Consider the following 111,735-nt stretch of genomic DNA (forward strand, 5'->3'; position numbering starts at 1 on the left):
CGATGTGTCGGTTCTTCTTATGTTGTTCGTAGTCCGTATTAATAGACGTAGCGCTTGCGCGTTGTGACGCATCAATTCATCGACGCGAAATGCGCTGCGTGCAACTGGCATCACGTATCGCATCGCAGCATGTAGTGAGGATGTCGAAAAACGTCTTGACTAATACTGTGTGTGGAATATTGTATATCACGAATCGACAACGCCCCGCCAAAGAGGAGACGTCATGGCAGAAGCAGGCATCAACGACGCGCAGAACAGCCCTGCGCAGGACGAGCAGGCGACGACGGACGGCTTTCATCTCGTCATCGACGCGCTCAAGCTCAACGATATCGACACGATCTTCGGGCTCGTCGGTATTCCGATTACCGACCTCGCGCGTCTCGCCCAGGCCGAGGGCATGCGCTTCATCGGCTTCCGTCACGAGCAGAACGCGGGCAATGCGGCCGCCGTGGCCGGCTATATGACGAAAAAGCCGGGCATCTGCCTGACGGTGTCCGCGCCCGGTTTCCTCAACGGCCTGACCGCACTGGCGAACGCCACGACCAACTGCTTCCCGATGATCCTGATCAGCGGATCGAGCGAGCGTGAAATCGTCGATCTGCAACAAGGCGATTACGAGGAAATGGACCAGATGAACGCCGCCAAGCCGTATGCGAAGGCTGCGTATCGCGTGCTGCATGCGGAGGACATTGGCATCGGCGTGGCGCGGGCGATTCGTGCGGCGGTTTCCGGCCGTCCCGGTGGCGTGTATCTGGATCTGCCGGCCAAACTGCTCGCGCAAACGATCGACGCCGTCAAGGCCCGTCAATCGCTCGTGAAAGTGGTGGACGCTGCGCCGCGCCAGTTGCCGGCACCGGACTCGGTCCAGCGTGCGCTGGATGTACTAAGGAATGCAAAGCGTCCGCTGATTCTGCTTGGCAAGGGCGCAGCCTACGCGCAGGCCGACGCACAGATCCGCGAACTGGTAGAAAAGAGCGGCATTCCTTATCTGCCGATGTCGATGGCCAAGGGCCTGTTGCCCGATACGCACGCGCAATCGGCCTCCGCCGCCCGCTCGTTTGTGCTCGCCGAAGCCGATGCCGTCGTCCTGATCGGCGCGCGTCTGAACTGGCTGCTCGCCCACGGCAAGGGAAAAACGTGGGGCGCGCCCACGCCCAAGCGCTTCGTGCAGATCGATATCGCGCCGACGGAAATCGACAGCAACGTGGCGATCGAAGCACCGCTCATCGGCGATATTGGTTCGTGCGTGGAAGCGCTGGTCGCGGGCCTCGGCAACGACTTCCCGCAGCCGCCCGCCGAATGGCTCGACGCCGTGGCGCAGCGCAAGAACGCGAACCTCGCGAAGATGGCCGCGACGCTCGACAAGAATCCGTCGCCGATGAATTTCCACAGCGCATTGCGCGCAATTCGCGACGTGCTCAAGACGCGTCCCGAGATCAACGTCGTGAACGAAGGCGCCAATACGCTCGACTACGCCCGCAGCATCATCGACATGGCCTTGCCGCGCAAGCGCTTCGATTCGGGCACGTGGGGAATCATGGGGATCGGCATGGGTTTCGCGATCGGCGCGGCGGTCACGAGCGGCACTCAGGTCGTTGCCATCGAAGGCGATAGCGCCTTTGGTTTCAGCGGCATGGAACTGGAAACGATCTGCCGCTACAACCTGCCGGTTTGCACGATTGTTTTCAATAACAACGGCGTCTATCGCGGCACGGATGTGAATCCGACCGGTAGCAGCGACGTCGCGCCCACGGTGTTCGTCAAGAACGCACGCTATGACCGGATGATCGAAGCGTTCGGCGGAATCGGCCATTACGCGAGCACGCCCGAAGAACTCACCACGGCCCTGCTCGAAGCGATTGCCTCCGGCAAGCCCACGCTCATCAATGCGGTCATCGACGAATCGGCGGGTACCGAAAGCGGACGGCTCACGAATCTGAATCCGCAAAGCGCGGCCATGAAGAAATAAATCCCGACACACTCGTTGCAGAAGAATCGGACTGACCAAGGACTATCAGGAGATAAGGCCATGAGCAAACCCCTCGACGGTATCAAGATCATCGATTTCACGCATGTGCAGGCCGGCCCGGCATGCACGCAGATGCTCGCATGGTTCGGCGCGGACGTCATCAAGGTGGAGCGTCCGGGTTCGGGCGACGTCACGCGCTCGCAACTGCGCGATATTCCCGAAGTGGATGCGCTGTACTTCACGATGCTCAACAGCAACAAGCGTTCGCTCACGCTCGATACCAAGAAGCCCGAAGGCAAGGAAGTGCTCGAAAAGCTGATCCGCGAATCGGATGTGATGGTGGAAAACTTCGGCCCCGGCGCGCTCGATCGCATGGGTTTTACGTGGGAGCGCATCAACGAACTCAATCCGAAGATGATTGTGGCTTCGGTGAAGGGCTTCAGCGAAGGCCACCATTACGACGACCTCAAGGTGTATGAGAACGTCGCGCAATGTGCGGGCGGCGCCGCGTCGACCACGGGTTTCTGGGACGGCCCGCCCACGGTCAGCGCGGCGGCGCTCGGCGATAGCAATACGGGCATGCATCTGGCCATCGGCATTCTGACGGCACTGATTGGCCGCGACAAGACCGGCAAGGGGCAGAAGGTGGCCGTGTCGATGCAGGACAGCGTGATCAACCTGTGCCGCGTGAAGCTGCGCGATCAGCAACGCCTGGATCGCGTGGGCTATCTTGAGGAGTACCCACAATATCCGCATGGCAGCTTCAGCGATGTGGTGCCGCGCGGCGGCAATGCGGGCGGCGGCGGTCAGCCGGGCTGGGTGCTCAAGTGCAAGGGCTGGGAGAACGATCCGAACGCCTACATCTATTTCACGGTGCAGGGCCACGCGTGGGAGCCGATCTGCCACGCTCTGGGCAAGCCGGAGTGGATCGAAGATCCGAAATACAACACGGCGCAGGCGCGTCAGCCGCATATCTTCGATATCTTCGCGACCATCGAAGCGTGGCTCTCCGACAAGACCAAGTATGAAGCCGTGGATATTCTGCGCAAGTTCGATATTCCTTGCGCGCCGGTGCTGAGCATGAAGGAACTCGCGAACGATCCGTCGTTGCGCGCGAGCGGCACCATTGTCGAAGTGCCGCACAAGGAGCGCGGTTCGTATCTGACCGTGGGCAGCCCGATCAAGTTCTCGGATCTCAGCCCGGAAATCAAGGGCTCGCCGCTGCTCGGCGAACATACGGACGAAGTGTTGCAGGACCTCGGTTATTCGGCGCAGCAGATTGCGGCCTTGCACGAGGTACGTGCGGTTTGATGCAGACGATGTAGCCGCGCAACGCGGCGCATGAAGCCCAGGCCGAACGGCTCGCGCTTCATGCGCCCGCGACCGAAGAACCCGCTCCCCACAGGGTCAACGCCATGACATCCGCCATCGACTTCGCCCAGCTTGCCGATGCAATCGGCGACGCCATCGTCATCTCGGACGCCGCCGGCGATATTACCTACTGGAACCCCGCCGCGACGCGCATGTTCGGTTATACGCGCGACGAGGCGATGGGTAAGACGCTCGACCTGATCATCCCGGAACGCTTGCGCGGCCGGCATTGGGAGGGCTATCAGAAGACCATGGCGACCGGACAGACGCGCTATGGCAACGACGTGCTGCGCGTACCTGCCGTCGACAAGGACGGCCGCGCATTGTCCATCGCATTCACCGTGGCACTTCTGCATGATGCGCAGGGCGCATTGAGCGGCATCGTCGCGGTGATTCGCGACGAAACGGCCCGCTTCCAGGAAGAGCGCAATCTGCGCAAGCGCGTCACGGAACTCGAAGCTCAGGCACACGCTCAGCAGTCCTGATGCTTGCGCCCGTCGCTCGGGCGCGCAAGACGCGCACAACAAAACGATCAGGAGACGGACGGCATGGCGATGACCATCGCGATACCGCGCGAGCGATTTGCAGGCGAACGGCGCGTGGCCGCCACGCCGGAAAGCGTCGCGCAACTGCTGAAGCTGGGCTATGTGGTCGAAGTGGAATCCGGCGCCGGAAATGGCGCGTCGTATAGCGACGATGCCTATCGTGCCGCGGGCGCCTGCATCGTCGAAGACGCGAGCGAACTCTGGGGCAACGCGGATATCGTGCTCAAGGTGCGGCCGCCGTCGATCGAAGAAGCGCAACAACTCAAGCAGGGCGCCACGCTGATCGGCTTTATCTGGCCCGCGCAGCAGGGACCTTTGCTCGATGCGTTCGCCGCGCGTGGTGCAACGGTGCTGGCCATGGATTGCGTACCGCGTATTTCGCGTGCGCAAAAGCTCGACGCGCTGAGTTCGATGGCCAATATGGCGGGCTATCGTGCCGTGATCGAGGCCGCGCAATATTTCGGCCGTATTTTCACCGGGCAGATTACCGCGGCGGGCAAGATGCCGCCCGCGAAAGTGCTGGTGATCGGCGCGGGTGTGGCTGGGCTGGCTGCCATTGGCGCGGCGCGTGGACTGGGCGCGATCGTGCGCGCATTCGATACGCGGCCCGAAGTCGGCCAGCAGATCGAGAGCATGGGCGCGGAGTTCCTCACCGTCGAACTGGAGGAAGAAGGCGGCGGCTCCGGTGGATACGCGAAGCAGATGAGCGCGAAATTCATCGAAGCCGAAATGGCGCTCTTCAAGGCGCAGGCGGCGGAGGTCGACATCATCGTGACCACCGCGCTGATTCCCGGCAAGCCCGCGCCGCGATTGCTCGATGCGCAGACGGTGGCCTGTTTGCGCGCGGGCAGTGTGATCGTCGATCTGGCTGCGGAGCAGGGCGGCAACTGCGAACTCACGCGTGCGGGCGAAGTCGTGCAGGCGCATGGCGTGACCATCGTCGGCTATACGGATCTGCCGAGCCGCATGGCGAATCAGTCGAGCCAGCTTTACGCGACCAATCTGCGGCATCTGCTGACCGATCTCACGAGCGCGAAAGACGGCGAGTTGAAGATCGATATGGACGATGTGGTGCAGCGCGGCACGACCGTCATGTTGAAGGGCGAATTGTGCTGGCCTGCGCCGCCTGTGCCCACGGCGGCCACCCCTGCGGTGAAGCCGGAAACTGCTAGATCGACTTTGCCAGCGCATGGCGATGCGAACAAAGACAAGGAGGCAGAACGCAAAAGCGGTGTCGGTTCAATCGTTGCGCTCGCATCGATTGCCGTGTTGCTGCTTGCGCTCGGCGCCATCGCGCCGCCCGCTTTTGTGGCGCATTTCACGGTATTCGTGCTGGCTGTCTTTATCGGCTATCAGGTGGTGTGGAACGTCACGCCCGCGCTGCACACGCCGCTGATGAGTGTGACGAATGCGATCAGCGGCATCATCGTGATCGGCGCGTTGCTTCATCCTGTCGGAGCGAATGCGCTCGTGAGTGTGCTGGCGGGCGTGGCGCTCGTGATTGCCACGATCAATATCGCGGGTGGCTTCCTGGTCACCCAGCGCATGCTGAAGATGTTCCAACGGACCTGAGGAGACGTCATGCTGAACGGAATCGGCAATATGGCGTGGCTGGGCGCGGCGACGCTGTTCATCCTCAGCCTGCGCGGACTGAGTCATCCCACGAGCGCGCGACGCGGCAATATCTACGGCGTCTGCGGCATGACGATCGCGGTGCTGGCCACCTTGCTGGTGACACGCGGCGCGGGGCTGGGTATCGCCATCGTCGCGGCGGTCGTGGGCGGCGGTATCGGTGCGGTGCTGGCGCGTCGTGTGGAGATGACGCAGATGCCGCAACTCGTGGCGGTGCTGCATAGCTTCGTCGGCCTTGCGGCCACGCTCATCGCCTTTGCCAATGCGCTTTCGCCGGCTGTGGAATCAAGCAGCGTCGAGCGCGCGATTCACGATACGGAGATCTACGTCGGCGCCTTTATCGGCACGATCACGTTCACGGGTTCTATCGTCGCGTTTCTCAAGTTGCAGGGCACGCTGGGCGGAAAACCGCTCGTATTGCCGGCTCGACATCTGATGAACGCGGTCGCGCTCGCGGTGTGCATCGTGCTCGGTTACGTGTTTGTTTCGACGACCGATGCCACGCAGGCGCTCGCGGCGCTCGGCATCATGTGTGCGATTGCGGCGGTGCTGGGCGTGCATCTGGTGATGGCGATCGGCGGTGCGGACATGCCGGTGGTCGTCTCCATGCTCAACAGTTATTCGGGCTGGGCGGCGGCCGCGACGGGCTTCATGCTCGACAACGATCTGCTGGTGACGACGGGCGCGCTGGTCGGTTCGAGCGGCGCGATTCTCAGCTATATCATGTGCCGGGCGATGAACCGCAGCTTTGTTTCGGTGATCCTTGGCGGCTTCGGCTCGGTGGCGGCAACGGCGAGCGCAGCGCCCGAAGGCGAGGTGGTAGCCACCAGCGTGGACGAAGTAGGCGCGCTGCTGCGTGATGCCGCCGAAGTCGTGATCGTGCCGGGCTATGGCATGGCGGTCGCGCAGGCGCAAGGTACGATCAGCGAGATCACGCGACGGCTGCGTGCCCAGGGCGTGCGGGTGCGCTTCGGCATTCATCCGGTGGCGGGGCGTTTGCCGGGTCACATGAACGTACTGCTTGCCGAGGCGAAAGTGCCGTACGACATCGTGCTGGAAATGGACGAGATCAACGAAGACTTCACGAATACCGATGTCGTGCTCGTGATCGGCGCGAACGATATCGTCAATCCGGGCGCGCAGGAGGATGCGGCCAGCCCGATCGCGGGTATGCCGGTGCTCGAAGTGTGGAAGGCGCGCACGGTGGTGGTCTCCAAGCGTAGTATGGCGACAGGCTACGCGGGCGTGGACAATCCGCTGTTCTATAAGGACAACACACGGATGTTGTTCGGTGACGCGAAGGGGAGTGTCGATGCCTTGCTGAGGCAACTGGAAACGGCTTGAAGCGGCTTGAAGCGGCTCGAGAAGCGGCTGGGACGCCGTTCAGGAAGCAGTGTAAGGAAGGGCTTAAAGCAGATTGACGCAATCAAAGCGTCAACACATGGAGAGAGACAACCGTGGCACACACCGATCGCATCGACGCCCCTTATACGGCGCGACGCCATAACCGTTGGGTGCAGCTCGTAGCGGGCATTGCCTGCATGGGGCTGGTCGCCAATCTGCAGTACGCATGGACGCTTTTCGTCGTGCCGATGGACGCGCGCCATCATTGGGGGCAAGCCGCAATTCAGCTTGCGTTCTCGCTCTTCATCGTCACCGAGACCTGGCTCGTGCCGGTCGAAGGCTGGCTCGTGGACCGTTTCGGGCCGCGTCCTGTTGTGATGGGCGGCGCGGTGTGCGTGGCGCTGGGCTGGCTGCTCGATGCGTGGGCGCCCGTGTTGCCCGTGCTTTACGTGGCGGCGGTGATTTCAGGTATTGGCGCGGGTTGCGTCTATGGCACCTGCGTGGGCACGGCCCTCAAGTGGTTTCCCGATCGGCGCGGCCTTGCGGCAGGCATGACGGCAGCGGGCTTTGGCGCCGGTGCAGCACTGACGGTGATTCCGATCTCGCGCATGATCCAGCATTCGGGTTACGAAACCGCCTTCGTTTTCTTCGGACTCCTGCAAGGTGTCTGCATCATGGCGCTCGCGCTGGTGATGGTGCGCCCCAAGCCGCCGGCGCACGCTGCATTGATGAAACGCGTGGTCGCAACGAAGACCGATTACACCACGCAGCAAATGGTGCGCGCGCCCTTGTTCTGGGTGATGTACGCGATGTTCGTCTGCGTGGCGGCGGGCGGCATCATCGCCACGGCGCAGATCGGGCCGATTGCGAAGTCCTACGGTTTTGCGTCGATGCCGGTGGCGTTCATGAGCGTGAGCTTGCCGCTGCTCACGATGACGCTGTCGATCAACAATCTCTGCAACGGCTTTACGCGGCCGCTTTGCGGCATGATTTCGGATCGGATCGGGCGCGAGAACACGATGTTCATCACGTTTCTCGGCGAAGGGCTGGCGCTGCTCGGGCTGCGTTACTTCGGACACGACCCGTATCTGTTCATGCTGTTTTCAGGGCTCGTGTTCCTGTTTTACGGCGACATCTTCTCGAACTTCCCGGCCACCTGCGCCGATACCTTCGGCGCGCGTTATGCGGCGGGCAATGCCGGCACGCTTTATACGGCCAAAGGCACCGCTGCGCTGCTTGTGCCGGTGGCGACACTGCTTGCGCTGCATGGCGGCTGGAATAGCGTATTCGAGTTCGTGGCCTGTATCGCGATGATGGCAGGCGTGTGCGCGAAGGTCGTGTTGCAGCCGATGCGGCGGCGCTGGATCTTCCAGTCGGCCGTACCGGTGGCTTCGCCGGTGGAAACGAGGTTTAACGCTGCGCCGATAGGCTCGCGGGAATGAAGCGCCTCAGGTTGCGTTGCCTTGCGTGGTTCGCTTGACCGCGCAAGCCTTGCCGGCACGGTTACGGACCGCGCGCAGGAAGATCATGGCCGGGGAAGTCGCGCGGATGCGAGCGCGCCGGATGCGTCGCGTGTCGGTGCGTGCCTGCAGACGGCGCGCATCGCTCTCAGTCGGGACAGAAGGGGCGGTGGCGTCGACTAGCGAACCATAGCGATTGTCGGCCTGGGTGCGCTCGATCCAATCGACGTTCAGGCGGGTCGCGATGAGCCAGGTCGCTGCGGCACCGAAGCCCAAGGCAACGATCGTAGCGATGACAACGAGTTCCATCCGGTCTCCATTCGTTCGGGTATCGCCGATGTCTGGCAATGTATACCGAAGAATATAACGCGTTGGCGGAACCGAAGTGTCAAGAAAACGTGAGGGTAGAGAAGAAAGAAGCAGAACTAGAAGCAGAAATGAAAAAAGCCAGCATAGAGCTGGCTTTTTTCATGAATCTTGGTGCCCAAGAGAGGACTCGAACCTCCACAGTGTTGCCACCGCCAGGACCTGAACCTGGTGCGTCTACCAATTCCGCCACCTGGGCAAGGTGTCGCTTACTACTTGCTGCTGCGCTGTGTTGTGCAGCAGAGAACGAGATTCTAGCGCATCTGTAGAGCCTGTCAATAGGCTTTTTCAAAAAATCTTCACATCGCAGAACAACTGCGTTCTCATGGGCTGCAGCGTGAGAGAGATGGACTCGATTTGCGAACGTCGATGTCGGGAAAATGCAGAGGCTGAAAAACAAAAAGCCCGAGCAAGCGGTTTCGCTTCGGTCGGGCAGTGGCGCCATGCTCAACATGATGGTGCAGACAAACCTGCGCTTGCGCGCTGTCGCTGTCGCTGTATCGGCAAGATGCGATTCAGCGGGAGAAATGAAAAAAGCCAGCATAGAGCTGGCTTTTTTCATGAATCTTGGTGCCCAAGAGAGGACTCGAACCTCCACAGTGTTGCCACCGCCAGGACCTGAACCTGGTGCGTCTACCAATTCCGCCACCTGGGCAAGGTGTCGCTTACTACTTGCTGCTGCGCTGTGTCGTGCAGCAGAGAACGAGATTCTAGCGCATCTGTAGGGCTTGTCAACAGGTGAATGCAAAAAACTTTTGCGGCGGGCTTGATCGACAGTTGTTCGTCGCTTGCGATGAATATCGGGGAGCCGACATTCGCTCATCGCGCGTTCAGCGGCTTGCGCACTGAATTGTCGGGTGCGGCGCGGGTGTTAGAATGCCTCGCAGCAGTATAGGTGGCGCGCCGCTCGCGTCGCGCACCCGTTACGTCAGCCGCATGTTGCAGCATTCGAAGACCGCGGCGCGGCATGATTGCCACGATCCGCGTGATATCCGACGTCCACGCAACGAGAACAACCATCGACAAGCCCTTGAGCAAATATCCGTACCCGATTCCCAGCCGCGAAGAAATCCTTGGCGTGCTGCGGACCAGCGAATCGCCCTGCACCGCGAACGATATCGCCGAGGCGCTCGCGATCAAGCGCCAGGAGCGCGAAGGGTTCTTCAGGCGGCTCGCCGCGATGGAGCGCGACGGGCAGATCCGGCTCGACTCGCGCGGCCACTATCAACTCGCGCATCCTTCCAATTTCGTCGCGGGCCGCGTTCAGGGCCATCGCGACGGCTATGGTTTCCTGATTCGCGACGACGGCCAGGACGATCTGTTCCTGCCGCAAGGCGAGATGCAGAAGGTCATGCATAACGATCGCGTGCTTGCGCGCATCGTCGGCTATGACCGCCGCGGCCGCCCGGAAGGGCATATCGTCGAGGTCACGGACCGCGCGAACCGCCGTGTGATCGGCCGTCTGCTCAACGAGAACGGCGCTTTGATCGTCGCGCCCGAAGACAAGCGCATCGGCCACGACATCCTCGTCACGCAGAATCCGAAGAAGGCCAAGCCTGGCCAGGTCGTGGTGGTCGAGCTGACCGATTTCCCGAGCCGTCATTCGCAGCCGCTCGGCCGCGTGGTGGAAGTGCTCGGCGACATCGACGATCCGGGTATGGAAATCGAGATCGCCGTGCGCAAGTACGGCGTGCCGCACGAGTTCAGCAAGGAAGCGCTCGCGGATGCCGCGAAGCTGCCCGATGCCGTGCGTCCGACCGATATCCGCTACCGCGTCGATCTGCGCGATGTGCCGCTCGTCACGATCGACGGCGAAGACGCGCGCGACTTCGACGATGCGGTCTATTGCGAACCGATGCAGGTGGGCAAGGGCGAAGGCTACCGTCTGCTCGTTGCGATCGCCGATGTCTCGCATTACGTGCTGCCGGGCAGCGGCCTGGACGTGGACGCCATCGAGCGCAGCACCTCGGTGTACTTCCCGCGCCGCGTGATCCCGATGCTGCCGGAGAAGCTCTCGAACGGCCTGTGCTCGCTCAATCCGCACGTGGATCGCTGCGTGCTGGTCTGCGACATGGTCATCACCGCGCGCGGCGAGATCAAGGCGTATCAGTTCTATCCGGGCGTGATGCATTCGGCGGCGCGTCTCACGTATACCGAAGTCGCGGCGGTCCTGACCAACACCAAGGGTCCCGAGGCCACGCGCCGCGCGGCGCTGATGCCGCATCTGCAGAACCTGTACGGCGTCTATAAGGCACTGTTCGCGGCGCGCCAGAAGCGCGGCGCGATCGACTTCGACACCACCGAGACCTATATCGTCTGCAATGCGCAGGGCAAGATCGAGCAGATCGTGCCGCGTCAGCGCAACGACGCGCACAAGCTGATCGAGGAGTGCATGCTCTCGGCCAACGTCTGCGCGGCGGACTTCATGAAGCGCAACAAGCACCCGGGCCTGTACCGCGTGCACGCGGGTCCGAGCGCGGAAAAGCTCGAAAACCTGCGTACTTTCCTGCGCGGCATGGGGCTTTCGCTCGGTGGCGGCGACACGCCGCACGCCAGCGACTACGCGGCGCTGATGGCGCACATCCGCGACCGTCCCGATGCGCAGATGCTGCAGACGATGCTGTTGCGCTCGATGCAGCAGGCGGTCTACAGCCCGGACAATATCGGCCACTTCGGTCTCGCCTATGAGGCGTACGCCCATTTCACGAGCCCGATCCGCCGCTATCCCGACCTGCTCACGCACCGCGCGATCTACGCGATCCTGCAAGGCAAGAAGTATCAGCCGGCTGCGCCCGAAGGCGTCGATCTCAACACGGCGCTGTCGCCGCGTGCCCGCGCCATGCAGGCCGAGGACGAAGAGAAGCGCGGTCGCAGCGCGCGTACCGCTCGCGGTGCGAACACGGCGATCTGGGAAGAGCTGGGTCTGCATTGCTCGGCCAACGAGCGCCGCGCCGACGAAGCCTCGCGCGACGTCGAAGCCTGGCTCAAGTGCTATTTCATGCGCGACAAGCTTGGCGAGGAATACGGCGGCATGGTGAGCGGCGTGACGTCGTTCGGCATCTTCGTACAGCTCGATTCGCTCTTTATCGAAGGTCTGGTACACGTGACGGAACTCGGTTCCGATTACTTCCAGTACGACGAGATCAAGAACGAGCTGCGCGGCGAGCGCACCGGCATCCGCTATCGTCTTTCGGATCGCGTGCGCGTGCAGGTCAGCCGCGTCGATCTCGATGCGCGCAAGATCGACTTCCGTCTCGTGCGCGATACGCCGGTCAAGCCCGCCGTGAATCGCGGCGCGCAGGCCCAGCAGGAGCGCAGTGCTGGCGAAGGCGGTGCGCGCGTGCGTCCCATGCCGATGGCCGCAGACGACGTGCGGCGCAAGAAGGCCGCGCCGCCGCAGAGCGCAGCCGTGAAGGAAGCGCGTGCAGCGCGTGGCGCGGCCAAGACCGCGAAGAAGCGTGCGCCGTCGAAACCGGCGGCCAAGAAGTCGCCGCCGCGCAAGAAGCGTTAAAGCCTTACCCACGGCGCGCGCCTCGCTCGTATCAATGAGCGTGCGTGCGCCGTGACCCGGTGCGCGGAATCATCCGGCGCATCGGCGCAATATCACTCGTTCGCGGCGCTTTGATGCGCCGCGAACCGTTTATCAGGGGTTGTATCCAGTCATGTCACGTCTCAAGGTTCTTTACGGGTTTCATGCGGTGACCGCACGTATGCGGCACGACGCGTCCACGGTCGAAGATGTCTATTACGATCCGACGCGGCGCGATCGCCGTATGCAGGACTTCCTGCACACCGCGAAAGAAGCGGGCGTGCGCATCATCGCCGCCGACGAAACGCGTCTCTGGGGTCTCGCGCACACCGAGCGCCATCAGGGCGTGGTCGCGCGCGTGCACGACATGGCGCTCGCGCAGAATCTGGCCGAGCTGCTCGACGGCATCCAGGGCTCGCCGCTCCTGCTGGTGCTCGACGGCGTGACCGATCCGCATAACCTCGGCGCCTGTCTGCGCGTGGCCGATGCGGCCGGCGCACATGCCGTGATCGCGCCGCGCGATCGCGCCGTGGGCCTGAACGCGACCGCCGCCAAGGTGGCGAGCGGCGCCGCCGACACGGTGCCGTACATCACCGTGACGAACCTGGCGCGCGCGCTGCGCGAGCTCAAGGACGCGGGCGTGTGGATCGTCGGCACGGCGGGCGATGCGCCTGCGGGCCTTTACCAGACCAAGCTCGACGGTCCGGTGGCACTCGTGATGGGCGCCGAAGGCGAAGGCATGCGCCGTCTCACGCGCGAAACCTGCGACGAAGTCATGCAGATTCCGATGGCCGGCACGGTCGAAAGCCTGAACGTTTCTGTCGCGTCGGGCGTGTGCCTGTTCGAGGCGGTGCGTCAGCGCGCAGCACGCTGATCGACCTTGATCGACGCAGTATGACGACCTTGCTTCACGCGGGACGGGGGGCGCTGGCCGCCGCTGCGGCCGCGCTCGCGCTCGCCGCGTGCGCGCCCGTGACGATGACCGACCGCGGCGCCTACGTCGCGGACTCGCAATATCACGCGCGCAGTGCCGATTCGCGCATCCGCTTCCTCGTGTTGCATTACACGGAAGGCGACGAGCCGACCTCGCTCGAGGAACTCACGCGTGAAAACGTGAGCGCCCATTACCTCGTGCCCGAGCATCCGCCGCTGCGCGACGGCAAGCCCGTCGTGCTGCAACTGGTGCCCGAGTCGCAGCGTGCCTGGCACGCGGGCGTGAGCGAGTGGCAGGGCACGACGGAGCTCAATGCCGCGTCGATCGGCATCGAAAACGTCAACTCGGGTCCGCACGATACGCCTCAAGGCCGCACGTGGGCGCCCTGGCCGGCCGATCAGGTGGCGGCGATCATCGCGCTGTCGAAGGACATCGTTGCGCGTTATCACATCCCGCCCACGCGCGTGGTGGGGCATAGCGACATCGCGCCGCAGCGCAAGATCGATCCGGGCGCGGCGTTTCCGTGGAAGCAGCTTTACGATGCAGGCGTGGGCGCCTGGCCCGACGACGCCACGGTGAAAGCCGATCTCGCCGGCCGCGCGCCCGATGCGCCCGCCGATGTGCGCGCGTTACAGACGAAGCTCGCGCGCTACGGCTACGACGTGGCCACCGACGGCGTGCTCGACGAACCCACGCGCCGTGTGTTCGCGGCGTTCCAGATGCACTTCCGGCCGCGCGACTACTCCGGCACGCCGGACGCGCAAACCGATGCAATCGCCCAGGCGCTGCTCGACAAATACGTCGATCGCACCGCGCCCGTGGTGCCAGGCGCGACCGAAACGGCGCCCTGATTCGCCCGGAGCGTGTTCGCGGCGTGTGCCGGAACCGCTTCCAGCCGGGATATGACCGAAAACGCATCGCTTGCCGGCGGGCGGCGCCCGCAACTCCGGTAAACTAGGCGTTTTCCGGTTTTCTCTCTCGGGCAGCACCCATCATGACTCAAGACGAACTCAAGAAGCTGGTTGGCCAGGCCGCGGCCGACTATGTCAACGCGAACGTGCCGGAAGGCTCGATCATCGGCGTCGGCACCGGCTCGACCGCGAACTGCTTTATCGACGCGCTGGCCGCGAACAAGAGCCGCTATCGCGGTGCGGTGTCCAGCTCGGTTGCCACCACGGCACGCCTCGAAGCGCACGGCTTCAAGATTTTCGACCTCAACGAAATCGAATCGCTGCCCGTCTACGTCGACGGCGCCGATGAAATCGACGCTTCGGGCGCGATGATCAAGGGCGGCGGCGGGGCGCTCACGCGCGAGAAGATCGTGGCGTCGGTGTCGGAAGTGTTCGTCTGTATCGCCGATGCGAGCAAGCGCGTCGAGGTGATGGGCCAGTTCCCGCTGCCGATCGAAGTCGTGCCGATGGCGCGCACGGCCATTGGCCGCCGCGTGACGGCGCTGGGCGGCGTGCCGGTGCTGCGCGTGCAGAAGGACGGCTCGCCGTTCATCACCGACAACGGCAACGAGATTCTCGACGTGAAGGGCCTGCGCATCAGCGATCCGCGTACGCTGGAAGCGCACGTCAATGCCTGGCCGGGCGTCGTGACCGTGGGCCTGTTCGCAGCGCGCGGCGCGGACTTCTGCCTGCTCGGCGGCGAAAACGGCGTCGAGCGTATCGACTACCGCAAGGCCTGATGCACTGAATTCGCGGACGGTGGCGTGATGCACACGTGTTGCACATGACGCCGTCCGCGTTGTTTTGCGGGTCGTAAATGGCGGCACGTCAATCGCAGCACGTCATGCGCGCACATCGATATGGATTCCTGACTAAAAATCATTCCACATCGAGCGCCTGAAGCGAAGAAAAGGCAAAGCGCGCCGGAGCCGGAACGCTTTGCAAAATCAAACACACACACACGAGAAACGGGGCGCAGGGTTCGCCGGGCAACTTCGTCCGGCGGCCCTGGCCGGGCCTCCGCGTCTTATTCCACCGTTTCGGCCTGACGCAGGCGCGGCAGCAGGCGGTCGAACTCGCGGCGCACGAGGCCGTAGCACTCGCAGGCGCGGGCTTCGAGGCCTTCGCGGTCGAGCACGCGGATACGTCCGCGGCTATGGTGGATCAAACCTTCGTCGTGCAGCTTGCCGGCTGCTTCCGTGATGCCTTCGCGGCGCACGCCGAGCATATCGGCGATGAGCTGCTGCGTGACCGTGAGGTCGTTCGAAGCCACGCGGTCCACTTCGATCAGCAGCCAGCGGCACAGCTGCTTGCTCAGCGAGTGGTGACGGTTGCAGGCGGCGGTTTGCGCGACCTGGGTGAGCAGTGCGTGCATGTACAGCAGCATCAGGCGGCGCAGAAAGTCCGAGCGCGCGAACTGCTGCTTGAGGCTTTGTGCGCTCATCCGGTAGGCGAAGCCCGCGCACTGCACCTGCACGCGGTTCGGCATGGTTTCGCCGCCCGTCAGGACGGGCACGCCCGTCATGCCTTCGCGGCCCACAGCGGCGATTTCCACGGAACTGCCGTCTTCCATCGTCGAAAGCATCGAGATGATGGCCGTGGTCGGAAAGTAGACGTGATGAATGCGCTGGCCGGAATCGCAGAGGAGTTGTTCGGTGCGCAGATTGACGAGTTCGAGATGCGGTGCGAGAGCTTGCCACTCATGCGAGGGCAGTGCGCCGAGCAAATGGTTGCCGTGCAGATCCGATTGAAGGGTCAACATGATTTGGTCCTCGTGTGAAGGCGCTTGCGCTGCCTTCCGTCTTTTCATTCCGGTCGCCGAATCGCTTGTTGTTTGCCGCTTCCCGTAGCGGCTGTTCGTTCGTCGTGCCGGCCCCATAGTCCCGAGTGCGTCCGCCGTATTTGTTTGCGTCACGCTGTGTGGCGCTTCTCACTAAGCAGGGTATGTGCCAGAGACCCGCAAACCGCGCCGCTATGCGGTTTCGCGGACGTTACGACCGGAACGCTTCCGGGCATTCCCGGTTTTTTGTTTCATATCTGTACGACGCCTGCGCGGGCCGCGCCAATGGACTGAGCAATTTGTATCGACGTAAGTTGTTGATTTTTATGGTGTTAACAGGGCTTCGGGACGGCCTTTCGAAAATGACTCCAGACTGAAACATGCTGCGCGACAGGTCGCCACGGCGGGGTCAGGGTGGGCATGAGTGCGTTCGGTTTTGAATCACCGCTGCTGCGCTGCGGCTGGAGTGCCAGGAAACGTTCGCCTGTGAAACATGCCCGCGTTACGGCACGTCACGTTACGTGTGCGCTGCCGCACATAACGCGGTGGGCTTTGCTGCCGGCGCAGGCCAGCGACGCGCGACAGCGGTCCGCTTCAAGGTGTTGTCCGCGCAACGAATCGGCACCCCGGTGTTTTCCCGACGCATGACGCATGACCCCAGCGTAGCGAAGCGCACGGGCGCGCCGCCGTGCGGCAGCGCTCGGTCAGTGTGGGTATGCGAACAGAATCGTCTTGCTGCCTTTGCTCCAATGGAGTCCGAAAACGAGGGAACGCGCGTGCGCATGCTGTTGCCAGGCTGGCCCAGGCAATCGCAGGCAAACCCAGGCGAAGTCCGGACGAAGCCGACCGACCAGCCTGCACGCCCAGCCCAGGACCAGACATTCGGACGGGGAGCTCGAACATGAACCAGGCAGTCACTCCGGCGGGTTTGATCGCCGCAGCCAATGAACCCGAAGTCGCGCTTGTCGTGCAGCCGGTGGTGCTCGCCGGCGGCTCGGGCACGCGGCTTTGGCCTCTGTCGCGCGAGCATTGTCCGAAACAGTTGATCGATCTGCTCGACGGCGAGTCGCTCCTTGAAGCAACTGTGCGCCGTCTCGACGGGCTGTATGCGCAAGGCGGCGAACACGCCGGCGCGTCGGTGCGCAAGGCCGCGCCGCTCGTCGTCAGCAGCGAGGAACTGCGCCATATGACCGCCGACCGGCTCGGCCGTCTTGGCCAGTCTTCGCGCATCGTGTTCGAGCCGGTCGCGCGCAATACCGCACCGGCGCTCACCGTGGCCGCGCTCGCGGCGCAGGCTGCGCATTCGGCGGATGCCGCGCAGACCGACAGCGACCCGATCCTCATCGCCATGCCCGCCGATCATCTGATCGCCGATCGTGCTGCATTCGCCGCCGCGCTCGAAGACGCCGTGCGCTATGCGTCGCGCGGCGCCATCGTCACGCTGGGCGTGCCGCCGCAGCGAGCGGAAACCGGTTACGGCTATATCGGCGCAGGTGCGACGCTCGGAGCCAGCGGCGCGCGCACGATCGAACGCTTCGTCGAAAAGCCGAATGCCGAAGTCGCCGCGCGCTATGTCGCTTCGGGCGATTACTGGTGGAACAGCGGCATTTTCGTCGTGCGCGCCTCGGTGTGGCTCGCGGCCATCGCGCTGTGCCGGCCCGCCATCGCCATGTACTGCGCGCAGGCGTTCGAACTCGCGCGCGTCGATGCGGATGGCGCCGTGCATCTCGACGCCGCGTCGCTCGCAGCCTGCCCGTCGGATTCGATCGACTACGCCGTGATGGAATCGATCGGCGCCGAAGCGCGTCTTGCCGGCGTGGTCGTGCCGCTGGTCGCGGGCTGGTCGGATGTGGGCGCGTGGGACGCCGTCTGGCAGGTCTCGGACAAGGACGCGAGCGGCAACGTCGCGCGCGGCCGCGTGCTGTTCGAGGACTCGACCGAAAGCTTCGCGCATTCGGACGGGCGCCTCGTGGCGTGCGTGGGCGTGCACAACGTCGTGGTGGTGGAAACGGCCGACGCGGTGCTGGTTGCCGCCAAGGATCGCGTGCAGGACGTCAAGGCGATCGTCGGCAAGCTCAAGGCGCAGCGCGGCGAGGAAGCGCAACACCATCGGCGTGTCGAACGTCCGTGGGGTTGCTACGACTCGGTCGATCGCGGCGAGCGCTTTCAGGTCAAGCGCATCGTGGTGAAGCCAGGCGGCGTGCTGTCGCTGCAGATGCATCACCATCGCGCCGAACACTGGATCGTCGTGCGCGGCACCGCGCGCGTCACGCGTGGCGAAGACGTGTTCCTGCTCTCGGAAAACGAATCGACCTTCATTCCGCTGGGCGTGAAGCATCGGCTCGAAAATCCGGGCAAGACGCCGCTCGAAATCATCGAAGTGCAATCGGGCGGGTATCTGGGCGAAGACGACATCGTGCGCTTCGACGATCAGTACGGACGCGTCCCGCAAAACGCAGATTCGACGACGCCGCGTTGACAGGACCGGTCAGCGAGGCGTCGCTGCATATGCACATGATTGCATATGCACATAAAAGAACGATCAGGATTGCGATGGAAGCACTGCGGAAACACCGCGGAAACATGGCTAATAAGCGTTTGCTTCATACAAAGCGCTTACGAAAAGACAACGAATAACTTCATAAGACGAAATTCGGGAAACCGAAGGGCCGAGAGACGAAGAACTTGTACAGGCTGGGCATTTGTCACGCGAAATTTGCGTCAGGAGATATCCTGGCTTACGTTTTATGCAATTAGCATGGCAACGTACGGATGAGTTCGACGAAGCACGAGGGCCCACGCAGTAACCGGCAAACAGGGCGATTAACGCCATCGGGGGGAGGGGTCATGGAACTGGGGAACAACAAGGAACGCTCACTCGTGAGCAAGGTCATGGATGGCCTGATTTCGGGCATCGTCGAAGAGCGTTATGGCGCGATCCTGCCTCCGCAGGACGTGTTGTCGAAGGAGTTCGACGTGAGCCGCACGGTCATGCGCGAAGCGCTGTCCATGCTGCTCGCGCGCCATATGCTGGACGTGCGGCCCAAGATCGGCACACGCATCAGGCCGATGCGCGACTGGCGCATGATCGACGAAGACGTCGTCAGCTGGCGCTTTCGCGCGAAGCCGGACAAAACCTTTCTGCGCGACGTGATCGAATTTCGCACGCTGATCGAACCGGCGGCCTGTGCGCTGGCGGCGGAACGCGCGGGCGCGGCGGATATCGCCGGCATCCGCGATGCGTTCGATGCGCTGCGCCAGACGAGTCCGGGCGACACCGGCTGCCAGGCGGCCGACGCGCTGCTGCACACGCGGATTCTCGCGGCGAGCGGCAATCAGTTCTATCAGCAGATGGCGGCGATCATTCGCGGCGCGCTCACGATCGTCAATCCGATCCTGAGCCAGCGTGCGGATGGCTGGAGCAACGTGGTCGACGCGCATGGCCGGATCGTCGAGGCGATCGAGCGGCGCTCGCCGACCGATGCCCAGGCGGCCGCCGCGGCGATGATCGCCTACACCGCCGACGAACTGAACCGCGCGTTCGCACCGGAAACGACCGAGTAAAGCGGCGCTTCGTCAGGCGCGAACGTCTGCCAACGTTGCGCGCGGCGCACGCACGCGCCGGAGCCGCTCGCCACGCGCGCCTTTGACCGCGCGCGTGTTACGTTTGTATCGACGTTTGCCATCGTGCGCGCCAGCCAGTATCGTGCCTCTCTTGCGTTCAAGGAGAGGCGGGAGACATGGTCGATATCGACGCCAGTAAAACGATTCGTTGGGGCATCGTGGGCGCGGGCCGCATCGCGCGGCGTTTCGCGCAAGGTGTGGCGCACGTCGAAGGCGCGCAGGTGAGTGCGGTCTGGTCGCGCCGCCCGGCGCCCGCCGAGGCGCTGGCGCAGGAATTCAACGCGAGCGCCTGTGCGAGCTTCGAAGCGCTGCTCGCCAGCGGCATCGACGCCGTCTATATCGCGACGATGCAGGACAGCCACGCGCACTACGCGTGCGCGGCGCTGCAGGCGGGTTTGCCGGTGCTCTGCGAGAAACCCGCGACCGTCAACGCCGCGCAACTCGAAAGCGTGCTGCAGGCCGCGCGCGACGCGAAACGCCTCTTCATGGAGGCGATGAAACCGCCGTTCTATCCGCTCTATCGCGCCTTGCGCGCACATCTGCAAGCCGATCCCATCGGCCCGGTCGGGCTCGTGCGCGCGGGCTGTTCGGTGGCGAACGTGCCGGCCGATCACCCGTCGTTTTCGTTCGCGCATGCAGGCGGGGCGCTGCTCGATATCGGCGTCTACGAGATGTTTCTGGCGGTGGACTGGCTAGGCGCGCCGCGCGAGGTGCAGACCTTCGGGCGGCTGGGCGCAACCGGCGTCGACACGTTTGCAAGCCTCAATTGCCAGCATGAGCACGGCATCGCGCAACTGTTCTGCGGGCTGGATCTGCATGGCTTTGGCGATGCGCTGCTGGCGGGGCCGCTCGGCAACGTGACGATCCACGCGAACTGGTGGAATCCGGCGCGCGCGACCATTCGTTACGTCGATGGCCGCACGGTGGAACTGGACGAGCCGTTCGAAGGCGGCGGCCTCAACTACGAGACCGCGCACTTCTGCGAACTGCTGCGCGCGGGCGCGCTGGAAAGCCCGGTGATGCCGCACGATACGTCGCGGCGCACGATCGCGATGGCCGATGCCGCGCGCTCGGCGCTCGGCTTGCGTTTCGACTGCGAGTGAATCGGAGGCAGGCGCGGCGGATGTCAACACCGCCGCGCCGATTCAACACTCAATGACGCGCGGGCAGCGCGAGACGCTTTTCATACCAGTGCTGGACCCATTCGAGGATCTGGCACAGCACCCAGTAGATCGCCGCCGCCGCAAGATAAAGCGGCAAGGGCTGATAGGTCGACGCGATGATTTCCTGCGCGCTGCGCAGCAGCTCCGTCACCGTGATGACCGAGACCAGCGACGTGTCCTTGATCAGGCTGATGAGGCTGTTCGACAGGCTCGGCACGGCAATGCGCAGCGCCTGCGGCGCGATCACGTAGCGCAGCGTCTGGCGTCGCGAGAGCCCGAGACTGTAAGCCGCAAGCCACTGGCCGCGATGAATGCCGAGAATCGCGCCGCGCATGCTTTCGGACAGATACGCCGCGACGTTGGCCGACAGCGCGATCACGCCGGCAGGCGTCGGATCGAGCGAGATGCCGACGCTCGGCAGGCCGTAATAGATCACGAAGATCTGCACCAGCAGCGGCGTGCCGCGCATGAGGCTCACGTAGACGCGCGCGATGAACACGAACACGCGGTTCGAGCTGATGCCCATGAGGGCGAGCACCGCGCCGCCGATGAGCCCGAAGATCATCGACAGGACAGCGAACTTGACCGTAAGCACCGCGCCCTGCGCGAGCACCGGCAGCGACTGGATGATGAGCGTGGAGATGGGCATGAGGAACGCGGGAATAAAGGCTTGGCGCCTGGCCTGGAAAAACCGCGGGGCGCGCATTCTGCTTGACTGCTGATGGCAGAATGCGCGCCCCGCGCCTGTCATGTCACGCGGCCGCCCAGGCGAGCGCGCGGCGTGAACATGCGCATTACTTCGTGACCGGCTTCGTCACGTCGATACCGAACCACTTGTCCGAGATCTTCGTGAAGGTGCCGTCGGCTTCGAGCTGGGCCATCGCATCGCCGATCGCCTTGGCGAACTTCGGATTGCCCTTCTTGAACGGAATGCCCGACGGATTGCCGTCGCCGACCAGCGCGCCTGCGCGCAGCGGCAGCTGCGAGTTCTTCATCAGGTAGGCGAGCATCAGGCGGTCGTTGAGCGCCGCGTCCAGACGGCCGGCGGCCAGATCGCGCAGATATTCGGGCGCGCCCGGGTAGGTCTTCACGTCGATACCCGGCACGGCCTTGGCCATATCCATGTAGTTGGTGCCGAGCGCCACGCCGAGCTTCTTGCCCTTGAGGTCGTCGAGCGACTTGAACTGGCGCGTGTCGTCCTTGCGCTCGATGAGCTGCGCGGCCGAGTACGTGTAAGCCGGCGAGAAGTCGAGCACGGCCTTGCGCTGATCGGTGATGCCCACCTGGTTGGCGATCACGTCGAACTTGCCAGCCTGCAGACCCGCGATGATGCCGCTCCATTCGGTCGTGACGAATTCCGGCTTCACGCCGAGCTTCGCGGCGACGGCCTTGGCGATATCGACATCGAAGCCGACCAGATCGCCGTTGGGCGCCTTCGAGTTGAACGGCGGGAAGGTGCCTTCGAGACCGATGCGCAGCGTGCCGCGCGCCTTGACCTGGTCGAGCAGGTCTTCAGCGTGGGCGCTTGCCGCCACGAACGACGTGCCCACCAGCGCGAGCGCGAAGAGCTTCTTGAGCAAGGCGAATTTCATTGTTGTCCTCTTGTTTTGCTGCGATGTTGCTGCTGTTTTGCGGCATGGCGTCGTGCGGCGCGAACCGTGCGAAGTTCGATGCGCCGCACATGGCCTGAAACTATAGCCTCAGGCGCGGCCCGAGGCCAGCGCCCGCGCGCACTCGGCGACCAGCGCCGGACCGCGGTAGATGAAGCCGGTATAGACCTGCACGAGCGCCGCGCCCGCGGCGATCTTCGCGCGCGCGTCTTCGCCCGAGAAAATCCCGCCCACGCCGATGATCGGCACCTGATCGCCCAGTTCGGCGCGCAGCTTGCGGATCACTTCGTTCGACGCGTCGAATACCGGACGGCCCGACAGACCGCCGGTTTCATTCGCGTTCGGCAGACCTTCGACGGCCGCGCGCGAGAGCGTCGTATTGGTGGCGATCACGCCTTCGATCTTGTGGCGCAGCAGCGTATCGGCGATTTCCTTGACCTGTTCGTCGTCGAGGTCCGGCGCGATCTTGAGCGCGAGCGGCACGAGCTTGCCGTGCATATCGGCTAGACGCTGCTGCTTGTCCTTGAGCGCGGCGAGCAGGGCGTCGAGTTCGCCGCCGCCTTGCAGCTGGCGCAGATTCTTGGTGTTCGGCGACGAAATATTGATCGTCACGTAGCTGGCGAACGGATAGACGCGCTCGAGGCAGAAGAGATAGTCGTCGGCGGCGCGCTCGATCGGCGTATCGGCGTTCTTGCCGATGTTCAGGCCGAGAATGCCGCGATAACGCGCGGCCTGCACGTTCTTCACGAACTGCTCGACGCCGTGGTTATTGAAACCCATCCGGTTGATGATGCCGCCCGCCTGCGGCAGACGGAAAATGCGCGGACGCGGATTGCCCGGCTGCGGACGCGGCGTGACCGTGCCCACCTCGATAAAACCGAAGCCCAGCGCGGCAAATCCGTCGATGGCGGCGCCTTCCTTGTCGAGGCCTGCGGCGAGGCCAACCGGATTGCGGAAGGTCAGGCCCATGACGGTGCGCGGCGAATCGGGCACGCGCGAAGCGAGCAGCCCGGCCATTCCGGTGCGGCCCGCCGCGCCGATCATGCGCAGGGAAAGGTGGTGGGCGTCTTCGGCGTCCATGCGAAAGAGCTGGTCGCGGACGAACGGATAAAGGGTGCTGAACACGGGAGGTAGGCGCGGGCGCCGAAAAATGAGAACCCGCTATTTTAGCGACAAAGGCGAGGCGGCTGGCGCGCGGGCTGGAATCCGTCGCACACGACGTCGCGTGCGCAGGCGACGCGCCGGGCGTCCGACGACCCTGAACGGGCGCTCAGGCGAGCGGATCGAGTGCGCGCCAGACGCCGTCGAACAGGCCTTCGAGCGGCTGAAAACGCGCCTTGTAGGCCATTTTCGGGCTTTCGCGAATCCAGTAGCCCAGATACACATAAGGCAGTTGCAGGCTGCGCGCCTGTTCGATCTGCCAGAGGATGTTGTAGGTGCCGTAGCTCGCGTGCGGCGTATCGGGCTCGAAGAAGGTGTAGACCGAGGACAGCCCGTCGCCGAGGATGTCGATCATGCTGACCATGCGCAGAATGCCCGGCGCGTCAGGATGCTGCGGATCGGGCTCGCGAAACTCCACGAGACGCGAGTTGATCCGGCTTTGCAGCAGAAACTGTTCGTACTGGTCGCGGCTGTCGCGATCCATGCCGCCGCCCGCGTGGCGCGCCGACTGATAGCGCATGTAGAGCGCGTAATGCGCTTCGTCGTAATGCAGCGGCGCGACCGTGGCGACCAGTTCGCCGTGATGTTTCCAGGTGCGGCGCTGCGTGCGATTGGGCGTGTAGTGATCGACCGGCACGCGCACCGGCACGCAGGCGCGACAACCATCGCAATAGGGGCGATAAGTGAACACGCCCGAGCGGCGAAAGCCGGCCTTGACGAGATCGGTATAGACGTCGGAATTGATCAGGTGGCTGGGAGTGGCCACCTGCGAGCGCGCGATGCGCCCCTCCAGATAACTGCAGGGGTAGGGCGCCGTTGCATAGAATTGCAGCGCGGAAAGCGGTGAAAGCGGCAGCTCGTTTGGATGAGTCACGTTGGCAGCTCTCGAAGCAGATCGGAACGTCGCGCGTCTCGGATCAACGCCTGGACTGGCGCAAAAAGCGACGTGTTACGACTGCATACTAACATCGACGCCAGTTTCGCATCTATCGAATTACGCGGCGTGGCGCACGTGTGGGCGCGATTAGCGGAGATTTCGGCGTGCTGAATGCGGCCGTTCGGAGCGATATCGGGATGAACGCGCGGGCGCAGTTTCAGACCGTCGGCAGGGCGGGATTTGCTGCGTGCCCGTGACCCTGCCCGAGCCAGTCGGCCAGCACGGTCTTGTCGAATGGCCAGCCGATCGCGGGCGCGACCACATTCGCCCGCACATGCGCGATAAACGCCTTGCGCGTGATTTCGCGCCCGCCCAGCGACGCCAGATGCGCGGTGTTCTGCTGACAGTCGATCATGGCGACGCCGTTGCGGCGCAGATGCGCGACCAGCGCGGAAAGCGCGATCTTCGAAGCATCCGTCACCGAGGCGAACATCGATTCGCCGAAGAACATCGTGCCGAGCGATACGCCATACAGGCCACCCACGCGCTGGCCTTCGAACCAGGTTTCGATGCTGTGCGCGTCGCCGATGCGGTGCAGGCTGGAATAGGCGTCGATCACATCCGCGGTGATCCAGGTGCCGCGCTGGCCGCGGCGCGGCGCATTGGCGCAGGCGCGCATGACGCTGGCGAAGTCGTGATCGACGCGAATTTCCCATGCCGGGTCGCGCAGCACGCGCTTGAAGGTTTTCTTCAGCGACGGCGAGACCTTGAATTCGTCGGGGCGCAGGACCATACGCGGGTCGGGGCTCCACCAGAGCACCGGCTGGCCGTCCGAATACCACGGAAAAATACCGTGCCGATAAGCGTCGATCAGGCGCGAAGGCAGCAGATCGGCGCTGGCGGCGAGCAGGCCCGGCGCGCCGCTCGACGCGCCCAGAGCGCGTTCGACCGGCGGAAACGGGTCGTCGGGCGAGAGCCAGGGCACCATCGCCGGAGTGGCTCAGCCGTCGCGCAGCGGGCGCAGGACGTCGCCGGTGTGCAGGCCGTAGCTGCCGGACTGACGATCGGCGAAGAAAAAGCGCAGGGTCTGGCCGACCGTGGGAAACGCAATCTCGTCCCACGGAATTTCATGCTCCTCGAACAGGCGCACTTCCAGGCTTTCTTCGCCGGCTTCGATATCGAGATCGAGCAGACGCGCGAGATAGAAGAGATGAACCTGATGCACGCGCGGCACGTTCAGCAGCGAGAACAGGCTTTGCACCTCCACGCGCGCGCCGGCTTCTTCCAGCGTTTCGCGCGAGGCGGCTTCCGAGGTGGTTTCGCCCATTTCCATGAAACCCGCGGGCAGCGTCCAGTAGCCGTAGCGCGGCTCGATCGCGCGGCGGCACAGCAGCACCTTGTCTTCCCAGACCGGCACCGTACCGACCACGTTACGCGGATTCTGATAGTGAATGGTGCCGCAGTGCGCGCAGACGTAGCGTTCGCGGTTGTCACCGGGCGGCACGAGCAGGCTGACCGCCTGACCGCAAGTCGAGCAGAATTTCATGGGCACGATAGGGGGATGGGTGTTGCGAGTGTATCACCGCGGCGCGTCATGACGGGAGCTTGACCCGGAGCGCCTGCATAAGCGGATCGGCATGAAGGCCGAGTGCCGCTATCGACGTTGCGTCGATCTTTTTTGACGGCGGAAAACAAAAAAGGGTTACACGCCGATGCGTTGTAACCCTTGATTGCTTCTGACAGAACAGCTTTGGTTGCGGGGGTAGGATTTGAACCTACGACCTTCGGGTTATGAGCCCGACGAGCTGCCAGACTGCTCCACCCCGCGTCCGTCAGAGAAAAGAATTATAGGGTAGATCCTGGGATCGTGCAACAGCTATTTGACGAAAGTTTTTCGGACGGCTTGCAGAAGGATGATCGGAAGCTATCGGCGAGCTTGTCGGTGGCTGCGTCAGGCGCTGACAGAAGTGACAGAAGAGCGGCGGAAGGAGGACAGAAGTGCGACAAACGCCAGGCTAGAATCGGGGCCGAAGTGTTTTCCACCCTCGCATTCCCAAGACTGACGGTAGATATGGATATCGCCCACGACCTGCAAACCATCGCCGCACAAGAGCACGCCCTCGTTTTCCCCCGTTTCGATGCCGATCGCGCCTGGCAACTCGGCGCTTTCCTGCGCGAGCTGGCCGTGGCGCGTTCGCACGCGGTTGCCATCGACGTGCGTACGTTCGGCCTGCCGCTGTTCTTCTGCGCGCTGCCCGGCGCCTCGCCCGACAACGTTTCGTGGGTGCAGCGCAAGTCGCGCGTGGTCGAGCACTTTCGCCGCAGTTCCTATGCGGTCGGTCTGCGTCTGCAGCAGTCCGGCACGACGCTCGCCGATAAACACGGCCTGCCGGCCACGGATTACGCCACGCACGGCGGCGCGTTTCCGCTGATCGTCGAGAGCGTCGGCGTGATTGGTTCGGTGACGGTGTCGGGCCTGCCGCAGCGCCTCGATCACGAACTCGTCGTCGAGGCGCTGTGCGCGCATCTGGGCGCCGACTACAGCCAGCTCGCGCTAGCCAAGGCCTGACGCGATGCGCTCCTCACCCTGGCTCATCCTCGCCATTGCGATCGTCGCCGAAGTGATCGCCACTTCCGCGCTGCGGGCTTCGAATGGCTTTTCGCGGCTCGTGCCGTCGGCGATCGTCATCGCCGGTTATGGTGTGTCGTTCTATTGCCTCTCGCTCACGCTCAAGACGCTGCCGGTGGGGATCGTCTATGCGGTGTGGTCGGGCGTGGGCATCGTGCTGATCACGCTCGTCGCGATCGTGCTCTACAAGCAGATTCCCGATCTGCCCGCGATGCTCGGCCTCGGGCTGATCGTGGCCGGCGTGCTGGTGCTCAATCTGTTTTCGAAGATGCAGGCGCACTGAAGCTCGTCGAGCACCGCCGGGCGCTGCGCTCAACGGCCGGGCGGCACGATGCGGATGCCGCAATCCGCGACGGCTTCGCGGCTGCGCTCGCCTTCGAGCGTGGCCGCGTCTTCCCAGAGACTGATCGCGCGCGACACGTCGATGTCGTGCTCCTGGGCGTAGCGGAACCAGCGATTCGCGGCCTGCGGCTCGGGAATTTCGCGCTCGGCTTCGTAGTATCGGCTGGACATGAGGGCGTCCATTGCGAGTCGTCGTGCTTGCAGAAGTGAAAGGGGCGGGCGGTGCGTCGAACGTCTTTCGGGCCGCATTCGCAGTGTGGCAGATTCGCCCTGCATGCCGATGCAAAATGCACAACTTCAGGTCAGGCACGCAGCGCTGCGCGTAACATGGAGCGCGGCCCGACCGACCGCGGCTTGACCGCGGCCCAACCGTGACCCGGCGCGACGATACGCGACAAGACGCGACGATTCGCGCGTTTTCCTCAGCTGATTTTCCCCGCGGGGCTGGATATGGATATCCGTTTTCCTTCCGAAGCGCCGTCCTGGCACGACTCCAATCTGACCGTGGTGTTTCCCGCGCTGGTCGATGGCGCGCGCGTGCCGTGCGCGATTTCCGTCGAAGCGCTCGAGGACCATTTCGGCGCGATACCCGAAGGCCGCGAGGCGTGGATGCAGGCCTTCGATGCGGGCCGCCCGCGTATCGAAGCGGTCGCGCGCGCGCATCTCGAACTGAGCAACGGCACGCCGGTGCTGCTCAAAAGCGGCCATTTCCCGCCTGGCCATCTTTTGTCCTGATTTTCCCGCTGATTTTCGGCTTTCATCGACGTTCATCGACCCTAAGCGACCGCGTTCCGTGAGCACCACCGAACCGAAAGACACGCGTGCCGCCGCGCTGCGCGCGCGCATCCTCGACGCCGCGCGCCGTATCGTGCTGCGCGAAGGCATCGACGCGCTCTCGATGCGCAAGATCGCCAGCGCGATCGGCTATTCGCCGGCGTCGCTTTATCTGCATTTCGAAGGCCGCGACGCCATCGCCCGCGCGCTGGGTCATGAAGGTTTTACGCAATTGCTTGCGAGCCTGCAGCCTTGCACGGAAATCGCCGAGCCGCGCGTGCGGCTTCACGCGCTCGCGCATGCGTATGTGACGTTCGGCTTTGCGCATCCCGATACGTATCGCATGATGTTTTTTCTGCCAGGCGAGCCGGTGATCGCTCGGGTGCAGGAAGAGGGCGCGCCGGACAACCTGCCATCTCACGCCGATGTCGCCGCGATCGAGGCGCTATTCGTCGATGCACTCGCGCCCGTTTGCGCCGATCCCGCGTGGCTTTCCCGCGCGCTGTGGGCGTTGCTGCATGGCTTCGTGGCGTTTTCGTTTCCCGGCCCCGCGAGCGTTCCGGAGTCGGCGAGTCTGCCAGCGATCGACGCTGCACTCGACGCCTGGCTTGCCGGTTGCATCCGCCCGCGCGCACCGCAAAACACGCCTGCCGATACGACGTGATAGCCTCGCGATGAACATCGAATCACGCCGGGAATTGTGCTGAGAACCACGCTGAAAATCACGCCGATTCACGCGTATGGGATTCGCATCTTTTCATCGCGCTTTCATCACGTCGATCGATTGCCATGTCACAAGAAGCCAACGACTCTTCATCTTCCGCCGATGCCGCGCAGCACGTGCTTGCGCATGTGGCGAACCGCATCGGCTTTATCGAACTCGCCCGGCCGCAGGCGCTCAATGCGCTGTCGACCGCCATGGTGCGCGCGATGCAGACCGCGCTCGACGCCTGGCGCGACGATCCCGAAGTGCTCGCCGTGATCGTGCACACGCAGCTTGCGCGCGCGTTCTGCGCGGGCGGCGATATCCGCTTTCTTTACGAGTCGTATCGCGCCGGGGAGCAGGCCGCGATCGATACTTTCTTTATCGACGAATATCGGCTCAATCACACGATATTTAGTTATCCGAAGCCTTATATCGCGTTGCTGAACGGTGTGGTGATGGGCGGCGGCATGGGTATTTCGCAGGGCGCGCATCGCACGGGCGGGCTGCGTGTGGTCGACAGCAGCACGCGCATGGCGATGCCGGAAACGCGCATCGGTCTCTTTCCCGATGTCGGCATGGGCTGGTTTCTCGCGCGCACGCCCGGCGCGCTCGGGCGTTATCTGGCGGTGACGGGCGACACTATCGACGCCGATAGCGCGCTTTACACCGGTCTCGCCGATGTCTTGATCGACGCCGGTGCGCGGCCCGCCTTGCTCGATGCGCTGCAGACCGAGCCGTTCATGTCGGGCGAGGATGTGGTCAAGCGGATTCGCCATGCGGCCGAATCTGATGCGGCTGCGCGCGGTACCGCGGTAGAGAACGGTTGCGCGCTGGCGGCCTCGCGCAGCTGGATCGACCGGCATTTTTCGCGGCCTTCGGTGCCCGATATTCTGGCGTCGCTCGAATCCGCGCAGCGCGAAGCGGGCGGTCCGCAAAGCGAATGGGCCGAGCAGACCGTGGGCGTCTTGCGCGAGCGCTCGCCATTGTCGATGGCGGTATCGCTGGAAGTGGTTTCGCGCGCCGAAGGATCGATGGCCGATGTGCTGCGCCGCGATCTCGATCTGACGCGTTCGAGCTTTACGCAAGGCGATGTGGTGGAAGGGATTCGTGCGCGCCTGATCGACAAGGACAATCATCCGCACTGGCGCTTCGCGCGTATCGAGGAGGTGCCGCAAGCCGACGTGGAAGCGATGTTCAAAAGCCCGTGGAGTGTGACGGAGCATCCGTTGCGGACGCTGCCGGGCTGACATCGAAGGTGATGGAGAAGCGTGGAAGAGAAGCGGGATAGCGCGCGGCGCAGGACGCACCGCGCGTGGTGCAGCCGGTCAGTCTTCGTCGGTTTCGCTCATGAATGCGCGCATGAACACCAGCGCGCCCCAGCCCCACACGGCATTCGAGGCGAAACCCATCGCCAGGCGCGGCAGCATATTGCCGCTCGGCCAGATGCCGCGCAGCGGATCGATCACGAAAACCATCGCCGCCGTGAGTACGATGCCGCCGAACACGAACGCCTGCACCCACGGCGCTGGCCGCGACGGCGAAATGCGCAGCAGCCAGGTCATCGGGATGGCCCACAGGGCGCTCCAGATGGCGTTGACCAGAAACTCGGGCAGACCGAGCGGCGCGAACGGATCGGTGGAGAAACCGGCGACGTCGATCACCTGTGCGGCGTGCAGTAGCGCAAGCGTCGCTTCGCGAAAGAATAGCGAGGCCAGAAAGCCGGATACGAACGGCAAAATGATTTTTTGCATGAGAGCGGGCGAGAGTTGCGCGGCGCGGCGCGCGTGTGCCCATGAAGAGGCGGCGAGCGGCTGGCCGGATGTTGTGTCGGTATGCGCGCCATTATATCGGCGCGCTGCGTCCGCGATGCACCCCCGTATGCTAAAGCGTCGCGTAAAGCACGAAAGTGGAAAACCTAAGCTAAAAAAAATCGTTCAAAAGGCTTAGGGCGATCCCTAGACTGGTTCCCCATGCAAGCGGTGTCGTGCTTTGCCTACCGCGTCAGTCACCGATCCCGTCAACGATTTTTCCGGCCGCTCTGGTTCGCCAGGCGTTCGCGGATCGACTCGTCCTGACGCTTTGCGAGTGCGCCGCGCCGCTTATGCCGTTTTCAGCTTTCATTTTTACGTTTTGAACAAAAGCAGGAGTCACGCATGAATGTGTTCTGGTTCATCCCGACCCACGGCGACAGCCGCTACCTGGGCACCACCGAAGGCGCACGCGCCGCTGATCTCGCGTACTTCCAGCAGGTGGCCGTGGCGGCCGACACGCTCGGTTACGAAGGCGTCCTGCTGCCGACGGGCCGTTCGTGCGAGGACGCATGGGTCGTGGCGTCGAGCCTAATTGCCGCCACGAAGCGACTGAAGTTTCTGGTCGCGATCCGTCCGGGTCTGTCGTCGCCGGGTCTCGCCGCGCGCATGGCCGCCACCTTCGATCGCCTGTCGAACGGCCGCCTGCTGATCAATGTGGTGACGGGTGGCGATACCGCCGAACTCGAAGGCGATGGCGTATTCGTCGATCACGACACGCGCTACGAAATCACCGACGAATTCCTGCATATCTGGCGCCAGCTGCTGGAAGCCTCGCATACCAACGAGGCCATCGATTTCGATGGCAAGCATCTGCAGTCGAAGGGCGGCAAGGCGCTGTATCCGCCGGTGCAGCATCCGCATCCGCCGCTGTGGTTCGGCGGTTCGTCGCCGGCGGCGCACGAGATTGCCGGCGAGCATATCGATACGTATCTGACGTGGGGCGAGCCGCCCGCAGCGGTCGCGAAGAAGATCGCCGATATCCGCGCGCGCGCCGAACAGCGTGGCCGCAAGATCCGCTTCGGCATCCGTCTGCATGTGATCGTGCGCGAGACCGAGGAAGAAGCGTGGGCCGCCGCCGATCGCCTGATCAGCCGTCTCGACGACGACACCATCGCGCGCGCCCAGGCCGCGTTCAACAAGATGGATTCGGAAGGCCAGCGCCGCATGGCTGCGCTGCACGGCGGCAAGCGCGGTTCGCGCAAGGATCTGGAGGTCTATCCGAATCTGTGGGCGGGCGTGGGCCTCGTGCGCGGCGGGGCGGGCACGGCGCTGGTGGGCAATCCGCAGCAGGTCGCGGCGCTCATGCAGGAATACGCGTCGCTGGGTATCGAGACCTTCATTCTCTCGGGTTATCCGCATCTTGAGGAATCCTACCGTTTCGCCGAGCTGGTGTTCCCGCTGCTGCCGGGCCGCCAGGCGAAGACGGCGGGCGGTCCGCTGTCGGGGCCGTTTGGCGAAGTGGTCGGCAATCACTATCTGCCGAAAGCGAGCCAGAGCTGATACGCAATCACGCGGGCGGTGTGCATGGCACATCGCCCGTATGCAGCAAGTTTGCAAGAAGAGGACCAACCGATGACTCAATCCACTGTCGCTGCCGGCGGCGCAGGCGTGCGTTACGCGTCGCGCGGCGCACGGCCGTTTGCCGCGCTCGCGCGTGCGGCATTCAAGCGCCTCGCGCCGTGGCTCGTGCCGCTCGCGATCCTCGCCGCGTGGGAACTGGCGGCGCGTAGCGGCGCGCTGTCCACGCGCGTGCTGCCCGAACCGCTCGCGGTCGTGAAGGCTGCGTGGTCGCTGATCCAGTCGGGCGAGATGTGGCAGGACGTGCGCGTGAGCACGTGGCGCGCGATCTCGGGCTTTGCGATCGGCGGCGGTATCGGTCTTGCGCTCGGTCTCGCCACGGGTCTATTCAAGCCGGTCGAAACCGCGCTCGATTCCACCATCCAGATGATCCGCAATATTCCGGCGCTCGCGATGATTCCGCTCGTGATCCTCTGGTTCGGTATCGAAGAAGAAGCGAAGGTGTTTCTCGTCGCGCTGGGCGTGTTCTTCCCGGTCTACGTGAATACCTTTCATGGCATCCGGTCGGTGGACGCCAATCTGGTCGAGATGGCGCGCAGCTATGGCCTCAAAGGTTTTGCGCTCTATCGCGAAGTGGTCCTGCCCGGCGCGCTGCCGTCGATTCTCGTGGGCGTGCGTTTCGCGCTCGGCCTGATGTGGGTGACGCTGATCGTGGCGGAGACGATCTCGGCGCAATCGGGCATCGGCTATATGACGATGAACGCACGCGAATTCCTGCAGACCGACGTGGTGGTGGTCGGCATCCTGCTCTATGCCGCGCTCGGCAAACTCGCCGACGTGCTCGCCAAATGGCTCGAGCGCGTGGCGCTGCGCTGGCACCCCGCGTATCAACAAGGAAGCGACGCATGAACGCAAGCACATTGGCAGCGGCTTTTGGCGGCGTGGCGGGCCGCGAGCGCGAAGCTGACCATTCGCGCGGCGACAACGTGGCGAACGTCGACCGGAACGTGAACCTGCGCGGCGAAGCGCGTGCGCAGGATCCTGCGATCGAATTGCGCGGTGTCGGCAAGCATTATGGCGAGCGCGTGGTGCTCGACGATTTCAATCTCTCGATCGAGCGCGGCAGTTTCGTGGCGATCGTCGGGCGTAGCGGTTGCGGCAAGTCCACGCTGCTGCGTCTGGTGGCGGGGCTCGAGCAGCCCGATGCGGGCGAACTCACGCGACGCGGCGAAGCGGGCGCGGCGCTCGACACCCGCATCATGTTTCAGGACGCGCGCCTGCTGCCGTGGAAGACGGTGCTGCAGAACGTGATGCTGGGCCTCGGCCGCGGTGCGCGTGACGACGCGCGCGCCGTGCTCGACGAAGTGGGACTGCTCGCGCGCGCCGACGAATGGCCGGCGCGGCTCTCGGGCGGCCAGCGTCAGCGCGTGGCGCTGGCGCGTGCGCTGGTGCATCGTCCGAGCCTGCTGCTGCTCGACGAACCGCTGGGCGCGCTCGACGCGCTCACGCGCATCGAAATGCACGCGCTGATCGAGCGTCTGTGGCGCGAGCATCGCTTCACGGCCTTGCTGGTGACGCATGACGTGCACGAAGCCGTCGCGCTGGGCGATCGCATTTTGCTGGTGGAGGAGGGCCGCATTGCGCTCGACCAGACCGTGCCGCTCGAGCGTCCGCGTGCGCGCGCCGATGCGCGTTTCGCGGCGCTGGAAGAACGTGTGCTGCAACGCGTGCTGGGCAGCGCGACGCCGCCGCCCGCGCACGTGCCGCATCCGCACAACGCCTATGGCCTGCGTCCCACCGACGTGCGCTGGGCACTTTGAATCCCGCGTATCGCCAGCTTTTCGCCACATCCGCTGGGCAAACCTGCTTTTCAAACATTGAAACCTGAAAACTTTGGAGCCGAATCAATGAGCATTTCCGCCATCAACGTGCGTAACCAGTTTCGCGGCAAGATCAAGGAGATCATCCGTGGGTCCGTCGTCTCGGAAGTCGATGTCGATACGCCGTTCGGCGTGGTGACCTCGGTGATCACCACGCGTTCGGTCGACGAACTCGACCTGAAGGTCGGCTCGGAAGTCGTCGCGCTGGTGAAATCGACGGAGGTGTCGATCGCGCGCCTGTGAGCGTGCAGATCAGCCCGTGAACGCGTGCGTCCCTCGCTGGCGGCCGGCGCCAAAGTGCTACGATGAACCGGCATGCGGTCAAGCCACCACGGAGGGACGATCATGGAGCCGAAAGGCCTCGACATGGGCGACTACGAGGAGCGCTACAAGGACTACGACATCGAAGTCGCGGTCGAGCAGGTGCTCACGGGTGTGAAAGCGCATTTTCGCGTCACGCGCGCGGGTGTCGTGCTCAAGGATTGGGAACTGGTCCACATCGACCGTCTCTGGTCGACCGAACACGCGGCCGCCGAAGCCGGTTTCGCGGCTGCGCGCGCATGGATCGAGCAGGGCGCCGTGCCCTGATTGCGGATAAAAAAATGCCGCACTCTGGGGGGAGCGCGGCTCAGGGGAAGACGGGGCCAGCCGATGTTGGAGAGATGACCCCGTGCCTTCGATCAGGTTCAAAGGTAACAAATCGGACTATCGCTGTATACACGGTGATATTTCGATTTCTTACTTCCGATGGATGCTTCGTTGTTTGCTTCGAACGAGCGCGTGCCTTGAACGGCGCCTAAGATGGAGGCATTCCGACTGGAGCCGCCATGTGCACTAACTATGCCGCCGCGCGACGCGACCGTCTTTTCCGGCACTTTGGCATCGAACCGCCCGATTCGCCCTGGCGCGACGAAATCTATAAAGACTATGCGGCGCCGATCATCCGGCATGTCGATGGCGCGCTACGCGCCGATCTCGCGACCTTCGGCATGGTGCCGCGCAAACATATTCCACCCGGCGTGCGTGTATTCGACACGATGAATGCGCGTGCCGAGACGGTCGGCGAGAAGCGCAGTTTCAGCGGCGCGTGGAAGCGTCAGCAACTGTGTCTCGTGCCTTGCGAGGCATTTTACGAGCCGTGTTATGAAACCGGCAAAGCGGTGCGCTGGAGGATTGGGTTGAGGTCTGGCGAGCCGCTGGCGATCGCGGGGTTGTGGCGCGAGTGGGCAGAGCCCGACGGACCCGCGTTCTCATTCACCATGCTCACGGTCAGTGCGGCGGAGCATGCGCTGATGTCGCGCTTTCACAAACCCGGTGACGAGAAGCGGTCGGTGGTGATCGTGCCGCCTGCGCAATACGATGACTGGCTCGCGTGCCGGCTGGCAGACGAGGCACGTACATTTCTCACGCTGTTCCCCGTGTCACTGATGGACGCCGCGCCTGCGCCGGCCGCCCCTCGCACGCCAAAACAGATTGCCTGCGCGACGGATGAGCCCGACGACAATGCCAGTACGTCGAGCTAGCGTACGCGCTTGCTGACTTCGTTGTGTCCGCGACGGTTTTGTCTATCGATGCCGAACGCATTGTGACGGCAGGATGTCGAGCGTCGATTTAAAGAGGAGTCCGGTACACCTGCGATCCAGAGTAGGTCGTGATCGTCTATAAAGAAATACGGGTTTGAAAGGATGGGAATTAAAGTTGATTTAAAGTGGAATTAAAGGGGTATTGAACCGTTTTTCGCTGAAAGACTTTTAAGCCGGACTGTTAATGTTGCGGCTGGGAAAGTTGCGGTGCGCGAGGCAGGAATCTGTTTGCGATGATCGACATCGCCCTGCGGCCGCCGATCGTGAGGAACATGAAATGAAGACAAAGCAACCTTCGCAAGCGTTGGCCGGTTTGCAGCATCTTCCGCTAACGATGAACCGGCGCGGGTTCATTTGTTTGAGCGCCTGTGCGATTGCATCGGCGCTGGCTGCGTGTGGCGGTGGAGGGGGCTCGGGGTCGGCGGCCGTCGATGCATCGACGACACTTCCAGCGGGCGTCGCGATGACGCTGACCGTGGGGCAGGCTTTGCCGGATACCGTGACGCTCGATGCGGGCTTTAACGGTCTGAGTATCGAGAAAGGCCATTTGCACACTTCGCCCGACGTCTATTTCGGCGCGGGCAACGCAAATCTGGTTGGATTGCTTAATGCTTTGGGCGCAGGTGTGCTGCGCATCGGCGGCAACAGTACCGATCGTATTACCTGGACACCAACGGGCGCAGGTCAGATCAAGGCGCAGGTCTCGCGTTCGGACATCGATAATTTTGCGAGCTTCGTCAAACTGTGTCCGAACTGGAAAGTGATCTACGGGATCAATTTTGCTGGCGCGCGAAGCTCGACGAGTTCGCCCACGCTGGCAGCCGACGAGGCGGCGTATGTCGCGCAAAAACTCGGTAGCCAGTTATTGGCGTTCGAGATCGGCAACGAGCCGGACCTTTATGGCAACACCAATACGCCGGGGCTCAGCGGCATCACGTACGATATTTTCCTGAACGGTGGCACGGTCTCGCAGGGCGCGATATCGGGCTGGAACCAGTTCGAGCAGGCCGTTGCGGGCGCGGTGAGCGGCGCGGTATTTGTTGGCCCGGCGGCATCGAGCGATCAGGCTGGCTGGACGCAGTCGTTCGTTGCGAGCGAGGGCAGCAAGATTGCGTTGTTGAGCGAGCATTACTACATCAGCAACTACAACACCGCAGCGCCTTCGATTGCGGGCATGCTCAACTATCCCGATTCGAATCTCATCGCAGAACTGCAGAGCTTGCAGGCCACTGCAAAAAGATCCGGCATCCCGTTTCGTATCGATGAAGCCAATTCGTACTTCAGCAGTACGCAGCCGGCCGGCGTGAGCAATGTATTTGCCAGCGCGTTGTGGGCGATCGACTTCATTTTCACCCATGCGCAGTATGGTGCGAGCGGGCTGAATTTCCATAACAACGGCACGATTACGAGTTACACCGTCATTGGCGATGCGTCTGGCGCCGTGACGGCGGTTCAGCCGCTGTTCTACGCGCTCCTGTTTTTCTCGCAGATTTTCGCGGGCAATACGAAAACGACTGGCCAGCTTTTGAGTGCGACGCTCTCGGAGAGCGATGTGGCGGTCAGTGCGTTTGCGGTATCGACGAGCGACGGCGCTACGTATGTCGTCGTCAACAATAAGGATACGGGCAATGCGGCAAACGTGACGATTGCGCTGAATGTATCGGCGTCGAAGGCTACGGTGACGACACTGGCTTCGTCGGGTAGTAGCGCAGCGGCTCAACTCTCGAATCCGGGCATCTACAACAGCGGTACGGCGATTACGTTTGGTGGCGAAGCGGTGGCGCTCAACGGCGCATGGACGGGGACGCCGCAGCAGACGCTCAACGTGACGGGGAAGAGCGTGGCGGTGCATGTCGCGCCAGCGAGTGCGGCGTTGATCCGCATTCAGTGATGTGGAGAGCCGTGGCGCAGCGGTGGGCGCCATGTTTTCGTTGAGCCCTGTCAAGTCCTGGAATAGGTTGACAGTATTCGGCCGCTAAAACGCCCGATGCACTGCGTCGGGCGTTTTGTATTTGAGGGCTGAATGGGGACGCTCCTGGTTGTAGATGCGTACCGACTGCTCAACCATCTTTGCCGCCTGCTTGAGGTCTGCGGGACGGTGCAGCAGGAACTCACCTTTCAGGATGCCGTTGATCCGCTCGGCCAGCGCGTTCTGATAGCAGTCGTAGCCGTCCGTCATCGAGCAGCGCAGGCCGTGGCGTCGATGGATGTCCTGGTAATACGTCGAGCAGTACTGAATCCCGCGATCGGAGTGATGAATCAAGGGCTGACGGGTTCGGCGCGGACGTAACGCGTTCTTCAGCGCCTGACTGACCTGTTCGGTCTGCAAACTGTCGTGGACATGATGGCCCACGATCTTGCGCGAGAACGCATCGGTGATCAGGCTCAGGTACACGAATGGGCCCGCAGTCGGCAGATAGGTGATGTCGGCAACCCAAACCTGCTCGGGAGCCGTCGGCACGATCTGCTCCGGCCCGGCTTTCAGTAAATTCGGGTGGCGCCGGAAGCGGTGATGGCTATGGGTGGTCTTGTGATACGCCCGGTGCGGCACGACCAGCAGGCGTGCTGCGCGCAGCACGTCGAACAGCCGGTCGCGCCCCAGCTTGAGGCCGCGCTCGAGCAGCACTGGCCCCAGCATATGATGCAGCTTGCGTGTGCCCAGCCTTGGCTGGCGCAGTCGCACCTCCCGTACCAGCGCCGTCACGGTTGCGGCCTGCGCGCAGCGGCGCGCCTCGCTCTGGCAACGCTTGTAATACGCCTGGCGGCTGATACCCATGTATCGGCAGGCCCGCTCCACGCTCAGCTTTTCGATCCGCCTTTGCGCGACGACCTGCCCGAAGGCTTTTTTACAGTGATTCCGTAGTCCTTGTGCATCACGTCAATCACCGCTTCGAACAGCGCCGCTTTCTCCTGCGCTTCGCGCAACTGCGTTTCCAATTCCTTGATGCGCTGCTCCGGCGTGAGCGGCTTTGCGGCTGGCTTTGGCATGATAGAACCCGATCGCGCACGGCCGGATGGGGCGGCCCAGTCCTGCAAGCCGTGCTTGCGTAACCATACCAGCACGGTCGAGCGTCCCTGAATGCCGTAGCGTCGCTGCGCCTCCTTGTACGTCAGCTCGCCTTTTTCGACCTGCTCCACCACCGACAGCTTAAAAGCCAGGCTGTAGTCTCGCTGCGTCCGCTTGGTTCCTTGTTCCAATTGACACCTCTTCGTCTCGGCGAAAAAGTGTCAACCTTATTCAGGACGGGTCACGGACGACAAAAAAGCCAGCTTACTCGCTGGCTTTTTCTTTTCCTGAGGCCGACGCGCCTTTGCCCTTTGTGTTAGGGCCACGCTCGATCGCAGCAGTGCCCTCTGGTAGCGCCAGTATTCATGTTCTCGACGTGCGCAATGCATCAAGTCGGCAACTTCTCAAGAAATTCTGAAACATCCTTTGCTCCTGTTTTTCGTTCGCTAATAAATTGCTTCACAATTTTTTGCCAATTTTCCGGAATTTCAAACGAGACTTTTTCATTTGATTTTGCGTTCGGCGGATCAGCTTGCAGGGCTCCGAGCCAGCGCAATGTATTTAGGCACGTTATAAAAACGCCAATGTACATGTACGCCGTGCCCCCGAGTCCTCCCGCTCTATCCGCTGGGATGTTCCACGTGACTTCTAGATAATCTTTAGCGTGTTCGAATTGCGTCTTTCCCTCGGATAAATTCGCTGCCAAGCAATAGAGCAAACTGGTACGAGCAGTCTTTGAATTTAGAACCAACCAGAGTCGATTCAGTTCAGTCAGCATCTCGCCACTTTCAGTGGGTTTCCTCAGGCGTTTGTCCGGTACGCCACTGCTGACCGCTGGCAACGCACTTTCCGCGCTGTTTTTGTCAGAAGGTGAAATCGCTTGCATCGCACTGCCAAGATTTGATAGGCCTGACTCAACCTTTAATATGCCGGCCTCGACGCGAGAGAGACCGGCTACGATGTTTTCACCGTGCTCAACGTTCCGTTGCAATCTTTCGTTCGTGAGCGCAAGATCTTTCTCTGTAGATTCTAGCCTGCCCAACTGCCCCATCAGTTTTGCGTTAAAATCTGACTGCGAATTGCCTTGCCAGAACGTGTATAAAATAGCTATCAGCGCGAGCACGATAGATATTAATGTTGCGCCGAATTCCACCTCTGAAACAATGTTTTTTATGTCTGAAAAATCATAGATCAATGAATACAGAAAATGAAGAATAATAAATTCGAGAAGAGCTATTAGAACGACAATCGGCATGGCAACGCTCTTGTTCATACTAGCTTCCAACACACCCGCCCTCGTCTGATTATTTTGGTCAGCCATCGTGTCGCATCCATAGATTTAGTGACGGGACGATGCACCGGGATTGGCGTAAAGTCAATAGGGAGCGAACGGGGCGTGTTAATTCCTTTTCTGTATATTCATGATGGGGTTTCCGTCGTTGCCTGGATGTTCATCGTTGGCCATCTGGTCGCGATTGTGCGGACGAGCAATCAGTCGCGCATCGCTTACCCCGTAAAGATGTTGCTAGTTGCTCACTGCTCCGCGCAGACGCTGTTGATAGGCCACGGCCGCACGTTGTCGTCAACTGGATTCGCCTGGTCAACGTGCGAGGCATTGACATTGCCTCTCACGTTGCCGCGTACCACTACTGGCTATATGAGCGGCGAGCCGGGTAGTACCATCAAGCGATCTTTCGACCTGCGCGCGGAACCAAGGGCTGGTTTTCGCCGGCCCTAAGCAGTAAGCAGATACGGCCAAAGGACTAGGAGTTACGGCGGCATAACCGTTCTGCAATCCACCGAGGTGTGCATTGCTATCATGGTGGCTAGCCATTGGAGCCGCCATGTGCACGAACTACGCAGCAGCGCGCAGCGATCGCATCTTCAAACGGTTCGGCGTCGAGCCGCCCGGGAGCCCGTGGCGCGACGAGGTCTACAAAGACTATCCGGCACCTATCATTCGCCGCGTCGACGGCGCCGAGCGGGCTGACGTCGCAACGTTTGGCATCGTGCCGCGCAAGCACATTCTCCAAGGCGTTCGCGTATTCGACACGATGAACGCACGTGCCGAAACGGTCGGCGAAAAGCGGTCGTTCAGTGGCGCGTGGAAAAAGCAGCAGCTCTGCCTCATACGGTGCGAGGCGTTCTACGAGCCGGACTATGAAACGGGCAAAGCTGTGCGCTGGCGTATCGGCATGGCCGACGGCGCGCCGTTCGCGATCGCAGGCCTGTGGCTCGAGTGGGCGGAGGAAGAGGGTACGGCGCTCTCGTTCACGATGCTGACGGTTAATGCCGCCGAGCATCCGTTGATGAAGCGCTTCCACAAGCCAGGCGACGAGAAGCGATCGGTGGTGATCGTGCCGCCGACGGAATATGAGGGCTGGCTCGCAAGCAAGTCGATGGACGAAGCGCGCAGCTATCTCAACCTATACCCGGCAGATCTGATGCACGCTGAGCCATCGCCTATGCCCGTGCGAACGTCAAAATCCAAATTAGACTAGACCGCTTTCGACTGCGGACCTTTTGCCCAATTTAGAAAGTGAATAGCGCGTGCCATGTGCGTAGTTAAGATGTTCAATCGCCAGCCCCTTGCCAACGAGCCCGTCTAATGCGGTCTCGGCTCGGAGCACATGCCCTCCGATCGAGCGCGAACATTCTTCGGGGCTAAGCGGTACTCCTGCACCCACAAGGATGCGATAGGCGAGTTCTTCTAGCTCTGTTAGCTGTATCGGGTCATTCGGTTTTGGGATTTCTTTTTGGGCTGCCTGGCGAACTGGCCGCGGCTCCAAGTCTGGTTCCTTACGAGAAACCGCTGCTTCCGCCTTTTCAATTGCATTCCACGAGCGGTCGAGCCGAGCACGGACATCTGCATCTCGAACTTTAGCGTCAACGCTGCGCGCTATCGTCAGAAGCAAATCAATAATTGCCTCCTTTCCGAATCTCGTTGCCTGGAATTGTCCCAGCGGCGTTGGCAGAGCGTTCGCTTCTAGCGAGCCAAGAAGAAGTGGGTGGACAGCAGCATCGGATACGGACTTCGAAAGGGCGCCAGCTTCGAAATAGAGCCAAGGTTCACGCACATTCTCGGGCGTCACGCAAATGATACCCGTCGACGTATTTTCAAGTTTATTTGCGACCTCCGTGCTCCATCGAGCGCCTTTCTGAATGTCGATTTCTGACATCCACGCAGATACACCCGCTGCTCCAAGGCACATATCGATGCAATGCTTTAGCTCTACAGCGACAGCTTTTGCATCAGGCTTTGACCAACTGATAAAGACGAGCATCGAATGCCCTCCTAGGCATCTTATGGGCGCAAAAAAGCCCACGTCGATGACGTGGGCTCAATTCCGAAATTCTGATTTTCGTTCCGAATTTCGCATGCTGAAAATAAAACAGGCACCGAAGTGCCTGTTTTATAAAGAATTTTTGGGGTGGCTGATGGGACTCGAACCCACGACGACAGGAATCACAATCCTGGACTCTACCAACTGAGCTACAGCCACCACTGTCTTACTGTTTTCTTGTTTGTCGCTGCTTTGTTAGCGGCGTCAATCAAGAAGCAAGATTATATACATGCCATATCGATCTTGCCTAGCCCTTTATTCAAAAAATTATGAAGAAAGTTCGGCGGCGGCTTCGAGCGGGGCGCGCAGGTGCGCACGCGCCGTTTCGAAGATGGCGAGATCGCCCTTGGCAAGCTCACGGCTATCCGACAGCACACGACGCCAGCCACGCGCGCCGGCTTCGCCGCGATAGAGTCCGAGCGCGTGACGCGTGATCGAGCCGAGGAACGTGCCGCGCTCGATCTCGCCCGCGCAATACTCGATCAGCTTCGCTTCCACTTCATCGCGCGTGAGCGCCGGCCCGGTCGCGCCATAGAAGCGCGCGTCGACATCGGCCAGCACGTAGGGGTTGTGATAGGCCTCGCGCCCGAGCATCACGCCATCGACATGTTCCAGATGCGTTTCGACTTCGTCGAGCGTCTTGATGCCGCCATTGATGATGATTTCGAGCTGCGGGAAATCGCGCTTGAGCTGGTACGCGTAGTCATACTTGAGCGGCGGGATTTCGCGGTTCTCTTTCGGGCTCAGGCCCTTCAGAATCGCGTTGCGCGCGTGGACGATGAACACTTCGCAACCGGCATCCGCAATCGTGCCGACGAAATCGCGCACGAAAGCGTATTCCTCGACCGCATCCACGCCGATGCGGTGCTTGACCGTCACCGGCACCGACGTCGCGTCGCGCATCGCCTTCACGCAATCGGCCACGAGCTTCGGCTCGTTCATCAGGCAGGCGCCGAACGCACCGCGCTGCACGCGCTCGGACGGGCAGCCGCAGTTCAGGTTGATCTCGTCGTAGCCCCATTGTTCGCCGAGCTTGGCGCAACGGGCGAGGTCGTCGGGTTCGCTGCCGCCCAGTTGCAGGGCGACCGGCGCTTCGTCGGGCGTGAACGCCAGATGACGCGGCACATCGCCGTGGAGCAGGGCGCCCGTCGTCACCATCTCTGTATACAGCCAGGTGTGCTGCGAGATGAAGCGGTGCAGCGAGCGGCAGTGGCGATCCGTCCAGTCCATCATGGGCGCAACGGAAACGCGGCGGGGGCTGGCGATACGGTTTGAAGACATGGTGAATACGTGCGCAATCAACGCGCGGCAGACGAGGAACAACCTTGTATTTTAACGTATTTTTGCTCTCGCGCCGGCCGCGATTTTGCGCTGCGCCATCCTCCGATCGACACGCTTGAGATGTTTGCAAACCCAGACAGAAAGCGGTTCCACCGGTTCTGCCAGGCCGAAAGACCCTTCCGGCGTTATGTAATCCGCCTGTCCAATGTTGCGGCGCGAAAATTTTTTTGAGACGTCTTTTTAGGGTCTGTTCGTCGCTCAGCCAAGCCAGGATTGCGACTCCGGATTGTTTCCAAAGTCGGAATAAACAATTCGGATTATCGAGATTATTTTCCGATAGTAGGTGTATACACTGAGCCTCATTGACGCGGCTCGTGGGCTCTCTCCGACTCCCATGTGTGGCGCCTTTCCCCGCAAGTTGAACCGGATATTGGAGTCCACCATGAAGACCAAACTGATCGCCGCACTGCTCGTCGCAGCTTCCGCTTCCATCGCCGCTCCGGCATTCGCCAGCGGCTACGGCCCGGCACCGTTCTACCGTCCGAACGTCGGCGCACCGGCTTCGCAGCAAGGCCAGAGCGCCCAGACCGTGGCCGCCGAACGCGCCCAGCAGCAAGGCGTCGATTCGTCGTACGGTGGCGTTGCAGGTGCATCGACCCAGTCGGGCGCGCACAACGCACAAACGCCGCGCGCGCAGCAAGTGTTCTTCGGCAACTAAGCGCGATTAGCCGAAGCGCCGCGCCTGCAGGGGCGGCTGGAACGCCGGGAGTCTTTCAGACCCCGGCGTTCTGCATTTCTGCGCCGATACTTCAACCAATCCGCTATGACGCCGCGCGCACGCGCTGGTCGATGGCGTCGCGAATGCGGTCGAAGGCCGCGTCGAAGGCGTTGTCCTGGGTGGGAAAGCGTTCATCGGCGATACCGTCGATGGGTACATCCGCGTGGGTGTCGTCGGTGAGGCTATGGATGCGCTGGGTCGTGATCGTAAAACCGGTGTCGTGTTCGCCATCCACGCCGGCGGTCATGGTGTAGCCCATATATTCGTAGCTGCGCTCGTGTTGCATGCCGCTCCTCCGCGTCGCGTGATCTTCCGCCGATGATGGCACGTCCCGCGCCCGCGCCGCCGCTCTTTGCGCGGACGCGTTCGCGCCGGCCCTCGCGCGCGCTGTACTACCATGATCTGCAGCAGTTGCGATGGGCGCGCGCCGTTCGGTGAGCGGCGTTCGCCCGCCACGCCAGGCCGTCGCTGGCCCAACAGGAGGTGAACGATGATGAAACGCGTTGTGCTTCTCGCCGCACTGGCGCTGCCGGCTGTTTTCGTGTCGGCCGCGGCTATCGCGCAGCAACCGCCGCCGCATGGCGGGCCGAACGAGTATCACGGCGGGCCGCCGCCGGAACATCCTCCGGCCGATATGCCGCCGCCGCAGTGGCACAAGGGCGATCGCGTCGCGCCTGAATATCGCGACCGTCAGTATGTAATCGACGACTGGCGTCAATATCACCTCAAGCCGCCGCCGCGCGGTTATCACTGGGTAGGCGTCGGTGGCCAGTATTACCTCGTGCATAACTCGAACTGGGCCGTGGAACGCGTCGGGCCGTAAGCCGGGCGCAAGCATCACCTCATTGCAACGCACAAAGCCGGGTCGAGCCCGGCTTTGCCGTTATTCGGCGTCTCCTGAAAAAAATCGTGCGTCGTGATAGCTTCTGCGTTCTCCCCAACCAATGATGGAAAACGCTTCGATGGAATACCGCACACTCGGCGATACGGACGTCAAGGTAAGCCTGATCGGCCTCGGCACGATGACGTGGGGCGAACAGAATACCGAGCGCGACGCACACGAACAGATCGACTACGCGCTCGATCAAGGCGTCACGCTGATCGACGCCGCGGAGATGTATCCCGTGCCGCCGCGCCCCGAAACGCAAGGGCAGACCGAGCGCTTTATCGGCACCTGGCTCGCGCAACATCGGGCCGCGCGCGAGCGCATCGTGCTGGCGACCAAGATCGCCGGTCCGGCGCGCCAGCCGCACAATCCGCGGCATATCCGCGGCGAAGGCAACCAGTTCGATCGCAAGAATCTGACCGAAGCGCTCGACGGCAGCCTCAAGCGCCTGCAGACCGATTATGTCGATCTGTATCAGTTGCACTGGCCCGACCGCAGCACGATGACTTTCGGCCGCCCGATGTATCCGTGGGTCGACGACGCCTACACGGTGCCGATCGAGGAAACGCTTGCGGTGCTGGCCGAGTTCGTCAAGGCGGGCAAGGTGCGCCACATCGGCGTGTCGAATGAAACGCCCTGGGGCGTCGCGCAATTCCTGCGCGCGGCCGAAAAGCTGGGCTTGCCGCGCATCGTCAGCATCCAGAATCCGTATAGCCTCGTGAACCGCACGTTCGAGTTCGGGCTTTCCGAGTATTCGCATCGCGACAAGCTCGGCCTGCTGGCTTATTCGCCGATGGCGTTCGGCTGGCTTTCGGGCAAGTACGAGGGCGGGGCGCGGCCCGAAGGTGCGCGCATCACGAAGTTCGAGCGCTTCCAGCGTTACAGCAAGCCGCAGGCGGTGGCCGCGACGTCGAGCTACGTGGCGCTCGCGAAGGAACTCGGCTATACGCCCGCGCAGTTTGCGCTGGCGTTCGTGAACAGCCGTCCGTTCGTGACGAGCAACCTGATCGGCGCGACCAGCATGGCGCAACTGAAGGAAAACATCGCCAGTGTCGATGTGAAGCTGTCGGCGGACGTGCTCGCGCGCATCGACGCGCTGCACGAGCAGCAGCCTAATCCGGCACCGTAACGCGTGCCTTCGCCGCCCGGCGGTTTGCTGTCGCCGGGCGGCCCGAACCGGTTCTTCCCTGCTGTATCGGCTGCTGTTGCGGCCACGCGTGTCACGCCAAAGTCGTTGGCGATTCGCAAGGCATGCACTACGATCCTGCCAACACCCGCGCGGCCGTGGATTTCCCCGATCGGGCCATTCGCGCGTCCTGCGCCGAAAACGTTCCGCGCGGCTCGTTTGCAATCAATCCTTAGACCTATCGCCCTTTGCGGAGTACCCCACGATGACGAGCGCACCGAACGCGCAATCGCCACAGTCGCCTCAATCCGGCGCGGCCGTGCCCGGCTATGGCTGGGCCATTTTTCTGTTGCTGGCCGTGGCCGGCCTGTTTTACGTGAAGTGGTTCCCTTATTACCACCGCGCTTTCACCGCCGAATCGACCCATTCGATCGGCAAATCGATCCTGATGGGCGCTTCGGCCAGCGCGCCCGCGCCGTCGCTGGGCGCCGCGCTCGACTACGCCCTCGCGTACGGCAAGGCGATCTGGCAAGCGATGGTGCTGGGCTTGCTGCTCGGCTCCGGCGTGCAGGCGCTGTTGCCGGTGCAATGGGTCGCGCGCGTGCTTGGGCGGCGCGGGTTCGGCAGCGTGGCGGCGGGCGGTCTGCTGTCGGTGCCGGGCATGATGTGCACCTGCTGCGCCGCGCCCGTGGTGGCGGGTCTGCGTGCGCGCAATGCGTCGGCGGGCGGCGCGATCGCGTTCTGGCTCGGCAATTCCGTGCTCAATCCCGCGACGCTCGTGTTCATGGGTTTCGTGCTGGGCTGGCAATGGAGCGCGCTGCGTCTGGTGCTCGGCGTGCTGCTGGTGTTTGGTCTCGGCTGGCTGGCCAACCGTCTTGTGACGCCGCAGGAAGCGCGCGCCGCCGACGACCGTCTCGCGCTGCTCGCGCGCCAGCAGGCCGAAGGCGGCAATGTGTTCGCGCGCTGGGCGCGGATTTTTGCGCGCATGGCCGTGCGCCTCGTGCCGGAGTACATCGTGCTCGTGCTGCTGCTGGGCGCGGCGCGCGCGTGGCTGTTCCCGCACATCGGCCCGGACGTCACCAGCAGCATCGGCTGGATCGTCGCGTTTGCGGTGGCGGGCATGCTGTTCGTGATTCCGACTGCCGGCGAAGTGCCGATCATTCAGGCGATGCTGGCGCTCGGCATGGGCGTTGGCCCGGCGGGCGCGCTGCTGCTGACGCTGCCGCCCGTGAGCGTGCCGTCGCTGGCGATGCTGGCAGGCTCGTTCCGTCCGCGCGTGCTGACGCTCGTGGCGGTGGTGGTCGTGCTGTTCGGCATCGTGTCCGGGCTGGCGGCCGTGGGGCTGGGGTTCGGCGTAGCGGCCTGAATGCGCGTCGGGTCAATGGCCGCGGTGCTACGATGAATCGATAGCGATCGCGCGCTAACGACGACGTTTTAACGATCAAGCTTAAGACCGCGGATGGCCGCCAGGCCGTCCGCATAGATGAGGGCTCAGGCCCAGGAAACGGTATGGCACAGCAAAAAACCAATCCGAAACTCGAACAGGCGCTCACGCGCGGCGACCTCGCGATCCGCCAGGCCAATTCCGCACGCGCGACGGCGGTGCTGCGCGCGCTCGGCAAGATGATCGTCGAGGCTTCGGCGACCATCGGCGTGCAGGCGCACGTCTCGATCCCCGACGGCGACCGTATTTACGATCCCGCCGACGGCCTCTGGCCGCAGCAACTGCTGATCTCGCTGGACGAACCCGTCGAGGAAGCCGACCCGGAAGAAATCCGCACCGTGCGTCTGCACGCGCAGACCCAGGCGACGGTGTTCCGCGTCGAGTGGCATCGCTCGGACGGCAAGATCGGCCGTCAGGAAGGCGGTCCGTTCGCCACGGTCGCGTTTATTTCGGACGTCGATATTCCCTGGGGCGACGACGAAGACTGACTTCAGCGCATCATGCGGCGCCGGAACAGGATCGACGCGATGCTGAACGGCACGATGATGTAGAACGCGAGCACGCCCAGATGCAGCGCGGCGTGCTCGACAGGCCGCCCGAGCATGGCCGGCCGGATCAGATCGACGGCATGCGCGAGCGGCAGCATCAGCGTGATGTGCTGCGCGGCGGGCGGCAACTGCGTGATCGGGAAAAATACGCCCGAGAGCAGCAGCATCGGCGTGAGCACCAGCGTCTGATAGAACATGAAGAAGTCGTAGGACGGCGCGAGCGCGGTGACGATCATCGCGCAGCTCGCGAAGGCGAGGCCCGCGAGCGCGATCACGGGCAGCGCCAGCAGCATCGACGGAAAGCTCGCATAGCCGAGCCCGCCCGCCACGATCATGATGGCCGCGCCCGAGAGCATCGACTTGCTGGCGGCCCACATCACTTCCCCGAGCACCACGTCGCCGAGCGAGAGCGGCGTGTGCATGATCGCCTCCCACGTGCGCTGCACGTGCATGCGCGAAAAGCCCGAGTACATCGACTCGAAGCTCGCCGACATCATCACCGAAGACGACACCGTGCCCGCCGCCAGAAACGCGATGTACGAGACGCCGTCCACATGCCCGACCATCAGGCCGAGGCCGAAACCCAGACCGAACAGATAGATCATCGGATCGGCGAGATTGCCGAACATCGACGCGATGGCGAGCTTGCGCCAGACCAGATAGTTGCGCCGCCACACGGCGATCCAGTGCGTCGCGTTCGAGGGCAGGGCCGCGCGCGGCTCGCGCAGCGGCGGGTGGGCGGGGCGCGTGGGGCGGGTAGGCGGCGGAGGTTGAGTGCGTGTCTGCATGGCGTAATCGGCTGTTCTGCTGGATGGTTTCGCTGCGTGCGTTGGGGGCTGAATGCCGCGGCTTAGTCCTGCATCTCGCGGCCCGTCAGCCGCAGGAAAACATCTTCCAGATTCGCAGGCCGATGCAGATAACGCAGGTCCGAGCGCGGGCGCAATTGCGCATGCACGGGCGCGGGATCGTCGACATAGCAGAACAGCGTCTCGCCGCTGATTTCCGTGCGCTTGGCGAAGGGCGCGAGCGTGTCGCGCAGCGCGGCCGGGTCCGGTCCATAGACCTCGATCACATCGCAGCCGATCTCCGATTCGATCAGCGCTTTCGGTGCGCCCTCGGCGATCTTGCGGCCTTCCTCGATCACGCAGACGCGGTTGCACAGCCGCTCGGCTTCTTCCATGAAGTGCGTGGTGAGCAGAATCGTCTTGCCGCGCGCGAGCAGCGAGCGCAGCCGCTCCCAGATCAGGTGGCGCGCCTGCGGATCGAGCCCGGTGGTGGGTTCGTCCATCACCAGCACATCGGGGTCGTTGACGAGCGCGCGGGCGAGCGTGAGACGCCGGCGCATGCCGCCGGACAGCTCGCTCACGCGCGCATCGGCCTTGCTTTCAAGGCGCGCGAATTCGAGCAGCGGCGCGACGAGCGCCTTCGCCTCGCTCGCCGAAAGCCCGAAATACCGGCCGAACACGAGCAGATTTTCGCGCACGGTGAAATCGGGATCGAGATTGTCGAACTGCGGCACGACGCCGACGCGTGCGCGCGCGTGACGCGCCCGCGCGGGCACCGGCTCGCCGCACAGGCTGATGCGTCCCGCATCGGGCGAAACAATGCCGAGCAGCATGCGCAGCGTCGTGGTCTTGCCCGCGCCGTTAGGGCCGAGCAGTCCGAAACATTCGCCGGGGACGACGTTGAACGAGAGGCCGTTCACGACCGTCCGGTCTCCATAGTGTTTGATTACCTGCTCGAATTCGATGGCGGGCATGTCGTACCGTTTTCCGGTTTTATCGTCGGTTTGGGTTCGCCTGAAGCGTCGCTTCGACCGTGCGTTTGGCGTGCATGGGGTGCACGCGTCGCACGTCGCAAGGCGGCCTATTCTAGTGCATCGCCGCGCGCGAGGTGGCGCGCGCCCGCGCCACAAACGCGATTACGATGCTGTGGCAATGGCTGTCGCGGCAAGCATCGAGAATCAGCGCAAGGCCCATGCCGTAAGGCTTTCGAGGCGCCAGAACGGTGCATGGACAGTGCATGCTTACCTGGCGTTTTCCAACCCTTGCGCGCCGAATTGCGGCGCACCATCATGCAGTTACAACCTGCGCTTCGAGCGGGTGGGGAGAAGCGATCATGGCGAGCTACAAAAAGATTCTGCTCTGTTACGACGGCTCGCGCGAGGGCCGCAAGGCGCTGCGCTGCGGCGCCGATCTGGCGTTGGATCTGCAGGCGGAAACGCACCTGCTTTCGGTGGTGGATATGCGTTCGACCATCGCGCAAAGCGCCGGTCTGCTGACCGATGTGGCGTGCGGGCGCTTCGAAGAAACGGCGCGCGAGATCCTGCAGGAAGGCGTCGATTGGCTCACCGAGCGCGGCGTGCGCGCGCAGGGGCATTTCGCGTTCGGTCATCCGATCGACGAAATTGCCAATCTGGCCAATGAAATCCAGGCGGATCTGGTGGTGGTGGGGCATCGCTGCCGCACGGGGCTGTCGCGCTGGTGGATGGGCGCGGGCACTACGCCGCTGCTCGATCGCGTGTCGTGCAGCATTCTGGTGGCGTGTTCTTCGGCAGCCGAAGAGAAGCAGCAGCAAGCGGCCGCGTAACGGCGCGCCGTGTTCTGTCGGTGACAGGCAGTGACATGCGCCCAGTCGCAATGGCTGGGCGCGTAGCGGTTCAATGGCGTTCGATTAATTGGCCGCGCCGTTGCCGGCATTCGCGTTGTTCAATTCCACCGCAGCAAGCTTCCACGAGAAAAGCCCGTGCCGCTGAAGGATGGCGGCATAGTGCTCGTCGCTCGCGCTGCGCTGCCATGTCACGGCGAATTCATTGAGGCTGCGATAACCCGCCGAGGTTTGCGCACGCGGCGGCGCTTGCGACGTATCCGTATTGGCAGGCGCGGGTTGCTGCGCCGGCGGCGCTGTTTCAGCCGGTGCCGATGAAGCCTGCGTACCGGGCGGCGGCGGTGCCGGGCGATCGCCGGGCTTGCCCGTGGGCGGCATGCCATTGAGCAGCGCCGCCACACCTTCAGGTGTCGCGTACGCATCCACCAGCGGCCCGATCAACGCCGAGCCGATCACCGCGCCCAGCATCAACAACGGATTGCTACTGTGCTGCGCGTGAATGCGCTCCTGCAGCATCTCGCCAACCTGCTGCTTGAGACTCACGCGCAACGCCGGGTAATCGACGTATTCGTTCAACGCGACAGCGTCGCGCGCATCCGCCGCCTGCTTGAGGTGGTTGAGCGCGATGTACGGCGACGCATAGCCATAGCCGAGCGCCGCGACAACGGCCACCGCCGCGACTGCAATCGCAACGGGTTTCTTCCAGTTCGAGGACGCGCCTGAAGGCGTGGAGACAGTCGGTTGGGTCATCGGGCAGGGCGGCCCCGCGCGAACGGGGCAAAAGTTCAATCAGGGTGTTGACCGCCCGCGCGCCAGAAAATTTCCCATGAAACAGCTTGTTACTTCGCCAGTGCCACCGGCATGTCACCGGTTTGTTCGGCGATGCAACGGTCGAGCGCGCGGCACACCGCATCCATCGTACCGACCATGATGAGGCGCGACGGACCGTGATAGACGCGCACCGGCGCGCGGCGATCCGGCTGTTCCGTATTCAGCGTGCTGTTGAGCGATACGCGTGCGAACGCAGGTTGTGCCGACGGCAGGGGCGGCAGTTCCGGCGTGTACGTCTCTTCAGCGGTGTTCTCGAAGAGCGAGCCATTGAGCGCTGCCGCCGAGGCGCGCGCGTCGCGCAATGCACACGACGCGATCCCGCGCAGATGGCGCAGACGGCCGAATTGACGGAAGGGCAACAGGCGGGCAAGGCGTTCCATGACTCTCTCTCCAGAAGATGCGCGGACCAGGCGCTGACAAGGCGCGGTCGGAATTATCAGAATTCGGTGGGACGGATCAGACCGACGGCGATGCCTTCGAGCGCGAATTCAGCGCTGCCGGCGGCGACGAAGATGTTGTCGTAGTCGGGGTTTTCGGCGATCAGCTCGATACCGTTGGGCTGACGCTTCAGACGTTTCACGGTCACGTCGTCGCCCAGACGCGCGACGATGATCTGGCCGTCCTTCGCTTCGGCTTTCTTCTGCACGGCGAGCAGGTCGCCGTCGAGGATGCCCGCGTCGCGCATCGACAGCCCGCGCACCTTCAGCAGGTAGTCGGGGCGGCTCGAGAAGAGCGCCGGGTCGCACGCATAGTTCTGCGAAATATGTTCCTGCGCGAGGATCGGGCTACCCGCGGCCACGCGGCCAACCAGCGGCAGCGTGAGCTGCATGATGCTTGCGTGCGGCAGCGTGAATTGATGCGGCAGGTCGTCGGGCCCCGGCATCAGGCGGATGCCGCGCGAGGCGCCCGCAGCCAGTTCGATCACGCCCTTGCGCGCCAGCGCGCGAAGGTGCTCCTCAGCGGAGTTTGCCGAGCTGAAGCCGAGTTCGGCAGCGATCTCGGCGCGCGTGGGCGGAAAGCCGGTGCGCTCGATCGCGCGGCGGACCAGATCGAAAACCTGCTGCTGTCGTGCGGTGAGTTTGGTCATGTCGACACTGTATGTTTGAACAGGTAGCTGTATTTTTATACAGTACTCGCCGCTTTTCAAGTGTTACTTGAGGTTTGTCGTTTGGGTGGCGCTACAACGGCGTTTTGCGATGGTCTGACGGACGAAAACGTGCTCCGACAGCCGATTTATCCGCCCTTACCACTTTTGCGTATTAAAAAATGAAAAAACATCATTTTTAATAATGTAAGCCAATCGCTAGACTGGCCTTCATCGATCGCCGCACAGACAAGAACGCGGTGGCGCGCAGCACCACACGGCACACGACAACACGGAGAAAGCGGGATGAAACAAGGCACTACGGGGCGCGGCTGGTTCACGACACTGGCGGCAAAACTGGTTATCGGCGCGGCGCCGCTGCTGGGCATGGTCGCGATGGCGCCGGCTGCGCACGCGGATACCTCTCTGCTCAACGTCTCCTACGATCCGACGCGCGAGCTGTACCAGGAGGTCAACGAAGCCTTCATCAAGCAGTGGAAGGCCAAGACCGGCGAAACGCTCACGATCAAGCAGTCGCACGGCGGCTCGGGCGCGCAGGCGCGCTCGGTGCTCGACGGCCTGCAGGCCGATGTGGTGACGCTGGCGCTGGCCTGGGACATCGACGCACTGGCCAACAAGGGCATCGTCGCGAAGGACTGGCAAAAGCGTCTGCCCGATAACGCCTCGCCGTACACCTCGACGATCGTGTTTCTTGTGCGCAAGGGCAATCCCAAGCACATCAAGGACTGGGACGATCTGACCAAACCGGGTGTGTCGATCGTCACGCCGAATCCGAAGACCTCGGGCGGCGCGCGCTGGAACTACCTCGCGGCCTGGGCGTATGCGGAACACCAGCCGGGCGGCAACGACCAGAAGGCCAAGGAATTCGTCACGAAGCTCTACAAGAACGCCGGCGTGCTCGATTCGGGTGCGCGTGGCGCGACCACCAGCTTCGTGCAGCGCGGGATCGGCGACGTGCTGATCGCCTGGGAAAACGAGGCCTTCCTGTCGCTCAAGGAGTTCGGGCCGGAGAAGTTCGAGATCGTGGTGCCGTCGGTGAGCATTCTGGCCGAGCCGCCGGTGGCCGTGGTCGACAAGGTCGTCGACAAGAAAGGCACGCGCAAGCAGGCCGAGGCGTATCTGCAATTCCTCTATAGCGAGGAAGGTCAGGAGATCGCCGCGAAGAACTTCTACCGTCCGCGTTCGGACAAGGTGCCGGCGGCACTCACGGCGAAGTTCCCGAAGCTCAAGCTCTACACGGTGGATGACACCTTCGGCGGCTGGACCAACGCGCAGAAGACGCACTTTGCCGATGGCGGCGTGTTCGACTCGATTTATCAGCCGCAGTAAGAGTTGCAGTAAGGGCTGCAATACGAGCCGCAAGCAGCATCTCGCAGCAAGCAGCAAACCTAAAAGCACCATAAAACAAGGCGCGCCCAACGAGGCGCGCCTTTCGGCGCAGCGGCCTGCACGCCTTGAAGTTGCAGAAGACGCCGCGCAACCCATGTGAAGAGATAGAGCATGACGACGTTCCGATTACAGAAGCCTGGCGCCTTGCCCGGGTTCGGCGTGACGCTCGGCATTACGGTGGCGTATCTGAGCCTCGTGGTGCTGATCCCGCTCGCGGCGACCTTCCTCAAGACCGCGACGCTCGACTGGGCGCAGTTCGTGCGCGCCGTGTGGTCGCCGCGCGTGATCGCGTCGTACCGCCTCACGTTCTTCTCCGCGCTCGGCGGGGCGCTCATCAATGCCGTGTTCGGCTTCCTGCTGGCGTGGGTGCTGGTGCGCTACACGTTCCCGTTCAAGCGCGTCATCGACGCGCTCGTCGATCTGCCGTTCGCGCTGCCCACGTCCGTGGCGGGCATTTCGCTCGCGGCGGTGTATGCGGGCAATGGCTGGATCGGCCAATATCTGGAGCCGCTTGGGCTCAAGGTGGCGTTTACGCCGCTGGGCGTGCTGGTGGCGCTGACCTTTATCGGCCTGCCGTTTGTCGTGCGCACCGTGCAGCCCGTGCTCGAAGAGTTCGAGCGCGAGCAGGAAGAGGCCGCCGCGTGCCTGGGCGCGTCGCGCTGGCTGACGTTTCGCCGCGTCGTGCTGCCCGCCGCGCTGCCGGCGCTGCTCACGGGTTTCGCGCTCGCATTCGCGCGCGCGCTGGGCGAATACGGCTCGGTCATCTTTATCGCCGGCAATGTGCCGATGAAGTCGGAAATCACCTCGCTGCTCATCATCACCAAGCTCGAGCAATACGACTACGCGGGCGCGACCGCGCTGGCTGTGGTGATGCTCTGCGTGTCCTTTCTCATGCTGCTCTTTATCAACACCTTGCAGTGGTATCTGCAGCGGCGCACGAGTCGTGGCGCGGCCAGCGCGGCGCCGGTAAGCGCCCAAACGGCAACGGGAGGTGTGCAATGAGTTCGACGATTCGCAAACCGCAGGCTGGCCGACCGGACCCGGTCACCGAAGCGCCGTGGGTGCGCTGGCTGCTGACCACGATCGCGCTGGTGTTTCTCGCGCTGTTCCTCGTGGTGCCGCTCGTGGCGGTGTTCTGGCAGGCGCTCTCGAAGGGCATCGGCTTCTATTTCGAATCGCTCGCCGATCCCGATGCGCTCGCCGCCATCAAGCTCACGCTGATCACGGCGGGGATCGCGGTGCCGCTGAACTGCGCGTTCGGCCTGGCTGCTTCGTGGGCCATCGCCAAGTTCGACTTCCGCGGCAAGGCGCTGCTGACCACGCTGATCGACTTGCCGTTTTCGGTCTCGCCGGTGATTTCCGGCCTGATCTATGTGCTGATGTTCGGCGCGCAGGGCTGGTTCGGACCGTGGCTCGCCGACCATAACGTGCAGATCATTTTCGCGGTGCCCGGCATCGTGCTGGCGACGATCTTCGTGACGTTCCCGTTTGTCGCGCGCGAACTGATTCCGCTGATGCAGGCGCAAGGCAACGACGAGGAAGAAGCCGCGCACGTGCTCGGCGCTTCGGGCTGGCAGATGTTCCGCCGCGTGACGCTGCCGAATATCCGCTGGGGTCTGCTGTACGGCGTGATTCTCTGTAACGCGCGTGCGATGGGCGAGTTCGGCGCGGTTTCGGTGGTCTCGGGCCACATCCGCGGCCAGACCGACACCATGCCGCTGCACGTCGAGATTCTCTACAACGAATACAACTTTGCGGCCGCATTTGCCGTGGCTTCGCTGCTGGCGCTGCTCGCGCTCGTGACGCTCGGCCTCAAGCTGCTCGCGGAGCGCCATATGAACGCCGCACTGCGCGACGACGATGTGCCCGCGTTTGCCGGCCCGGCGGCCGCGCATGCTTCGTCGTCCGCAACCCATTCGCAACCCGCGCCCCGTACCGGCGCAGCGCGTCAATCGCTTCAACAGGAGCTGTAATCATGGGCATCACCGTCAGCAATTTGCAGAAGCGCTTTGGCGATTTCACGGCACTCGACAACGTCTCGCTCGACTTTCCGCCGGGCGAACTCGTCGCGCTGCTGGGGCCCTCCGGTTGCGGCAAGACCACGCTGCTGCGCGTGATCGCCGGTCTCGAATATGCCGATGCAGGCCAGGTCGTGCTGCAAGGCCAGGACGTGGGCGCGGCCGGTGCGCGCGAGCGTCAGGTGGGCTTCGTGTTCCAGCATTACGCGCTGTTCCGTCACATGACGGTGTTCGAAAACGTGGCGTTCGGCCTGCGCGTGAAGCCGCGCGGCGAGCGTCCGTCCGAAGCGCAGATCCGCGAAAAAGTGCATGAACTGCTCAAGCTCGTGCAACTCGACTGGCTTGCGCAGCGTTATCCGTCCGAGCTGTCGGGCGGCCAGCGTCAGCGTATCGCGCTGGCCCGCGCGCTGGCCGTGGAGCCGAAGGTGCTGCTGCTCGACGAGCCGTTCGGCGCGCTCGACGCCAAGGTGCGCAAGGAGTTGCGTAGCTGGCTGCGCCGTTTGCACGACGATCTGCATATCTCGACGATTTTCGTCACGCACGATCAGGAAGAGGCGCTTGAAGTGGCCGATCGCATCGTCGTGATGAATCACGGTCATGTGGAGCAGGTCGGCAGCCCGCAGGACGTGTACGATCATCCCCAGACGTCGTTCGTCTACGAGTTCCTGGGCGCGGCGAACCGTCTGCGCGGCAAGGTGGCGGCGGGCGGTTTCGTCGCCGATGGCGCGGCGCAGCCGATCGCGGTCGAGGCCGCCTTCGAAGGCCCGGCGCTCGCTTATGTGCGTCCGCACGATATCGTGCTGCATCGCGACGCCGCGGATCATCGCGATGGCATCGTCGTCGATGTGCGCCGTGTGGTGACGCTGGGCGGTTCGGTGCGTGTGGAACTGGAAAGCCGCTCGGGCGGCGCGCTCGAAGCGCAACTCGACCGCGAGGCGTGGCGCTCGCTGAATCTGGCCGTGGGCGACGGCGTGACGGCGGTGCCGCGCGGGCTGCGCGTGTTTCCGGCGCAGTGAGCGGGGCGCTTGAACCGCGCATCAACACACGCGTCAACACACGCATCAACACACAATAACGAGCTTATAAAAATCAGGTCGGCAGTTCCGGAGAGAAGAACATGAATTTTCAGCAGTTGCGTTTCGTGCGCGAAGCCGTGCGGCAGAACATGAACCTGACCGAAGTGGCGAACGTGCTGTACACGTCGCAGTCGGGCGTCTCGAAGCAGATCAAGGATCTCGAAGACGAGCTGGGCGTCGATATCTTCATCCGCCGCGGCAAGCGTCTCACGGGCCTCACGGAGCCGGGCAAGGCCGTGCATCAGCTGATCGAGCGCATGCTGCTCGACGCCGAAAACCTGCGCCGCGTCGCGCGCCAGTTCGCCGATCAGGACAGCGGCCATCTGGTGGTCGCGACCACCCACACGCAGGCGCGCTACGCATTGCCCAAGGTCGTGCACCAGTTCCGCGAGGTGTTTCCGAAGGTGCATCTGGCGCTGCGTCAGGGCAACCCGCAGCAGATCGCGCAGATGATCATCAACGGCGAGGCCGATATCGGCATCTCGACCGAAGCGCTCGACCGTTTCCCCGATATCGTGACGTTCCCGTGCTACTCGTGGCATCACACGGTCGTCGTGCCGAAGACGCATCCGCTCGTGGGCCGCGAAAATCTCACGCTCGAAGAGATCGCCGAATATCCGATCATCACCTATGACCAGGACTTCACGGGCCGCTCGCACATCGACCAGGCGTTCGCGAAAGTGGGCGTGGTGCCCGATGTCGTGCTGACCGCTATCGACGCGGACGTCATCAAGACTTACGTCGAACTGGGCATGGGTATCGGCGTGGTCGCGGCGATGGCCTACGACCCGAAACGCGACAGCGAACTCGTGGCGCTGGATACGCAGCATCTGTTCGAGGCGAGCACGACGCGCGTGGGTCTGCGCAAGGGTGCGTTCCTGCGTCAGTACGCGTATCGCCTGATCGAGATGTTCGCGCCGCAACTGACCGAGCAGCAGATCGCCAGCCAGTTGCGCGAAGTGGTTTGAGCGCGTGGTAGTGGTTTTTTAAGCGGCGGCACGGTTGCGTGCCGCCGTTTTCGTTTGTGCGGTTGCCGCCATTTCTGCACGTGCGTTCGCGCAGTCGTGGGCCGGCGGGGTTTTCCGCCAGATCGCGGCGTGCGGCGGATCGCTTAAAATCGCGGCCATGAATACATCCAACACTACCCAAAGCGCGGCGCTGCCGCGTATCGCCGTGCTCGCGACCGGCGGCACGATCGCGGGCTCCGCGCCCGATGCGGCCAATACCGCCGGCTATCAGGCCGGTGTGATCGGCGTCGCGCAACTGCTGGCGGCCGTGCCCGGCCTCGATGCGGTCGCGCAGATTCACGCCGAACAGGTGGCCAGCGTCGACAGCAAGGATATGTCGTTCGCGCTCTGGAGCACGCTTGCGCAGCGCGTGAACGCATTGCTCGCGAGCGACGATATCGACGGCGTGGTCATCACGCACGGCACGGATACGCTCGAAGAAACCGCCTACGTGCTGCATCTCACGGTGAAAAGCGCGAAGCCGGTGATTTTGACGGCGGCGATGCGTCCGGCTTCGGCGTTGTCCGCCGATGGTCCGCTCAATCTGCTCAATGCCGTGACGCTGGCCGCGAGCGGCCAGGCAGGCGGGCAGGGCGTGCTGGTGGCGTTCAACAACCGCATCCACTGCGCGCGCGATGTCGTGAAAACGAGCACCTATGCCGTCGATGCGTTCCAGTCGCCCGAGATCGGCGCGCTGGGTTGGGTGCAGGATGGCCGCGTCGAGTTCCAGCGGCGCGCGTTGCGTGCGCATACGGCCGATACGCCGTTCCAGGCGGATACCGTCTGGCCGCACGTGGAGATCGTCACGAGCTATGCGGGCGTGTCGCGCATCGCCGTCGATGCGCTGGTGCAGGCTGGCGTGCGCGGCATCGTGGTCGCGGGCACGGGCAACGGCTCGATCCACGCTACGCTGCAACAGGCATTGGCCGATGCGGTGGCGAAGGGCATTGCCGTGGTGCGCGCGTCGCGCGTGGGCTCGGGTCACGTGATGCATAACGGCGCGGCGAAGGACGATGCGCTCGGCTTCGTCTCGGCGGGCACGCTCAGCCCGTTCAAGGCGCGCGTGCTGCTGATGCTCGCGCTGGCCGCGGGCGCGAGCGCAAAGGCCGATCTGCAACGCGTGTTCGATACGTATTAAGCATCACGCGCAGCAAACACCAAGGGCCTTGCGGAGCAACCTCCGCAAGGCCCTTTTGTTTTCCAGCGATTTTTATCTGGATGAGGGATATCGCGATCCGTACGCGGACACCCGATGACGACGTCTGACCGACCAAGGCTTCCCCGTCGTCGCCGGGTGCCGCTTTCGGACCCCACTGGCCGCTCTCAGCCCAGAGCGGCCCCGATTTGCCCCGCAGCGGTTGCCGCCGCCACGAAGCGCCCCACCTGCGGCCGTCGCGTGCCTGATGCCGCGCCAGCCTGAATGCGTGTCTGTGTGCGTGTCTGTGTCGCGGGCCGCCTGCATGAACAATGTTGCGGGAGGCGATGCGCACGGGCCCACGCGCGCATCGCTTCGTCCTCTAATCGACGACTCCTGCTTGACGTACTTAAGCTGCCTTCGCCTGCGATGCCGGCGCTTCGGCGATTTCGAAATTCGCCATGATTTCCAGCGCGCGAATCATCGCCGAGTGATCCCATGCCTTGCCGCCGTTCGCTGCACACACGCTGAACAGTTGCTGCGCGCTGGCCGTGTGGGGCAGGGCGATGCCGAGCTTGCGTGCGCCGTCGAGCGCCAGGTTCAGATCCTTCTGGTGCAGTTCGATGCGGAAACCCGGGTTGAAGGTGCGCTTCGTCATGCGCTCGCCGTGCACTTCGAGAATGCGCGACGACGCGAAACCGCCCATCAGCGCCTTGCGCACGCGCTCCGGATCGGCGCCCGAGCGAGCCGCGAACAGCAGCGCTTCGGCGACGGCTTCGATATTCAGCGCAACGATGATCTGGTTCGCGACCTTGGTGGTCTGACCCGCACCGTTATCGCCAACCAGCGAAATGTTCTTGCCCATGATCTCGAACAGCGGCTTGGCCAGATCGAAGGACTTCTGCGGGCCGCCGACCATGATCGAGAGCGTTGCGTCGCGTGCGCCGACTTCGCCGCCCGAGACCGGCGCGTCGAGGTAGTCGCAGCCGAGCGCGTTGATCTGCTTGGCGAACTGCTGCGTTTCCAGCGGCGAGATCGAGCTCATGTCGATCACCAGCTTGCCGGCCGACAGACCCTTGGCGACGCCGTCATCGGCGAACAGCACGTTTTGCACGTCGGGCGTGTCAGGCACCATCAGGATGATGATTTCCGATTCCTGCGCCACCGCGGTCGAATCGGCGACCACAGCGGTGCTCGCGCGCAGATCGTCCGGCACCGGAAACTTGCCGTTCACGACGAGCGAGTGGCCGCCCTTCTGAAGGTTGCGCGCCATGTGCGCGCCCATGATGCCGAGGCCGATAAATCCAATCTTTGCCATCTTGTGTGTCTCCGTTGAGTCGAATTCGGTTCGATGTGTCGATTTACAGTGCTTGAGGCTGGCTGGTTTCAGGCCAGTTCGGCCGCGCGCTGCTGCGCGCCGCGCAGCCAGCCCAGTCCGTCGACGGTCTGGGTCTTCGGCTTGTATTCGCAGCCTACGTAACCCGCGTAGCCGAGCGAGTCGAGCAGATCGAACAGGAAGGGATAGTTGATCTCGCCCGTGCCCGGCTCGTTGCGGCCCGGGTTATCGGCGAGCTGGATGTGCGCGATCTTCGCAAACTGCTTCTTGATGGTCGCGGCCAGTTCGCCTTCCATGCGCTGCATGTGATAGATGTCGTACTGCAGGAACAGATTGTCCGAGCCGACCTTGTCGATCACGTCCAGCCCTTCGGCCGAACGATTCAGCGCAAAGCCCGGAATGTCGTAGCTGTTGCACGGTTCGACCAGCAGGCGGATGCCTTCGCGCTTGAGTTCGCCGGCCGCATAGCGCAGGTTGTCGACGATCGAATTGAGCGCCGTGTCGCGGTCGATGCCCGCCGTCGGAATCCCGACCAGGCAGTTCAGTTGCGGCACCTTGAGCGCCTTCGCGTATTCGATCGCGCGGCCCACGCCTTCCTGGAATTCGCCACGGCGATCCGGCAGGCACGCAATGCCGCGCTCGCCGCCTTCCCAGTTGCCGGCGGGCAGGTTGTGCAGCACGAGCTTGAGCTTGTTCGCCTCCAGCCGCTCGGCCAGTTCGGCGGCCTTGAACGGGTAGGGGAACAGGAATTCGACGGCTTCGAAGCCCGCCTCGGCAGCCGCGGCAAAGCGGTCGAGGAACGGCACTTCGTTGAACAGCATGGTGAGATTCGCTGCGAATTTCGGCATTTGAGGTCTCGCGGGGCGTCAGTGAGGGAGGGAATCCGCTTTTCGCGCATCAGGGCTGAGGCGAAAAGCGGATCTTGCGGTTACGTCGTTCGGCTACAGCGGTCTTCAGGACTGCAGCGAGATCGCCGTCGGGGCGTGCTCGGGCTTGTCGGCGAGTTCTTCGAACTCGTTGATCGCGTCGATTTCCGTGCCCATCGAGATGTTGGTCACACGTTCGAGGATCACTTCGACCACGACCGGCACGCTGAACTCGGCGGCCATCGACTGCGCCTGCTTGAGCGCCGGAGCGATCTCTTCCGGCTTGAACACGCGCAGCGCCTTGCAGCCCAGACCTTCGACCACGGTCTTGTGATCGACGCCATAGCCGTTCAATTCCGGCGCGTTGATGTTCTCGAACGCGAGCTGCACGCAGAAGTCCATGTCGAACTGGCGCTGCGCCTGGCGGATCAGGCCCAGATACGAGTTGTTCACCAGCACATGCACGTAGGGCAGCTTGAACTGCGCGCCCACCGCCAGTTCTTCGATCATGAACTGGAAGTCGTAGTCGCCCGAGAGCGCCACGATGGGGCGCGACGGATCGGCGGCACGCACGCCCAGCGCTGCCGGAATCGTCCAGCCGAGCGGGCCGGCCTGGCCGCAGTTGATCCAGTTGCGCGCCTTGTAGACGTGCAGGAACTGCGCACCGGCGATCTGCGACAGACCAATCGTGCTGACGTAGCAGGTGTCGCGGCCAAATGCCTTGTTCATCTCTTCGTAGACGCGTTGCGGCTTGATCGGCGCGTTGTCGAAGTGCGTCTTGCGATGCATCGTGGCCTTGCGCTGCTGGCAGTCCGCCACCCACTCGCTACGGTCCTTGAGCTTGCCCGCGGCCTTCCATTCCTGCGCCACTTCGACGAACAGTTCGAGCGCGGCCTTCGCGTCCGAGACGATGCCCAGATCCGGCCCGAACACGCGGCCGATCTGCGTCGGTTCGATATCGACGTGCACGAACTTGCGGCCCTTCGTGTAGACCTCGACGCTGCCCGTGTGACGGTTGGCCCAACGGTTGCCGATGCCGAGCACGAAATCCGAAGCCAGCATCGTGGCGTTGCCGTAGCGATGCGAGGTCTGCAGACCGACCATGCCGGCCATCAGCGGATGGTCGTCGGCGATGGCGCCCCACGACATCAGCGTCGGGATCACCGGCACGCCCACGGTTTCGGCGAACTGCACGAGCAGGTCTTCAGCGGCCGCGTTGAGCACGCCGCCACCCGAGACGATCAGCGGCTTGTCGCTGGCGTTCAGGAGTTCGAGCGCGGCTTCGATCTGCTTGCGCGTCGCGCGCGGCTTGTAGACCGGCAGCGGCTCATAGGTGTCGATATCGAATTCGATTTCGGCGAGTTGCACGTCGATCGGCATATCGACCAGCACCGGGCCCGGGCGGCCCGAGCGCATCAGGTGGAACGCCTGCTGGAACACGCGCGGCACGAGCGCCGGTTCGCGCACCGTGACGGCCCACTTGGTGACCGGCTTGGCGATCGATTCGATATCGACGGCCTGGAAGTCTTCCTTGTGGAGACGTGCGCGCGGCGCCTGACCCGTGATCGCGAGGATAGGAATCGAGTCGGCCTGTGCCGAGTAGAGGCCCGTGATCATGTCGGTGCCCGCGGGGCCCGACGTACCGATACACACGCCGATATTGCCCGGCTGCGCACGCGTATAGCCTTCGGCCATGTGCGAAGCGCCTTCGACGTGGCGCGCCAGCACGTGGGTGATGCTGCCGGCCTTCTTGAGCGCCGAGTAGAACGGGTTGATCGCGGCGCCCGGCACGCCGAAGGCGGTATCGATGCCTTCTTTCTCGAGCACCAGCACGGCGGCGTCGACGGCTCTCATTTTGGCCATGGTTGTCTCCTGAATGTCGCAAAAGCCTTGAATGACGCGCTGAAAATAGCGCGCAGTGAATACAGCGCTTGAGGTTCACTTTAGGGACGCACGAAAGGTTTGATAAGATCAGTCCCAGTCGCTTATTTCGAAACAAAAAGTATGGAATGACGGTGTGGCGGGCGTTTGCGGCCAATGCCGGAGACAGAAGGAGACAAAGCAATGGATCGCTTCAAGCAGATCGAAACCTTCGTGCGCGTGGCCGAGGCGGGCAGCCTCGCGGCGGCGGCGCTGGAGGAAGGCGTGTCGCCCGTGATCCTCGGGCGGCGTATCGACGCGCTGGAAAAGCGTCTGGGCGTGAAGCTGATGTATCGCTCGACGCGGCGTCTGGTGGTGAGCGAAGACGGTGCGGCGTTTCTGGAGCGCTGCCGCGGCCTGCTGGCGGAATGGGAGCAGGCGGAGAACGAACTTTCGGTGGGGCGGCGCGTGGTGAACGGTCACTTGATCGTGTCGGCGCCGGCGGCGTTCGGGCGCAAGCACGTCGCGCCGCTCGCGCCCGATTTTCTCGCCGATAAACCCGAACTCCAGGTGTCCTTCAATCTGACCGACCGCGTGGTCGATCTGGTGCGCGAGGGCTATGACCTGTCGATCCGCATCGGCGGTTCGGTCGATCCGAACTTCGTCGCCGTGAAGCTGGCGACGAACCGGCGCGTGGTGTGCGGCACGCCCGAGTATTTCCGCAAGCACGGGCGGCCGAAGACGCTCGAAGATCTGCCCGGCCACAATTGCCTGGCGTTCAACCTGCAGGGCGGGCAGAACCGCGGCTGGTATTTCCGCCGCAATGGCAAGCTCGCGACCGTGCGCGTGGGCGGCAATCTCGACTGTAACGACGGCGAGTTGCTGCATCGCTGGGTGACGGAAGGGTTGGGGCTGGGCTGGCGGTCCACGTGGGAAATCGACGCGCAACTCGCGCGCGGCGAGCTAGAAACCGTACTCGATGAATACGCGCTGCCCGATTACGACATTCTTGCCGTGTATCCGCAGCAGCGCTATGTGCCGGCCAAGGTGCGTTACTTCATCGATTATCTGAAGGATGTCTACGCCCGGCCGGGTTACTGGAGCGGGGTGGTCTGAGCGGTTCTATCCGACCGATTCTTCCCGACTGGATTCACCCCACGATAATCACGCCGTTCATCGATTCGTGGCCCGATCCGCAGAAGATATCGCAGAGAAACGGCACGTTGCCCGCATCGCCCGCCGTCGCGGCGACGCGTACCACCGCGCCCGGCGGCACATCGGCGCGCACGCCGAATTGCGGAATCGAGAAGCCCATCGTCGTGTCCTGCGAGGTGACTTCGAATATCACGCTCTCGTGCGGCGCGAGCGTGATGTGATCGGGCGTGAACACGAAGCGTCGCGCGTGAACCTTGATTACGCGCGGCGCAGCCTGGGCGTCCAGACGGCTCAACGCCGCAACGCCCGCCGCCGCAAGCGCCAGCCAGCGGCGGCGCGCAAGGCGCGGTTGGCTCGCGCGTAGAAAGTGAAGTTTCAGCATCTCGGTCTCCTGGCGTCTCAACCCACGTTGCGGATCGGCATTTCGGTGAGCGCGAATGCCTGCGGCGTGCCATCCACGGCGATATCGCGCCAGCCCAGTCCCTTGTACGGCGCGGCCGCATCCCAGGGCACAGGCGTTTTTTGCGGCTGCGACATCGGCGCGGGCAGCGCGAACATCAGCGAGCGCGCGGCGTGATGCGCAATCGATCCCGTCATCGTGTGGTTCTCCTGATGAATATGGCCGTAGAACACGGTCACGTTCGCGTGCTTCTGCAAGAGCGCAATCGCTGCTGCGCCGTCGCGCGTGGCCCAGTCCCATTGCGGCGCGAGATCGAATAGCGGCCGGTGCGTGAAGACGACGATGCGCGCGTCCTCGGGCTGGCGGCTCAGGTCGTCGGCGAGCCAGGCGAGTTGCGCATCGCCGATACGGCCACCCGGATCGGAGACGTTATCGAGCGTGATGAAATGCACGCCGCGATGATCGAAGGTGTAGTGCGTCGCGCCGAACAGTTCGCGAAACGCCGCGCCGTTATCGAGACTCGCATCGTGCTCGCCGGGCATCAGATAGAGCGGCTTCACGCGCAGGCCGCCGACGATCTGCTGGAACTCGCGCATGCGTGCGCGGCGCACGGCGGGGTCGTCGGTCGTGTGCGTGAGGTCGCCGGTGAACACGACGAAATCGGGCGTGACGGGCAGGGCGTTGACGGCGGCGATGGCCTTGGGCAGCGTGCCTTTCGCATCGGGATTGACGGCCGGGCCTTCGAAACCCCAGTGGGCGTCGGAGAGTTGCACGAAGAAGAAGTCGGCATGACCGGCGGATTGACCCGCTGCCCAGCCGGGCAACGCCGAGGCGAACACGGCGCCGCCGCCGAGCGCGGCCAGCTTGAGAAAATCGCGTCGCTTGAGCGAGGCGGTGGAGTGGGACATGGTGGTCTCCTCGTCAGGAAAATCTGCACATTGATCCGATGTTTGGGGACGTCGGCTGGAGTCTTGCCTTGCTTTCCGGCCTGCCTGTCGTACCGCTTTTCGTGAGCAAACATTCCCGATTTATTTTTGGTTTTCGTGCGCATCGAGCGGGAATAAACTGGCCGCTAGCGCGGTAATGCAGGCGTTGGAACAAAGCGACGGCACGGGCGCGAGACAGTGGGCAGCAGGCGTGCGACACGAGGGGACGACGTGGGCGAAACCGCGAACGGTCAGCACGAAAGACAGGCGCAGGAGGCGATGGAAGTGGCGGCACGCAGCCGTCGCTTTCAGGCATTGGCGTTGCCGCATCTGGACGCCGCCTACAACCTCGCGCGCTGGCTCTCGCGCAATCCCGGCGACGCCGAAGACATCGTGCAGGAAGCGTTTTTGCGGGCGTTCCGTTTCTTCGATGCCTTTCGCGGCGACGAGGCGCGGCCCTGGCTGCTGGCGATCGTGCGGCGCGTCTGGTACGACGAGTGGCGGCGGCGCGCGGGCGCGGAAGAGGTCGCGCCGTTCGACGAGTTGCGCGACGACCTGCCGCCGGACGGCTGGGACACGGGCAGCATCGACCCGGAAACGCTGGCGATTCGCGCGGAGTCGTCGCGGCATGTGCATGAGGCGCTGCAACGGTTGCCGGTCGAGTATCGCGAGGTGCTGGTGCTGCGCGAGCTGGAGGAACTGGAATATCGCGAGATCGCCACGGTCATCGACGTGCCGATCGGTACGGTGATGTCGCGTCTCGCCCGTGCCCGCAAGCGCCTCGCGGCGATGCTGGCGGTGCAGGGGCATGGCGCTGCGACGCCCGGGAACGACCGAAAGGGCGGCCGGGCAATGAGCGGTTCAGCAGTCGGGGGAAGTAGCAGTAAAGCCTGGAGACCATCCGGCCGGGGGCCAGACGGCCGGTTCCGCGAGGAGCCGGCCGTCGACGGCGGAGCGCACGAACCACGCGCGCAGGATCGCCGCTGCGGCGATGCCTTGACCCCGCGAACCACGGAGGCGCCCGATGAACTGTGACGAAGCGCGTCCGCTGGTCGATGCCAGCGTCGACCGCGAACTGTCCGCCGCCGACGAATGGCGTGTGCGCGAACATCTGGCCGGCTGCGTGCCGTGCCGCCGCGCCGTGGCGCAGGTCGAAGCGATTGCCCGGATCACCCGTGAAGCGCCGTATCACCGCGCGCCCGATGGCCTGGCCGCGCGCATCGTGGCGGCGTTGCCGCCTGTCGAAACGTTCGATGCCGAGGTGGCGAATCAGCCGCCGCGTGCAGCGGATCGTGTCAAACCCGCAAGAAACCGCGGCTGGCGGGAGCGGTTGTGGCCGCAGTGGCCTGCCGCCGCCGGAGCGCCTGGCGTTCGCGCGCCAGGCCTTGCGTGGTTCGGCAGCGCGATTCTGCTGCTCTGTGCGCTGGGCGTTACCGTGACTTTGCATCTGCGCACACCGGCCGCCGATAGTGCGTTCGTCGATGAAATCGTCGCGAGTCATATTCGCGCGCAGATTTCGGGGCGCGATCTCGATGTGATTTCCACCGACCGCCATACCGTGAAGCCGTGGTTCAACGGCCGCATCGACTACGCGCCGCCGGTCGAGGATTTCACCGCACAGGGCTTTCCGCTCGTAGGAGGGCGGCTCGATTATGTCGGGCGCGAACGCGTCGCCGTGCTGGTTTATCGCTTCCGCAAGCATGTGATCGACTTGTACGTCTTTCCGCCCGGTTCGGCCGGCCCCGCACAGCACGCCGCGCCGCCGCGCGCGAGCGACGGTTATTCGCTGCTGCGCTGGCAGGCGGCCGGCATGACCTGGTGGGCGGTGACGGATGCGGGGCCGGATGCGCTGGTCGGCCTGCGCGCGGCGCTCGATACGCGTCTCGCCGATGGTTCGACGGGTGTGGAAGCGCGCCCCTGAGTCTGTGATTTGTCTACGAATCGGGCGTGAATCGGGCGTGAACCCACCGCCAAGCGCCCGAATTTGCTCTGGCAAAACCTGCGCGAACTCGTGCAAGTCCTTGAATTCACGCCCGAATCACCACGCAAGCCGTCGAATCCAGTTGCGGGAGTCGTCTGCTCGCGCTATACTCTTCGGCTTCTCACTTGCCGCACCGGTTCCGACGCCCGGGTGGCTTTAATCCACAAGGAGTGAATATGCGTCATTACGAAATCGTATTTATCGTGCATCCCGATCAAAGCGAGCAAGTGCCCGCAATGATCGAGCGTTACAAGAGCACGATCACGTCGCACGGTGGCCAGATCCACCGTATCGAAGACTGGGGCCGTCGCCAACTGGCCTACATGATCGAGAAACTCGCGAAGGCTCACTACGTCTGCATGAACATCGAATGCGACCAGACCACGCTCGACGAGCTGGAACACGCATTCAAGTTCAACGACGCTGTCCTGCGTCACCTGATCGTCAAGATGAAGAAGGCCGAAACCGGCCCGTCGCCGATGATGAAGGAAGTGCAGCGCGAAGAAGCCAAGAAGGCGGCTGCCCAGCCGACCGAAGCGCAGGCTTAAGTAAAGCCATCAGGATTCGAGCAACTGCCTAATAAGCCAATCGCGTGAACAGGTTGCAACTTACGGCTAGCGTCGTCGAACGCGAACCGGTGCGGTACACACCCGCCGGCGTTCCGATTGCCAGCGTCACGTTGCAGCACCGCACGGAAGTCGTCGAAGCCGGGATTCCCCGCTTCGTCGAACTGACGATGCCCGCGGTGGCGGCAGGCAAGGCCTGCGGTCTGGTCGAAAGCTGCGAGTTGGGCGCGGAAGCGCTCTTCACCGGTTTTCTGGCCAAAAAGCACCGCAACGCACGAACCCTGGTGTTTCACATCACCGAAATGCAAGGCACAGGAAAGGACTAATCATGCCCCGCCCGACTGGTAAGAAATTCGACAAGCGTCGTCAACAACAAAACCCGCTCTTCAAGCGTAAGAAGTTCTGCCGCTTCACGGCTGCTGATGTCGATCAGATCGACTACAAGGACATCGATACGCTGAAGGACTTCATCGGCGAAAACGGCAAGATCACGCCGGCACGTCTGACGGGTACGAAGGCCCACTATCAGCGTCAGCTGGACACGGCTATCAAGCGCGCGCGTTTCCTCGCGCTGATGCCGTACACCGACCAGCACAAGGCCTAATAAGACGACGCGATAAGGAGCAATAGAATGCAGATCATTCTTCTGGAAAAAGTCGTCAACCTGGGTAACCTCGGCGACATCGTGAAGGTCAAGGACGGTTACGCACGTAACTTCCTGATCCCGAACAAGAAGGCACGCCGTGCTACGAAGGACGCAATCGCCGAATTCGAAGTTCGCCGCGCTGAACTCGAAAAGGCTGCTGCTGAAAAGCTGGCAGCCGCTCAAGCCGAAGGCGAAAAGCTGAACGGCCTGACCGTCACGATCGGCCAGAAGGCTGGCGTCGACGGCCGTCTGTTCGGTTCGGTCACGAACGCAGACATCGCAGCAGCGCTGGTCAAGGCTGGCTTCGCTGTCGAAAAGATGCAAGTGCGTCTGCCGGAAGGCCCGCTGAAGATGGTTGGCGAGCACCCGGTTCAAGTTGCACTGCACACGGACGTCCTCGTCGACGTTTCGGTGTCGGTGCAAGGCGAGCACGCCTAAGCACGCTCGCTGCCGGCGGCCCGCAAGGGTTGCCAGCGCTGTGCCTCGGCACATAAGCGACGCATAAAAACAAGAAAGGCAGGAGCCGCAGGGCTTCTGCCTTTTTTGTTGCGCGCTTGCCGGATCGCAGGCCAGGCACCCGTCAATCGCGCGCATTGCCTTTTGCACTTTTTGAAGCTTGTGAGCGCTCGCCCGCTGCCCGATAATTGCCCTCCATGAACGCTCCGAAAGATCCCCAACTCGAGTCGCTGAAAGTCCCGCCGCATTCGATCGAAGCCGAGCAATCGGTTCTCGGCGGCCTGCTGCTGGATAACGGCGCCTGGGACCGGATTGCCGACTTTCTCTCGCAAAGCGACTTCTACCGCTACGATCACCGCATCATTTACGAGCACATTGGCCGCCTGATCGCGTCCTCGCGCCCGGCTGACGTGGTGACGGTGTACGAGTCGCTCGGCAGCTCGGGCAAGGCGGAAGAGGTTGGCGGGCTCGCATATCTGAACGCGCTCGCGCAGAACACGCCGAGCGCGGCGAACATCCGCCGTTATGCGGAAATCGTGCGCGACCGCGCGGTGCTGCGTCGCCTCGTTTCGGTGGCCGACGAAATCTCCGCCGATGCCTTCAATCCGCAGGGCAAGGAAGTGCGCCAGCTGCTCGACGAGGCCGAGTCGAAAGTGTTCTCGATCGCCGAAGACGGCGCGCGCGGCACTCAGGGCTTCCTCGAAATCGGTCCGCTGCTCACGCAGGTGGTCGAGCGTATCGACACGCTCTATCACACGGCCAATCCGAGCGATGTGACGGGCACGCCCACGGGCTTCATCGACCTCGACCGCATGACGTCGGGCATGCACGGCGGCGAACTGATCATCGTGGCAGGGCGTCCGTCGATGGGTAAGACGGCGTTTTCGATGAACGTCGGCGAATACGTGGCGGTGGAGTATGGTCTGCCGGTCGCGGTGTTCTCGATGGAAATGCCGGGTACGCAGCTCATCATGCGTATGCTCGGTTCGGTCGGCCGACTGGACCAGCACCGTATGCGTACCGGCCGTCTCACCGACGAAGATTGGCCCAAGCTCACGCACGCCGTGCAGAAAATGAGCGAGGCGCAGATCTTTATCGATGAAACCGGCGGTCTGAACCCGATGGAACTGCGCTCGCGCGCGCGGCGTCTGTCGCGCCAGTGCGGCAAGCTCGGCCTGATCATCATCGACTATTTGCAGCTGATGAGCGGTTCGGGCAGCGGCGAGAATCGTGCGACGGAAATTTCCGAAATTTCACGTTCGCTCAAGAGTCTCGCCAAGGAGCTCGATGTGCCGGTGATTGCGCTCTCGCAGCTCAATCGTGGCCTCGAACAGCGCCCCAACAAGCGTCCGGTGATGTCCGATTTGCGTGAATCGGGCGCTATCGAACAGGATGCCGACGTCATTCTGTTTATTTACCGCGACGAAGTGTATAACCCCGACAGCCCCGACAAGGGCACCGCCGAGATCATTATCGGCAAACAGCGTAACGGCCCGATTGGGCCAGTACGCCTCACGTTCCACGGTCAATACACGAAGTTCGACAATTTTGCGGGTGCGCAGAACTTCTACGGCGAATAAGGCCGGAAATTGACGTGGAGTCAAGCGGGGACCCGGGCGTGCGCGCCATCGTGGCGCAAATGCCGCTTGGGTATCCCTGGATCAGTGCGGCCTCCAGTCCGTGACGATACAATATTGCCGTTTTATGACGGCTATCTTGCCGTTTTGTGACGGCAATTCGAGACCATTACGGGATTCCAATGTTCGGTCGATTCATGCCCACCGAGGGCAAGTTCTTCGAAATCTTCAACGCGCACGCGAAGTGCATCGTTTCCGCAAGCCGTGAGCTCGAGCTCGTGATCGACAATCTGTCGGACGCGGAAGTCCACAAACAGAATGTGCAGGCCGCCGAAAAGGCCGCCGACAAGCTCACGCACGAAGCGATTGACCTGCTGCACAAGACCTTCATCACGCCGCTCGATCGCGACGAGATCCACAAACTCATCACGACGATGGACGACTGCCTCGACCTCATGGAAGACGTCGCCACCGCCATTTCGCTGTACGACGTGCAGGCCGTCACCGCTGAAGCGAGCCAGCTTGCGCACGTGGTCACGGCATCGGCCGAGCGTGTTCAGGCTGCAGTCGCGCTGCTGTCCGACATGAAGCAGGCGCGCGATATCCTCAAGGCCTGCGAGGACATCGACCGTCTGGAGTCGGACGCCGACCGCCTGCTGCGCAGCGCGATTTCCAAGCTCTTCCGCGAGGAAAACGACGTCAAGAACCTGATCAAGCTGAAGGCAATCTATGAACTGCTCGAAGCGATCACGGACAAGTGCGAGGATGTCGCGAACATCATCGAAGGCATCGTGCTAGAGAACGCCTGAGCGGACTACGATGCAATCGATACAACTCGCCCTCTGGGTGGTCGCCACGCTGGTGGCCATCGCCCTCATTTTCGACTTCATGAACGGCTTTCACGACGCGGCGAACTCCATCGCCACGGTCGTGTCCACGGGCGTCCTCAAACCGCAGCAGGCGGTGGCGTTCGCGGCCATGTTCAACGTGATCGCGTATTTCGTGTTCCACCTCAAGGTGGCGCAGACGGTGGGCAAGGGCACCATCGACCCCGATATCGTCGATCACTACGTCGTGTTCGGCGCGCTCGTGGGCGCGATCGGCTGGAACGTGCTGACGTGGTACTACGGCATTCCGTCCAGCTCGTCGCATGCGCTGATCGGCGGTCTGGTGGGCGCGGCGCTGGCGAAGTCGGGCTGGCACGCGCTGAACTTCGACGGCCTCATGAAGACCGTGGCGTTCATCTTCATTTCGCCGCTGCTCGGTTTCATCCTGGGCTCGTTCTTCATGCTGACGGTGTCGTGGCTGTATTTCCGCACGCCACCCAGCAAGGTGGACCGGCGTTTCCGTCGCCTTCAGCTGATTTCGGCCAGTCTCTATAGCCTTGGCCACGGCGGCAACGATGCGCAGAAAACCATCGGCATTATCTGGATGCTGCTGATCGCCACGGGCTATTCGGCGGTCGGTTCGGATGCGCCGCCTATCTGGGTGATCGGCGGCTGCTATCTGTCGATGGGTATCGGCACGCTGTTCGGCGGCTGGCGCATCGTGCGCACCATGGGCCAGAAGATCACCAAGCTCAAGCCCGTGGGCGGTTTCTGCGCCGAAGCGGGCGGGGCGCTGACGCTCTTCACGGCTTCGTGGCTGGGCATTCCCGTGTCGACGACGCACACGATTACCGGCGCGATCGTCGGCGTGGGCGCGACGCAAAAGCTCAGCGCCGTGCGTTGGGGCGTGGCGGGCAATATCGTCTGGGCCTGGGTGCTGACGATCCCGGCCTCGGCCACGCTCGCTGCGGCGGGCTGGTGGATCGGTCACCGGCTGATGTAATCCGCTCCAGCTACGTGCTTCGAGCTACGACATGAACGGCGCCTTCGGGCGCCGTTTTCTTTTGCGCGAGCCAGGCGACGTCAGATGATCGGGGTGGCGCAGCCGTCCATTGGCACGATTGCGCCGGTGACATAGCTGGCGCGCGCGCTTGCCAGAAAGAGCGCGACGTCGGCGATTTCCTCGGGTTTGGCGTAGCGGCCAAGCGGCACTCTGGCCTCGCCGCGCGCGAGCGCTTCCTCGGCGCTCAGGCCTTCGCGCCCGGCTTCCAGTTGCAGTGCTTCCTGCAGACGCTCGGTGAGCGTGGCGCCCGGATTGATCGCGTTGATGCGGATGCCGTAGCGCGCGTGATAGTGCGCAAGGCCCACGGTCGCCAGCATGAGCGCCGCATTGGCCGCGCCGCCCGCAATATGGATATCGCTCGCGTACTTCCCGCCCATGCCGATGATATTGACGATCGTGCCGGGCGCCTTGCCATCGCCGGCAGCGCCGGTTTGTTTCGCGCGCTCGACCATGCGGCGCAGCACTTCCTGCTGCGGGTAGATGTACGGGAAGTATTTCGCCTCCATGGTCGCCCTGAAGGCGTCGGCGTCGAGCGCTTCCGGGTCATAGCGGCGCGCGGCGCCCGAACTGTTGATGAGGATGTCGATCGCGCCGACCGCGGTGGAGACTTCCTCGACCACATCGGCGGCGCTATGCGGCTCGTGCAAGTCTGCGCGGGTCAGATGGACGTGCAGGCCTTCGCTCGCGAGTTGCTCGCGTGCGCGCGCCAGATTGGCCGGGTCGCGCGAGACGATCGCCACACGCGCGCCTTCCTTTGCGAATGCGCGGGCGCAGGCAAGGCCGATACCTTTGCTGCCGCCCGTTACCAGAACCACCTTGTTACCGAGTCCGAGATCCATCGCTGCCTCGCTGCGCCTGGGATTGAAAAGTGAAAACGGTAGCAAAACCATAGCAGACACGGCGGGCGGGGGAAACCGCCGCGGCGCGTCGTTGGCCATGCGGATAAGGGCGACGGGCCGCGATGCACCGCGCGGCGGCGTTCAGAACGAGCCGTTGGCGAAGCGGGCGATCGGGTCGTCGCTGGACTGCGTGGGGGCGGGTGCGCTGCTGCCCGCTGTCGAGGCGCGCATGATCTGGACCGGTTGCACCGGCGTGGAGCCGGCCTGAGCGGCCTGGCGCTGCGCAGTGTTGACGGTGGGCGGCGGCGGTTCGAACGCATCGGCGGCGGCGTCGATGGCGTCGGGCTGGCTGTAGGAGGACGTCGTCGGGGCAATTGCGCCTGCCTGCCGTGCCTGCGTCTGGGCGGCATTCAGGGCTTGGGGCGGCGGCTCGAAGGCGTCGGTGGCCGGTGCGCTGGTGGTGTAGGCAGTCTGTGGCGCAGAGGTCAGGCGATTTTGATCGGCGGCAGGCGCGGCGTAGCCGTTTGCAGCAGGCAAGGGCGCAGCAACCGCTGCTATGGCCGGTGTGACTGCCGGCGTCACCGCAGGCGCACGCTGCACCGGCGCGGCGGCCTCGTAAGTTGGCGTATCGAACGGTGCGGGCGCGCGTTTCGCAGGCGCCAGACGCCGGATGCCATCGAAATGTTTGGCCCAATACGGGTTCGTCAGATAGTCGAGCCGCACCGTCCCGCCGGTCGATGGCGCATTGACGAAGCGCAGCTTGCCGACATAGATGCCCACGTGCGAGTGCGGCCGCCCGGTCGTATTGAAGAACACGAGATCGCCGGCCGCGATTTCATCGGGTTCGATCGCCTCGCCGCGCTGGCTCATGTCGAGCGTCGTGCGCGGCACGTCCGTCGCGGCCGCGCGCGCGAACACGTATTTCACGAGACCGCTGCAATCGAAGCCGCTATCGGGCGTATTGCCGCCCCAGCGATAGGGAATGCCGACCAGACCCATCGCCTGAATCGAGATTTCCTCGCGCCCGACGCTGTGATCGACGAAATTGGGAAAGCCCGGCGGTTTGGTGCGCCAGGCGTAACCGGACCCCGAGCTACCGCCGCGCGATACCCGCTCCGGCGCGCTCGAACACGCCGCCAGAAACACCACGATCAGTAACGCAAGCCAGAGTCGCCGCATGAAAAGCAGATGACGCACGCGAGACGCGCGCCATTGGGGAAAACCGTTAATGGGCCGATGGTAGCCCGTCAGACATGGCTTCGGCAAGAATTCTTCACAACTTACATGAACTTACGCTGCTAACTGTGGCCGTTCGCGGACACGAGCGAGACCTGCGCCCATGAAAAAAGGACCGCATCCGGTTGCCCGGAAACGGTCCTTTGGCGCTCGTCCGGCGCTTCGAAAAGCGCCGGAACCGGCGGAAATACGGCTTACAGAATGTCCGACGCGTAATCGGCCAGACGCGAACGCTCGCCGCGCGCCAGCGTGACGTGGCCGCTATGCGCCCAGCCCTTGAAGCGGTCCACCACGTAGGTCAGACCCGAACTGCCTTCGGTCAGGTAGGGCGTGTCGATCTGCGCGATATTGCCCAGACAGACGATCTTCGTGCCCGGACCCGCGCGCGTGACCAGCGTCTTCATCTGCTTCGGCGTCAGGTTCTGCGCCTCGTCGATGATCAGATACTTGTCCACGAACGTGCGGCCGCGCATGAAGTTCATGCTCTTGACCTTCAGACGCGAGCGGATCAGTTCCTGGGTCGCGGCGCGGCCCCATTCGCCGGCGGCGTCGTCGGTTTTCTGGAGCACTTCGAGGTTATCGTCGAAGGCGCCCATCCACGGCTGCATCTTTTCCTCTTCCGTACCCGGCAGGAAGCCGATGTCTTCGCCGACCGGCACCGTCGCACGCGTCACGATGATCTCGTTGTAGCGCTTGTCGTCGAGTACCTGCGCCAGACCCGCGGCGAGCGCAACCAGCGTCTTGCCCGTACCGGCCTGGCCGAGCAGGGTGACGAAGTCGCAGTCCGGGTTCATCAGCAGGTTCAGCGCGAAATTCTGCTCGCGGTTGCGCGCCGTGATGCCCCACACGTTGTTCTTGTGGTGGCCGTAGTCGCGCAGCGTTTGCAGCAACGCCGTCTTGCCGTTGAGTTCGCGCACGATCGCGTGGAACGCGGGTTCGCCGTTCTGCGGCTCCAGATAGACGAACTCGTTCACGAGCATCGACAGGCATTCCGGGCCGGTCACGCGGTAATACGTGGTGCCGGTCTTGGTGTCCTGCCAGGACTCCATGCCCTTGGCATGCCGGGTCCAGAAGTCCTGCGACAGCGCACGGATGCCTGAGTACAGCAGGTCCTTGTCTTCGAGAACCTGGTCGTTGAAGTAGTCTTCCGCGGGTAGGCCGAGCGCATGCGCCTTGATACGCATGTTGATGTCTTTCGACACCAGCACGACGAGGCGGTCGGGCCGGTCGCGCTGCAACGCGCGCACCACGCCGAGGATCTGGTTATCGGCCTTGCCTTCGGGCAGACCGTCGACCGGATCGATATGCGTGAGCGTGGTCTGGAAGTACAGGCGGCCGAGCGCCTCGCGGCTGCCCAGACGCGCCAGCGAAATGCCTTCCGAGATCGTGCCGGCGTTCGCCACCAGCTGATCGAGCGTGCGGCTCACCTGACGCGCATTACGCGCGACTTCCGACATGCCCTTCTTGTGGTTGTCGAGTTCTTCCAACGTCATCATCGGCAGATAGACGTCGTGTTCCTCGAAACGGAACAGGCAGGTCGGATCGTGCATCAGCACGTTGGTGTCGAGCACGAAGAGCTTCTGCACTTCGACGCTTTCTTCCGGATGCACGCGTTTTTTCGATGCGCCGCGCGCAGCCGGTGCGGCCGCGCCGCCGGCAGCTTTCGCGGAGGCGGGTTTGCTGCCGCTGCGCGCGACCGGTGCTGCCGGTGCTTCGGCTTGCGGTTCGGCGTGGGCCTGCACGGGCTGCAGCAGCGCCGCGGTCTGTTGCTTGCGTTTGCGCGCCGGTGCGGGCGCGACGGGTTCGAGCGCAGCGAGTTCGGCGCTGGCCGAAGGCAGCGGCACCGTGCGCAAGGTGGTCGACGCGTTGGCGGCGGGCGTCATCGGCTCCGCGACGCTCTCCGCGCCAAAATCGACATCGGCGGCGTCGTTCTCGCTCGCCGCTTTACGCGTGCTGCGCGTAGTGCGCGCACGCGTCTTGTATTCCTCGGGCGGCAGCAGGTTGCCGAGCTTGCTGGGGGGAGTAGGCAAAGGCATGGTGTCCCTCGAAAAATTCGGGTCGAGTGGTCCGGGGTTACCCAGTAAGGTGCGCTTTCGGGCGGTGCGTGCGGTCAGCCGGGTAGGCCGTCCGCCGTGACCGCGCAGGGTGCGCGCTCAGGTCTGAAAATGCCGGTTCGCCTGGTTTTCGATCGGCTCCTTGACGTGGACGCGAGCCGGATTGCCAGGCCGGCACAGCGTGGTGGGTACGAAATCCGAAAAAACCAACAAAAAAGCCGCCGCCCCGACTGACGAGGCAAGCGGCTTCACTGCTCTGATGGCGCGTTGCCCGAATGCGCGGAGGCGGTCATCCAGTGACCGTTCGCGGGACCGCGCAAACGTAGGAAAACGCGACAAAATATAGGGTGGACAGGCACTCATTGCAGCCCAATATAACGCGCCTCAAAGCGCTTGTACAGCCTCCAGAACCTCGTCGACATGGCCTGGGACTTTCAGTCCGCGCCACTCCTGGCGCAGCACGCCATCGGCATCGATGAGGAACGTGGAGCGTTCGATTCCACGTACTTCTTTGCCATACATTTTCTTCATTTTGATGACGTTGAAGAGCGAGCAGAGCGCTTCATCGCCATCCGATACCAGAGTAAACGGCAGTTCGAGCTTGGTCTTGAAGTTTTCGTGCGAACGCACGCTGTCGCGCGAGACGCCTACGATGGTGGCGCCGGCCTTCTTGAACTTCGGAAAGAGGTCGCGGAACTCCATGCCTTCGCGCGTGCAGCCAGGCGTGTTGTCCTTCGGATAGAAGTACAGCACCACTTTCTTGCCCTTCAGGCTCGAAAGCGTGAAGTCGCCGCCGGTGGCAGGCGCGGTGAAGTCGGGAACGGGTTGGTCGACTGCGATGGTCACGTCAGGCACGTGGCACTCCCTTTGTTATTGGCTGGCTTGGTGGCGGGCGGGGGCGCGGTCTGCAGCTTGCTGCGCTGGGGAGGGCGTCCTCGCGGGCATCGCCGGAACGACAAGCCGCCCGGCATGGCGGGCGGCGGCTTTCGATCGGGCTGGGTGCGAGCTTCAGTCGGGCTGGATGATCAGCTCGCCGGAGCGGCCGGCGATCTCGCCCCAGGTGACAGGGTACGATGGCAGCGAATCCGGGTCCAGCGTCGCATGGTAGTCGCCCATCGTGGCAAACGTGTGGCCTTGCGCGCGCCAGCCGGCGAGCAGTTGTTCGAACACCGGCGCGAGCTTCTGGCCTTCGAGCTCGGCGTGCAGCGTGAACACCTGATCGTGCGGATTGTTTTCGGTGCGCTTGAGCATCCACGCGGCCACCGTGTCGATGTCCACGCCATCGACGCCCAGCACTTCGTCGAGCGTCGGCAGCGTGGTGGGCATCTGCACGTGCTTGAGCGTGCGGCCATTGACGACCGGGCGATACGGCGAATGCCCGCGCCCGTCCGAGGCGTACTGCATGCCCCAATTGTCGATCTGCTCGAACGCCGCTTCGTTCATCTGCCAGCCTGCCGCGCCGTGCGTGACGGGCGGCGTGCCGAAGATGCGCGCGAAGCGGTCATGGCTCTTTTGCATCTGACGCGCGGTCCACTGCGCGTCGCGCGTGCGCACGTTGTCCTGCCAGTAGACGTGGTCCCACGTGTGAATGCCGCATTCGAAACCGGCTTCGTGGATCGCGCGCATTTCCGCCGCCGCTTCCACGCCGATATCCGGTCCCGGCAGCAGCACGCCGTACATCAGCTGCTTCACGCCGTAATGCTCGACCACGGACGTACGCGAGACCTTCTTCAGAAAGCCCGGACGGAACACGCGGCGCAGCGCCCAGCCCGTATGGTCCGGGCCGAGGCTGAACAGGAACGTCGCGCGCGCCTTGTAGCGATCGAAGATACGCGCGAGATTCGGCACGCCTTCACGCGTGCCGCGCAGCGTGTCGACGTCGATTTTCAGGACGATGCGAGCCAAGTGGCGAAGTCCTTCGCGTTACGCTTGTTGTTCGACGAGGGCACGTGCCTCGGCGACATGGCCGCGATACGCTTCGAAGATCTTGCGCAGCGCTTCGTCGAAGGTCGACTTCGGCGCCCAGCCGAGTTCCTGCATCGTGTTGTCGATCTTCGGCACGCGGTTCTGCACGTCCTGGTAGCCCGCGCCGTAGTACGCGCCCGACGACGTTTCCACCAGCTGGACCTGCTTGGCCGTTTCCGCGTATTCCGGGAATTCGGCGGCCAGCGCCAGCATCTTGTGCGCGAGTTCGCGCACCGAGAAGTTGTTGGTCGGATTGCCGATGTTGAAGATCTTGCCGGAGGCGACGCCGTCCTTGTTGTCGATGATCTTCATCAGCGCTTCGATGCCGTCGTCGATGTCGGTGAACGCACGCTTTTGCGCGCCGCCGTCCACGAGGCTGATGTTCTCGCCGCGCACGATATGGCCGAGGAACTGCGTCACGACGCGCGAGCTGCCTTCCTTCGGCGTGTAGATCGAGTCGAGGCCCGGGCCGATCCAGTTGAACGGACGGAACAGCGTGAAGTTCAGGCCTTCCATGCCGTAACCCCAGATCACGCGGTCCATCAGCTGCTTCGAGCAGGCGTAGATCCAGCGCGGCTTGTTGATCGGGCCGTAGGTGAGCGCCGAGGCATCCGGGTCGAACTGCTCGTCCGAGCACATGCCATAGACTTCCGACGTCGACGGGAAGACGAGGTGCTTGCCGTACTTGACGGCCGAACGCACGATCGGCAGGTTCGCCTCGAAGTCGAGTTCGAACACGCGCAGCGGCTGCTGCACGTACGTGGCGGGCGTGGCGATGGCGACCAGCGGAAGGATCACGTCGCACTTCTTGACGTGGTATTCGACCCATTCCTTGTTGATCGTGATGTCGCCTTCGAAGAAGTGCATGCGCTCATGCTTGACCAGATCGCCGAGGCGGTCCGTCTGCATGTCCATGCCGAACACTTCCCAGTTCGTGGTCTCGAGGATGCGCTTGGAGAGGTGATGGCCGATAAAGCCATTGACACCCAGGATCAGAACTTTTTTCATGGACGGGGGACAGATGAAATGAGGTCGGAGAACGCGGCAGGCGTGACGACGGTCTCTTGAGCGCCGTGAGCCAGGTTCGGCGCATGCCGCAGTTCGTAAATCGCGATGGCGCGGCCGTCGCCGCAGAGGGCGAAAAACGCATTATCGCTTACGTGGATGCCCGCGGGCAATCCGGCGAGGGCGCGCACCTTTTCGGCTTCCTGGGTGCCTGGGCGCACGAGGCGCGCACGGGCGATCACGAAGCGATGCGCGCCGATGTCGGTGAACGCGCCCGGATAGGGCGGCGCCACCGCGCGGATCAGGTTATAGACGTCCTGCGCGCTGTGCGAAAAGTCGAGGCGTCCGTCTTCCGGCTTGCGCCCGCCGTAGTAACTGCCGTGTGTGAGATCGTTCGGCAGATGCGGCGCTTCGCCCGCGATCAGCGCGGGCAGCACGCGCCAGAGCGTCTGCTCGGCGGCGACCGTCACCTTGTCGAACACCATGGCGGCGGTGTCGTCGGGCAGGATTGGCACCGGCGTCTGCGCGATGATCGCGCCGGCGTCGGGCTTCGCGGCCATTTCGTGCAGCGTCGCGCCGGTTTCGGTTTCGCCCTTGATGACGGCCCAGTTGGTGGGCACGCGGCCGCGATACTTCGGCAGCAGCGAGCCATGCATGTTGTAGGCGCCGCGCGCGGCCAGCGCGAGCAGATCCACCGGCAGCATGTGGCGGTAGTAGAACGAGAAGATGAAGTCGGGCTGCGCGGCGCTGACTGCCGCGCGCAGCTCGGCGCTCTTCGGGTCGGCGGGCGTGATGACGTCGATGCCGTGTTCCTCGGCGACCGACTTCACGCTGCCGAACCAGATGTTCTCGCTCGGGCTGTCCTCGTGCGTGACGACGAGCGCCACGTCCACGCCGCGCGCGAGCAGCACCTGCAGGCAGCGCACGCCGACGTTGTGATACGCGAAGACGACTGTGCGCGGTTTCATGATTCGGTTCCCGTCTGGGTGTTCGTGTTACCGGCGGCGCCCGCTGCATTACCCGCAGCGCTGCCCGCAGCATTCCCGATAGTGAGCGAAGCCTGCACGCCCTGCACGACGTCCTGACGCGGCACATCGACCACGGTGCGGCCGTTGCGCTCTTCCAGAATGGTCTGCACCAGATAACGCGGACGCGCGCGCACCTGCTGATAGATGCGGCCGATGTACTCGCCCAGCAGACCCAGCGCGAAGATGATCACGCCAAGCATGAAGAACGTAATGGCGAACAGCGTGAACACACCCTGAACTTCGGCGCCCAGCACGAAGCGGCGGATCAGCAGCAGCAGGAACAGGCCCGCCGAACCGAGCGACAGAATCACGCCGATAAACGACAGCCACTGCAGCGGCACGACCGAAAAACCGGTCACGAGGTCGAAATTCAGGCGGATCAGGCTGTAGAGCGAATACTTCGATTCGCCCGCGAAGCGTTCTTCGTGCGCGACATCGACTTCGACCGGGTTCTGCGCAAAGGTGTACGCGAGCGCCGGAATGAAGGTGTTGATTTCGCCGCAACGATTGATCGTATCGACGATATGACGGTTGTAGGCGCGCAGCATGCAGCCCTGGTCCGTCATCTTGATGCGCGTGATGCGCTCGCGCAGGCGGTTCATGGCCTGCGAAGCCTTGCGGCGCCACAGACTGTCCTGACGCTGCATGCGGATCGTGCCCACGTAGTCGTAGCCTTCGCGCATCTTCTCGACCAGCTTGCCGATTTCCTCGGGCGGATTCTGCAGATCGGCGTCGAGCGTGATGACGATCTCGCCGCGCGCCTGTTCGAAGCCCGCGAGAATCGCCATGTGCTGGCCGTAGTTGCCGTTGAGCAGGATCGCGCGCGTGGTGTCCGGGCGCGCGCGGAACTGCTCGGCGAGCATCGCGGCCGAGCGGTCGCGGCTGCCGTCATTGATGAAGATGACTTCGTACGAGGTGCCGAGCTTGTCGAGCGCCGGGTATAGACGCTCGAACAGCGCCTTCAGGCCGGCTTCCTCGTTGTAGACCGGAATGATGACCGAGACTTCCGGCGTTTCCGGGGTCAAGGTGCGTTGTTCCGTTTGACTCATGTGTGCGTCTTTTCCGTTGGGTAATACGTGTTGCGCGAGAGTGTACGGCCGGCCGGGCGCGCCCGATTCGTCGAACAGCGCCCCTGCCTTGCGTGTACTTGTTTCACTTACTGCTTCGCGTACTGCGTGCAGATCTCGTCGACGGCGCGGCACACGCGTGCCACGTCGGCGACGCTCATCAGCGTGAAGAGCGGCAGCGTGACCGTGGTCTCGCCGAAACGCTCTGCGTGCGGGAACATGCCCGCCTTGAAACCGCGCTCGCGATAGAGCGTGAAGAGGTGGATCGCCGGGTAATGCACGCCCGTGCCGATGCCGCGCTCCTTCATCTGTTCCATGAACTCCGCGCGGGTGATCGTCAGGTTTTCCAGCGGCAGCGTGATCTGGAACATGTGCCAGTTGCTGTTGACGAGGTCCGCCACTGGCAGGCCCACGCCCAGCTTCGCGGCGGCGCTGCCTTCGAAGCCCGTGAAATACGCATGCGCGAGCTTGCGGCGCTGTTCCGTGAAACGCTCGATGTGTTTGAGCTGGCCGAGGCCCACGCGCGCGGCCACGTCGGTCAGATTGTACTTGCCGCCGAGCACGTCGCAGTCCATGCCGTCCAGACCGATGCGCGTGATGCCTTGCAGACGGTATTTGCGGGCCAGTTCGGCTTCGTCCTCGTTATTGAGGACGAGCGCGCCGCCTTCGATCGACGTCAGGTTCTTGTTGGCGTGGAAGCTGAACGAGACGATGTCGCCGATCGCGCCGATGCGCTTGCCGTTCCAGCTCGAACCGAACGCCTGCGCGGCGTCCTCGATCACGCGCAGCTTGTGCTGGCGGGCGATCGCATAGAGGCGGTCCATGTCCACCGGCAGGCCGGTCAGGAACACCGGGATGATCGCCTTCGTGCGGGGCGTGATGGCGGCTTCCAGGCGGTCGAGGTCGATGTTGCGCGTGATCGGGTCGATATCGGCGAATACCGGCGTCGCGCCGACTTCATAGATCACGTTGCTGGTGGACACCCACGAGGCGGGCGTGGTGATGACTTCGTCGCCGGGACCGACGCCCGCGATGCGCAGGCCGATTTCGAGCGTCGCCGTGCCCGAATTGAAGGTACGCACCGGGCGGCCGCCGCAGTATTCGGACAGCGCGGCTTCGAAGGCCTGGTTCTGCGGGCCGGTAGTGATCCAGCCCGAGCGCAGCACGTCGACGACGCCCGCAATGGTTTCTTCGTCGATTTCGGGCTTCACGAACGGCAGGAACGAGGCGGGTGTCTGGGTCATGAGTGCTTTCTTGGTCGGAACGTCAGGAATAGTCGAAAACAGCGTAAGCCTTGCGAAAGCCGGGTGAGCCCCGGAGTGCTTCGCGTGCGGCGCGACGATGGCGCGCCTGCTGGCCGGGTGCTGGTTGTATCGCCGATGCAGTGTGCTGCGATGCGGGCCGTGCGCCTTAGCTGCGCGCGAGCACGACCACGCCGATCAGGATGATGCCGATGCCGACAAGGCGCTGGATGCTCAGCACTTCGCCGAACAGATACCACGCTGCGAACGCGTTGACCACGTAGCCGAGCGAGAGCATCGGGTAGGCGATCGAGACGTCCACGCGCGACAGGCCCACGATCCAAACGACCACGCTGAACACGTAGCAGGTCAGGCCGCCGACGATCGGCAGTTGTGTGGCGAGTTTCCAGCCGATGGGCAGGATGTTCGCACGGGTGAATTCGAAGTGTCCAACAGCATTGACACCGGCTTTCAGCAACAGTTGCGCGCAGGCGTTCAGGCCGACGCCGGCGAGGATACAGATCAGGGAAATCGGATTCATCGTGTTGGATCGTTAATGCTGGCCTGGCCAGCTTCTGCCGGTTTCGGTCATATTCGGGGGCGGATCTCCGCCCCCCCGCGCCGGCGCCCCGCATTATCGCTCAAGTGCGGGGCGCGACCGGCGCGTTGCGGGGCGCTCGCCGGTCAGGCTCAGGGCTGCGGTTTTTCGACTACCACGCGGCGCATGTCGCGGGCGATCACCTGCATCGGCAGGCCTTGTGCCGCGAGCTCTTCGTAACGCTGCACGGGCAGCAGCGCGAGCGCGTAACGCTCGGACTTCCAGCGCTGCTCCCATTGCGCGACGGTCGGCACCCATTTTTGCGGCTCTTCGCTGATGCCGAAGGCCAGTTCGTCGGTGACCTGCACCATCGTCATCGAATGACGCACGTAGAACGGCAGCGTGTGATCGAGCACGCCGACCGAATAGAACGGCGTATCGGGCGGCATTTTCGCGATCGCCGAACGCACGGCCGGCGCGAGCGGCGCGCCGGAACTCAGCGTGCCGAACACGTCATGGCCGGTGCCGGCGATGGTCGCGAGCAGCAGCCAGGCGGTGCCCAGTGCGATGGCGGGCGATTGCGCGCCGGTTTCGGGCGTCGATTTGCCGCGCGCAAAACGCAGGCCGACCATGGTCGCCACGAAAGCGACGGCGGCGGCGGCGAACACCCAGACCTGGAATTCGCGATACAGCGCGTTCGGATTGCGCGCATCGCCCAGACGCGTGAGCACGAACGAACCGGCCATCAGCGCGGCGGCCAGCAGCGCGTAGCCGATCAGGTGACGCATCCACTGCTTGCGCGTCATCAGCGGCAGATACAGGCCGATCACGAGCGCGAGCGGCGGGGCGATCGGCAGCACGTACGAAATCAGCTTCGAATGCGAGGCGCTGAAGAACAGGAAGATGAAGGCGGTCCACACCAGCATCAGCGTCACGGGCGCGAAGCCGTTGGGCTGGCGCGGCGTGCGCAGCGCATGGCGCACGCTCTGCACGCTCACCGACAGCCACGGCAGGAAGCCCACCAGCATCACCGGCAGGAAATAGTAGAACGGGCCGGGGCGGTTCTGCGCGGGCGTGAGATAGCGCTGGAACTGCTGGACGATGAAGAAGAAGTTGAAGAATTCGGGATTGCGCTGCTGCACGAGGATGAACCACGGCGTCACGATCGCGAAGAACACGATCAGACCGCTCACGAGGTACAGACGCTTCCACAGCGCCCAGTCGCGCGCGACCAGCGTATAGAGCACCAGCACGGCGCCCGGCAGGATCAGGCCGACCAGACCCTTCGAGAGCACGGCCAGCGCCATCGAGCCCCAGCAGACCCACATCCACAGACGCGCGTCGCGGGTGGACAGGTTCGGACGCTGAGCCAGCAGCAGCGCGCAGAGCGTGAGCTCCATCCAGAACGACAGGCCCATGTCGAGCGTGTTGAAGTGGCCCATCAGGTTCCAGTACGGCGCGCAGGCGAGCACCAGCGCGGCGAAGAAACCCGTGGCGGCGTTGAACACGCGCGCACCCGTGAAGCCGATCAGCAGCACGCCGGCGAAGCCCGTCAGGGCCGTATAGAGGCGCGCCTGCCACTCGCCGATACCGAACCACGCGAACGTGAGCGCGTTCATCCAGGTTTGCAGCGGCGGTTTCTCGAAATACTTGTAGCCGTTATAGCGCGGCGTGATCCAGTCGCCGGAAGCGAGCATTTCACGGGCCATTTCGGCATAGCGGCCTTCGTCGCTCGGCAGCAGATGGCGCCAGCCGAGCGGCAGAAACCAGATCACAGCGAGTGCCACGATCAGCAGCAGGATCGCGCCACGGTTGAGCGGCAGCCTCGAGGGCGTATCGGTCATGGATTGCAGCCTGTTCTTGTCAACGTTGCGGGCGTGCGGGCGGCGCCCGCGCGGCGCGCAAGTGTACTACGGCGCGTAAATCGAACCTGAAGGCGAGCTTAAGGGACCGGTTCCGAAGCGCCTGCTCGCCGTTTCTGCTGCGTGTTTCGGGGCGCGCCCGGCGTGGCGAATCAGGTCTCGATCAGCAGCGCAGCGGCGACGCGGCGGCCCTCGGCCATCAGGATGTTGTAGGTGCGGCAGGCGGCCTTGAAATCCATCGCTTCCACGCCGATGCGCTTCGCCGTCAGCGCCGCAGTCAGGCGCGGATGCGGAAAACGCAGGCGCTCGCCGCTGCCGAACACGACCACTTCCGGCTTGAGCGGCAGCAGCATCTCGAACAGTTCGGGCGTGAGGGCGTCGAACGCGCTCACGGGCCAGGCGATGACCGGCTCCTCGGGCAGCATCAGGATGCTGCCGTTGTGGCGTTCGAGATTGATTTCGACGTAATCGGCGCCGTAACCGGTGACGGTGTTGAGCGCGGCGCTGGAGTCCTGGTGTAATTTCAAAACGGCATTCCGGAAGATCGCCGGCCGGTGGCGGGATCGCGGGACGCTCTCGTGCCGCAGTCTCGCGCCGGATCGGCGGGAATTAACGAGATCGGTTTTCGGACCTCGGGTGGGTCTGGGGTGGGTCTCGCGCGTCCGGCAGGCCGCCGGCCGTGACACTTTATTACGCCCCATTTCCGCGACGCCCGCGGCTGGCGGGCCGGCGCGGCTTCTTGCGCATTGCGGAACCCGGCCAAAATCCGCTAAATTATAGCTTTTTGGCGGCCGCGCCGACGCCGTGTACCGCGCCTCGACCCGCGCCGCGCTTGCGCGAGTCCCAATACGGGGCAAGCACGGGCGCAAGCACGAGCGGCAGCCCTGGCAGCGCCCGCCTCACGCCAGCTGCCCGAATCATCCGTTTTCCGGGCGAATGCAGCCACAAGCTGCAGGCTGGTCTCATCCGCGTGCGGGCATGCCTTATCCTGTCGCCTGCGCTGCCGTCCGCGTGCCCCTGCGTGTCTCGCGTGCATCACATCCGGCCGCAGCGATGGCGCTGCGCCGCTCGCGACTTGTTGCGCGTTCGCCGATCCGATCAACCCCGTTTGCCCGTACCAGGCTTTTCAACCGACCGCCCGCCGTGAAACCGATCCTCAAATCCAACAAGTTGCAGAACGTCTGCTACGACATCCGCGGGCCGGTGCTCGAGCATGCGAAGCGCCTCGAAGAAGAAGGCCACCGCATCATCAAGCTGAACATCGGCAATCTCGCGCCGTTCGGTTTCGACGCACCCGACGAAGTCATCCAGGACATGATCCTGAACCTGCCGGGCTCCTCGGGCTATTCGGACTCGAAGGGCGTGTTCGCCGCGCGCAAGGCGATCATGCATTACGCGCAGCAAAAGGGCGTAAAAGGCGTCGAACTCGACGACATCTACATTGGTAACGGCGCGTCCGAACTGATCGTGATGGCCATGCAGGCGCTCCTGAACGACGGCGACGAAGTGCTGCTGCCCGCGCCCGACTATCCGCTCTGGACCGCGGCGGTGAGCCTCTCCGGCGGCACGCCCATCCACTACATCTGCGACGAATCGAACGCGTGGATGCCGGACCTCGATGATATCCGCGCCAAAATCACGCCGAACACGCGTGCGCTCGTGGTCATCAACCCGAACAACCCGACCGGCGCGCTGTACTCGGACGAACTGCTGCGCGGCCTGATCGAGATCGCGCGCGAACACGGCCTGATCCTGTTCGCCGACGAGGTCTACGACAAGATCGTCTACGACGGCAAGACGCACACGGCGCTCGGCTCGCTTTCGGAAGACGTCCTCACGGTCACGTTCAACAGCCTGTCGAAGAGCTATCGCGCGTGCGGTTACCGCGCGGGCTGGATGTTCCTCTCGGGCATGACGGGCGAAAACCGTCGCCGCGCCAAGGATTACACCGAAGGTCTGGGCATTCTGGCGTCGATGCGCCTGTGCGCGAACGTGCCGGGCCAGTACGCCATCCAGACCGCGCTGGGCGGCTACCAGAGCATCAACGAGCTGATCCAGCCGGGCGGTCGCCTGTATCGTCAGCGCGATCTGGCCTACAACATGCTCACGTCGATTCCGGGCGTGACCTGCGTGAAGCCCGAGGCGGCGCTCTACATGTTCCCGCGCCTCGACCCCAAGCTCTATCCGATCCAGGACGACCAGCAGTTCATCCTCGATCTGCTGCTGCAGGAGCGCGTCCTGCTGGTGCAGGGCACGGGCTTCAACTGGAAGCAGCCGGATCACTTCCGCGTGGTGTTCCTGCCGAACGTCGACGACCTGACCGATTCGATCAACCGGATCGCGCGCTTCCTCGACGGTTATCGCCAGCGCCACGGCACCTGATTACGCGCACGGCGCGACCCGCATTTCCGCATTTTTCTATTCACACTCTTAGACGAACACACGCTGCATGGAACCGATCAAAGTAGGTCTCTTGGGCTTCGGCACGGTGGGCAGCGGCACCTTCACGGTACTGCGCCGCAACCAGGAAGAAATCAAACGTCGCGCGGGCCGCGGCATCGAGATCGCGCGCATTGCCGTGCGCAATCCGGCCAAGGCCACCGCGGCGCTCGGCACGCAAGCCGGCAGCGTCGATCTGACGACCGATTTCAACGCCGTGGTCGACGATCCGTCGATTGCGATCATCGCCGAAATGATCGGCGGCACCACGCTCGCCAGGGATCTCGTGCTGCGTGCGATCGGCAACGGCAAGCACGTCGTCACGGCCAACAAGGCGCTGCTGGCGGTGCACGGCACGGAAATTTTCCAGGCTGCGCGCGCCAAGGGCGTGATGGTTGCGTTCGAAGCGGCGGTGGCGGGCGGCATTCCCATCATCAAGGCGCTGCGCGAAGGTCTCACGGCCAACCGCATCCAGTACATCGCCGGCATCATCAACGGCACGACCAACTACATCCTGTCGGAAATGCGTGAGCGCGGCCTCGACTTCGCGACCGCACTGAAGGGCGCGCAGGAACTGGGCTACGCGGAAGCCGACCCGACCTTCGACATCGAAGGCGTGGACGCCGCACACAAGGCCACGATCATGAGCGCGATCGCGTTCGGCGTGCCGGTGCAGTTCGACAAGGCTTACGTGGAAGGCATCAGCAAGCTCGACGCCATCGACATCAAGTACGCCGAGGAACTGGGCTACCGCATCAAGCTGCTCGGTATCGCGCGCCGCACGGAGAAGGGCATCGAGCTGCGCACGCATCCGACGCTGATTCCCGCGAAGCGTCTGCTCGCCAACGTGGAAGGCGCGATGAACGCGGTCGTGGTGCATGGCGACGCCGTGGGCACGACGCTGTATTACGGCAAGGGCGCGGGTGCGGAGCCGACGGCTTCGGCAGTGGTGGCCGATCTCGTCGACGTGACGCGTCTGCATACGGCCGATCCGGAACATCGCGTGCCGCATCTGGCGTTCCAGCCGGACAGCCTCTCGAACACGCCGATCCTGCCGATCGACGAAGTCACGAGCGGTTACTACCTGCGCCTGCGCGTGGCCGACCAGACCGGCGTGATGGCCGACATCACGCGCATCCTCGCGGATAGCGGCATCTCGATCGATGCGCTGCTGCAGAAGGAATCGGAAGACGTCGATGCGCAAGGCAAGGCCGAGACCGACATCATCCTGATCACGCACGAAACGATCGAAAAGAACGTGAGCGCGGCGATCGCGCAGATCGAAAAACTGGCGACGGTGAAGTCGTCGGTGACGAAGCTGCGCATGGAAGGACTGAACTAATCAGGCGTCGAAAGACGAAGGTAAGGCAAAGGCAATGAATTACGTATCTACGCGCGGCGCGGGCGCCGGCGAGCATCATTCGTTTTCGGACATCCTGCTGGGCGGCCTCGCACGCGACGGCGGCCTCTATCTGCCGGCCGACTATCCGCAGATCGGCGCGGACGAACTCGCGCGCTGGCGCGGTCTGTCGTACGCCGATCTCGCGTTCGAGATCCTCTCGAAGTTCGCTGGCGACATTCCCGCCGACGACCTGCGCGACATCACGCGCCGCACCTATACGGCGCAGACGTACTGCAACGTGCGTCACGGCGAAGACGCGAGCAAGATCACGCCGCTGACCACGCTCGGCGAAGAAAGCGGCGCGACGCTCTCGCTGCTCGAACTGTCGAACGGCCCGACGCTGGCGTTCAAGGACATGGCGATGCAGCTGCTCGGCAATCTGTTCGAGTACGCGCTTGCCAAGGCTGGCCAGCAACTGAACATTCTGGGCGCGACTTCGGGTGACACCGGCAGCGCCGCCGAATACGCGATGCGCGGCAAGAAGGGCGTGCGCGTGTTCATGCTCTCGCCGCACAAGAAGATGAGCGCGTTCCAGACGGCGCAGATGTTCAGCCTGCAGGACCCGAACATCTTCAACCTGGCGGTGGAAGGCGTGTTCGACGACTGCCAGGACATCGTCAAGGCGGTTTCGAACGATCACGCCTACAAGGCGCAGCAGAAGATCGGCACGGTCAACTCGATCAACTGGGCGCGTGTCGTCGCGCAGGTCGTGTACTACTTCGCCGGCTATTTCGCGGCGACGAAGAGCAACGACGAGCGCGTGTCGTTCACGGTGCCGTCGGGCAACTTCGGCAATGTGTGTGCGGGCCATATCGCGCGCATGATGGGTCTGCCGATCGAAAAGCTCGTGGTGGCCACCAACGAAAACGACGTGCTCGACGAGTTCTTCCGCACGGGTATCTACCGTGTGCGCGCCTCGGCGGAGACGTATCACACGACCAGCCCGAGCATGGACATCTCGAAGGCCTCGAATTTCGAGCGCTTCGTGTACGACCTGCTGGGCCGCGATCCGGCGCGCGTGACGCAGTTGTTCCGCGACGTGGAAGAAAAGGGCGGTTTCGATCTGGCTGCGAGCGGCGACTTTGTGCGCGTGCAGCAATTCGGCTTCGTGTCGGGTCGTAGCAGCCACGACGACCGTATCGCGACGATCCGCGACGTGCATACGCGCTACAAGACGATGATCGACACCCACACCGCCGATGGCGTGAAGGTGGCGCGCGAGCATCTGCAACCTGGCGTGCCGATGATCGTGCTGGAAACGGCTCAGCCGGTGAAGTTCGGCGAGACGATTCGCGAAGCGCTGGAATGCGAGCCGGAGCGTCCGGCGGCGTTCGACGGTCTGGAGGCGCTGCCGCAGCGCTTCGAAGTCATGCCGGCTGATGCTCAGCGCGTGAAGCAGTTTATTGCGGGCCATACGGGTCTGTAAGCACGCGCTAATCAGCCCTCTCCCCCGGCCCCTCTCCCCCAGGAGAGGGGAGCACGGCCTCCCTCTCCCTTTGGGAGAGGGTTGGGGAGAGGGGGCAACGCTGCGCCCCCGCCGCTACAATATCGGCAGATCATCACTGCCGATGGCGCCCGCGCTCAAGCACCTCATACCGCCGTGCGCCCGGCCACATCCTCCCCGCACATGTCCACGCCCAATACTTCCTCCGCCGCACCGGCTCCGCGCGCGCCGATGATTTCGACCGCCGACGCACTCGCGACCTTGCTCGCCGCCGCCCAACCGCTGGCCCAGACCGAAACGCTCTCGACTTTCGATGCGCTCAACCGCGTGCTGGTGGCCGAAGTCGTTTCGTCGCTCGATGTGCCGCCCATGAACACGAGCGCGATGGACGGTTACGCGGTGCGGGTGGCCGATCTCGCGCAGGGTAGCCGCCGTTTGCCGGTTTCGCAGCGTATTCCCGCCGGACACGCCCCGCAGCCGCTGGCGGCGGGTACCGCGGCGCGCATTTTCACGGGCGCCTCAGTGCCGCCGGGCGCCGATGCCGTGGTGATGCAGGAACAGACCGAAAGCGCCGACGGCGAAGTGACGATCCTCCATAACCCCAAAGCGGGCGAGTGGATCACCGCACAGGGCGCGGATATCAAGAAGGATTCGGTGATCCTGCCGGTGGGCACGCGCTTGAGCCCGGCGGCCCTCGGGCTGGCGGCTTCGGTCGGTTGCGCGACGCTCACGGTCACGCGCCGCGTCAAAGTGGCGGTGTTCTTCACCGGCGACGAACTGACGATGCCCGGCGAGCCGCTCAAGCCCGGCGCAATCTACAACTCGAATCGTTTCACGCTGACGGGGCTGCTGCGTAACCTCGGCTGCGAAGTGACGGATTACGGCATCGTGCCCGACCGGCTCGACGTCACGCGCGAAACGCTGCGCGACGCGGCCGCAACCCACGATCTGATCCTGACCTCCGGCGGTGTATCGGTGGGCGAGGAAGATCACGTGAAGCCGGCCGTGGAAGCCGAAGGCCGCATCGACATGTGGCAGATCGCCATGAAGCCGGGCAAGCCGCTGGCGTTTGGCGCGGTCCGCCGTCCGGAAGGATCGCCAGGATCGGGCGAAGCGTTTTTCATCGGCCTGCCGGGCAATCCGGTTTCGAGCTTCGTTACCTTCCTGCTGTTCGTGCGGCCGTTCCTGCTGCGTCTGGCGGGCGTGGCGCATGTGAGCCCGCGCGCGCTCTCGCTGCGCGCCGATTTCAGCCAGCACAAGGCCGATCGCCGTAATGAGTTCCTGCGCGCGCGCGTGAACCCGGCGGGCGGCCTCGATCTGTTCTCAAACCAGAGTTCGGCGGTGCTGACCTCGACGGTCTGGGGCGACGGCATCATCGACAATCCGCCCAATCACGCGATCAGCGCGGGCGAGACCGTGCGGTTCATCCCCTTTACCGAACTCCTGTACTAAGCGAAGCCGGCCTTATCCGATGAAGATTGAACTGAAGTTTTTTGCGAGCGTGCGTGAAGCACTGGGCGTCGCCGATGAAACGGCTGACGTGCCCGACGGTATCGCCACGGTCGGCGACGTGCGCGGCTGGCTGCGCGCACGCGGCGGCGTCTGGGCGGAAACGCTGGCGGAAGGCCGCGCGCTGCGCATGGCCTGCAACCACGTGATGACCGAGCCGACCACCCGCATCACCGAAGGCTGCGAAGTGGCGTTCTTCCCGCCGGTCACGGGCGGCTGAGCCCGCGCACAGAAGCAAGCAGAGGAACGAGACTATGCCTGTACGCGTCCAGACCGAAGATTTCGACCTGAGTACCGAAGTCGCGCAGCTACGCGCGCATGATCCGTCGATTGGCGCGGTGGCGTGCTTTGTCGGCACCGTGCGCGATCTCAACGACGGCAGCAGCGTCGCGGGCATGGAGCTCGAGCACTATCCGGGCATGACGGAAAAGGCGCTCGAAGCGATCGTCGTGCAGGCGCGCGAACGCTGGCCCGGCATCGACGTGCTGATCGTGCATCGGGTCGGCAAGCTCGCGCCGCTCGACCAGATCGTGCTGGTGGCGACCACGTCGAAGCATCGCGGCGATGCGTTTGCGTCCTGCGAATTCGTGATGGACTACCTCAAGACCGAGGCGCCGTTCTGGAAGAAGGAAGAAACCGAACACGGCGCGCGTTGGGTCGATGCGCGTGTCAGCGACGACGCGGCGCTCGCGCGCTGGGGCGTGAAGTCGGGGAATGCGGCTGGGGAAGGGTGATTTCGCGTATTCCAGCGATAGAAGCCGTCGGTTGAAATGACGGATTCTACGTGCGCATGCAATGGCAGCGATCAACCGATCCGGCGCACACCCATCACCGATGCCATCCGCACCGCCGGTTGCGGCAACGCGGCCATCTGCGTACGCGCCGCTTCGACACTTGCATCGAAAGCCATGCGCGCGGCTCCGCTGAGCGGGGCGACGAAATCGTGCGAAGTCAGCGTCAGCGGATCGACCGGCTGGTCGTTGCGGCGCACTTCGAAATGCAGATGCGGCCCGGTCGTCGTGCCGGTGCGGCCGACATAGCCGATCACCTGACCCTGCTCGACGCGCTGGCCGAAGCGCAGACCCGCCGCCCAGGAAGCCAGATGCGCGTAGCGGGTCGAATAACCGTCGTCGTGACGCAGCACGACCAGCTTGCCGTAACCATGCCCGCGCGCAGCCAGCGCCAGCGTCCCCGAAGCCGCGGCATAGATCGGCGTGCCCACGGGCGCGGTCAGATCGACGCCTTCATGAAAACGCGGCTCGCCATAAACCGGATGCGTACGCATGCCAAACGGCGAACTCACGCGCCGGTAGTCCAGCGGCATCGCGAACGGCTTGCCGGTCAGCAACGCACCGTCGAGCGTGTAGTACGCACCGCGCGAGGCGCCGGGCGCCGTGAACCACAGCGCGTCGTAGGTCTCGCCATGCAGGCGCAACGAGATCGACGCCACGCGCGGCGCCTGCGGGTTATCGGCGCTGTCCAGCATGACGCGATACGTGTCGCCGGGCTGGGCCGGAGCGTCGAGATCGACATGACCCGCAAAGAGGGTGTCGATCTGCGCGGCGATGCTGGCGGGCAAACCGGCCTGGGCGAGCGAGTCGCGCAAAGTCGTGTCGATCGGGCCGGCGGCGGCCTGGGTCAGGTTCGCAGGCGAGCCGAAAGCCGTGGCGTCGCCGCTCACCAGTTCGATCACATGGCCGAACCACTGGCGTGCGTTCGACTCGCTGGAGTCGTTGGCCGATGCCGTTTCCTCGACAGGCAGACACATCGAGGCGAGGCGCGAGCACACGGTAGCGCTCGCACGCTCGTCCCGCTCGGCTGCTGGCGGTTTCAGGCCGAAGGGCGCGGCGTCGTCATCGGCGCCGTTACTGGCACTCAACGCATACGGTTGGGCAAAGACGCCATCGACGTCACGCAGGGACGGCCAGATGGCATCGAATGAAGTCGTGGGCTGCGCGCCCGGCAAAGTCATTTCGTTCGCAAACGGGGCGCGGGTGAAGGCCGAACCCTGGCTGAACGCCGTCGAAGCGGCAGCGTGCGCGCCAGGCGCGGCGGTCGTGCCGATCCACAGGGCGACCAGTGCGGCAACGCCGCTGAGCGTCTTGCGTTTGAGCGGCAGATCAACTGCCGCGGAAATGTCTTGCCCGCGCGCGAGGAGTGAGCGTAAGTCCATCACGTCGGATTCTCGCGGTTAGAAACAAAGGAACGCGGGCAGGAGCGGCCAGGCCAGGCATGGCAGCGGCGCGTGGCGAGGAACAGGTCTTCGCGCCGCGCAGCCCAACGAGCGATGAACAAATTTTACGAATCCGCTTAACGGGATTCTGTAGAACGAGTTCGAATGCGGCGGGAAGAAGATGGGGCGAGGCGCTCAGGTGAGCGACCTTATGCGCATAAAACGGGGGCGGATTGGCTGGCGTCTAACGCAACTAACAGCCAGAACTGCCAGGACACGACCCATGGGCGGGTCGTCAAGCTCAAGCCACTTCGTCGTGATCCATCGAGCGGCCGATGATTTTGGCCGGAAACGGCTCGCCAGCCGGACGTTCGGGGAGATCGTGGCCATGGCCTGCGGGATGGCGACGCGGCGCGATCGCGTCGAGGATTGCCTGTTGCTCGGGCGGAATCTGAAAATCCCAGCCGAAGCGGCTCAACTGCAGGCTCTGTGCGATCCGTAGCGCCGGCTCCATAAAGCGCACGGCGGCGGCCGGCTCGTAATGCGCCTGCACGGTATCGAGAAATAGATAGAGCCAGTGGCTGAAATGCTTCGGCTCGATCCCCGGCACGGGCTCGTGCGCCTGTTGCACATTGCCGCGATACGATTTGCTGCCCAGTACGAGACTCGACCAGAAACGGCACATCTTCGGCAGATGTTCGTCCCAGCGGCCAGCCAGCGCGCCGTCGAAGACCGGGCCGAGCAGGGCGTCCGCGCGCACGCGGTCGTAGAACGCGTAGACCAGTTCGCGGATGTTGTCTTCGGTGGGTTCGATGTGGCGCGCGCGGGCGCTGGCGTCGGGTTGCATCATGATGGAACGGGCCTGAATCAGCTGCCCATCATACCCGGCCAACCTAAAACGTGCATGCCGCTTGCATGTTAATGTACGGATTCCTCTTTAGCACGCCTGTTCGAACCCTGTCGCCATGAGACTGACCGATTACACCGATTACTCGCTGCGCGTGATGCTGTACCTCGCGCTGCGCCGCGACGGCCTGGCGACGATTCAGGAAATCTCGGACGCCTACGGCATCTCCAAGAACCATCTGATGAAGGTGGTGCAGCGGCTGGGCGAGCTGGGCTGGGTCGATACCGTGCGCGGCCGCAACGGCGGCTTGCGGCTCGCGCCGGACTCGCGCGCGCTGAGCATCGGCGCGGTGGTGCGCAAGACCGAAAACGACTTCGCGCTGGTCGGCTGCTTTCCCGACGAGCGCGGCGATCGCCGGCAGTGCGTCATAGAGCCGCAATGCCGCCTCAAGCATGCGCTGGCGGCCGCGCGTGACGCCTTCCTCGCCGAACTCGACCGGCACACCATCGGCGAACTTGCGCAGCCGGCCAATGAACTGACCGGCCTGCTCGGGCTCGCGCCCATCGAATTCGTGCCGAATGCCGCCACAGGCGTTGCGCGCGGCGCGCCCACGCGCGAGCATTGACGCACCCACATCCCGTTTTTTCCGCCAGACTTGCTCCAGCTTTGCCGGGCAACGCCGCCACGGCTGGCGGCCGACCGACGCTTGTCGTAAAAATCGGAAAAAATGACGTGATCGGCGCTTGAAAATGGCGCAGGACCCCTTAGATTTGGTGACAGTCAAGAATACTGGAGGTCTCGCTTTAAATGAGAATCGACAAACTCACCACCAAGTTTCAGGAAGCACTCGCCGACGCCCAAAGTCTCGCCGTCGGCCACGATAATCAATACATCGAACCGGTTCACCTGCTGGCGGCGCTCGTCGCGCAACAGGACGGTTCCGCGCGCTCGCTGATGTCGCGCGCCGGCGTGCAGGTTCAGGCGCTGCAGAACGCGCTGAACGACGCCATCAACCGTCTGCCGCAGGTGCAGGGCACCGACGGCAACGTGCAGGTCGGGCGCGAACTCACGGGCCTGCTCAATCAGGCCGACAAGGAAGCGCAGAAGCTCAACGACACCTACATCGCCAGCGAGATGTTCCTGCTGGCGGTCGCCGACGATAAAGGCGATGCCGGCCAGATCGCGCGCAAGAACGGCTTGACGCGCAAGGCGCTCGAATCGGCGATTGTGGCCGTGCGCGGCGGTGCGCAGGTGCACAGCCAGGACGCCGAAAGCCAGCGCGAAGCGCTCAAGAAGTACACCGTCGATCTGACCGAGCGCGCGCGCGCCGGCAAGCTCGATCCCGTGATCGGCCGCGACGACGAAATCCGCCGCTCGATCCAGATCCTCCAGCGCCGCACCAAGAACAACCCGGTGCTGATCGGCGAGCCGGGCGTGGGCAAGACGGCCATCGTCGAAGGTCTCGCGCAGCGCATCGTCAACGGCGAAGTGCCGGAAACGCTCAAGGGCAAGCGCGTGCTGTCGCTCGACATGGCGGCGCTGCTCGCGGGCGCGAAGTATCGCGGCGAATTCGAAGAGCGTCTGAAGTCGGTGCTCAGCGATATTGCCAAGGACGAAGGCCAGACCATCGTCTTTATCGACGAAATCCACACGATGGTGGGCGCGGGCAAGGCCGAAGGCGCGATGGATGCGGGCAACATGCTCAAGCCGGCGCTGTCGCGCGGCGAGCTGCACTGCATCGGCGCGACCACGCTCGACGAATATCGCAAGTACATCGAAAAGGATGCCGCGCTGGAGCGCCGCTTCCAGAAGGTGCTCGTCGATGAACCGTCGGTGGAGGCGACCATCGCGATCCTGCGCGGTCTGCAGGAGAAGTACGAACTGCACCACGGCGTCGAAATTACCGATCCGGCGATCGTCGCGGCGGCGGAACTGTCGCATCGCTATATCACGGACCGTTTTCTGCCGGACAAGGCCATCGACCTGATTGACGAAGCCGCTTCGAAGATCAAGATGGAAATCGATTCGAAGCCTGAAGAGATGGACAAGCTCGACCGTCGTCTCATCCAGTTGAAGATCGAGCGCGAAGCCGTCAAGAAGGAAAAGGACGAAGCGTCGCAGAAGCGTCTGCAACTGATCGAGGAAGAAATCGATCGCCTGAGCCTCGAATATAAGGATCTCGAAGAGATCTGGACCGCGGAAAAAGCGGCCGTGCAGGGCAGCGCGCAGATCAAGGAAGACATCGACCGCGTGCGCGCCGAGATCACGAAATTCCAGCGTGACGGCAAGCTCGAAAAGGTCGCGGAACTGCAGTACGGCAAGCTGCCGCAACTCGAAGCGCAACTCAGGCAGGTCGCGCAGGCCGAGGCCAGCGAGCAGAGCAATCCGACGCGTCATCGTCTGCTGCGCACGCAGGTGGGCGCCGAGGAAATCGCCGAAGTCGTGTCGCGTTCGACCGGCATTCCGGTCTCGCGCATGATGCAGGGCGAGCGCGAAAAGCTGCTGCTGATCGAAGACAAGCTGCACGAGCGCGTGGTCGGCCAGGACGAGGCGATCACCGCCGTGGCCGATGCGATCCGCCGCTCGCGCGCCGGTCTCGCGGACCCGAACAGGCCGTATGGCTCGTTCCTGTTCCTCGGGCCGACGGGCGTGGGCAAGACCGAGCTGTGCAAGGCGCTCGCGGGTTTCCTGTTCGATTCGGAGGATCATCTCATCCGCATCGACATGAGCGAGTTCATGGAGAAGCACAGCGTCGCGCGTCTGATCGGCGCGCCGCCGGGCTATGTCGGTTACGAGGAAGGCGGTTATCTGACCGAAGCGGTGCGCCGCAAGCCGTATAGCGTGATCCTGCTCGACGAAGTCGAAAAGGCCCACCCGGACGTCTTCAACGTGCTGCTGCAGGTGCTCGACGACGGCCGTATGACCGATGGCCAGGGCCGCACCGTCGACTTCAAGAACACGGTGATCGTGATGACCTCGAACCTCGGTTCGCATCTGATCCAGTCGATGGCGGGCGAGCCGCAGGAAGCCGTCAAGGAAGCGGTGTGGAACGAAGTGAAGCTGCAGTTCCGCCCTGAATTCCTCAACCGGATCGACGAAGTCGTCGTGTTCCATGCGCTCGGCAAGGCGAACATCGAGTCGATCGCGAAGATCCAGTTGCAGCGTCTGCGCGAGCGTCTGGAGAAGCTCGACATGGAGCTGGTGGTGTCGGACGAAGCGCTCGGCAAGATCGCCGATGTCGGCTACGACCCGCTGTTCGGCGCGCGGCCGCTCAAGCGCGCGATCCAGCAGGAGATCGAGAATCCGGTCGCCAAGCTGATCCTCGCGGGCAAGTTCGGGCCGAAGGACGTGATTCCCGTCGATGTGCAGGACGGCAAGCTGGTGTTCGAGCGCGTCGTGCACTAACACGCCGCGATGGTGCGGGCCGGGAGGCTCGCGCCGCTGCAAACGCAAAGGGCTCCCCAATCGGGGAGCCCTTTTTCATGGTCGCGGCAGTTGTTTAGGCTTGCTTGTTACCGCCAAACAGCGAGGCCAGACCGCCGAGCGTGCCCAGCACGCTTTCCGAATTGATCAGACCGCCTTGCGGGACTTCGCCATTGGGCGTGCCGGCATTGACGATGTGCGGCAGCACCTGGGCGAGCAGGCCGCTCACCTGGCTCGGCTCCATGCCAACCTTCTGCGCGAGACCCGAAACCACATCCGAGCCCAGTACGTTGTGCAGTTGATCGCCGGAAACCTGCTGGTTCTCGCCGTTGCCGACCCACGATTGCACGACGTCGCCGAGGCCGCCTTGCTGGAACTTCTGGATCAGGCCGTTCAGGCCGCCCGGCTGGTTGTTGACGAATTCCATCGCAAGCGCGAGGAGTTGGGCCTGGCCGCCGCCTTGTTGCTGTTGCGACGAACCAAGCAGGGAACCGAGGGTATCAAGCAGGCTCATGACGATCTCTCTGAATAATGGCCGTGGCGGGGGCCGCGGCCGTTGAGTGGGGCGGCGCGCAACGGGCGCGCCGGAAATTAAAGCTGGAAACGTAGACGCCGGATTGGCGCGCGAGTTTCAAGCGCGCTTCATTGGCTTGTCTTACGCACCTGAGGCGGCGGCAGCCGACGCCGCCTTGCTCTTCTTGGCCTTCTTGCCTTTCTTCGCCGTCGTGTCCGAAGCCGCGCCCGGCGCGGAGGCGGCGGTGCCTGCATCGGCGGCGCTTGCGGCGGCGTCCTTCTTGCTCTTGCGCTTGGACTTGCTGGCCTTGGCGTCCGAAGCGGCTTGCGGTGCGGTCGTGGCAGCGGGTGCCGGCGTGCCTTGAGCCGCGGTGGTCGCCGGGTTCGGCGCGGTGCCTGTCGTCGCTGCTGCCGTGCCCTTGCTGCTCTTGGCCGATGCAGCCGGTTTGCCCGCCGGCGGCGCCGACGAACCATTGATCGTCAGACCGGCCGCTTCGAGGTTCTGCACCGACTTGGGACCGATGCCCTTGACGCGGTTCACGAGATCGTCGGCGTCCTTGAACGGCCCGTTCTTGCTGCGTTCGTCGAGGATCGCCTTGGCGTGCGCCGGGCCGATGCCCTTGACCGATTCGAGCGCGGTCTGGTCGGCGCTATTGACTTCGACGGCAGCGGCAAGCGCGGCGGACAGCGAAAATCCGATGGCGAGAAACAGCATCAGCAACTTCTTGAGCATGGCAATCACTCCATTGAGGGCATTTCAGTTAGCCGGGAACGGACGACGCATCCAGTCTGGTGCTGCGCTACAAGAATAGGACAGTTGACGTATCCGTGGACGGGAAGCGGTCGATTTATACCCACGCTTTCGTGGCAAGACAATCGCACCGCACAATATTTAATACTTCTGTGCAATCTGGCGGCGCGATCGAGGCGGCGCGCGCCAGCATGGTGCGTATTCTCAGGCCCGATGCGGCCCGACGATCCCAAGCTTCGCAATCCGCCGATAAAGCGTTGCACGCGAGATGCCGAGCGCCGCTGCCGCCGCGTTCGGGCGCCAGCGATGCGCGGTGAGCGTGGCGAGGATGCGTGCGCGTTCATCGGCTTCGGTTTCGCTGGCGTTCGCATCGCGCAAAGCGTTCGAGGCGTCCGAGGCGTTTTGACGCGTTCCCGTTGTGCTGGCCGCGCTGCCCGGCGGCAATTGCGCCGCGAGATCGGCGCTCAAGTGACGCGCTTCCACGCGCACCGTGTCGCACACCGCGCATGCGTAGCGCATTGCATTGCGCAACTGGCGCAGATTGCCGGGCCACGCGTAGGCCGCAAGACGCGCGGCTAGCGTCGTGTCGAGCGCGAGCGGGCGTCCGGCCGCCTGCGCTTCCTCGGCAAACACCGTGTCGATCAAGGTGTCGATATCGCGCCGCTCGCGCAGCGGCGGCAGCGTGAGAACCGCGCCGCACAGGCGGTAGTAGAGATCGTCGCGGAAGCTGCCGGCGGCCGCCATCTGCGCGAGATCGCGGTGCGTCGCGCAGATCACATCGAGTTCGACGCGCGTGGGCGCTTCGCCGCCCAGCGGCAGCACTTCGCCTTCCGCGAGCACGCGCAGCAGCCGCGTCTGCAACACGAGCGGCATATCGCCGATTTCGTCGAGAAACAGCGTGCCGCCATCGGCCATCGCGATCTTGCCGCGTGCGCCGTGGCGTCGCGCGCCCGTGAACGCGCCCGGCGCATAGCCGAACAGTTCGCTCTCGATCAGCGCTTCAGGCAGCGCGCCGCAATTCACCGCCACGAACGGCCGGTTGCGGCGCGGCCCCGAGTCGTGGATCGCGCGCGCAAACACTTCCTTGCCCGCGCCCGTTTCGCCGAGCAGCAGCACCGGCAGGCGCTTGCCCGCCACGCGCTGGGCGATACGGGCGTTTTCCGCGACACGCGCATCGGCGCTACGCAGAAACGGGCCGAGCGCGCTACGTTCGTGCGCCTCGTCGCCGGGCGTGGCGCGCGCATCGCGCAGCGGCGTCGCGCCATGCAGATCCGGCGCGGCGCTGCGTCCGGTACGCGCAAGCGGCGCGCGAATGCGCGCGTAAAGCATCGCGCCGCTCGCGCGCAGGCGCAGCGCCGCAATCGCTTCGATCCGGCCGATATCGCGCAACTGCACATGCGAGGAATCGAAAATCTCGTCGATATGGCGCGGCGCATCGAGCCCAGCGATGCTTTCGCGTGCGCGCCGGTTCGCCGCCACCACGTTGCCGTTTTCGTCGAAGGCGATCAGCAGTTCGGGCTGCGCCTCGACGTAATTGCGGTTCTGATGCCCGAACAGAATCCAGCACGCCGAGGTGCGATGCAGGAAGTAGCCGTCTTCGATCAGCGTGGCGCTCTGGCGCACCAATTGATTGACGATGCGCTGGCTGTCGCGGTTGTCGGGCGACTGCACGGCGGACGCATCGAGCACGCCGATCAGCTCGCCGCCCGGCGCGAAGATCGGCGCGGCGCTGCAGGTGAGCGTCGTGAACGCGGCGCGAAAGTGATCGGTCTTGTGCACCGTGATCGGTGCGAGATCGGTGAGCACGCTGGCGATGCCGCAGGTGCCTTCCTCGCTTTCCGACCAGCACGAGCCGACGTAAAGGCCCGCGTGCTTGAAATCGTTGCGCCGCTCGCGGTCGATGCGCGAATCGATGGTGACGCCGTGCGCGTCGGTCAGCATCACGCAGTAATCGGCGTCGCGCACGGTTTCGTGCAAGCGCGTGAGGCATTGGCCCGAGGCGCGCAGAAACGCTTCCTCGCGATCGCGGATTTCGCGCAACTCGGCGGTGCTCAGCACGCGCGGGCCGATCACCGAGCCGGGATCGAGCTGATAGCGCTCGAACGAGCGCTGCCACGACGACACGAGGCGCGGCGAGTCGGACGGCGCAGGCAGCCGGCCTTCGACGGCGCCGCGCACGCGTTCGGCGTGCCGGGTGGGCGCTAGAGCGTAGGGCATGGGCGATTCCAGTCGATTTCAGCCGATCCAGAGGAGCGCTGCGAGCGGGCGGCGCGACCTTTTGTAGCACATTCGACGCGCGCGATCACACCGCAGCGCAGCAAGCGAGACGCCTGAGACGATCGTCTCAACGGGCATCGAGACGATGTTGAGACGCCGCGTCAAAGCGTGTGACGCCCTTGTGGCAAGGCTTTGGCACGGATGGCGTTTGATGGCGAGGCGAGGGCGGCGGGAAGCGACCGTCGTCGGTGCGTCGTTTGAGACGTTCGCGTGACTTTTCGGACCGTTGTCGCGGCACCGCTGCGGCTGCCGCAAACGCCCGCGACTCAAGCGTTCGAGCGCCATCGCCATCGTTTTTAGCGCGATTGGCATAACGCTTGCAGAGAGTGTTGCCATCAAAGGCGCGCTCACGCCGCTATTAGCGTCGAGCGTAGCCATCACAACACGTCCACGCACGCCTCGCGATGCGTGGGCAGGAGACAACGCCCGTGACAACGCCCGTGACCGTAGGCGTGATCGCGAACCCGGCATCGGGTCGCGATATCCGCCGCCTCACCACGCATGCTTCCGTATTCCCGACGGCGGAAAAAGCCAATATGGTCGTGCGCCTGCTGGCCGGCCTCGGCGCACTGGGCGTCGATCGTGTGCTGACGCTGCGCGACCGCACCGGCGTGGCGGCGCTGGTGCTGCGCGCGATCGAAACCCATGCGGCCGTGGCCGCGCACGAGCGCTGGCCTGCCGTCGAGTTCATCGATCTGCCGACGAGCGATAGCGTCGCCGATACACACGCGGGCGTCGCGCATATGGTTCGCGAGCAGGTCGCGCTGATCGCCGTATTGGGCGGCGATGGCACCCATCGCGCGGTCGCGGCGCATTGCGGCACGACGTCGCTCATCGCGCTGTCCACCGGCACCAACAACGTGTTTCCCGAACTGCGCGAAGCCACCGTCGCCGGCATGGCGGGCGCGCTGGTGGCCACGGGCGCCGTGCCTGCCGAAGCCGCGCTGGTGCGCAACAAGCGGCTCGTGGCGCGCTGCGTGGAAGGGCCCAGTCGCGGCCACGAGGAAATCGCGCTGGTCGATATCTGCGTATCGCGCCAGCCGTTTATCGGGGCGCGTGCCATCTCGGATAGTTCGGATATCGAATCGTTATTTCTGGCTTTCGCGCCGCCGGACGGTATCGGGCTGGCGTCGATTGGCGGCGCGTGGGCGCCCGTCGCGCGCGACGCCGCGCATGGCTTGCACATGACCTTCGTTCATCCGCGGGAACACAACGAAGCAGGCTTGCCGCTGATCGCGCCCATCGCGCCGGGCCGCATCGAGCGCGTGACGCTGCGTACCTGTCAGCGCCTTGAAGTCGGCATGGCGCTGCCGCTCGACGCGGGCCACGGCACGCTGGCCTTCGATGGCGAGCGCGAGATCGAACCGTCGCGCGGCGATCGCTACGAAGTTTCGCTCGACTGGCAAGGCCCGTTGACCGTCGATGTCGCCCGCACGCTGCGCTACGCGGCCTCACACCAGTTGATGCGCGAGGTCATCGGGCGCGACTGATTCATTCGAAACCAAACCTCAACGAAAAAGGAGGCAACAGCGATTCCGGCGGCTTCGCTTTCCCAGGCGCGCGCCGCCGGTTGCAGTGCTGCAGGCAAACACCGTGTCTTATCGACAGGAGACAACCATGTCAGGCCAGTTGAACAAGGAGCAGTTGCTGAACGCCTATCGCTCGATGCGCACGATCCGCGAATTCGAGGAGCGTTTGCACGTCGAGTTCGCGACCGGCGAGATTCCCGGCTTCGTGCACCTCTATGCGGGCGAGGAGGCGTCGGCGGTCGGCGTCATGAGCCATTTGAACGATCGAGATTACGTGGCCACCACGCACCGCGGCCACGGCCATTGCATCGCCAAGGGGGTGGATGTGCGCGAGATGATGGCCGAGATTTACGGCCGCGCGACCGGTTCGTGCCGCGGTAAAGGTGGCTCGATGCACATCGCCGATCTGGCCAAGGGCATGCTGGGCGCGAACGGCATCGTGGGCGCGGGCGGCCCGCTCACCTGCGGTGCGGCGCTCGCGGCGAAGCAGCAGAAAACCGGCGGCGTGGGCGTGTGCTTTTTCGGCGATGGCGCCTCGAATCAAGGCGTGATTTTCGAATCGATGAATCTGGCTTCGGTCTGGCGTCTGCCGGTGATTTTCGTGGCCGAAAACAACGGCTACGCGGAAGCGACGTCATCCACGTGGTCGGTCGCCGCCGATAACATCGCCGATCGCGCCAACGGCTTCGGCATGCCGGGCGTGATCGTCGACGGTTTCGATTTTTTCGCCGTGCACGAAGCGCTGGGCGAAGCGATTGCCCGGGCGCGTAACGGCGGCGGCCCGACGCTGGTGGAGATGAAACTGTCGCGCTATTTCGGCCATTTCGAAGGCGATGCGCAGACCTATCGCGCGCCTGGCGAAGTGCAGAAGCTGCGCGAAGAAAAGGATTGCCTGAAGCGCTTCGAAGAGCGCGTGGTGCGCGCAGAGCTGGCCAATACCGACGATCTGCGCAAGGTGGACGCCGAAGTCAAGGCGCTGATCGACGACGCCGTGGCCAAAGCGAAGGCCGCGCCGTTGCCCGCGCCCGAAGCGTTGCTCACGGACGTGTACGTGTCGTATCCCTGAACGCATTGCAGGTCAATCATCAGGATTCCCGATCAAGGAGACGAAAATGGCACGGAAAATCACCTATTCGCAAGCGATCAACGAGGCGCTTGCACAAGAAATGTCGCGCGACGACAGCGTGATCGTGATGGGCGAAGACAACGCGGGCGGCGCGGGCGCGCCCGGCGAGCAGGATGCGTGGGGCGGCGTGCTGGGCGTGACCAAAGGGCTTTACGGCAAATTCCCGGGCCGAGTGCTCGATACGCCGCTTTCGGAAGGCGGTTTTATCGGCGCGGCGGTGGGCGCGGCGGCGTGCGGCATGCGCCCGGTGGCGGAGCTGATGTTCATCGACTTCATGGGCGTGTGCTTCGATCAGATCTTCAATCAGGCCGCGAAGTTTCGCTATATGTTCGGCGGCAAGGCGGTGACACCGGTGGTGATCCGCACGATGTACGGTGCGGGTTTGCGCGCGGCGGCCCAGCACTCGCAGATGCTGACTTCGCTTTTCACGCATATTCCGGGGCTCAAGGTCGTGTGCCCGGCTACGCCTTATGACGCGAAAGGGCTGATGATCGCGGCGATCCGCGACAACGATCCGGTGATCTTCTGCGAGCACAAACTGCTCTACACGATGGAAGGCGATGTGCCCGAAGAGTCGTATTCGATTCCTTTCGGCGAGGCCAATATCTTGCGCGATGGCGACGACGTCACGATCGTCACCTACGGGCGCATGGTGCATTACGCGCTCGACGCCGCGCAGAAGCTCGCGAAAGACGGCATCGAAGCCGATGTGATCGATCTGCGCACGACGTCGCCGCTCGACGAGGACACGATTCTGGAGAGCGTCGGCCGCACCGGCCGCATCGTGGTCGTGGACGAGGCGAACCCGCGCTGCTCGATGGCCACCGATATCGCCGCGCTGGTGGCGAGCAAGGCGTTTGGCGATCTCAAGGCGCCCGTGCGCATGGTCACCGCGCCGCATACGCCGGTGCCGTTCGCGGCCTCGCTCGAAGATCTCTATATCCCCTCGGCCGATCAGATCGCCGAAGCCGCGCGCGCCGCAAGGAGTTGACGTTATGCCGATTCACATGATCACGATGCCCAAATGGGGCTTGTCGATGGAGCAGGGCCAGGTGAACGGCTGGCTCAAGTCGCCGGGCGATACGGTCACGAAGGGCGACGAATTGCTGGACGTCGAGTCGGACAAGATCGCGTCGGGCGTCGAATGCGCGTTCGAAGGCATTTTGCGGCGGCAGATCGCGCAGGAAGGCGACACGCTGCCGGTGGGCGCGCTGCTCGGTGTCGTTGCCGATAGTGAAACTTCGGATGCCGAAATAGATTCGGCCGTGAGCGAATTCCAGCGTGATTTCGTGCCCGCGAAAGCCGGCGAGGCGGACTCAGGCCCGCAGCCCGAAAAGACGCAGATTGGCGGGCGCACGGTGCGCTGGTTGAAGCTCGGTGAAGGCGGCGGCACGCCCGTGGTGCTGATTCATGGCTTTGGCGGTGACCTCAACAACTGGCTGTTCAATCACGCCGATCTTGCCGCGGACCGCACTGTCTGGGCGCTCGATCTGCCGGGACACGGCGAGTCGGGCAAGGCGGTGGAAAGCGGTGCCCTCGACGAACTCGCGCAGAGTGTGATCGCTTTTCTCGACGCGCAGCAAATCGAGCGCGCCAATCTGGTGGGCCATTCGCTGGGCGGCGCGGTGGCGATGGCGGTCGCGGACAAGGCGCCTGCGCGCGTGGCATCGCTGGCTTTGATCGCGAGCGCGGGGCTGGGCGACGACATCAACGGCGCGTATATCGAGGGCTTTGTTGCGGCGGCGAATCGCAATGCGTTGAAGCCGCACGTGACGAAGCTGTTCGCCGATCCCGCGCTGGTGACGCGTCAGCTTGTGGAAGACCTCGTGAAGTACAAGCGGCTCGAAGGCGTGCAGGAAGCGCTCGGCAAGATTGCGGCGCAGGCGTTCGAGGGCGGCGCGCAGCGGCGGGTGTTCCGCGACCGGCTGTCGACGCTCGCGCCGAAGGTGCTGGTGGTCTGGGGCGAGACCGATCAGATCATTCCGGCGCGGCATGCGCAGGGCCTCGCGCCAGTCGTGCGCGTCGAGGTGATCGCGGGCAAGGGGCATATGGTGCAGATGGAAGCCGCCGCCGAGGTCAATCGACTGCTGAAGGCCTTTTTCGCGGCAGGAGGCTGATCATGGGCGAGGTCGTGTCTCAGGAAGCCGCGCTGCCGGGCGACACCGCGCTCGGTCAGCATGGTCTGCGCAGCCGCGACAAGCTTGCGCGCATTCCGGTCAAGATCGTGCCGGCATCGGCGGGCGAGACGCTGCCCAAGCCGTCCTGGCTGCGGGCTCGGCCGCTCATGAGCACGACCGTCGCGGCGGTGGCCGCCGTGCTGCGCGAGCATCGGCTGCATTCGGTCTGCGAAGAGGCGATGTGCCCGAACATCGGCGAATGTTTTGCGCAGCGCACGGCCACGTTCATGATCATGGGCGGGCTGTGCACGCGGCGCTGTCCGTTCTGCGACGTCGCGCACGGGCGGCCCGCGCCGCTCGATGCCGATGAACCCGCGCATCTGGCGTCGGCGGTGGCGGCGCTGGGTTTGCGCCATGTCGTGATTACGTCGGTGGATCGCGACAATCTGCGCGACGGCGGCGCGGGGCATTTCGCGCAGTGCGTCGCACAGGTGCGGGCACGCGTGCCGGGGATCGGCGTGGAGATTTTGACGCCGGATTTTCGCGGGCGTATCGATCGCGCGCTGGATGCGCTGTCCGTGGCCTGGCCCGATGTGTTCAACCACAACGTCGAGACCGTGCCGTCGCTGTATCGCGCGGCGCGGCCGGGCGCGGATTATCTTGGCTCGCTGGCCTTGCTTGCGCGTGCGAAGGCGGCCAATGCGGCGCTCGTGACGAAATCCGGGCTGATGGTCGGGCTGGGCGAAACCGACGCGCAATTATTGGCGACGATGCGTGATTTACGCGCGCACGACGTCGAGGTGCTGACGATCGGGCAGTATCTCGCGCCGTCGCGGTTTCACTTGCCGGTGCGGCGTTATCTGCCTCCGGGCGAGTTCGCGGCGCTGCGCGAGGCGGGATTGCAAATGGGATTTCGCGAAGTGGTGGCCGGGCCGCTCGTGCGCTCTTCGTATCATGCGGCGCAGACGGTGGAGGCGGCGCGCAACGCTGGCTAGTCGATATCGCAACTAACAGCCAAGCCAGCATGAATCGATGACACCGAAGGCGCGCTCACCGCGCGCCTTCGGCTTCAAACGTCAAACCTCGGCCCGCAGATAGCGCGTACTCACGCGCGACAGATACACCACCAGACCCGCACCCGCGATCACCAGACTCGCCGCATTGGCGATCCAGAAACCGCGCGCACCGGTTGCCCAGGCGGGCAGGGTGCCGAACACATCGAAACCGAGCGCATAGCCGCCGCCCAGGCCCACGCCCCAGAGCGCAATCGCGTAGATGACCGTCGGCACCACGGCGACCTTGTAGGCGCGCAGTGCGAAGGCCGTCGTGATCTGCAGCGCGTCGAACACGTGATAGACCGTGACGATCGCCACGAGCGGCATCGCCGCCACGGCGACCGCCGGATCGGGCGTATAGCCGCCGATAATCAGCGGGCGCAGCACGTACACGATCGCGCCATAGCAGCACGCGATCGCCACCGCCGTCATCACGCCATGCCGCGCGAGCGTGCGCGCCTCGGCGTGACGTCCGCCGCCGAGCGCCTGCGCCACCAGCGTCGACGTCGCCACGCCGATCGAAAGCGGCGTCATATACAGCACCGCGCCCATATTCCCGGCGATCTGATGCCCGGCGAGCGTCGTCGTGCCCAGGCGCGCGATGAAGATCGCCATGAAGGTGTACGACGTCACCTCGATCAGATACGACAGCCCCATCGGAATGCCGAGCTTGAGCAACTCCGCCTGGCGCTTCCAGACCGGCCAGCAGAAGTGTTTGAAAATCTCGAACGGCGCGAACACGTCGATGCGCGTGAACGCAACCGCCGCGCACAGCGCCAGCGCCCAGTTGATCGACGTACTCGCCAGCGCGCAGCCAGGTCCGCCGAGCGCGGGCACGCCCAGACCGCCGAAAATCAGCCACGTATTGAGCGGTATCTTGAGCGCGAGCGCGCCCACCTGCAGAAACATCACCAGACGCGGACGGCCCACCGCATTGGTCAGCGAGCTATAGATGCGGAACGCCAGACTCGCGGGCAGCCCGAAAGAAAGCAGCCGCAGATAGCCGATGGTGCGATCGCGCAGCGCGTCTGGCGCGCGGGCGAGGTCGAGCAGCGGGCCGGGGAAATAGAGAATCGTGAAGCCGATCACCATCAGCACAAGCGCGAGCCAGAAGGCCTGACGCACTTCCTCGCCGATCTCGGTGTCCTTGCGCGCGCCGTAGAGCTGCGCGGCGACCGGCTGCAGCGCCGAGAGTATCCCGGTGAGGCCGATATAGACCGAAACGTAAATCGACGAACCCAGCCCCAGCGCGGCGAGGTCGAGCGCCGAATAGCGGCCCACCATCGCCGTATCGATCACGCCGAACGCGATGATCGCGAGCTGGCCGACCAGCACCGGCCAGGCGAGGCCGGCGATGCGCCGGACGTCGCCGATGAAAGTCGTGGTCACCGCGGTCTCAATCGGGGCGCTTGCGCCAGACGTGCTTCTTCAGCGGCGGTTGCGGGCGGTCGATGCGCACGTAGAGACGGAAGCGTTCGTCGCGGTCGGCGGCACGGCGGCCTTCCCAGACCAGCTTCCAGACGAAGTTCGACATCGAACTCGGCTCGCCGTAATCCTGGGTGTCCTGGCGCAGGATCACGTCGCAATCTTCGTCGAACGAGAAATGCATCTTGCCAAAGTAGGCGAAGGTGGCGATCTGCGCGTCGCCCAGACGCACGGGCGAAATGCACTGATAGTCGGCGGGCAGATGCGCAGAGATCTGCTGGGCCACGTCCTTATAGGTCCGGCTGTAGTTGACGACGGGCAGCCAGAGCGTCATCAGCAGCACCCACATCAGCGTGGTGCCGCCGCTCGACAGCACGACGCTGCGCCACAGCACCTTCGGGTGACGCGCCACGCGCCACTGCACCAGCGCCATCCAGCAGAGCGTCACGCCCACGGCGCAGACGAAGGAGAGAATCTTGAACTGCGGGGCGAAACCCGGCACGAGGCGCGCGAGGTTGCGCGCGAGCGGCGCCGGAAAGCCCGTCATGCCCGCCAGCCAGACCAGCCACACGAAGGTGCCGAGGATCGTGAAGCTCAGCACCGCGAACCAGTCGATCGCGTTGATCGCGCCGCGCTTGAGCGTGGGCAGCGCGAAGGTTGCGAGTACCGACAGCGCCGGCAGCACCAGCATGAAGAGACGATTGGTTTCGTGGCTCTGCACGATCACGAGGATCAGCAGCGGCACGATCACCGAAAGCGGAATCGCGATGTGCGGCGCGCGGCGCAGGCCGGCCCAACTCACCCAGGCCCAGATCGCGAGCGGCCAGGCCGGCCAGGTGAACAGCGGCAGGTTCTTGGCGGCGTAGCGCATGACCGATCCCGGCGGGCCCGCGAACGCGTTGACGTTGGTGCGCGCCCACTGGTTGATGAACCAGACGGCATCGTCGGGGTAGGCGTGCAGGGCCAGCAGCGGCCACGAGAAGCCGACCACGATCGCCACCGGCAGACCGGCCACCAGCAGCCAGCGCGAGCGCGTCTCGGGCGCGATCGTCAGCATCGCCAGCGTGCCGACCAGCAGCGCGCCCACCAGCACCGGGCCGCTCGAGAGCATCACGACGCCCAGCGCCGCGCCCCACCAGACAGCGCCTTGAATCGGCTTGTCGATGGCGCGCACGAGGCCGTAGACCAGCATGGCGATGCCGAGGAACTGCATCAGTTGCGGCGTGGTTTCGTGGCCGCGTTCGGCCAGACCGAAGCAGGCCAGCAGAATCAGCAGGGCGCCATCGGCCAGCGTGCGGCCGTAGTCGCGCGGCTCGGGCTCGCCGCCAAAGGCATATTTGAACGGTTGCACTTCCGCGCGGCGGCCCAGCAGATAGGCGCTGTACCAGACGAACGCGCAGGCGAAGCAGAACAGCAGGCCGGTGGCGACCCGCGAGGCATTGCTCGCATCGACCCACGGCGCGAACAGGCGGATGCACAGCGCGCCGAGCCAGTAGCCCAGCGGGCCGTTCTCGGTCACATACTTGCCGACCAGATTGGGCAGCAGCCAGTCGTGCGAGGTGCCGCCGGCCATCGTCCACATCACGCCGAAGCCCGCTGCGTCCTCGTTTTTCCACGGATCGCGGCCGAACAGGCCGAACGAGGCGAAGACGATGGTGATGGTCAGCAGCAGCCAGCGCGGCAAGGCGCTGGTGGCGGAGGCGGTCAGGCGAATGGCAGGCTTCATGCAGTGCGGAGAAATTCGGGTAAGCGGACCGGGTGGGGCGTCGTCGTGGCAGAGCATCGTTGCGAATGGCAAACAATCCGCCATCCATCCGCCAGTGACTCGCAGCGGCGTGCCGCGATTGACGTGCCTGCGCCCGGTCGGGAGCATCCGGCATTCTAGCCGGGCGCGCCTGTATGCGTCACTGCGCAGGTACGACCGAGTCTTACCGCACCTCGATGCGGGTGCAATGAAACGCGGTGCTGAGGCAAAGACACGGATAACGGCGCAGGCAATAAAAAAGGGCAGCGTAGGCTGCCCTTTTTTGCGGGGACCGGCGCGAAGCCGGTGCGACGAAGATTTACTTCG

General features: G+C 63.9%; 106 protein-coding genes and 4 tRNA genes (1 of these 110 cut by a window edge). 61 read left to right on the top strand and 49 right to left on the bottom strand.

Annotated features, from left to right (window positions below; translation table 11 throughout):
* The first annotated feature begins 223 nt into the window (after window positions 1-223).
* The 6 genes from oxc (at window position 224) to oxlT (ending at window position 8,303) form a co-directional block, all read left to right on the top strand.
* Entirely contained in the window at window positions 224-1,969 is a 1,746-nt protein-coding gene (oxc, locus tag G3N59_RS17360; protein ID WP_205983864.1) for an oxalyl-CoA decarboxylase, read from the top strand.
* Between the two features lie 60 nt (window positions 1,970-2,029).
* The gene (frc, locus tag G3N59_RS17365) at window positions 2,030-3,280 is read left to right on the top strand and encodes a formyl-CoA transferase (RefSeq protein WP_205983865.1); all 1,251 of its coding nucleotides are present in this window, start codon (window positions 2,030-2,032) and stop codon (window positions 3,278-3,280) included.
* 104 nt (window positions 3,281-3,384) lie between these two features.
* A complete protein-coding gene (locus tag G3N59_RS17370; protein ID WP_205983866.1) occupies window positions 3,385-3,825 on the top strand; it encodes a PAS domain S-box protein in 441 nt (146 codons plus the stop codon).
* A 63-nt stretch (window positions 3,826-3,888) separates the two neighbouring features.
* Window positions 3,889-5,457, top strand: a complete 1,569-nt coding sequence (locus G3N59_RS17375; protein WP_205983867.1) for a Re/Si-specific NAD(P)(+) transhydrogenase subunit alpha — start codon at window positions 3,889-3,891, stop codon at window positions 5,455-5,457.
* 9 nt (window positions 5,458-5,466) lie between these two features.
* On the top strand, window positions 5,467-6,861 hold the full coding sequence (locus G3N59_RS17380; RefSeq protein WP_205983868.1) for an NAD(P)(+) transhydrogenase (Re/Si-specific) subunit beta: 1,395 nt from the start codon (window positions 5,467-5,469) through the stop codon (window positions 6,859-6,861).
* Between the two features lie 113 nt (window positions 6,862-6,974).
* Complete coding sequence (gene oxlT, locus G3N59_RS17385) at window positions 6,975-8,303, top strand: oxalate/formate MFS antiporter (RefSeq protein WP_346777898.1); 1,329 nt, start codon at window positions 6,975-6,977, stop codon at window positions 8,301-8,303.
* 6 nt (window positions 8,304-8,309) lie between these two features.
* On the opposite strand, the gene G3N59_RS17390 is transcribed toward oxlT, so the two are convergent.
* The 3 genes from G3N59_RS17390 to G3N59_RS17400 form a co-directional block, all read right to left on the bottom strand.
* Complete coding sequence (locus tag G3N59_RS17390) at window positions 8,310-8,630, bottom strand: hypothetical protein (protein ID WP_205983869.1); 321 nt, start codon at window positions 8,628-8,630, stop codon at window positions 8,310-8,312.
* A gap of 169 nt (window positions 8,631-8,799) precedes the next feature.
* Window positions 8,800-8,886 (bottom strand) — tRNA-Leu (locus G3N59_RS17395).
* Between the two features lie 369 nt (window positions 8,887-9,255).
* A tRNA-Leu gene (locus G3N59_RS17400) sits at window positions 9,256-9,342 on the bottom strand.
* Window positions 9,343-9,654: 312 nt separating this feature from the next.
* Here G3N59_RS17400 and rnr point away from each other — a divergent pair.
* From rnr to rpiA, 4 genes are all read left to right on the top strand, one after another.
* Window positions 9,655-12,198 carry a ribonuclease R gene (gene rnr / locus G3N59_RS17405; protein WP_205983870.1) on the top strand — a complete coding sequence of 848 codons (2,544 nt, stop codon included), beginning with the start codon at window positions 9,655-9,657 and terminating at the stop codon, window positions 12,196-12,198.
* 151 nt (window positions 12,199-12,349) lie between these two features.
* Window positions 12,350-13,090, top strand: coding sequence for a 23S rRNA (guanosine(2251)-2'-O)-methyltransferase RlmB (gene rlmB, locus G3N59_RS17410; protein ID WP_205983871.1), 741 nt, complete (start codon window positions 12,350-12,352; stop codon window positions 13,088-13,090).
* 20 nt (window positions 13,091-13,110) lie between these two features.
* The gene (locus tag G3N59_RS17415) at window positions 13,111-14,001 is read left to right on the top strand and encodes an N-acetylmuramoyl-L-alanine amidase (protein WP_205983872.1); all 891 of its coding nucleotides are present in this window, start codon (window positions 13,111-13,113) and stop codon (window positions 13,999-14,001) included.
* Between the two features lie 143 nt (window positions 14,002-14,144).
* The gene (rpiA, locus tag G3N59_RS17420) at window positions 14,145-14,840 is read left to right on the top strand and encodes a ribose-5-phosphate isomerase RpiA (RefSeq protein ID WP_205983873.1); all 696 of its coding nucleotides are present in this window, start codon (window positions 14,145-14,147) and stop codon (window positions 14,838-14,840) included.
* Window positions 14,841-15,127: 287 nt separating this feature from the next.
* Here the strand turns inward: rpiA and G3N59_RS17425 are convergent, their stop codons facing one another.
* On the bottom strand, window positions 15,128-15,862 hold the full coding sequence (locus tag G3N59_RS17425; protein ID WP_205983874.1) for a Crp/Fnr family transcriptional regulator: 735 nt from the start codon (window positions 15,860-15,862) through the stop codon (window positions 15,128-15,130).
* Between the two features lie 919 nt (window positions 15,863-16,781).
* Between G3N59_RS17425 and G3N59_RS17430 the strand changes: the two genes are divergently transcribed.
* From G3N59_RS17430 to G3N59_RS17440, 3 genes are all read left to right on the top strand, one after another.
* Window positions 16,782-18,359: a mannose-1-phosphate guanylyltransferase/mannose-6-phosphate isomerase gene (locus G3N59_RS17430; protein WP_205983875.1), complete on the top strand. Its 1,578-nt coding sequence runs from the start codon at window positions 16,782-16,784 to the stop codon at window positions 18,357-18,359.
* Window positions 18,360-18,727: 368 nt separating this feature from the next.
* Window positions 18,728-19,444 carry an FCD domain-containing protein gene (locus G3N59_RS17435; RefSeq protein WP_205983876.1) on the top strand — a complete coding sequence of 239 codons (717 nt, stop codon included), beginning with the start codon at window positions 18,728-18,730 and terminating at the stop codon, window positions 19,442-19,444.
* Window positions 19,445-19,620: 176 nt separating this feature from the next.
* Window positions 19,621-20,607, top strand: coding sequence for a Gfo/Idh/MocA family oxidoreductase (locus G3N59_RS17440; protein ID WP_205983877.1), 987 nt, complete (start codon window positions 19,621-19,623; stop codon window positions 20,605-20,607).
* Window positions 20,608-20,656: 49 nt separating this feature from the next.
* On the opposite strand, the gene G3N59_RS17445 is transcribed toward G3N59_RS17440, so the two are convergent.
* The 7 genes from G3N59_RS17445 to G3N59_RS17475 form a co-directional block, all read right to left on the bottom strand.
* A complete protein-coding gene (locus tag G3N59_RS17445) occupies window positions 20,657-21,316 on the bottom strand; it encodes an amino acid ABC transporter permease (RefSeq protein WP_205983878.1) in 660 nt (219 codons plus the stop codon).
* A gap of 145 nt (window positions 21,317-21,461) precedes the next feature.
* A complete protein-coding gene (locus tag G3N59_RS17450; RefSeq protein WP_205983879.1) occupies window positions 21,462-22,259 on the bottom strand; it encodes a transporter substrate-binding domain-containing protein in 798 nt (265 codons plus the stop codon).
* Between the two features lie 108 nt (window positions 22,260-22,367).
* Window positions 22,368-23,402, bottom strand: a complete 1,035-nt coding sequence (locus G3N59_RS17455; RefSeq protein WP_205983880.1) for a quinone-dependent dihydroorotate dehydrogenase — start codon at window positions 23,400-23,402, stop codon at window positions 22,368-22,370.
* A 145-nt stretch (window positions 23,403-23,547) separates the two neighbouring features.
* Complete coding sequence (locus G3N59_RS17460) at window positions 23,548-24,312, bottom strand: arginyltransferase (RefSeq protein WP_205983881.1); 765 nt, start codon at window positions 24,310-24,312, stop codon at window positions 23,548-23,550.
* Between the two features lie 220 nt (window positions 24,313-24,532).
* Window positions 24,533-25,303, bottom strand: coding sequence for a leucyl/phenylalanyl-tRNA--protein transferase (gene aat, locus G3N59_RS17465; RefSeq protein WP_205983882.1), 771 nt, complete (start codon window positions 25,301-25,303; stop codon window positions 24,533-24,535).
* A gap of 12 nt (window positions 25,304-25,315) precedes the next feature.
* On the bottom strand, window positions 25,316-25,861 hold the full coding sequence (locus tag G3N59_RS17470; RefSeq protein ID WP_205983883.1) for an NUDIX hydrolase: 546 nt from the start codon (window positions 25,859-25,861) through the stop codon (window positions 25,316-25,318).
* A 205-nt stretch (window positions 25,862-26,066) separates the two neighbouring features.
* A tRNA-Met gene (locus tag G3N59_RS17475) sits at window positions 26,067-26,143 on the bottom strand.
* Window positions 26,144-26,386: 243 nt separating this feature from the next.
* On the opposite strand from G3N59_RS17475, the gene G3N59_RS17480 reads away from it, so the two are divergent.
* Window positions 26,387-26,884 (top strand): heme-degrading domain-containing protein, encoded by a 498-nt coding sequence (locus G3N59_RS17480; RefSeq protein ID WP_205983884.1) that lies wholly within the window; start codon window positions 26,387-26,389, stop codon window positions 26,882-26,884.
* 4 nt (window positions 26,885-26,888) lie between these two features.
* Window positions 26,889-27,227 carry a multidrug efflux SMR transporter gene (locus G3N59_RS17485; protein WP_205983885.1) on the top strand — a complete coding sequence of 113 codons (339 nt, stop codon included), beginning with the start codon at window positions 26,889-26,891 and terminating at the stop codon, window positions 27,225-27,227.
* 29 nt (window positions 27,228-27,256) lie between these two features.
* Here G3N59_RS17485 and G3N59_RS17490 read toward each other — a convergent pair whose 3' ends face one another.
* Entirely contained in the window at window positions 27,257-27,457 is a 201-nt protein-coding gene (locus tag G3N59_RS17490; RefSeq protein WP_205983886.1) for a hypothetical protein, read from the bottom strand.
* 279 nt (window positions 27,458-27,736) lie between these two features.
* Between G3N59_RS17490 and G3N59_RS17495 the strand changes: the two genes are divergently transcribed.
* The 3 genes from G3N59_RS17495 to G3N59_RS17505 all read left to right on the top strand — a co-directional run bounded on the left by G3N59_RS17495 (window position 27,737) and on the right by G3N59_RS17505 (window position 30,013).
* Window positions 27,737-28,021 (top strand): DUF1488 domain-containing protein, encoded by a 285-nt coding sequence (locus tag G3N59_RS17495; protein ID WP_205983887.1) that lies wholly within the window; start codon window positions 27,737-27,739, stop codon window positions 28,019-28,021.
* Window positions 28,022-28,079: 58 nt separating this feature from the next.
* The gene (locus tag G3N59_RS17500) at window positions 28,080-28,724 is read left to right on the top strand and encodes a TetR/AcrR family transcriptional regulator (RefSeq protein WP_205983888.1); all 645 of its coding nucleotides are present in this window, start codon (window positions 28,080-28,082) and stop codon (window positions 28,722-28,724) included.
* A 125-nt stretch (window positions 28,725-28,849) separates the two neighbouring features.
* Window positions 28,850-30,013: an enoyl-CoA hydratase/isomerase family protein gene (locus tag G3N59_RS17505; RefSeq protein WP_205983889.1), complete on the top strand. Its 1,164-nt coding sequence runs from the start codon at window positions 28,850-28,852 to the stop codon at window positions 30,011-30,013.
* Between the two features lie 78 nt (window positions 30,014-30,091).
* Here the strand turns inward: G3N59_RS17505 and G3N59_RS17510 are convergent, their stop codons facing one another.
* Window positions 30,092-30,517 (bottom strand): hypothetical protein, encoded by a 426-nt coding sequence (locus G3N59_RS17510; protein ID WP_205983890.1) that lies wholly within the window; start codon window positions 30,515-30,517, stop codon window positions 30,092-30,094.
* Between the two features lie 402 nt (window positions 30,518-30,919).
* On the opposite strand from G3N59_RS17510, the gene ssuD reads away from it, so the two are divergent.
* From ssuD to G3N59_RS17545, 7 genes are all read left to right on the top strand, one after another.
* The gene (ssuD, locus tag G3N59_RS17515; protein ID WP_205983891.1) at window positions 30,920-32,077 is read left to right on the top strand and encodes an FMNH2-dependent alkanesulfonate monooxygenase; all 1,158 of its coding nucleotides are present in this window, start codon (window positions 30,920-30,922) and stop codon (window positions 32,075-32,077) included.
* Window positions 32,078-32,149: 72 nt separating this feature from the next.
* Window positions 32,150-33,004, top strand: coding sequence for an aliphatic sulfonate ABC transporter permease SsuC (gene ssuC / locus G3N59_RS17520; protein ID WP_205983892.1), 855 nt, complete (start codon window positions 32,150-32,152; stop codon window positions 33,002-33,004).
* Window positions 33,001-33,915, top strand: coding sequence for an ATP-binding cassette domain-containing protein (locus G3N59_RS17525; RefSeq protein WP_205983893.1), 915 nt, complete (start codon window positions 33,001-33,003; stop codon window positions 33,913-33,915). The genes ssuC and G3N59_RS17525 overlap by 4 nt, the downstream gene beginning before the upstream one ends.
* Window positions 33,916-34,002: 87 nt before the next feature.
* Window positions 34,003-34,218 (top strand): molybdopterin-binding protein, encoded by a 216-nt coding sequence (locus G3N59_RS17530; protein WP_205983894.1) that lies wholly within the window; start codon window positions 34,003-34,005, stop codon window positions 34,216-34,218.
* 102 nt (window positions 34,219-34,320) lie between these two features.
* Window positions 34,321-34,563, top strand: a complete 243-nt coding sequence (locus G3N59_RS17535; RefSeq protein ID WP_205983895.1) for a hypothetical protein — start codon at window positions 34,321-34,323, stop codon at window positions 34,561-34,563.
* A gap of 239 nt (window positions 34,564-34,802) precedes the next feature.
* The gene (locus tag G3N59_RS17540) at window positions 34,803-35,498 is read left to right on the top strand and encodes an SOS response-associated peptidase family protein (protein ID WP_205983896.1); all 696 of its coding nucleotides are present in this window, start codon (window positions 34,803-34,805) and stop codon (window positions 35,496-35,498) included.
* 337 nt (window positions 35,499-35,835) lie between these two features.
* Window positions 35,836-37,449, top strand: coding sequence for a hypothetical protein (locus tag G3N59_RS17545; RefSeq protein ID WP_205983897.1), 1,614 nt, complete (start codon window positions 35,836-35,838; stop codon window positions 37,447-37,449).
* Between the two features lie 84 nt (window positions 37,450-37,533).
* Here G3N59_RS17545 and G3N59_RS17550 read toward each other — a convergent pair.
* Both G3N59_RS17550 and G3N59_RS17555 read right to left on the bottom strand, forming a co-directional pair.
* Window positions 37,534-38,756, bottom strand: a protein-coding gene (locus G3N59_RS17550) for an IS3 family transposase (RefSeq protein ID WP_205983898.1) whose coding sequence is annotated in 2 segments (ribosomal slippage) — window positions 37,534-38,388 and window positions 38,391-38,756 — 1,221 coding nt in all. Because the reading frame shifts where the segments join, the coding sequence is not laid out codon by codon here.
* 197 nt (window positions 38,757-38,953) lie between these two features.
* A complete protein-coding gene (locus tag G3N59_RS17555) occupies window positions 38,954-39,886 on the bottom strand; it encodes a hypothetical protein (RefSeq protein WP_205983899.1) in 933 nt (310 codons plus the stop codon).
* Window positions 39,887-40,409: 523 nt separating this feature from the next.
* On the opposite strand from G3N59_RS17555, the gene G3N59_RS17560 reads away from it, so the two are divergent.
* Window positions 40,410-41,066, top strand: coding sequence for an SOS response-associated peptidase family protein (locus G3N59_RS17560; protein ID WP_205983900.1), 657 nt, complete (start codon window positions 40,410-40,412; stop codon window positions 41,064-41,066).
* Here G3N59_RS17560 and G3N59_RS17565 read toward each other — a convergent pair.
* The 3 genes from G3N59_RS17565 to dusA form a co-directional block, all read right to left on the bottom strand.
* Window positions 41,058-41,849, bottom strand: a complete 792-nt coding sequence (locus G3N59_RS17565; protein WP_205983901.1) for a toll/interleukin-1 receptor domain-containing protein — start codon at window positions 41,847-41,849, stop codon at window positions 41,058-41,060. The two genes, G3N59_RS17560 and G3N59_RS17565, sit on opposite strands and share 9 nt — an antisense overlap.
* A gap of 143 nt (window positions 41,850-41,992) precedes the next feature.
* Window positions 41,993-42,068, bottom strand: a tRNA-His gene (locus G3N59_RS17570).
* 108 nt (window positions 42,069-42,176) lie between these two features.
* A complete protein-coding gene (gene dusA, locus G3N59_RS17575; protein WP_205983902.1) occupies window positions 42,177-43,190 on the bottom strand; it encodes a tRNA dihydrouridine(20/20a) synthase DusA in 1,014 nt (337 codons plus the stop codon).
* A gap of 442 nt (window positions 43,191-43,632) precedes the next feature.
* Between dusA and G3N59_RS17580 the strand changes: the two genes are divergently transcribed.
* On the top strand, window positions 43,633-43,908 hold the full coding sequence (locus tag G3N59_RS17580) for a hypothetical protein (protein WP_205983903.1): 276 nt from the start codon (window positions 43,633-43,635) through the stop codon (window positions 43,906-43,908).
* 103 nt (window positions 43,909-44,011) lie between these two features.
* Here G3N59_RS17580 and G3N59_RS17585 read toward each other — a convergent pair whose 3' ends face one another.
* Window positions 44,012-44,254: a hypothetical protein gene (locus tag G3N59_RS17585; protein ID WP_205983904.1), complete on the bottom strand. Its 243-nt coding sequence runs from the start codon at window positions 44,252-44,254 to the stop codon at window positions 44,012-44,014.
* Between the two features lie 204 nt (window positions 44,255-44,458).
* On the opposite strand from G3N59_RS17585, the gene G3N59_RS17590 reads away from it, so the two are divergent.
* The 4 genes from G3N59_RS17590 (at window position 44,459) to G3N59_RS17605 (ending at window position 47,912) form a co-directional block, all read left to right on the top strand.
* A complete protein-coding gene (locus tag G3N59_RS17590; RefSeq protein WP_205983905.1) occupies window positions 44,459-44,791 on the top strand; it encodes an RcnB family protein in 333 nt (110 codons plus the stop codon).
* Window positions 44,792-44,930: 139 nt separating this feature from the next.
* The gene (locus tag G3N59_RS17595) at window positions 44,931-45,983 is read left to right on the top strand and encodes an NADP(H)-dependent aldo-keto reductase (RefSeq protein ID WP_205983906.1); all 1,053 of its coding nucleotides are present in this window, start codon (window positions 44,931-44,933) and stop codon (window positions 45,981-45,983) included.
* A 262-nt stretch (window positions 45,984-46,245) separates the two neighbouring features.
* On the top strand, window positions 46,246-47,346 hold the full coding sequence (locus G3N59_RS17600) for a permease (protein ID WP_205983907.1): 1,101 nt from the start codon (window positions 46,246-46,248) through the stop codon (window positions 47,344-47,346).
* A gap of 143 nt (window positions 47,347-47,489) precedes the next feature.
* Window positions 47,490-47,912 (top strand): hypothetical protein, encoded by a 423-nt coding sequence (locus G3N59_RS17605; RefSeq protein WP_205983908.1) that lies wholly within the window; start codon window positions 47,490-47,492, stop codon window positions 47,910-47,912.
* Between the two features lie 2 nt (window positions 47,913-47,914).
* Here the strand turns inward: G3N59_RS17605 and G3N59_RS17610 are convergent, their stop codons facing one another.
* Together G3N59_RS17610 and nodI are read right to left on the bottom strand one after the other, a co-directional pair.
* Entirely contained in the window at window positions 47,915-48,760 is an 846-nt protein-coding gene (locus G3N59_RS17610; protein WP_205983909.1) for an ABC transporter permease, read from the bottom strand.
* 62 nt (window positions 48,761-48,822) lie between these two features.
* Window positions 48,823-49,731, bottom strand: coding sequence for a nodulation factor ABC transporter ATP-binding protein NodI (gene nodI / locus G3N59_RS17615; protein ID WP_205983910.1), 909 nt, complete (start codon window positions 49,729-49,731; stop codon window positions 48,823-48,825).
* A 359-nt stretch (window positions 49,732-50,090) separates the two neighbouring features.
* Here nodI and G3N59_RS17620 point away from each other — a divergent pair, with 359 nt between their 5' ends.
* On the top strand, window positions 50,091-50,561 hold the full coding sequence (locus tag G3N59_RS17620) for a universal stress protein (protein WP_205983911.1): 471 nt from the start codon (window positions 50,091-50,093) through the stop codon (window positions 50,559-50,561).
* A gap of 84 nt (window positions 50,562-50,645) precedes the next feature.
* Here G3N59_RS17620 and G3N59_RS17625 read toward each other — a convergent pair whose 3' ends face one another.
* The 3 genes from G3N59_RS17625 to lexA all read right to left on the bottom strand — a co-directional run bounded on the left by G3N59_RS17625 (window position 50,646) and on the right by lexA (window position 52,497).
* The gene (locus G3N59_RS17625; RefSeq protein ID WP_205983912.1) at window positions 50,646-51,329 is read right to left on the bottom strand and encodes a DUF2939 domain-containing protein; all 684 of its coding nucleotides are present in this window, start codon (window positions 51,327-51,329) and stop codon (window positions 50,646-50,648) included.
* An 89-nt stretch (window positions 51,330-51,418) separates the two neighbouring features.
* Window positions 51,419-51,790: a hypothetical protein gene (locus G3N59_RS17630; protein WP_205983913.1), complete on the bottom strand. Its 372-nt coding sequence runs from the start codon at window positions 51,788-51,790 to the stop codon at window positions 51,419-51,421.
* A gap of 56 nt (window positions 51,791-51,846) precedes the next feature.
* Complete coding sequence (gene lexA / locus G3N59_RS17635; RefSeq protein WP_205983914.1) at window positions 51,847-52,497, bottom strand: transcriptional repressor LexA; 651 nt, start codon at window positions 52,495-52,497, stop codon at window positions 51,847-51,849.
* A 303-nt stretch (window positions 52,498-52,800) separates the two neighbouring features.
* Here lexA and G3N59_RS17640 point away from each other — a divergent pair, with 303 nt between their 5' ends.
* The 6 genes from G3N59_RS17640 to G3N59_RS17665 all read left to right on the top strand — a co-directional run bounded on the left by G3N59_RS17640 (window position 52,801) and on the right by G3N59_RS17665 (window position 59,143).
* Window positions 52,801-53,844: a sulfate ABC transporter substrate-binding protein gene (locus tag G3N59_RS17640; RefSeq protein WP_205983915.1), complete on the top strand. Its 1,044-nt coding sequence runs from the start codon at window positions 52,801-52,803 to the stop codon at window positions 53,842-53,844.
* A 171-nt stretch (window positions 53,845-54,015) separates the two neighbouring features.
* On the top strand, window positions 54,016-54,906 hold the full coding sequence (gene cysT, locus G3N59_RS17645) for a sulfate ABC transporter permease subunit CysT (RefSeq protein ID WP_205983916.1): 891 nt from the start codon (window positions 54,016-54,018) through the stop codon (window positions 54,904-54,906).
* A complete protein-coding gene (cysW, locus tag G3N59_RS17650; RefSeq protein ID WP_205983918.1) occupies window positions 54,903-55,877 on the top strand; it encodes a sulfate ABC transporter permease subunit CysW in 975 nt (324 codons plus the stop codon). Before cysT ends, cysW begins: the two co-directional genes overlap by 4 nt.
* A 2-nt stretch (window positions 55,878-55,879) precedes the next feature.
* Window positions 55,880-56,938: a sulfate ABC transporter ATP-binding protein gene (locus G3N59_RS17655; RefSeq protein WP_205983919.1), complete on the top strand. Its 1,059-nt coding sequence runs from the start codon at window positions 55,880-55,882 to the stop codon at window positions 56,936-56,938.
* 101 nt (window positions 56,939-57,039) lie between these two features.
* Entirely contained in the window at window positions 57,040-57,966 is a 927-nt protein-coding gene (locus tag G3N59_RS17660) for a CysB family HTH-type transcriptional regulator (RefSeq protein WP_205983920.1), read from the top strand.
* A 157-nt stretch (window positions 57,967-58,123) separates the two neighbouring features.
* Window positions 58,124-59,143: an asparaginase gene (locus G3N59_RS17665; protein WP_205983921.1), complete on the top strand. Its 1,020-nt coding sequence runs from the start codon at window positions 58,124-58,126 to the stop codon at window positions 59,141-59,143.
* A gap of 406 nt (window positions 59,144-59,549) precedes the next feature.
* On the opposite strand, the gene G3N59_RS17670 is transcribed toward G3N59_RS17665, so the two are convergent.
* From G3N59_RS17670 to gcl, 3 genes are all read right to left on the bottom strand, one after another.
* Window positions 59,550-60,611, bottom strand: a complete 1,062-nt coding sequence (locus G3N59_RS17670) for a 2-hydroxy-3-oxopropionate reductase (protein WP_321815859.1) — start codon at window positions 60,609-60,611, stop codon at window positions 59,550-59,552.
* Window positions 60,527-61,324: a hydroxypyruvate isomerase gene (gene hyi / locus G3N59_RS17675; protein ID WP_205983924.1), complete on the bottom strand. Its 798-nt coding sequence runs from the start codon at window positions 61,322-61,324 to the stop codon at window positions 60,527-60,529. The genes G3N59_RS17670 and hyi overlap by 85 nt, the downstream gene beginning before the upstream one ends.
* A 105-nt stretch (window positions 61,325-61,429) precedes the next feature.
* The gene (gene gcl / locus G3N59_RS17680) at window positions 61,430-63,205 is read right to left on the bottom strand and encodes a glyoxylate carboligase (protein ID WP_205983926.1); all 1,776 of its coding nucleotides are present in this window, start codon (window positions 63,203-63,205) and stop codon (window positions 61,430-61,432) included.
* Between the two features lie 201 nt (window positions 63,206-63,406).
* Here gcl and G3N59_RS17685 point away from each other — a divergent pair, with 201 nt between their 5' ends.
* Window positions 63,407-64,318 (top strand): substrate binding domain-containing protein, encoded by a 912-nt coding sequence (locus tag G3N59_RS17685; RefSeq protein WP_205983927.1) that lies wholly within the window; start codon window positions 63,407-63,409, stop codon window positions 64,316-64,318.
* A 34-nt stretch (window positions 64,319-64,352) separates the two neighbouring features.
* On the opposite strand, the gene G3N59_RS17690 is transcribed toward G3N59_RS17685, so the two are convergent.
* Together G3N59_RS17690 and G3N59_RS17695 are read right to left on the bottom strand one after the other, a co-directional pair.
* Window positions 64,353-64,739 carry a cupredoxin domain-containing protein gene (locus tag G3N59_RS17690; protein WP_205983928.1) on the bottom strand — a complete coding sequence of 129 codons (387 nt, stop codon included), beginning with the start codon at window positions 64,737-64,739 and terminating at the stop codon, window positions 64,353-64,355.
* Between the two features lie 17 nt (window positions 64,740-64,756).
* Window positions 64,757-65,665, bottom strand: a complete 909-nt coding sequence (locus G3N59_RS17695) for a metallophosphoesterase (protein WP_205983930.1) — start codon at window positions 65,663-65,665, stop codon at window positions 64,757-64,759.
* 249 nt (window positions 65,666-65,914) lie between these two features.
* On the opposite strand from G3N59_RS17695, the gene G3N59_RS17700 reads away from it, so the two are divergent.
* The 9 genes from G3N59_RS17700 (at window position 65,915) to G3N59_RS17740 (ending at window position 72,739) form a co-directional block, all read left to right on the top strand.
* Entirely contained in the window at window positions 65,915-66,718 is an 804-nt protein-coding gene (locus tag G3N59_RS17700; protein WP_205983931.1) for an RNA polymerase sigma factor, read from the top strand.
* Window positions 66,708-67,604: a zf-HC2 domain-containing protein gene (locus tag G3N59_RS17705; RefSeq protein ID WP_205983932.1), complete on the top strand. Its 897-nt coding sequence runs from the start codon at window positions 66,708-66,710 to the stop codon at window positions 67,602-67,604. The genes G3N59_RS17700 and G3N59_RS17705 overlap by 11 nt, the downstream gene beginning before the upstream one ends.
* A 236-nt stretch (window positions 67,605-67,840) precedes the next feature.
* Window positions 67,841-68,212 (top strand): 30S ribosomal protein S6, encoded by a 372-nt coding sequence (gene rpsF / locus G3N59_RS17710; protein ID WP_027818337.1) that lies wholly within the window; start codon window positions 67,841-67,843, stop codon window positions 68,210-68,212.
* A 44-nt stretch (window positions 68,213-68,256) separates the two neighbouring features.
* A complete protein-coding gene (priB, locus tag G3N59_RS17715; protein ID WP_027818338.1) occupies window positions 68,257-68,556 on the top strand; it encodes a primosomal replication protein N in 300 nt (99 codons plus the stop codon).
* Between the two features lie 2 nt (window positions 68,557-68,558).
* Window positions 68,559-68,834 carry a 30S ribosomal protein S18 gene (gene rpsR / locus G3N59_RS17720; RefSeq protein WP_205983933.1) on the top strand — a complete coding sequence of 92 codons (276 nt, stop codon included), beginning with the start codon at window positions 68,559-68,561 and terminating at the stop codon, window positions 68,832-68,834.
* A 27-nt stretch (window positions 68,835-68,861) separates the two neighbouring features.
* The gene (gene rplI / locus G3N59_RS17725; RefSeq protein ID WP_205983934.1) at window positions 68,862-69,314 is read left to right on the top strand and encodes a 50S ribosomal protein L9; all 453 of its coding nucleotides are present in this window, start codon (window positions 68,862-68,864) and stop codon (window positions 69,312-69,314) included.
* A gap of 215 nt (window positions 69,315-69,529) precedes the next feature.
* A complete protein-coding gene (locus G3N59_RS17730; RefSeq protein ID WP_205983935.1) occupies window positions 69,530-70,912 on the top strand; it encodes a replicative DNA helicase in 1,383 nt (460 codons plus the stop codon).
* Window positions 70,913-71,091: 179 nt separating this feature from the next.
* Window positions 71,092-71,718, top strand: a complete 627-nt coding sequence (locus tag G3N59_RS17735; protein ID WP_205983936.1) for a DUF47 domain-containing protein — start codon at window positions 71,092-71,094, stop codon at window positions 71,716-71,718.
* 10 nt (window positions 71,719-71,728) lie between these two features.
* Complete coding sequence (locus tag G3N59_RS17740) at window positions 71,729-72,739, top strand: inorganic phosphate transporter (protein WP_205983937.1); 1,011 nt, start codon at window positions 71,729-71,731, stop codon at window positions 72,737-72,739.
* Window positions 72,740-72,819: 80 nt separating this feature from the next.
* Here G3N59_RS17740 and G3N59_RS17745 read toward each other — a convergent pair whose 3' ends face one another.
* From G3N59_RS17745 to G3N59_RS17800, 12 genes are all read right to left on the bottom strand, one after another.
* Window positions 72,820-73,638 carry an SDR family oxidoreductase gene (locus tag G3N59_RS17745; RefSeq protein ID WP_205983938.1) on the bottom strand — a complete coding sequence of 273 codons (819 nt, stop codon included), beginning with the start codon at window positions 73,636-73,638 and terminating at the stop codon, window positions 72,820-72,822.
* Window positions 73,639-73,779: 141 nt separating this feature from the next.
* Window positions 73,780-74,817 (bottom strand): C40 family peptidase, encoded by a 1,038-nt coding sequence (locus G3N59_RS17750; RefSeq protein WP_205983996.1) that lies wholly within the window; start codon window positions 74,815-74,817, stop codon window positions 73,780-73,782.
* A 251-nt stretch (window positions 74,818-75,068) separates the two neighbouring features.
* Window positions 75,069-76,910, bottom strand: a complete 1,842-nt coding sequence (locus G3N59_RS17755) for a PhoH family protein (protein ID WP_205983939.1) — start codon at window positions 76,908-76,910, stop codon at window positions 75,069-75,071.
* A gap of 402 nt (window positions 76,911-77,312) precedes the next feature.
* Window positions 77,313-77,774, bottom strand: a complete 462-nt coding sequence (locus G3N59_RS17760) for a peroxiredoxin (RefSeq protein ID WP_205983997.1) — start codon at window positions 77,772-77,774, stop codon at window positions 77,313-77,315.
* 162 nt (window positions 77,775-77,936) lie between these two features.
* On the bottom strand, window positions 77,937-78,833 hold the full coding sequence (locus G3N59_RS17765) for a polysaccharide deacetylase family protein (RefSeq protein ID WP_205983940.1): 897 nt from the start codon (window positions 78,831-78,833) through the stop codon (window positions 77,937-77,939).
* Between the two features lie 18 nt (window positions 78,834-78,851).
* Complete coding sequence (locus G3N59_RS17770) at window positions 78,852-79,901, bottom strand: bifunctional UDP-4-keto-pentose/UDP-xylose synthase (RefSeq protein WP_205983941.1); 1,050 nt, start codon at window positions 79,899-79,901, stop codon at window positions 78,852-78,854.
* Window positions 79,898-80,866, bottom strand: a complete 969-nt coding sequence (locus tag G3N59_RS17775) for a formyltransferase (protein WP_205983942.1) — start codon at window positions 80,864-80,866, stop codon at window positions 79,898-79,900. Before G3N59_RS17775 ends, G3N59_RS17770 begins: the two co-directional genes overlap by 4 nt.
* Entirely contained in the window at window positions 80,863-81,975 is a 1,113-nt protein-coding gene (locus tag G3N59_RS17780; RefSeq protein WP_241023518.1) for a glycosyltransferase, read from the bottom strand. The genes G3N59_RS17775 and G3N59_RS17780 overlap by 4 nt, the downstream gene beginning before the upstream one ends.
* Before the next feature lie 107 nt (window positions 81,976-82,082).
* A complete protein-coding gene (locus G3N59_RS17785; protein ID WP_205983943.1) occupies window positions 82,083-83,237 on the bottom strand; it encodes a DegT/DnrJ/EryC1/StrS aminotransferase family protein in 1,155 nt (384 codons plus the stop codon).
* 166 nt (window positions 83,238-83,403) lie between these two features.
* Entirely contained in the window at window positions 83,404-83,775 is a 372-nt protein-coding gene (locus G3N59_RS17790) for an SMR family transporter (RefSeq protein WP_205983944.1), read from the bottom strand.
* Window positions 83,776-83,924: 149 nt separating this feature from the next.
* Window positions 83,925-85,616: a glycosyltransferase family 39 protein gene (locus tag G3N59_RS17795; protein WP_205983945.1), complete on the bottom strand. Its 1,692-nt coding sequence runs from the start codon at window positions 85,614-85,616 to the stop codon at window positions 83,925-83,927.
* Between the two features lie 170 nt (window positions 85,617-85,786).
* Window positions 85,787-86,161, bottom strand: coding sequence for an Mth938-like domain-containing protein (locus G3N59_RS17800; RefSeq protein WP_205983946.1), 375 nt, complete (start codon window positions 86,159-86,161; stop codon window positions 85,787-85,789).
* Window positions 86,162-86,687: 526 nt separating this feature from the next.
* On the opposite strand from G3N59_RS17800, the gene G3N59_RS17805 reads away from it, so the two are divergent.
* The 6 genes from G3N59_RS17805 (at window position 86,688) to G3N59_RS17830 (ending at window position 93,162) form a co-directional block, all read left to right on the top strand.
* On the top strand, window positions 86,688-88,016 hold the full coding sequence (locus tag G3N59_RS17805) for a pyridoxal phosphate-dependent aminotransferase (protein WP_277397921.1): 1,329 nt from the start codon (window positions 86,688-86,690) through the stop codon (window positions 88,014-88,016).
* A 67-nt stretch (window positions 88,017-88,083) separates the two neighbouring features.
* Window positions 88,084-89,415, top strand: coding sequence for a homoserine dehydrogenase (locus G3N59_RS17810; protein WP_205983948.1), 1,332 nt, complete (start codon window positions 88,084-88,086; stop codon window positions 89,413-89,415).
* A gap of 34 nt (window positions 89,416-89,449) precedes the next feature.
* Window positions 89,450-90,901: a threonine synthase gene (thrC, locus tag G3N59_RS17815; protein WP_205983949.1), complete on the top strand. Its 1,452-nt coding sequence runs from the start codon at window positions 89,450-89,452 to the stop codon at window positions 90,899-90,901.
* A 201-nt stretch (window positions 90,902-91,102) separates the two neighbouring features.
* Complete coding sequence (gene glp, locus G3N59_RS17820; protein WP_205983950.1) at window positions 91,103-92,371, top strand: gephyrin-like molybdotransferase Glp; 1,269 nt, start codon at window positions 91,103-91,105, stop codon at window positions 92,369-92,371.
* Window positions 92,372-92,390: 19 nt separating this feature from the next.
* Window positions 92,391-92,648, top strand: a complete 258-nt coding sequence (gene moaD / locus G3N59_RS17825) for a molybdopterin converting factor subunit 1 (protein ID WP_205983951.1) — start codon at window positions 92,391-92,393, stop codon at window positions 92,646-92,648.
* A gap of 34 nt (window positions 92,649-92,682) precedes the next feature.
* Entirely contained in the window at window positions 92,683-93,162 is a 480-nt protein-coding gene (locus tag G3N59_RS17830; protein WP_205983952.1) for a molybdenum cofactor biosynthesis protein MoaE, read from the top strand.
* A gap of 71 nt (window positions 93,163-93,233) precedes the next feature.
* On the opposite strand, the gene G3N59_RS17835 is transcribed toward G3N59_RS17830, so the two are convergent.
* Together G3N59_RS17835 and G3N59_RS17840 are read right to left on the bottom strand one after the other, a co-directional pair.
* Entirely contained in the window at window positions 93,234-94,601 is a 1,368-nt protein-coding gene (locus G3N59_RS17835) for a M23 family metallopeptidase (protein WP_241023519.1), read from the bottom strand.
* Between the two features lie 301 nt (window positions 94,602-94,902).
* Window positions 94,903-95,451, bottom strand: coding sequence for a group III truncated hemoglobin (locus G3N59_RS17840; protein ID WP_241023520.1), 549 nt, complete (start codon window positions 95,449-95,451; stop codon window positions 94,903-94,905).
* Window positions 95,452-95,566: 115 nt separating this feature from the next.
* On the opposite strand from G3N59_RS17840, the gene G3N59_RS17845 reads away from it, so the two are divergent.
* A complete protein-coding gene (locus G3N59_RS17845; protein WP_205983954.1) occupies window positions 95,567-96,073 on the top strand; it encodes an Rrf2 family transcriptional regulator in 507 nt (168 codons plus the stop codon).
* 182 nt (window positions 96,074-96,255) lie between these two features.
* Entirely contained in the window at window positions 96,256-98,853 is a 2,598-nt protein-coding gene (gene clpB, locus G3N59_RS17850) for an ATP-dependent chaperone ClpB (RefSeq protein ID WP_205983955.1), read from the top strand.
* Window positions 98,854-98,947: 94 nt separating this feature from the next.
* Here the strand turns inward: clpB and G3N59_RS17855 are convergent, their stop codons facing one another.
* The 3 genes from G3N59_RS17855 to G3N59_RS17865 form a co-directional block, all read right to left on the bottom strand.
* Window positions 98,948-99,385: a YidB family protein gene (locus G3N59_RS17855; protein WP_205983956.1), complete on the bottom strand. Its 438-nt coding sequence runs from the start codon at window positions 99,383-99,385 to the stop codon at window positions 98,948-98,950.
* Between the two features lie 141 nt (window positions 99,386-99,526).
* Window positions 99,527-100,117: a helix-hairpin-helix domain-containing protein gene (locus G3N59_RS17860; RefSeq protein ID WP_205983957.1), complete on the bottom strand. Its 591-nt coding sequence runs from the start codon at window positions 100,115-100,117 to the stop codon at window positions 99,527-99,529.
* A gap of 222 nt (window positions 100,118-100,339) precedes the next feature.
* Window positions 100,340-102,352 (bottom strand): sigma-54-dependent Fis family transcriptional regulator, encoded by a 2,013-nt coding sequence (locus G3N59_RS17865; RefSeq protein ID WP_205983958.1) that lies wholly within the window; start codon window positions 102,350-102,352, stop codon window positions 100,340-100,342.
* 488 nt (window positions 102,353-102,840) lie between these two features.
* Between G3N59_RS17865 and G3N59_RS17870 the strand changes: the two genes are divergently transcribed.
* The 5 genes from G3N59_RS17870 (at window position 102,841) to lipA (ending at window position 108,179) form a co-directional block, all read left to right on the top strand.
* Complete coding sequence (locus G3N59_RS17870) at window positions 102,841-103,902, top strand: NAD(+)/NADH kinase (RefSeq protein WP_205983960.1); 1,062 nt, start codon at window positions 102,841-102,843, stop codon at window positions 103,900-103,902.
* Between the two features lie 127 nt (window positions 103,903-104,029).
* The gene (locus G3N59_RS17875) at window positions 104,030-105,007 is read left to right on the top strand and encodes a thiamine pyrophosphate-dependent dehydrogenase E1 component subunit alpha (RefSeq protein ID WP_205983961.1); all 978 of its coding nucleotides are present in this window, start codon (window positions 104,030-104,032) and stop codon (window positions 105,005-105,007) included.
* A gap of 46 nt (window positions 105,008-105,053) precedes the next feature.
* Window positions 105,054-106,058: an alpha-ketoacid dehydrogenase subunit beta gene (locus G3N59_RS17880; protein WP_205983963.1), complete on the top strand. Its 1,005-nt coding sequence runs from the start codon at window positions 105,054-105,056 to the stop codon at window positions 106,056-106,058.
* A 4-nt stretch (window positions 106,059-106,062) separates the two neighbouring features.
* Window positions 106,063-107,184 carry an acetoin dehydrogenase dihydrolipoyllysine-residue acetyltransferase subunit gene (locus tag G3N59_RS17885; protein ID WP_205983965.1) on the top strand — a complete coding sequence of 374 codons (1,122 nt, stop codon included), beginning with the start codon at window positions 106,063-106,065 and terminating at the stop codon, window positions 107,182-107,184.
* A 2-nt stretch (window positions 107,185-107,186) separates the two neighbouring features.
* Window positions 107,187-108,179, top strand: a complete 993-nt coding sequence (gene lipA / locus G3N59_RS17890) for a lipoyl synthase (protein ID WP_205983966.1) — start codon at window positions 107,187-107,189, stop codon at window positions 108,177-108,179.
* A gap of 81 nt (window positions 108,180-108,260) precedes the next feature.
* Here the strand turns inward: lipA and G3N59_RS17895 are convergent, their stop codons facing one another.
* The 3 genes from G3N59_RS17895 to G3N59_RS17905 form a co-directional block, all read right to left on the bottom strand.
* On the bottom strand, window positions 108,261-109,628 hold the full coding sequence (locus G3N59_RS17895; RefSeq protein WP_321815835.1) for an MATE family efflux transporter: 1,368 nt from the start codon (window positions 109,626-109,628) through the stop codon (window positions 108,261-108,263).
* A gap of 7 nt (window positions 109,629-109,635) precedes the next feature.
* Window positions 109,636-111,390 (bottom strand): glycosyltransferase family 39 protein, encoded by a 1,755-nt coding sequence (locus G3N59_RS17900; RefSeq protein WP_205983967.1) that lies wholly within the window; start codon window positions 111,388-111,390, stop codon window positions 109,636-109,638.
* Window positions 111,391-111,727: 337 nt separating this feature from the next.
* On the bottom strand, window positions 111,728-111,735 hold the end of the coding sequence (locus G3N59_RS17905) for a type B 50S ribosomal protein L31 (protein WP_028224764.1). It continues 256 nt past the right edge of the window; 8 of the gene's 264 nt are visible here — the last part of the coding sequence; its start codon lies off the right edge, out of view — the gene reads right to left on this strand; the stop codon is at window positions 111,728-111,730.

It is taken from the genome of Paraburkholderia sp. Ac-20340 (assembly GCF_017104965.1).
Lineage (GTDB): Bacteria > Pseudomonadota > Gammaproteobacteria > Burkholderiales > Burkholderiaceae > Paraburkholderia.

Excerpts from the sequence above, each read along its gene's own strand:
- G3N59_RS17855 (WP_205983956.1), bottom strand. The coding sequence starts at position 99,385 with ATGAGCCTGCTTGATACCCTCGGTTCCCTGCTTGGTTCGTCGCAACAG.
- G3N59_RS17560 (WP_205983900.1), top strand. The coding sequence starts at position 40,410 with ATGTGCACGAACTACGCAGCAGCGCGCAGCGATCGCATCTTCAAACGG.
- G3N59_RS17415 (WP_205983872.1), top strand. The coding sequence starts at position 13,111 with ATGACGACCTTGCTTCACGCGGGACGGGGGGCGCTGGCCGCCGCTGCG.
- lipA (WP_205983966.1), top strand. The coding sequence starts at position 107,187 with ATGGGCGAGGTCGTGTCTCAGGAAGCCGCGCTGCCGGGCGACACCGCG.
- G3N59_RS17495 (WP_205983887.1), top strand. The coding sequence starts at position 27,737 with ATGGATATCCGTTTTCCTTCCGAAGCGCCGTCCTGGCACGACTCCAAT.
- G3N59_RS17580 (WP_205983903.1), top strand. The coding sequence starts at position 43,633 with ATGAAGACCAAACTGATCGCCGCACTGCTCGTCGCAGCTTCCGCTTCC.
- G3N59_RS17605 (WP_205983908.1), top strand. The coding sequence starts at position 47,490 with ATGGCACAGCAAAAAACCAATCCGAAACTCGAACAGGCGCTCACGCGC.
- G3N59_RS17545 (WP_205983897.1), top strand. The coding sequence starts at position 35,836 with ATGAAGACAAAGCAACCTTCGCAAGCGTTGGCCGGTTTGCAGCATCTT.
- rlmB (WP_205983871.1), top strand. The coding sequence starts at position 12,350 with ATGTCACGTCTCAAGGTTCTTTACGGGTTTCATGCGGTGACCGCACGT.
- G3N59_RS17440 (WP_205983877.1), top strand. The coding sequence starts at position 19,621 with ATGGTCGATATCGACGCCAGTAAAACGATTCGTTGGGGCATCGTGGGC.
- rpsR (WP_205983933.1), top strand. The coding sequence starts at position 68,559 with ATGCCCCGCCCGACTGGTAAGAAATTCGACAAGCGTCGTCAACAACAA.
- gcl (WP_205983926.1), bottom strand. The coding sequence starts at position 63,205 with ATGGCCAAAATGAGAGCCGTCGACGCCGCCGTGCTGGTGCTCGAGAAA.
- G3N59_RS17375 (WP_205983867.1), top strand. The coding sequence starts at position 3,889 with ATGGCGATGACCATCGCGATACCGCGCGAGCGATTTGCAGGCGAACGG.
- G3N59_RS17590 (WP_205983905.1), top strand. The coding sequence starts at position 44,459 with ATGATGAAACGCGTTGTGCTTCTCGCCGCACTGGCGCTGCCGGCTGTT.
- aat (WP_205983882.1), bottom strand. The coding sequence starts at position 25,303 with ATGGTGCCCTGGCTCTCGCCCGACGACCCGTTTCCGCCGGTCGAACGC.
- G3N59_RS17845 (WP_205983954.1), top strand. The coding sequence starts at position 95,567 with ATGAGACTGACCGATTACACCGATTACTCGCTGCGCGTGATGCTGTAC.
- G3N59_RS17535 (WP_205983895.1), top strand. The coding sequence starts at position 34,321 with ATGGAGCCGAAAGGCCTCGACATGGGCGACTACGAGGAGCGCTACAAG.
- G3N59_RS17655 (WP_205983919.1), top strand. The coding sequence starts at position 55,880 with ATGGGCATCACCGTCAGCAATTTGCAGAAGCGCTTTGGCGATTTCACG.
- G3N59_RS17805 (WP_277397921.1), top strand. The coding sequence starts at position 86,688 with ATGGCGCTGCGCCGCTCGCGACTTGTTGCGCGTTCGCCGATCCGATCA.
- G3N59_RS17665 (WP_205983921.1), top strand. The coding sequence starts at position 58,124 with ATGAATACATCCAACACTACCCAAAGCGCGGCGCTGCCGCGTATCGCC.
- G3N59_RS17450 (WP_205983879.1), bottom strand. The coding sequence starts at position 22,259 with ATGAAATTCGCCTTGCTCAAGAAGCTCTTCGCGCTCGCGCTGGTGGGC.
- dusA (WP_205983902.1), bottom strand. The coding sequence starts at position 43,190 with ATGTCTTCAAACCGTATCGCCAGCCCCCGCCGCGTTTCCGTTGCGCCC.
- G3N59_RS17745 (WP_205983938.1), bottom strand. The coding sequence starts at position 73,638 with ATGGATCTCGGACTCGGTAACAAGGTGGTTCTGGTAACGGGCGGCAGC.
- G3N59_RS17685 (WP_205983927.1), top strand. The coding sequence starts at position 63,407 with ATGGATCGCTTCAAGCAGATCGAAACCTTCGTGCGCGTGGCCGAGGCG.
- thrC (WP_205983949.1), top strand. The coding sequence starts at position 89,450 with ATGAATTACGTATCTACGCGCGGCGCGGGCGCCGGCGAGCATCATTCG.
- G3N59_RS17750 (WP_205983996.1), bottom strand. The coding sequence starts at position 74,817 with ATGCGGCGACTCTGGCTTGCGTTACTGATCGTGGTGTTTCTGGCGGCG.
- G3N59_RS17435 (WP_205983876.1), top strand. The coding sequence starts at position 18,728 with ATGGAACTGGGGAACAACAAGGAACGCTCACTCGTGAGCAAGGTCATG.
- G3N59_RS17600 (WP_205983907.1), top strand. The coding sequence starts at position 46,246 with ATGACGAGCGCACCGAACGCGCAATCGCCACAGTCGCCTCAATCCGGC.
- G3N59_RS17690 (WP_205983928.1), bottom strand. The coding sequence starts at position 64,739 with ATGCTGAAACTTCACTTTCTACGCGCGAGCCAACCGCGCCTTGCGCGC.
- G3N59_RS17880 (WP_205983963.1), top strand. The coding sequence starts at position 105,054 with ATGGCACGGAAAATCACCTATTCGCAAGCGATCAACGAGGCGCTTGCA.
- ssuD (WP_205983891.1), top strand. The coding sequence starts at position 30,920 with ATGAATGTGTTCTGGTTCATCCCGACCCACGGCGACAGCCGCTACCTG.
- G3N59_RS17480 (WP_205983884.1), top strand. The coding sequence starts at position 26,387 with ATGGATATCGCCCACGACCTGCAAACCATCGCCGCACAAGAGCACGCC.
- G3N59_RS17730 (WP_205983935.1), top strand. The coding sequence starts at position 69,530 with ATGAACGCTCCGAAAGATCCCCAACTCGAGTCGCTGAAAGTCCCGCCG.
- G3N59_RS17835 (WP_241023519.1), bottom strand. The coding sequence starts at position 94,601 with ATGGACTTACGCTCACTCCTCGCGCGCGGGCAAGACATTTCCGCGGCA.
- G3N59_RS17625 (WP_205983912.1), bottom strand. The coding sequence starts at position 51,329 with ATGACCCAACCGACTGTCTCCACGCCTTCAGGCGCGTCCTCGAACTGG.
- G3N59_RS17705 (WP_205983932.1), top strand. The coding sequence starts at position 66,708 with ATGAACTGTGACGAAGCGCGTCCGCTGGTCGATGCCAGCGTCGACCGC.
- G3N59_RS17610 (WP_205983909.1), bottom strand. The coding sequence starts at position 48,760 with ATGCAGACACGCACTCAACCTCCGCCGCCTACCCGCCCCACGCGCCCC.
- G3N59_RS17640 (WP_205983915.1), top strand. The coding sequence starts at position 52,801 with ATGAAACAAGGCACTACGGGGCGCGGCTGGTTCACGACACTGGCGGCA.
- rpiA (WP_205983873.1), top strand. The coding sequence starts at position 14,145 with ATGACTCAAGACGAACTCAAGAAGCTGGTTGGCCAGGCCGCGGCCGAC.
- G3N59_RS17885 (WP_205983965.1), top strand. The coding sequence starts at position 106,063 with ATGCCGATTCACATGATCACGATGCCCAAATGGGGCTTGTCGATGGAG.
- oxc (WP_205983864.1), top strand. The coding sequence starts at position 224 with ATGGCAGAAGCAGGCATCAACGACGCGCAGAACAGCCCTGCGCAGGAC.
- G3N59_RS17780 (WP_241023518.1), bottom strand. The coding sequence starts at position 81,975 with ATGAGTCAAACGGAACAACGCACCTTGACCCCGGAAACGCCGGAAGTC.
- G3N59_RS17860 (WP_205983957.1), bottom strand. The coding sequence starts at position 100,117 with ATGCTCAAGAAGTTGCTGATGCTGTTTCTCGCCATCGGATTTTCGCTG.
- G3N59_RS17445 (WP_205983878.1), bottom strand. The coding sequence starts at position 21,316 with ATGCCCATCTCCACGCTCATCATCCAGTCGCTGCCGGTGCTCGCGCAG.
- G3N59_RS17740 (WP_205983937.1), top strand. The coding sequence starts at position 71,729 with ATGCAATCGATACAACTCGCCCTCTGGGTGGTCGCCACGCTGGTGGCC.
- G3N59_RS17425 (WP_205983874.1), bottom strand. The coding sequence starts at position 15,862 with ATGTTGACCCTTCAATCGGATCTGCACGGCAACCATTTGCTCGGCGCA.
- cysW (WP_205983918.1), top strand. The coding sequence starts at position 54,903 with ATGAGTTCGACGATTCGCAAACCGCAGGCTGGCCGACCGGACCCGGTC.
- rplI (WP_205983934.1), top strand. The coding sequence starts at position 68,862 with ATGCAGATCATTCTTCTGGAAAAAGTCGTCAACCTGGGTAACCTCGGC.
- G3N59_RS17505 (WP_205983889.1), top strand. The coding sequence starts at position 28,850 with ATGTCACAAGAAGCCAACGACTCTTCATCTTCCGCCGATGCCGCGCAG.
- G3N59_RS17485 (WP_205983885.1), top strand. The coding sequence starts at position 26,889 with ATGCGCTCCTCACCCTGGCTCATCCTCGCCATTGCGATCGTCGCCGAA.
- G3N59_RS17430 (WP_205983875.1), top strand. The coding sequence starts at position 16,782 with ATGAACCAGGCAGTCACTCCGGCGGGTTTGATCGCCGCAGCCAATGAA.
- G3N59_RS17530 (WP_205983894.1), top strand. The coding sequence starts at position 34,003 with ATGAGCATTTCCGCCATCAACGTGCGTAACCAGTTTCGCGGCAAGATC.
- clpB (WP_205983955.1), top strand. The coding sequence starts at position 96,256 with ATGAGAATCGACAAACTCACCACCAAGTTTCAGGAAGCACTCGCCGAC.
- G3N59_RS17370 (WP_205983866.1), top strand. The coding sequence starts at position 3,385 with ATGACATCCGCCATCGACTTCGCCCAGCTTGCCGATGCAATCGGCGAC.
- G3N59_RS17795 (WP_205983945.1), bottom strand. The coding sequence starts at position 85,616 with ATGACCGATACGCCCTCGAGGCTGCCGCTCAACCGTGGCGCGATCCTG.
- G3N59_RS17380 (WP_205983868.1), top strand. The coding sequence starts at position 5,467 with ATGCTGAACGGAATCGGCAATATGGCGTGGCTGGGCGCGGCGACGCTG.
- ssuC (WP_205983892.1), top strand. The coding sequence starts at position 32,150 with ATGACTCAATCCACTGTCGCTGCCGGCGGCGCAGGCGTGCGTTACGCG.
- G3N59_RS17555 (WP_205983899.1), bottom strand. The coding sequence starts at position 39,886 with ATGGCTGACCAAAATAATCAGACGAGGGCGGGTGTGTTGGAAGCTAGT.
- G3N59_RS17755 (WP_205983939.1), bottom strand. The coding sequence starts at position 76,910 with ATGCCTTTGCCTACTCCCCCCAGCAAGCTCGGCAACCTGCTGCCGCCC.
- rnr (WP_205983870.1), top strand. The coding sequence starts at position 9,655 with ATGATTGCCACGATCCGCGTGATATCCGACGTCCACGCAACGAGAACA.
- G3N59_RS17510 (WP_205983890.1), bottom strand. The coding sequence starts at position 30,517 with ATGCAAAAAATCATTTTGCCGTTCGTATCCGGCTTTCTGGCCTCGCTA.
- G3N59_RS17735 (WP_205983936.1), top strand. The coding sequence starts at position 71,092 with ATGTTCGGTCGATTCATGCCCACCGAGGGCAAGTTCTTCGAAATCTTC.
- G3N59_RS17695 (WP_205983930.1), bottom strand. The coding sequence starts at position 65,665 with ATGTCCCACTCCACCGCCTCGCTCAAGCGACGCGATTTTCTCAAGCTG.
- G3N59_RS17490 (WP_205983886.1), bottom strand. The coding sequence starts at position 27,457 with ATGTCCAGCCGATACTACGAAGCCGAGCGCGAAATTCCCGAGCCGCAG.
- G3N59_RS17660 (WP_205983920.1), top strand. The coding sequence starts at position 57,040 with ATGAATTTTCAGCAGTTGCGTTTCGTGCGCGAAGCCGTGCGGCAGAAC.
- G3N59_RS17585 (WP_205983904.1), bottom strand. The coding sequence starts at position 44,254 with ATGCAACACGAGCGCAGCTACGAATATATGGGCTACACCATGACCGCC.
- G3N59_RS17775 (WP_205983942.1), bottom strand. The coding sequence starts at position 80,866 with ATGAAACCGCGCACAGTCGTCTTCGCGTATCACAACGTCGGCGTGCGC.
- lexA (WP_205983914.1), bottom strand. The coding sequence starts at position 52,497 with ATGACCAAACTCACCGCACGACAGCAGCAGGTTTTCGATCTGGTCCGC.
- G3N59_RS17785 (WP_205983943.1), bottom strand. The coding sequence starts at position 83,237 with ATGACCCAGACACCCGCCTCGTTCCTGCCGTTCGTGAAGCCCGAAATC.
- glp (WP_205983950.1), top strand. The coding sequence starts at position 91,103 with ATGTCCACGCCCAATACTTCCTCCGCCGCACCGGCTCCGCGCGCGCCG.
- G3N59_RS17790 (WP_205983944.1), bottom strand. The coding sequence starts at position 83,775 with ATGAATCCGATTTCCCTGATCTGTATCCTCGCCGGCGTCGGCCTGAAC.
- G3N59_RS17565 (WP_205983901.1), bottom strand. The coding sequence starts at position 41,849 with ATGCTCGTCTTTATCAGTTGGTCAAAGCCTGATGCAAAAGCTGTCGCT.
- nodI (WP_205983910.1), bottom strand. The coding sequence starts at position 49,731 with ATGCCCGCCATCGAATTCGAGCAGGTAATCAAACACTATGGAGACCGG.
- rpsF (WP_027818337.1), top strand. The coding sequence starts at position 67,841 with ATGCGTCATTACGAAATCGTATTTATCGTGCATCCCGATCAAAGCGAG.
- G3N59_RS17540 (WP_205983896.1), top strand. The coding sequence starts at position 34,803 with ATGTGCACTAACTATGCCGCCGCGCGACGCGACCGTCTTTTCCGGCAC.
- G3N59_RS17525 (WP_205983893.1), top strand. The coding sequence starts at position 33,001 with ATGAACGCAAGCACATTGGCAGCGGCTTTTGGCGGCGTGGCGGGCCGC.
- G3N59_RS17630 (WP_205983913.1), bottom strand. The coding sequence starts at position 51,790 with ATGGAACGCCTTGCCCGCCTGTTGCCCTTCCGTCAATTCGGCCGTCTG.
- moaD (WP_205983951.1), top strand. The coding sequence starts at position 92,391 with ATGAAGATTGAACTGAAGTTTTTTGCGAGCGTGCGTGAAGCACTGGGC.
- G3N59_RS17390 (WP_205983869.1), bottom strand. The coding sequence starts at position 8,630 with ATGGAACTCGTTGTCATCGCTACGATCGTTGCCTTGGGCTTCGGTGCC.
- G3N59_RS17865 (WP_205983958.1), bottom strand. The coding sequence starts at position 102,352 with ATGCCCTACGCTCTAGCGCCCACCCGGCACGCCGAACGCGTGCGCGGC.
- hyi (WP_205983924.1), bottom strand. The coding sequence starts at position 61,324 with ATGCCGAAATTCGCAGCGAATCTCACCATGCTGTTCAACGAAGTGCCG.
- G3N59_RS17900 (WP_205983967.1), bottom strand. The coding sequence starts at position 111,390 with ATGAAGCCTGCCATTCGCCTGACCGCCTCCGCCACCAGCGCCTTGCCG.
- G3N59_RS17875 (WP_205983961.1), top strand. The coding sequence starts at position 104,030 with ATGTCAGGCCAGTTGAACAAGGAGCAGTTGCTGAACGCCTATCGCTCG.
- G3N59_RS17595 (WP_205983906.1), top strand. The coding sequence starts at position 44,931 with ATGGAATACCGCACACTCGGCGATACGGACGTCAAGGTAAGCCTGATC.
- G3N59_RS17810 (WP_205983948.1), top strand. The coding sequence starts at position 88,084 with ATGGAACCGATCAAAGTAGGTCTCTTGGGCTTCGGCACGGTGGGCAGC.
- G3N59_RS17830 (WP_205983952.1), top strand. The coding sequence starts at position 92,683 with ATGCCTGTACGCGTCCAGACCGAAGATTTCGACCTGAGTACCGAAGTC.
- cysT (WP_205983916.1), top strand. The coding sequence starts at position 54,016 with ATGACGACGTTCCGATTACAGAAGCCTGGCGCCTTGCCCGGGTTCGGC.
- frc (WP_205983865.1), top strand. The coding sequence starts at position 2,030 with ATGAGCAAACCCCTCGACGGTATCAAGATCATCGATTTCACGCATGTG.
- G3N59_RS17470 (WP_205983883.1), bottom strand. The coding sequence starts at position 25,861 with ATGAAATTCTGCTCGACTTGCGGTCAGGCGGTCAGCCTGCTCGTGCCG.
- G3N59_RS17840 (WP_241023520.1), bottom strand. The coding sequence starts at position 95,451 with ATGATGCAACCCGACGCCAGCGCCCGCGCGCGCCACATCGAACCCACC.
- G3N59_RS17770 (WP_205983941.1), bottom strand. The coding sequence starts at position 79,901 with ATGAAAAAAGTTCTGATCCTGGGTGTCAATGGCTTTATCGGCCATCAC.
- G3N59_RS17620 (WP_205983911.1), top strand. The coding sequence starts at position 50,091 with ATGGCGAGCTACAAAAAGATTCTGCTCTGTTACGACGGCTCGCGCGAG.